The organism is Ruegeria sp. BI7 (genome assembly GCF_056537925.1).
Genome location: NZ_JBQFSK010000006.1, coordinates 1 through 113,194, shown reverse-complemented (window position 1 = coordinate 113,194; position 113,194 = coordinate 1). Strand labels below are relative to the sequence as shown.

Below are 113,194 nucleotides of genomic sequence, written 5' to 3'. Positions count from 1 at the left end.
AGCAGCTTGCGCAGCTCACCCACGGTTTTGCGCGGCACGATCACGCCCGGCATGTCTGCGGCACCATCCGGCAAATCTGCATCAATGCGAGCCAGACGGTGGCCATCGGTGGCCACACAGCGCAGCACCTTGCCGCCTTCGGACCCGTCAGCCACATGCATGTAGACACCATTCAGGTAGTACCGGGTCTCTTCGGTCGAGATGGCGAATTTCGATTTGTCGAACAACCGTCGCAACAGTGCTGCCGAAGCGGTAAAGTTCGACTGATACTCCGACGACGCCATCACCGGGAAATCCTCTTTCGGCAGCGTCGCCAGCGAGAAGTTCGACCGGCCTGCTTCGACCGTCAGACGACCCGCCGCGCTGTCAGCAGTCAGTGTCACCAGCGCCCCGTCGGGCAACTTGCGCACAATCTCATGCAGGGTTGTCGCCGCAACGGTTGTAGCACCCGCCTTTTCAACCTGCGCCGGGGCTTTGTCGACCACTTCGATATCCAGATCGGTGGCGCGAAACAGGGCTTGATCGCCTTCGGCCTCGATCAGCACGTTGGCAAGGATAGGAATAGTGTTCCGGCGCTCTACAACAGATTGGGCCTGCGAAACGGCCTTAAGAAGGGTGCCGCGTTCGATGCTGATCTTCATACCCTCAATTCCTCTGACTTGCGTGCCGAAAACAGGCGGGACTGGCACGTTAGCGGTTCCACCCTGAGGCACAAGGATTTTTTATGGTTTTCTGGGTCGGAACGGCCAAAGGGTCAAGGGGCGCGTGGCCGGGCGGGCACAGTTCCTATTCAACCGTGGATTTAAGCGCACAAGAAAACGCCCCGGGCGTGAGGGTCCGGGGCGTTTCTTGATTGATAGGATGACCCTTAGGCTTCCAGCGACCGGCGCAGCATTTCCACATCTTCGGCGATCTGGCCGTCGGTGACTTTCAATTCTTCAATGCGTTTGACGCCGTGCATGACGGTGGTGTGATCGCGACCACCAAAGCGACGCCCGATCTCGGGCAGGGATCGGCTGGTCAACTGCTTGCACAGATACATCGCCACCTGACGCGGACGGGCATAAGACCGCAGGCGCTTGGGGCCGATGATGTCGGACAGGCGGATGTTGTAATAGTCCGACACTTTGCGCTGAATCTCTTCGACAGTAATCTTGCGCTCGGACGCGCGCAGCACATCCGCCAGACAGTCCTGCGTCAGCTCCATATCGATCTCGCGACCAACGAGAGATGCGAAGGCGAACAGACGGGTCAGGGCACCCTCCAGCACGCGCACGTTGGTCGAGATACGGTGGGCTAGAAACTCCAGCACGCCATCGGCGATGGTCAGATCGGGATAGGTGCTGCTGTATTGCTGCACCTTGTTCTGCAAGATGCCCAGGCGCAGTTCGTAATCGGTGGGGTGCAGGTCGACGACCAGACCGCATTGCAGGCGCGACTTCACGCGATCTTCTAGATCCTTGATCTCGCCCGGCGCGCGGTCAGCCGAAATGATGATCTGCTTGTTCTGATCAACCAGCGCGTTGAACGTGTGAAAGAACTCTTCTTGAGTTGAATCCTTGCCGGCGATGAACTGCACGTCATCCACCATCAGCACATCGACGGAACGGAACAGATGTTTGAAATCCATCATCCGACGCTCACGCAGCGCCTGCACAAAGCGATACATGAACTGTTCCGCCGACAGGTACAGCACGTTCAACTCGGGGCGTTTGGTTTTCAGCTCCCACGCGATGGCGTGCATCAGGTGGGTTTTACCCAAACCAACGCCGCCATACAGAACCAGCGGGTTGAACGTGACGGGGCCGCCCTCAGAAACACGGCGCGCGGCGGCATGGGCCAGCTCGTTGGGTTTGCCCACCACAAAACTGTCAAAGGTGAAACGGGCGTCCAGTGGTGCTGCCTGAAGGGATTCGAGCGCATCATTCGCGGGTTCGGCTCGCTGTGACAGGGACTGCGGCTGAGTCGTGTCCTGAACAACAGACGGCGCAGGTTCTACATCACCCGACGGACGCACCGGCGAATTGGCTGCGACGCGAAACGCCAGGCGCTGAACCGATTCCCCTGCGGTGTTCATCTCGTACAGAATCAAGTCCGCAAAGTTTTGACTAACATAATTGCCCATGAAGTTGGTCGGAACCGAGAACGTGGCCACGCCATCCTGCAGCTCTTGGAATTCAAGAGGCTCGATCCAGGTGGTATAGTTGTTCTTGCCGATCGCCTTGAGCAGTTTGTTACGCAGTTGTCCCCATTTCTCTTGTGTCATCAAGCGCCTCACGCATCCCATTCTTTATTGGCCTGTCGGCCTTATTGATCTGGCCCGGTTGCCCGGTTCTTTAGCATTCACACGCAATAGGATACCCATCGCCAAACCACATGGGTTTGGCGGGACTGTCCCGAAAGTTTGCACAGCCCAGCAATCAGGCACCCATAATCCGGGCGCCCCGTAACCGGGTTGCGCTTCGCAATCAAATTTTTAGACAGGGCTCAGATCTTCGGTTACCCCAAGACCTTTAGCAGATCAGCAAATCAGCCGTGACCGATTGCCAACATTCGTTTCGTGACCGTCCTGATGCCCGTCAGTCAGATCGCCGAAACAGCCTGTCCCCCCAAGCGAGTGAATCGCTGTAACAGTGGTAGCAAGAGGCCAAGGCGTACGGCAACGAAACTCTGATATTGACTCGGGTCTTTTGCAGAAAGAATCTCTCGGTTTTGTGAAGGCGCGACTTTCCGGCAACAGCAACAAAAAGGCGCCACGCATTGTGACGCCTTTGAGAACAATTCAACCTTGTTTTGTTGACGCAGGGTCAACCTGAGCGATTAGCCCAGTGCTTTCACGCGTGCCGACAGGCGCGACATTTTCCGCGAAGCGGTGTTCTTGTGAAAGACGCCTTTGGTGACGCCACGCATCAGTTCGGGCTGAGCGGCACGCAGAGCTGCGGTTGCTGCGTCCTTGTCACCAGAAGCAATCGCTTCTTCGACCTTGCGCAGATAAGTACGGATGCGCGAGCGACGTGCTTTGTTGATAGCAAAACGCTTTTCGTTCTGACGAGCGCGCTTTTTAGCCTGAGGCGAGTTTGCCATGAGTTTCTGACCTTCATTCGGTACGGTTATCAATGGTTGCGCGTCACGGACAATCCGCACCGGTTCAGAATCACGAGTGTGAGTCGGGCCAAGCGGGCCGCACGCGCATGTATAGCGGCGCTAGTTACCCAAGTTTGCAGGCTTTGCCAAGCCGATTCTTTTGCGCTGCATAGCAGTCATGAAAAAAGGCGGGCCAAGCCCGCCTGTTTCGGTCGCTTACGCAATTTATTTGTCGCGGAACTGAGCCGCGCGTTTTTCCAGGAAGGCCGCCATGCCTTCTTTCTGGTCTTCTGTCGCAAACATCGAGTGGAACACGCGACGTTCAAACAGCATCCCTTCGCTGAGAGGCAACTCATAGCTGCGGTTCACAGCTTCTTTCGCCGCCATTGCACTCAGCTGCGATTTCTCAGCGATCTTCTGGGCGGCGCCCATCGCCTCTTCCATCAGTTTCTTGGCCGGTACGACCCGGCTGACAAGACCCGAACGCTCGGCCTCTTCGGCATCCATGAAGCGACCGGTCAGGTTCATATCCATCGATTTGGACTTCCCAACGAAACGCGTCAGGCGCTGCGAACCACCCAGTCCTGCAATGACGCCCAGGTTGATTTCGGGTTGCCCAAACTTGGCGGTATCCGCAGCAATGATGAAATCGCACAGCATGGCCAATTCGCACCCACCGCCCAGCGCATAGCCAGCAACGGCTGCAATGATCGGCTTGCGGATCGCGCAAACACGGTCATTCAGAGCGCCAAACAGATTTGAGCTGTAGACATCAACAAAGCTCATCTCGGACATTTCCTTGATGTCCGCGCCGGCCGCGAACGCCTTGTCCGAACCGGTAATGACGATGCAGCGCACCTTGTCGTTGGTATCCGCGTCTTCCAATGCGATGCACAGTTCCTGCGCCAGCTGCGAATTCAGCGCATTCAGCGCATCGGGTCTGTCGAGCTTGATAAGGGCGACGTGGTCTTCGATTTCGACGATGATCGTCTCAAAAGCCATGAGGTGTAAGCTTCCGGTTGTTCCGTTCAAGTACGATTCCTTATCACGCGATTTATCTGGATCAAGTTATCTTTGGCATTGCGCACAATAGAAGGATGAGCGACCGGACTGAGTGATTCTCTTTATTTCCCCACTGCATCCCTGGGTTCTGCAGGGTTCGCCTTCGCGTCCGTAAACGTCAAAGCTGTGTTGAAAATATCCAAGTTCTCCATCGGCTTGGCGGAAATCGCGCAGGGATGAACCACCCGCGTCGATCGCGTCCTGCAGTACCCGCCGAATGATCGGAACCAGCGCGCCGACACGAGCGGCAGAAATTTGTCCTGCTTTGCGACGTGGCGACACACCCGCGCGATAAAGGGCCTCGCAAACATAGATATTGCCCAATCCGGCAACGATTCCCTGATCCAACAGTGCAGATTTGACAGGAGTATTCTTGCCCTTGAGCGCTTCGATCAGGTGCTGTTCGTGAAAATCATTGCCCAGCGGCTCTGGCCCCAGAACGGATAAAAGCTTGTGATCCTCGGCTGTAGCCGTGGGCAACAGGTCCATCGCGCCGAAGCGCCGCGGATCGTTGAATGTCACACGCGCGCCATTGGCCATGTGAAACACCACGTGGTCGTGTTTTTCGGGCATGGGATGCTCATGCACGAACTGCCCTAGCGGATCACCCGATACCGTCATCCGCCCAGACATACCCAGATGGATCAACAAAGTTTCACCGCTGCTGAGATCTGCCAGAATATACTTCGACCGCCGCCGCAGCTGATCCACCCGTTGCCCGGTCAGCCGCTCGGCCATGCGGTCCGGGAACGGCCAGCGCAAATCGGGGCGATTCACATCTGCCCGTTCGATCACGACCCCCTCCATTGCGGGGCTCAGGCCGCGTCTTACTGTCTCGACCTCGGGCAATTCGGGCATTAGATGGCTCCTAATTCAAAGGGCCGCATTGTGCCCCGGTTCCAGAGCCCTATAACAGAGACGAAATTCGACAAACGGCAAGGCTTATGTCCGACAACAGCGACAAGACCACTCATTTCGGGTTTGAAACCGTGCGCGAGGCCGACAAGGCCGGTCGTGTGCAGGGCGTGTTCAACTCGGTCGCCTCAAAATACGACGTGATGAACGATGTCATGTCGATGGGCATCCACCGGGTCTGGAAAGACGCGATGATGGACTGGCTGGCCCCGCGCCCTGGTCAACGTCTGCTGGATGTGGCCGGTGGAACGGGCGATATCTCGTTTCGCTTCCTCAAACGCGCGGGTTACGGTCACGCCACCGTTCTGGACCTGACCGAGCCGATGCTGGTCGAAGGCCGTCAGCGCGCCGAGGCCGATCAGATGTCCGACAGCCTGAACTGGGTGGTGGGCGATGCGATGGCCCTGCCGTTCGAGGACAACACGTTTGACGTCTACACCATTTCCTTCGGCATCCGGAACGTGACCCGCCCGCAAGAGGCGTTGAATGAAGCCTTCCGAGTTCTGAAGCCCGGTGGCCGCCTGATGGTGCTGGAATTCAGCCAGTTGCCCAATGAAGGGCTGCAAAAGCTCTATGACTTGTACAGCTTCAACGTCATTCCCCGCATGGGCAAGCTGATCGCCAATGATTACGACAGCTATCAATATCTGGTCGAATCGATCCGCAATTTCCCCGATCAAGATACCTTTCTGGGCATGGTTCGTGCCGCTGGATTCGAAAACGCCAAATACCGCAACCTCAGCATGGGCATCGCCGCGCTGCATTCCGGCTGGAAGATCTGATTTATGCGCGGACCCCACAACATCATTCGCCTGATCCGTACAGGCGCCACGTTTGAACGCACAGGCGCCATGAACGTAGTGCTGGACGCCTTTGAGGCCCCCCGCGCGTTGCGATTTCTGGCGCATGCGTTGGGCAAACCATTTCAATGGCTGGGTTACAAGGGCGATCCCAATATGCCGCCCGCCACCCGAGCGCTGACGGCGCTTGGCCCGGCTTATATCAAATTCGGTCAGATTCTCTCGACCCGACCCGACGTGGTGGGCGAAGAACTGGCCGCCCAATTGCGTGTGTTGCAGGACAAGCTGCCACCCTTTTCCCGCGCCGAAGCCATGGCCGAGGTGGAAAAGGAACTTGGTCAGCCCGTCGATGAGGTTTTTGAGGAATTCAGCGAACCGATCGCCGCAGCGTCGATTGCGCAGGTTCACAAGGCCCGGCTGGTCAGCACTGGCGAATATGTCGCCGTCAAAGTGCTGCGCCCGGGGATCGAGCGTGCCTTTCACAAGGATGTCGATGCGTTCTATTTCGCCGCCCGTATTGTCGACCTGTTCGCCCCCGGCGCGCGCCGCCTACGACCGATGGACGTGATCGAACATTTCGACGGCGTTGTACGGGGTGAGTTGGACTTGCGACTGGAAAGCGCCGCTGCCTCGGAATATGCCGCCAATACCAAGGACGATGCCGGTTTCTGGCTGCCCCCCGTTGTGTGGTCACTGTCCGCGCGCCGGGTGATGACGCTCAGCTGGGCGGATGGTGTACCGCTGGGCGACAATGCTGCACTGGATGCGGTTGGTCACAACCGCCGCGATCTGGCAGAGCGGGTCCTGCACCTGTTCCTGCTGCACGCCCTGCGTGATGGCTATTTCCACGCCGATATGCATCAGGGCAACCTGAAGGTCGCCGCAAATGGCGATATCATTGCCTATGACTACGGCATCATGGGTCACATCGACGAATACACCCGCCGGGTCTATGCCGAGATTCTGTTCGGGTTCATCCGCCGCGACTATAAACGCGTGGCCGAGGTGCATTTCGAGGCCGGTTACGTCCCCGCCACCCAGGATGTCGACGAATTTGCCCGCGCGCTGCGAGCGGTGGGCGAGCCGATCTTTGGCATGGACGCCTCGCATATCTCAATGGGCCGCCTGTTGAACTACCTGTTCGAGGTCACCGAGCGCTTTGGCATGGAAACCCGGACCGAACTGATCCTGTTGCAGCGTACGATGGTTGTGGTCGAAGGCGTCGCACGCTCGCTCGACCCACATATGAACATTTGGGAAACCGCCCGCCCCGTGGTCGAGGATTACATAAAGCAATCCATCGGTCCCCGCGCCGCGCTGCGGGACTTCGGCAAAACCGCCATGGTTCTGGCCCGCTTTGGCCCACGATTGCCGGGTCTGGTTGAAAATGCCCTGATCGCCCAGACGCAGAAAGACGACCCGCAAAAGTCATCCCTATGGTCCGCGGCCCTACCTGCCGCAATCGGTGCCGCAGCCGGTGCCGCGCTTGTCCTGATTGTCAACGCGCTTAGCTGAGCCAGACCGCCTGCTTCTTCTGGCCAATAATACCTTCGGGGGGAATCGCGCCTGCGCGCGATGGGGGGCAGACAGCCCCCCCTGCACGGTGCGAAATCAAAGCCGCTCGATAGCCAGTGCAATACCTTGCCCACCACCGATGCACATAGTCACCAGACCTTTGGCCCCACCAACGCGCTCCAACTCATACAGCGCTTTCATGGTGATGATTGCACCGGTCGCCCCAACCGGGTGACCCAAGGCAATCGCGCCACCATTCGGGTTAACCTTCGACGCGTCCAATCCCAGTTCATGATTCACAGCCAGAGCCTGCGCCGCGAAGGCCTCGTTGCTTTCGATCACATCGAAATCATCCACCGACAGGCCGGTTTTTTCCATCAGGTTCCGCACCGCCGGAACCGGTCCAATGCCCATAACCTCGGGGCGAACACCCGCATGGGCATACCCCAGCACGCGCGCCTTGGGCTTCAACCCGGCTTTCTCGGCCGCGTCCGCTGTTGCCAATACCATCGCCGCCGCCCCGTCATTGATGCCCGAGGCATTGCCCGCCGTCACGCGCCCGTCCTTCTGGAATACCGGTCGCAATCCGGCCAGGGTCTCGGCAGTGGTGGCCTTGGGATGTTCATCGACCTTGAAATCAACCATGTCCCGCTTGACTTTGACCTGCACGGGCGCGATCTGGCTGTCGAAATACCCCGCCTCAATCGCCGCTGCCGCGCGGGTCTGACTGGTCACGGCGAATTGATCCATCTGCTCGCGGGTGATCTGGTGTTCGTCTGCAACGTTTTCGGCCGTCACACCCATATGTCCGGTGCCAAACGGGCAATTCAGCGCGCCCAGCATCATATCCAACGAGGTGACATCGCCCATCTTCGCGCCCCAGCGCGCCTGCGGCACGATATAAGGGCTGCGCGACATACTCTCGGCCCCGCCGGCCACGGCAAACTCGGCATCCCCCAGCATCAGGGACTGCATCGCCGAGACAATCGCTTGCGCGCCCGACCCGCACAGCCGGTTCACGTTCATCGCAGGTGTACCATTTGGGATCCCCGCCTGCATCGCCGCAACGCGCGACAGGTACATGTCCCGCGGCTCGGTATTGATCACGTGGCCGAACACCACATGCCCGATCTGACCACCTTCAACACCCGAGCGTTCCAGCGCGGCTTCGGTGACAACCGTAGCCAGATCGATCGGAGCGGTCGAAGCCAGCGCACCGCCAAAGGTTCCAATAGCGGTGCGGGCACCGTCCAAAATTACGATATCAGTCATGGATCACTCCTCGTGCATTTGCGCGCAGTATGCATACACCACGTCGCTCTGTCCTATGGGACGTCCCGTCACGGATGGAATTGACAACCACATATACAAGGCGCATGAAATTCCGTCATGACGGAGAATACAGACGATATCCTGACACGCCTTCCCGCCCGCCTGAAAGAGGCACGTCGCGCCAAGGGCCTGTCGCTTGAAGCCGTGGCTAATCTCAGCGGTGTGTCGCGTTCAATGGTTAGTCAGATCGAACGGGGGGAAAGCAGCCCTACCATCTCAACCCTGTGGAACCTGACCCGGGCCTTGCAGGTGGATTTCGCCGGTCTGCTGGAAGAGACCGGCACCGCAAACCAAATCGAAGTGCTGCGAAACTCTGAAGTGCCAAGCATCGACAATATGGGGCAAAACTGCCGGATTCGCATTCTGTCCCCCCCAGAAGAAGCGGGCGGGCATGAAGTCTATGACATTCAGTTCGACAAAGACGGCGCATTGAACAGCCAGCCCCACACGCGCGGCGCGCAAGAGCAATTGACGGTTTTGGACGGGTCGGTTCGCGTCACATCGGGATCGGCCACAATGGAGTTGAACCAAGGCGATACAGCGCGGTATGCGGCAGACGTCTTGCACTCGATCGTATCGCCCAACGGTCCCGCGCGAGTGTTCCTGATTGTGAAAAACGCCTGACCCCGACCGGGGCGAAGTTTGGGGGATACCTGTGTGTTGTGCTATTTTATGGCATTTACACGAATTGGAGTTACCCAAAATGACTTTGGAAGTGATTGGCGCTGGATTCGGCCGCACTGGGACGAATTCGCTGAAACTTGCTTTGGAACAGCTGAATTTCGGACCCTGTCACCACATGTTCGAAGTGCGGGACAATCCCGAACAACTGACTGCTTGGAACCGTGCCGCACATGGCGAGCAAGCTGATTGGGATGCCATGTTTCACGGCTATCGCGCGCAAGTCGACTGGCCAGGCGCCGCATACTGGCGCCAGCTTTCTGATCATTATCCAGATGCCAAAATCATTTTGAGCGTGCGCGACCCTGATGCCTGGTTTGACAGCATATGGGCCACGATTGGACCATTCATGACCACAATGCGCGGACGGCACGACTCGGATCATGCAAACGCAATTGCCGAGATGTGCAGCAAGTTTATCGTTCATGGCATCTTCGACGGCCGGATGGATGATCGGGATCACGCCGTCAGCGTGTTTCGGAAGCATATCGAAAAAGTCCGCGACACCGTCCCGAAGGACCGGTTGCTGGTCTATGAAACCGGAAGCGGATGGAAACCACTGTGCACATTCCTTGGCGTCGACATTCCCGAAGAACCCTATCCGCACACAAATTCAACCAAACAGTTTCAGGACAACGTGGCAAAACCGGAATAGACGCCTCCGAGTCGAAAGCAATTTTCAGGGTTCTCCGCATGTTCCGTTATCGTGGATTTTTTTCTGCAATATTGAATTCCCCTATTTGGGAACCATATCCGTTATGTTAGATACGCGACTCATATAAACCGGAGACCGCCATGGCCGATGCATTCCTGTCCCACATCACGGACACCCTTGCGCAGATTGAATCTGAGGGTCTGTATAAACGCGAACGAATGATCACCTCGCCTCAGGGCGGTGAGATTACTGTGGGCGACAAGCAGGTGATCAACCTGTGCGCCAACAATTATCTGGGTCTGGCCGATCACCCTGCGCTGATCGACGCCGCCAAGGGCGCGATGCGGCCCAAAGGGTTCGGCATGGCCTCGGTCCGGTTTATCTGCGGCACGCAGGACATTCACCGCGAGTTGGAACAGAAGCTGGCGCAATTCCTGAACAAGGACGATGCGATCCTGTTTGCGGCTTGTTTCGATGCCAATGGCGGGCTCTTTGAGCCCTTGTTAGGGCCAGAAGACGCCATCATTTCGGACAGTCTGAACCATGCCTCGATCATTGACGGGGTGCGGCTGTGCAAGGCGAAACGCTATCGCTACCTGAACAACGACATGAACGACCTCGAAGCCTGGCTGAAACAGGCGCGCGAGGACGGAGCGCGGCACATCATGATCGCGACCGACGGCGTGTTCTCGATGGACGGTTACCTGGCCAACCTGCCGAAAATTCGCGAGCTGGCCGATAAATATGATGCCATCGTCATGGTCGATGACTGCCACGCGACCGGCTTTATGGGGCCGAACGGCGCAGGCACGCCAGATCATTTTGGTGTCGATGTCGACATTCTAACGGGAACCTTGGGCAAGGCACTTGGGGGGGGAATCGGCGGTTATATCGCCGGGCCGCAACCTGTGATCGATCTGCTGCGGCAGCGGGCGCGGCCCTATTTGTTCTCAAACTCGCTGCCACCCTCGATTGTCGCCGCAGGTCTTGAGGCGATCCGGTTGGTCGAAGAGGGCGAAATGCTGCGCGCTCAGTTATTCGGCAACGCGAAATACTGGCGTGCTGGGCTGGAAAAGCTGGGCTTTGACCTGCTGCCCGGCGAACACCCAATCATTCCGGTAATGCTGGGCGAGGCCACTTTGGCGCAGGACATGGCGTCGCGTCTGTTTGATGAAGGCGTCTATGTCTCGGGCTTCTTCTTCCCCGTTGTCCCGCGCGGACAAGCGCGGATCAGGACGCAGATGAATGCAGCCTTGACGAAAGACGAACTGGACCGTGCATTGGCCGCCTTTGGCAAGGTTGGCAAAGAATTGGGAGTGATCTGATGCGACCCAACACCATGAAAGCTTTGGAGAAATCCAAGCCCGAGGAAGGTCTGTGGATGGTCCAGGCCCCGGTGCCCGAAATCAGCCCCGAAGAGGTGCTGATCCGTGTCAACAAGACCGGCATCTGCGGCACCGACATCCATATCTGGAACTGGGATGACTGGGCCGCCGCCACAGTGCCGATTCCAATGATCACCGGCCACGAGTTTGCGGGCGAGATCGTCGAGATCGGGCGCAATGTGACAGGTCTTGAGATCGGTCAGCGCTGCTCGGGCGAGGGGCACTTGATCACCACCGACAGCCGTCAAAGCCGGGCGGGAAAGTTCCACCTTGATCCGGGCACGCGCGGGATTGGCGTGAATGAACAGGGGGCTTTTGCCCAATATCTGAAACTGCCCGCCTTCAACGTGGTGCCCCTGCCCGAGGACGTGCCGGATGAGATCGGCGCCATCCTCGATCCATTGGGCAATGCGGTTCACACCGCGCTCAGCTTTGATCTGCTGGGTGAGGATGTTCTGATCACCGGCGCAGGCCCCATCGGCATCATGGCTGCCGCTGTCGCCCGCCATGCTGGCGCGCGCCATGTGGTGATCACCGATATCAACCCCGATCGCCTGAAGCTCGCGGAACATGTGGTTCCGACCGTGCGCACCGTGGATGTGTCCAAAGAAGACCTGCAGGACGTCATCGCAGAACTGGGCATGAAAGAAGGGTTCGATGTAGGGCTGGAAATGTCGGGCTCACAAATCGCGCTGGATCAAATGGTCGAGGCGCTGGTGATGGGCGGCAAGATCGCTCTGCTGGGTATTCCGCCCGGCAAATCCCCGGTCGACTGGTCCCGCATCGTGTTTAAGGCCATCACCATCAAAGGAGTCTACGGGCGCGAGATGTTCGAGACCTGGTACAAGATGATCGCCATGCTACAGAACGGTCTGGATGTCAGCCGTGTCATCACGCACGAGATGAAAGTTGACGATTTTGCCGAAGGATTTGCCGCGATGAAATCAGGCCGGTCAGGCAAAGTGGTGCTGGACTGGACCTGACGCTCTGGTACTGCGCGGGTTCAGCCCCTAAACAGGGGTGAACCCAGTCGTTTGGAGGAGCATATGGGCGATAAGGATGATCGGTATCTGGAACGCGGAATCGAGGACACTCTGGTCACCGATTTCGCACAGACCCATCGCAAGAGTTACGGCGATTTCCTGCAGCTCAAAACCCTGCTGAACCTGCAAAAAACCTTTCAGGACCCTGCGCAACCAGATGAGATGCTGTTCATCATCATTCATCAGGTCAGCGAGCTGTGGCTGAAACTAATGCATCACCAACTGGTCGAGGTGCGCCGATTTCTGCAACAGGATGAATTCGGCCCTGCGATGAAAAATCTCGACCGGGTCAAGGCCATCCAGCGGCAACTGATATCCGCCTGGGAGACGTTGCTGACCATGACCCCTGCGGACTACATGACCTTTCGCGAGGCATTGGGCAGTTCGTCCGGTTTTCAAAGCTATGGCTATCGCCAGATCGAATTCATTTTGGGCAACAAGGACGCCTCGACCCTAAAAGTCCACGAGCATGACGCGCAGGTCATGGAACTTCTGAACGCTGCGCTGACCAAGCCGTCCTTGTATGACGAGGTGCTGTTCATGTTGGCTCGGCAGGGATTTGAAGTACCGCAGGACCTACTGGATCGCGACTTTGCCCAGCCCTACTCTGGTGATCCTCGCGTCGTGAAGATCTGGGTGCAGGTGTATCGCGACACGGACAAATACTGGGATCTTTATGCGCTAGCCGAGAAACTGATGGACGTGGAGTCCCTGTTTCAACGCTGGCGCTTCGATCACGTCACCGCGGTAGAACGAGTGATAGGCAACCAGCCGGGCACCGGCGGGTCCAGCGGTGTATCCTTCTTGCGGAAAGCCTTGGATTTGCGGTTCTTCCATGATCTTTACGATATGCGCACCGAACTGATGTATTCCGAGCAGGAGTAAGCGATGCTGTACCGCGGGTTTTCGCAGGAAGAGTTGGAGCAGGAATATTCGCCCCGGTCGATGATCGGCGGCGACCTGACGCCTTATCTCGACAGCTACGCCGCGCTTAGCGCGCAGCACCGGGCACAGATGGAAGTCATCGGGAATGTCTCTTACGGCGACGGTAGGGCTCAGGTTCTGGATTTCTTTCCCGCGAAGGGGGCAGGCGCGCCGCTGCACGTCTTTATTCACGGCGGTTACTGGCAGGCGCTGAGTCAGAACGAGTCGGCAATGATGGCCCCGGCACTGGTTGAGGCCGAACAGTCCTTTGCGACCCTGAACTACACATTGGCCCCCGAGGCGCGGATTGGCGACATGATCAACGAATGCCGCGACGCCCTGCTGTGGCTGGCCGCAAATGCGCCTGATCTGGGTTTCGATCCGTCACGGATCACCCTGTCGGGGCACAGTGCCGGGGCGCAATTGGCGGCTATGGTCATGGCAAATTCGGCCGATGCGCTGGCCCGCGCCGGGTTACGGGTACGCGAGGTGATCCTGATCAGCGGCGTCTATGATCTGGAGCCGATCAGCCTGACGTCCGTAAACGATCCGCTGCAACTTACCCCGGTCGAGATACATGATTTGTCCCCCATCCTGCACCTACCCGCCCCTGGCCCGCGTTACCATGTGACTGTGGCGGAACGGGACACCCCCGAATTCGTCCGCCAGAGCCGGGATTATGCCGAATTGCTGCGCAAAGCCGGGCATGCGGTCAATTTCGATCTGAAAAAGGGGATGCAGCATTTCGATATAATTATGCATCCGGGAACGTTTTTGGCGACGTCCCGATAACCAAAAAAAATTGGGTATCAGTCAGGTCTGGCCTTTAGCCCACAAACCTACGCATCCCTAACGAACCGAACGTTTTTGACGGAGCAGGGATTATCCGCTGTGAGCCCATTTTTCTGATTCTGCAATGCGCTCAAAAGGCTGCAAGCCACACCAACCCGACTTTGGCATTGCAGGGCCATTCTGGGTCGGTCTTTGTGGGCAGAGTAGATTGCGTAAGTGCTAAGCGCTAACGATTGAGCGGGTCAAGGCCAGCATTCCCGTTATCTCAAACCTTTGGAGGGACCAATGAAATCGGATGTACAGGTTGCCGTGATCGGCGGAGGCATCGTCGGAGCATCTGTCTTGTACTGGCTTACCAAGTTGGGATGGACAGACGCGCTGCTTCTGGAGCGCCGCGAATTGACGTCTGGTTCGACATGGCATTCCGCTGGCAACACGACCTACTTCGGTCCCTATCCTGCCATGACGAAGCTGTTTGCCGGTTCAATTCGTACCTATTTGCAGGCCGAGAGGGAAAGCGGACAGTCTGTTTCGTTCCACCAGACGGGCAGCCTGCGCCTGGCGGCGACCGAGCGGGAGTTGAACCTGTTCCATACCTACAAGCTGAGTTATGACAAATTGGGGATCCCTTTTCATGTCCGTACGCCCGAAGAAGTCGCGGATCTGCATCCTCTTCTCAATGTCTCCGGGATATTTGGTGCGGCCCATACGCCCACAGACGGGCATGTGGACCCGACAGGGGCTACGCAGGCGCTGGCACTGGCAGCCCGCAATATGGGTGCCACGGTGGAACGGCACTGCACTGTAACGGCACTTACGCGGGAAGCCGGACACTGGGTTATCGAGACCGCGAACGGTACCGTTCGCGCGTCTAATGTTGTCGTGGCGACATCCTTCTGGGCGCGCGAGATGTTGTCGCCACTTGGTTTGAACCTGCCTGTCTTCGCTACCCAACACCAAGAGGTGATCACACAGTCGATCCCTGGCCTGGAAGCGCTCGATCACGAAGTGCCTGCTTGGCGAGACAGTTACATGTCCGGCAGCGTGCGTCAGGAAGCCAAAGGCGTTCTTGCCGGAGTTTATGAGGCCGAACCCAAATTTTGGGCGCTGGATGGTATCCCAGAGGATTTCAAAGAAGACCTATTCCCACCGGAACTTGATCGCATCATGCCGCATCTGGAACGATTGATTGAACGGATGCCAAGTTTCGGTGAAGCCGGTATCAAGGTAATCAACAATGGCCCGATGTGCTGGACCCCCGACGGTTTGCCAATGCTTGGGCCGATGCCGGACCAAGATGGGCTTTGGCTTGCCACGGGGTTTAATGTGGGGATCGGCACCGGCGGCGGAAGCGCCGAGTTTCTGGCCCGTTGGATGACTACCGGTAGCCCGCCTTTCGATCTGAGTGTCGTTCATGCGGATCGATTTGACAATGAAATGAGCCGCGAAGCGGCACTAGCCGCCATTCGCGGTGTTTATGCGGTCGGCTACGAACTTCCCGATAGTTTTTGAGAACATCCGCCCAGACGCCAATGCAATGGTCGCGAACTGCCAAATGCTGTCACTGGTGATAAGAGCAGCGAACGACGGCAAAGTCCCGCAAAGCGGACGTTATGTTGGATTCACCGAGTGGCAATGTCGGAGTTGCTTATGCGCGGTCGGGATTAGAGTCAGAAAATTTCGTTCAAGACAGTTAAGGTTCGTGGTATTCCACAAAAAACAGCGGCCCAATTGAGCCGCTGTTTTCATTTCCCATACAAAGCAGGATCAATCCAGCGTCCGGGTGACCTCTTCGCGTTCGAATATTTCGATCACGTCACCTGCGCGGATATCGTCGTAGTTCTCGAACGCCATACCGCATTCTTGACCCGACTGAACCTCGGACACTTCGTCCTTGAAGCGTTTCAGCGTCTTCAGCGTGCCTTCGTGGATCACCACGTTGTCGCGCAGCAGACGGACGCCTGCGGAACGACGCGCCACACCTTCGGTGACCAGACAGCCAGCGACCTTGCCAACACCGGTAACCTTGAAGACTTCGCGGATCTCGGCGTAACCGATGAACTTTTCGCGGATCTCGGCGCTCAGCAGGCCCGAAGCGGCGGCTTTCACGTCGTCGACCAAATCGTAGATCACCGAGTAGTAGCGGATTTCCACGCCTTTCTGGTTCGCGGTGTTCCGTGCCGACGCATTGGCACGCACGTTGAACCCAAAGATCGGCGCACCCGACGCTTCGGCCAGGCCGACATCGGTTTCGGTAATCGCGCCAACGCCCGAGTGCAGAACGCGCACACGCACTTCTTCGTTGCCGATCTTTTCCATCGCCTGAACGATGGCCTCGGCCGAACCTTGTACGTCCGCTTTCATCAGAATCGGCAGCTCGGTGACGTTTTCGTCTTCCTTGGCTTTCTGCATCAGCTGTTCAAGGGTGGTCGCGGCACCGGCGGCGGCGCGTTTGTCCTTGGCGGCCTGTTCACGATAGGCGGCAATCTCACGGGCCTGTGCTTCGGTCTCGGTCACGTTCAGAACGTCACCGGCCTCGGGCGTGCCGTTCAGACCCAGAACCTCGACCGGGACCGAGGGGCCAGCTTCTTTGACGCGGTCGCCCTTATCGTTGATCAGCGCGCGGACCTTACCGTATTGCTCACCCACAACGAAGATATCGCCCTGACGCAGCGTGCCGTTCTGAACCAAAACGGTGGCCACGGGGCCACGGCCCACATCCAGCTGCGCCTCGATCACAGCACCTTGGGCGGCGCGGTCGGGGTTGGCTTTCAGCTCCAGAATTTCGGCTTGCAGCGCGATGGCTTCCAGCAGTTCGTCCAGACCCTGTCCGGTGATGGCGGACACTTCGACGTCCTGAACCTCACCCGACATTTTCTCGACGATCACTTCGTGCTGAAGCAGGTCGGTGCGCACTTTGTCCGGGTTTGCATCCGGCTTGTCGACCTTGTTGATCGCCACGATCATCGGCACTTCGGCCGCTTTAGCGTGATTGATCGCTTCGATCGTCTGCGGCATCACCGCGTCGTCAGCAGCCACAACCAGCACCACGATATCCGTGACCTGAGCCCCGCGCGAACGCATCGAGGTAAAGGCCGCGTGGCCTGGCGTATCCAGGAAGGTCAGCGTAGTGCCGCCATCGGTTTTCACCTGATAGGCACCGATATGCTGGGTGATGCCTCCAGCCTCACCGGCAACAACGCGCGCATCGCGAATCGCATCCAGCAACGAGGTCTTACCGTGGTCGACGTGACCCATGATGGTGATGACCGGCGGACGCGGCTGCAGATCTTCTTCGCTGTCTTCGACCTCTTTGATGACGTCTTCGACATCCGAATCGGATACGCGGGTGACCTTGTGGCCAAACTCTTCGATGATCAACTCGGCGGTATCGGCATCGATGGTTTGGTTCTGCGTGACCATCATGCCCATGTTCATCAGCGACTTGACCACGTCAGCCACACGCTCGGCCATACGGTTCGCCAGCTCGGACACTGTGATCGCCTCGGGCAGTTGAACGTCGCGGATTACCTTTTCCCGCTCGACCGGGCCGCCCATGGCTTTTTGACGCGCACGCTCTTGCTTGCGCTTCATCGACGCCATCGAGCGCTGACGGCTACCTTCGCCACCGGTGGCCTGACCCAGTGTCAGCTTGCCAGAACGACGATTGTCATCACGGCCCTTGCCTCGACCGCGCTGTTCGCGTTCACGGTCCTGCTTGCGCGGGGTGGCGGCCGGGGCTGGTTTGCTGGCCGGTGCGCGCGCCGCTTTGGGTTCTTCGGCAGCTGGGGCAGCAGCGGCACGTTTGGCGGATTCTGCCGCCTCTTTGCGCTTGCGCTCTTCCTCTTCGGCCTTGGCGCGGGCGCGCTCTTCAGCTTCGCGCTGTTCGCGCTCTTTTGCTTCTTGCTCGGCACGACGACGGGCGCGTTCTTCCTCGCGCGCCTTTTCAGCGGCTTCACGCGCTGCGGCCTCTTCGACTTCGCGGGCCTTGGCGGCCTGCAGTGCCTTCATCCGGCGCGCCATTTCCGCGTCAGAGATACCTGCAGGGCGACGCGACGGATCACCCGACGGCGTTGCTCCGCCACCCGGTTTGCCGGCGCCCGGCTTGGGAACCACCACGCGCTTGCGTTTGGTTTCCACCACGACATTCTTGGTGCGTCCGTGGCTGAAACTCTGTTTCACATTTCCGGGGCGTGCCCCACCACGAAGACCCAATGTCTTTTTGCCGTCATTCTCGCTCATAAAGCTTTTTACCCTTCCGCGCGGCCCCTGCCGCCGTCATCCGTTTCGCGCAAGCCACGCAGGCGCTGCGCTTCCTCTACAACACGTTTGGCGAGTCCACCAGAGGCCATGGCCGCATGAATCACGGTTTGGCGCCCAAATGCTTGTCCTAACTCGTCTGCGGTCAGCCAACCGATGTATTTTCCAAAGTGCGGCGTGCTGAGTTTCGACTTGCCGCGCCCCGATCCATCGCTGGCCTGAATCAGCACTTGTGCCTCTTCCCGGTCCAGCCATGTCTTGACCTTTTCGTACCCAGCGACCGCGTCACCGGACTTGCGCGCCAGGCTCAACAGCTCGATCACCCGGCGCGAAACCTGTTTTTCGACCTCATCGGTCAAATCCTGTGGCACGCTGACTTGCGCTTTGAACCCGCGGGCAAACAGCTTCTTGCCAACGGCCTTGTCCAGTGCAGCGCGATCCGCCGCCACATAGACTCCGCGACCCGGCAATTTCGCCGCAACATCCGGATAGACCTGTCCGTCCGGCCCCGTCACAAAGCGTATCAACCCATATTTAGGTTGAATGTCGCCCGTGGCGATGCACTTGCGTTCAGGTCCTTCGGACCGATCCTTATGGACGCCACCGCGACCCATGCGCGCACCCCGAAGCCTGAGATCAGGCCTCGGCCTCCTCGTCTACTGCTTCGCCATCTTCTTCGGCTTGTTCCAGCTCGGCGGGATCGACCCAGCCCAGCATGATACGTGCGGTCATGACCAGATCCTGTGCTTCTTCCAGCGTAACGCCGAAAGGCTCAAGCACACCGTCATCCTTGATTCGCTCACCATCGACCGTGGTCCAGCCGCCGGCCAGTTCCCAATCGGCGCAGGTGGCAAAATCCTCAAGCGTTTTCACGTCGTCCTTCGCCAGCGCTTCCACCATCTGGGGTGTCAGGCCTTCGAATTCAATAAGGCTGTCCTCGGCACCCAAGGCACGGGCTGCGTCCAGCGCTGCCTTGGCCTGGGCTTCCAGGAATTCGCGTGCGCGGGTTTGCAGCTCCTGCGCAGTGCCTTCGTCGACGCCGTCAATGACCAGCAGCTCTTCCAGCTCGACATAGGCGACCTCTTCGAGGTTGGTAAAGCCTTCGGACACCAGCAGCTGTGCAAAGAATTCGTCCAGATCCAGGCTTTCCATGAACAGCTGCGTACGGGCTTCGAACTCTTTCTGACGACGCGCCGATTCTTCGGCCTCTGTCATGATGTCGATATCCAGATTTGTCAGCTGGCTGGCCAGACGCACGTTCTGACCGCGGCGACCGATTGCGAGGCTCAGCTGTTCCTCAGGCACAACAACTTCGATCTTGCCGGCTTCTTCGTCCAGAACCACCTTGGAAACCTCGGCGGGCTGCAGCGCGTTCACCAGGAAGGTCGGCTGGTCTTCGTTCCACGGGATGATGTCGATCTTTTCGCCTTGCAGCTCGTTCACAACGGCCTGCACGCGGCTGCCGCGCATACCAACGCAGGCACCGACAGGATCGATGGACCCATCGTACGAAATCACGGCAATCTTGGCGCGGGAGCCGGGGTCACGGGCCACGGCCTTGACCTCGATGATGCCGTCATAGATCTCCGGCACTTCCATCTTGAACAGCTCGGCCATGAATTCCGGCGCAGTGCGCGACAGGAAGATCTGGTGGCCACGAACTTCGCGGCGGACTTCCTTGATATAGGCACGCACGCGGTCATTCGGGCGATAGCTTTCGCGGCCAATCTTGTCATTGCGGCGCAGAACGGCCTCGGCACCGCCCAAATCGACGATGACATTGCCAAACTCTTCGCGCTTAACCGCACCGTTGATGATGGTGCCCGCACGATCCTTAAACTCTTCGTACTGACGGTCACGCTCAGCTTCGCGAACCTTTTGCAGGATGACCTGCTTGGCGGACTGAGCAGCAATCCGGCCCATCTCAACCGGGGGAACCTCTTCGACGAAGACGTCGCCGACCTCGGGCGCCTCCATGTACTGCTTGGCCTGCTCGACGGTCATCTCGGCCTGGTAGTTCTCAAGCTCTTCATCCTCGACCACGGTGCGAACGCGGGTGAATGTCGCTTTGCCGGTCTTGCGATCGATGCTGACGCGGATATCCATCTCGGCGCCGTAACGGCTCTTGGCGGCACGGGCGAGCGATTCTTCCATCGCTTCGACAACCAGACCGGGGTCGATCATCTTTTCGCGGGCCACGGCCTCGGCGGTCTGCAGCAGCTCCAGCTGGTTGGCTGAGGTGATTGCCATCAGTTCGTCTCCTCTTCGGACCCTTCGGTCTCAATCTCGTCGAAAGCGTTTTCGTTCAGGGCACCGGCGTCCTTGCGCTGGCGCAACATTTCCTTGATCAGGTCATCGGTCAAAACCAGCTTGGCGTCGCTCAGCCAGTCGAATTGCAGACCAATGGTGATTGTCTCGGACCCTTCGGGGATGTTGATCAGAACCTCATCCCCTTCGATCCCAGCCAGCTCACCCTTGAACCGGCGGCGGCCATCGATCAGCTCGGCGGTCTCGATCTTGGCCTCATACCCCTCGAACATCTCAAAATCCTTGAGACGGGTCAGAGGACGATCAATGCCCGGGCTTGAAACCTCAAGCGTATAGGCGTCAAGAATCGGATCTTCGACATCCAGCGTGGCGCTAACCGCGTTCGAGATTTCGGCGCAATCATCCACTTCGATGCCGCCATCAGGCTTGTCGGCCATGATTTGCATCGTGGTGGTCTTGCCACTCATCAGGCGGATGCGGACCAGCTCATACCCCAGATCTTCGATCACGGGGGTGATGATCTCGGCCAGCCGCCGATCAATCGCCGCTTTGGCTATCAGGTCGTTTGTCATCAGGTGCTCTACCCTGTCATACGGGCACAAAAAAACGGGCGCGCGGCCCGTCGAAATTTCCGGTGGAGCCCCGGACCGAAGCCCGACACGCCGCTGTTGCAACTGCATATACGCAGGGTTTCTCGAATCTGCAACCCCCGGTGCACGACGTGATCGGATTTACGCCATCCACCACCGTTCGGCGATGCGGCCATCGTCCAGTGCGCGGCCCGCCCCGATCTGGCGCGGCATGCCCACATGTGGGGCCACGGCCAGTGCCATATCCGATTCGCTTGGGTGAAAACGCAGCCCGCGCTGGCCTTTCAACTCGCCGCCTGAGGGCAGCGCCGCCACGTCGACGAACCCGTCGCGCAACGCCTCGGCCCGGACACGGGCGTCGGGGATGACAATGATTTCGAACGTCTCGGCCCACCCGGCCTTGCCGTCCTTATAGTGCCCGACCACCTTGCGGCCCAGGAAATGACGATCATCCTCGGCGCGTTCCACGCGGTAGCATCCGGTACCATTGGCCGCGTGCAAAGGCGTCACGCCTTGTCCGTCGCGGGTGATGACAAAGCGGCTGTCGGCCAGCAGGAACGGCAGGCCCGGATTTGCCTCAGCCAGTTCAAGCTGCACCTGATTGGGCGATACGGCTTCGACCCGCCCAACATTGCCCAGAACTGCCATTACATCCGCAACGTCCAGCGGCACGCCATCGTGAAAGGTAACACCCTCGCGCAGATCGAACTGCCAGACCCGCGCATCCGCGTCCGTGTGCCAACCCGTCGCAAGCTCACCGCGCAAGGTGCCATCTGGGGCAATTTCGGTCAGCGTATCAAACACCGCCCCACGGGCCGCCTGTTCCAAGCTGTCATCGCGTGGCACAGCCAGCCGCAGCGCACCTCCGGCCTTAGGCGTATCCGCCAGCGACGCCCCCGTGGCCGCCAGCAAAGCTGCGGCAGCACCCGAGGCAAACAGAGCACGACGGTCAATCCGGGTCATACCACCCCCTCGGCCACGCGATCCATGATCCGGACCAGCTCGGCGCTGATACCGGGTTCAGACAGGGCGTGGCCTGCGTTGCGGACCATCTTCAGTTCGGCATTGGGCCAGCGTTCGGCCAGATTCCACGCGGCCTGTGGTGGGCAGATCATGTCATAGCGACCCTGCACGATATGGCCGGGGATATGAGCGATCTTGTCCATCTGGTCCAGAATCTGACCATCCTTCTCTAGGAAGGCGCTATTGATAAAATAGTGATTCTCAAGCCGCGCAAAGGCCCGCGCATATTCGCCAGGGCTTTCTCCCGTCCCCCCTTGGGCATGAATTGAAGCCAGCGCGTTCTCCCACGCGGACCAGGCCCGCCCATACAGGATTTCCGTGGCCCGATCCCCCGAAAACAGGCGTTTGTTATAAGCAGCGATCGTGTCGGTCAGCTCAGCCTCGGTCAACAGAGCGGTGAATTTCGCCCATTGCTCGGGCCAGAACTTGCCTGCGCCGCCGCCATAGAACCAATCAAGCTCGGCCTGTGTGGCCAGGAACACGCCGCGCAGCACCAGACGGTTCACGCGATCCGGGTGCGCCTGTGCATAGATCAGCGCCAGAGTCGCGCCCCAACTGCCGCCAAACACAGCCCAATCCTCGATATCCAGTAGGGTGCGCAACCGTTCGATATCGGCCACCAGATGCCATGTCGTATTGTCGGTCACCGAAGCATGGGGCCGCGACCGGCCACAGCCGCGCTGATCGAATAGAATCACCCTATAGACGCTGGGATCGAAATAACGGCGCATCGCCGGGCTGCAGCCGCCGCCCGGCCCGCCATGCAGCACCACAACCGGTATCCCCTTTGGATTGCCGCATTGTTCCATATAAATGCGATGCCCTTCGCCCATATCCACCATGCGCTGATCGAACGGGTCGATCGGCGGGTACAGATATTGCACTGCGCGCTTTTGGTCCGGGTACTTGTCCATTATGGCCCTATATAGTCCTTAAACGTAAAAGAGCATACGGAGACAGGAATGCAAGCGCATCCGAACACTGTGGATCCATCCGAGATCGCAAAATTCGAAGCGATGGCCGCAGAATGGTGGGATCCTCACGGGAAATTCAAACCGCTGCACATGATGAATCCGTGCCGTCTGGATTATATCACACAGCAGATCGCGGGCGAATTTGACCGGGATTTGACCGCGCCGAACCCGTTTCAGGGCCTGCGTTTGCTGGATATCGGCTGCGGCGGAGGGCTGCTGAGCGAACCGATGGCGCGCCTTGGGGCCGAGGTCGTGGGCGCCGACGCCGCCGAGGGCAACCTGCCCGTTGCGCGCATCCACGCGGAACAGTCCGGGCTGGACATCGACTATCGCCACACCACCGCCGAGGCGTTGGCCGAGGCGGGCGAGCAATTTGATGTGGTGTTGAACATGGAAGTGGTCGAGCACGTGGCCGACCCACTGTCCTACCTGACCGCCACACAACAGTTGCTGAAACCCGGCGGGTTGGAGATTTGTTCCACCATCAACCGCAACCCGAAATCGTATGCTATGGCGATCGTCGGGGCCGAGGTCGTCATGCGCTGGCTGCCGCGGGGAACGCATGAGTGGAACAAGTTCATCACCCCCGATGAGCTGTTCGACCTGCTGCGCCAAGCCGGGCTGGAGCCGGTGGACCGCAAGGGGTTCGTATTCAACCCGGTTCTTTGGAGTTGGTCGATCTCGGACCGGGATCTGAGCGTCAATTACGTCACAGCCAGCATTCGCCCAGAGTAAGGACTTTTTATGTCAGTAATCCCCGAAGATAGCAGCCTGTTCGTCGTAGACATCGAATACATTGTACCAATGAATCAGGTGGAACCCGTAATCGACTCGCACATGGATTTTGTACACGCGTCTTATAAAGATGGCCGGTTCCTGATGTCCGGGCCAAAGGTTCCACGCAGTGGCGGCCTGATCGTGATGACCGCCGACAGCCGGGAGGAGGCTGAGAAGTATCTGGAACATGACCCGTTCGCACAGGAAAAGGTTGCCAAATTTCGCGTGACCGAGTTCCGGGCGTCCAACCTGCATCCCGCTTTGAAAGCCTGACTCACTCGTCTTCGAGTCGGATTCTCAAATCCCGCAGCACCGGCAGCGTGCTGCGGACACGCTCCAGCCCCAGCTCTCCAACGACGCGGTTGATCAGCGGCGCAATCGACGAAATTGCCTGATCGCGCGCACGACGACCGGCGGGGCTGATCGCGACCATCTTGCGGCGGGCGTCGTCCCAGTCGGGGCGGATATGGATGTATCCGGCCCATTCCAGCTTGGCCAAGGTGTTGGTCATCGCCCCACGGGTCACGTGGAACGTATTGGCCAGCTGCGCGGGGCTGCGCTCATCCCCGACAAACACCAGATGGTTCAGCACCGAGAAGTGCGAGATTTCCATACCCTTGGGCAGCACCCGGCTCAGCCGGTTGCGCAATAGTTGATCGGCGGTCAGGATCTCGCTGAACAGCGTGACCGCAAGGGCATTATGTTCGTCAGTCATGGTCCGGTTCTGGGTCAGGGCCCGTCGAAAGGCCGCACGTGAGTCAACGAGGGCACCCGACTGCGCGCCTCTGACACAGAACTATCATCCAAATCGAAAAAGTGAATGCCTGGATCGCCCCCTGCGTCGACAACGACCTCTCCCCACGGGGCCACAACCATGCTGTGACCGTAGGTTTGGCGCGTTCTGCCGCGGGTTTTCGGATGCTCTCCGGTCTGTGCCGGGGCCAGCGCCCAACAGCCGGTTTCAATCGCCCGCGCCCGCAGCAGTGATTCCCAATGGGCCGCGCCGGTGACCGGCGAAAACGCTGCCGGAATGGTCAGAATTTGCGCCCCCGCCTGCGCCAAAGCGGCATAGAGATGTGGGAAACGGATGTCATAACATATGCTCAGACCAACCGTGCCGAAATCGGTTTTGGCCAGCACCGCCTTATCGCCAGGGCGATAGTTTTTGGATTCGCGGAAGGTCTCAGATTCCGAGACCTGCACGTCAAACATGTGAATCTTGTCATACCGCGCCACGATCTGCCCTTGCGGGTCTATCAAAAAGGAACGGTTGGCAAAACGCCCATCGGCATCGTGGGTTTTGATGGCCAAAGACCCGATCAGCAGCCAGACGCCCAGCGCGGCGGCCTGTTCACGCAGACCCGCCAGCGTTTGGTCGTCTTCTTCATGCTGTAGAACGTCGCGCTGCCGGGTCGTGCTGGTGGACACACAATTCGTCACCTCGGGCGTCAGAATGAACCGCGCGCCCTGATCTGCGGCCTCGGCCACCATGGCGCGCACCATTTCCAGATTTTCGGCCGGGTTATCCGACGAAGTGATTTGCAGCAGCGCGGATTTCATCAGGCTGCCAAAAGACGATCCAGCTTGCCCTGACGGTCCAGTTCGTACAGGTCATCGCAGCCGCCCACATGCTGCGTCCCGACGAAAATCTGCGGCACGGTGCGTTTACCGCCTGCGCGTTTGATCATCTCTGGCTTGCGCTTGGGGTGCATCAGCACGTCGATCTCTTTGAATTCGACGCCTTTCTGTTTCAGCAGTCGTTTGGCCGCATGGCAAAAACCGCACAGCGGCGAGGTGTAGATTTCAACCGGTTTCATATTCCGTCCCTTTGGGTTTCGCGTGATCTTCCGCGAATTAGGCATCCTTGGCAACGCGTGCCAGTACCAACACGAAAATATGATTTGCACCCGCTGCATGGCAGGCACGCGCACAGGCTGTCAGAGTCGCACCAGAGGTCATGACATCATCGACCAGCAAGATATCCCGTCCCTTAATGCGCGACCCCTGCCTGGGATGCGCCGAGATCGCACCGGCCAGGGTTTCCGCCCGCTGAGCAGCGGTTTTCCCGTCTAGAACTGGCGTTCGTGCCCGTCGGTGCAACAGGTCCGGGCACACCTCAATTCCCGTATCCCGCCCCAGATGCTGGGCTAGCAATGCCGACTGGTTGTACCGCCGCTTGATCAAACGGGACCAGTGCAGGGGCACAGGCGCGATCAGCATGTTCTCGCGAAATAGATCCCGCCCGGCTTGCGCCATCCACCGAGCTGCTGGCTTTGCCAGCTCAGGTCTGTCGCCGTGTTTCAAGGCCAGAATCAAGGCGCGCGCCTTGCCATCGTACATCAGCGCAGCCCGACCATCCTGCCAGGGGCGGGCCGTTTTCATGCAGTCATCGCATTCGATCCGGTGACCATCCACCTCGCCCGGCAAGGGCACCCCGCAGCTTTCGCACACCACTCCGCCAATGAATGGCGTGTCGCGCCAGCAAGCGCCGCACAGGCCGAAATCCGCTTCGGTCAATTCACCACATCCCAGACATCGTGGTGGATAGATCAACTCGACAGCGGTTTGAATCCGCTGCCATATGCGGTAGTTGCGCCCTATGAAACTGCCTGAGTCCAACGCACCCTCTCTGTTCGACCGCCCAGCCCTGATCCGACACCGTGCCCGCGCGCGGGACGAGGCGCTGTTTTTGCATCGCGCCGCGGTGGATGAGGTGCAGGATCGGCTCTCCATGGTTAATAAAACCTTTACGGCCCCGGCGATTGTAACGCCGTTTGCGCATATCTGGCAGGACGTTTTGCCGGAGGCACAGATCGTTTCGGATGACGAGGTTCTGGACCTAACACCCAGAGCGCATGATCTGGTGATTCACGCCATGGCGCTGCATTGGGCCAATGATCCGGTGGGGCAGCTGATCCAATGTCACCGCGCCCTGCAGCCCGACGGCTTGCTGCTGGTGGTGTGTCTCGGCGGTGAAACCCTGCACGAGTTACGCGCCGCCCTTGGGCAGGCCGAGATCGAGGTCACAGGTGGCCTCAGCCCCCGTATCGCCCCGATGGCCGAGCTGCGCGATCTGGGCGGGTTACTACAACGCGCGGGGCTTGCGCTGCCGGTCGCCGATACCGCTCGTCTGACGGCGGAATACCGCGACTTGACCCATCTGATGCATGATCTGCGCGCGATGGGAGAGACCAACAGCCTATCCGGACGCATGAAACACGCCACACAGCGGCAGGTCTTTGCCCGGGCGCAGCAGATTTACGCCGATCACTTCCCGACACCGCAGGGGCGTTTGTCCTCCACTTATGAATTGATTTGCCTGACCGGCTGGTCACCCGATGACAGCCAGCAAAAACCATTGCGTCCGGGATCAGCGCAGGCGCGCTTGGCCGAGGCGCTGGGAACGAAAGAAGGCAAACTGTCCAATTGACGACCGGAGATTTCCGGTTATCTCAGCCAGATACAGAGAACTCTCAGGAAGCTCGAAATGTTTGACGCCACTCGCCCCGATCATGCCCCTGCGGACCACCCCAAGGTCAAAATGGGCCGCGTCGGCATCCTGCTGGCCAATCTTGGCACACCGGACGACTATAGCTATTGGCCGATGCGCCGGTATCTGAACGAGTTTCTGTCGGATCAGCGCGTTATCGACTATCCCAAATGGAAATGGCAACCGATCCTGCAGGGAATCATCCTGACCAAACGCCCGTTTAGCTCGGGCGAAGCGTACAAATCGATCTGGAACCACGACAAGGGCGAAAGCCCGCTGATGACGATCACCAAGGACCAGACCGCTAAGCTGCGCAACGCAATGCAGGCGCGTTATGGCGATCAGGTGCTGGTCGATTTCTGCATGCGCTACGGCAACCCGTCGACCAAATCGAAAGTGCGCGAAATGGTGGCGGCGGGCTGCGACCGCATCCTGTTCTTCCCGCTTTATCCGCAATATGCGGGCGCGACGACGGCCACCGCCAATGATCAGTTCTTCCGCGCGCTGATGGATGAAGCCTGGCAACCGGCCGCCCGCACCGTACCTGCCTATTTCGATGAACCCGCCTATATCGACGCTCTGGCCGGGTCGGTGGAACAGGCCTATGCAGCGATGGAAGCCAAGCCGGATATATTGGTTTGCTCCTATCACGGGATGCCGGAACGGTATTTGCAGCAGGGCGATCCATATCACTGCCAATGCGCAAAAACCTCGCGCTTGCTCAAGGAACGGCTGGATTGGTCGGACGATCAGCTTGTTTCAACCTTCCAATCGCGATTCGGGCCTGAGGAATGGTTGAAGCCGTATACGGTCGACCACGTGGCCGAGCTGGCGCGGCAGGGCAAAAAAAACATTGCCGTGATCGCACCGGCGTTTTCCGCCGATTGCATCGAAACGCTGGAAGAGATCAACGAAGAAATCAAGGAAAGCTTCGAAGAGGCGGGCGGTGAAACCTTTACCTATATCCCCTGCCTCAACGATGATGATTCGCACATCGCGGCATTGGGCAAGGTGATCGAAGACAATCTGAAGGGTTGGCTGGACTAAGCAGCACCCATCAATCAGGCATGAAAAAAGGCGGTGGATCGCTCCACCGCCTTTTCTCTAGATGACGCTCGTCAAATTAGCTTGCTGCAACAGCTGCGGCAACTACGACCAGCAGGATCAGCGGCAGGATGATTCCCTGCGACGAACCTTGAGTTTCCTCTACAACAACCGGTGCTTCAACAACCGGCTCTTCCAGGTTACCGGCATAAGCGGTCGAAGCAGCAGCAGTCAGTGCAGCGGCGAGAACGAGTTTCTTCATATTAACCTCCAGAATTTGCACGGTTCCGTATAGTGAAACCGCACACCCAAGACTTACCTCGTGTTTTTTTCTAACCAGCTATCCGACTGGAATGCAATTGCAACTTGCGCCGCAAGCGGGTTCGTGCGCGAAAATGTCGTCAAATTAGCAACACTTGCGTGCCGACCTTCGCCATTGAAAACAATTCCGCGATATCCTCATTGAACAAACCGATGCACCCATTCGACGAACGGCGGCCAATTTTGCGCGTATCATGCGTTCCGTGGATGCGATAATATTTCCAACTCAGATACAAAGCGTGCGTTCCCAATGGGTTATCAGGACCCGGCGGGATATAATCCGGCCATTCGGGGTTGCGCTTTTTCATCGAAGGCGTGGGTGACCAGCTCGGACCCTCGACTTTGCGGATCACACTTGTACGACCACGGCGCGTCAGCTCCTCGGTCAGAGGTACGGACGAGGGGTAAAGTTTATAAACCCGCTGGTCGTCGGACCAGTAATGTAACGCGCGCGAGACGGTATCGACCAGAATGGCCCCGTTATTTGTGTTCGAGAAATAGGGTTGCCAATCCAACGCACGAAAGCCCGAGATATTTCGCCGCACATTGGGTTCCGCCTCGGGTGCGGGGCGCAGCGGGTCGCCGGGAATGTATTGCGCAATCGCAGGTGAGGCCAGCAGGGCTGAAGCCCCGGCCAGGAATCCGCGACGGGAAGCTACATGAATGTGTTTCTTGACCATGAGGGGCGGTCCTTTGCTAAGGCCAGTCTGAAAATCTGTCGTATTCTATTGCCAGAATGCTTCAGTCGCAAATCAAACCGGCAGAATCACGCAGAATGGGTCCATTGTGCGTTTGCTCAAGACGGTCTGTCACGCTATGCCGTAGATTAACACAATCATCAGGTCGATCATGACGCGTATTATTTCACTACTGTTTGCCTGCTTTATTGCGCTGGCCGCATGTACACCCAGCAGCACCCCGACATATGGATCGGATGGCCGGCCGCTGCCGACCGTCTACAAAATCCGGGGCAATCCCGAAAAACTGCAGTTCCGCATGCTTGATTCGGTCAACGCACTGCGTCAGGCGCAGGGCTTGCAGTCAGTGCAGCTGAATTCGCAGCTTAATGCCGCGGCTGCCACCCACGCCAAGGACATGGCACGGCAAAACCGCCCATGGCATTTTGGGTCGGACGGATCATCGCCAATCGACCGCGCACAGCGCGTGGGCTATTTTGGCACGTTCCTGGGCGAAGCAATTTCCGAGACCTATGAAACCGAAACCGAAACGCTGGCCGCCTGGATGCAGGAACCTGGTCCGCGCTCGGTGATTTTGGACCCCAAGGCCACGCAGATGGGTTTTGCATGGCATCAGGAAGGTGGCGGGAAAATCTGGTGGACGCTGGAAATGGGCGCTGGCGGTTAACCGCAACCCCATCCGAAAACGAAAAAGCCCCCGGAAAACCGGGGGCTTTTTTCATATCCTTAAAGGCTTAGGCCGCTTGCATAGACTGCGCTTCGGTCAAAATCGCATACAACTTGACCGGGTCCGGGTTGGCCCGCAACTTGGCGCAGACCGAAGTGTCACGCAGGGTGCGGGACACCAACGCCAGTGCTTTCAGATGATCCACCCCGGCCTCTTCTGGGGCGAACAGGGCAAAGGCGATATCGACCGGCTGGCGGTCAACCGATCCGAAATCGATCGGTTTTTCCAACATGACAAACACGCCTGAAACGTTTTCCAATTCAGCCATACGGGCATGCGGCAAAGCCACGCCATGACCCACACCAGTCGGCCCCAGGCTTTCCCGTTCCAGCAGCCCTTCGACAACAATCTGGGCATCAAGGCCCAATGCTGCCTCAGCCACATCCGCAATTTCCTGAAACAACCGCTTCTTGCTGGAAGCGGCGGACAGTACGCGAACTGCTTCGGGCTTCAATATGCTCGAAAGCTCCATGATTACGCTCCATGGCAATGCCCCCGCATTTGCAGGGGCCTGCCTTTGCTATTCTTGCCTGTTACGGATCGATCCAGCCGATATTACCGTCCTCCCGACGATAAACGACGTTCAATCCGTCCTTGTTTTCATTCCGGAACACCAGCACCGGGGCGCCGGCCAGTTCCATCTGCATGACGGCTTCACCAACACTCAGCGATGGGATCTTGGTTTCCATCTCAGCCACGATCATCGGCTGCAGAGATTCGGGTTCGGCTGCCGAGTCAGATTCGTCAGAGGCGAGGATATAGGACGACGCCCCAAAGAGTTCAACAGGCTCAGACCGATCCTTGTGGTGGTCCTTCAAACGCCGCTTATATCGGCGCAGCTGTGTTTCCATCTTGTCGCAGCAACCTTCGAACGCTGCATAGATTTCAGTTGCATGAGCTTTGGCCTGCGCCGTCAGCCCCGTAGAAAGATGTACGGTGGTTTCGCATACATATTCATGCGCTGAACGGGAAAAGACGACGTTGGCATCTGTTGGACGCTGGGCATATTTGCCCACAACCTCGCCCAGTTCGGTCTGCACGTGAGTTTGCAGCGCCGCGCCGATGTCGATCTGTTTTCCGCTGATTTGGTAACGCATGTGATCTCCTTCACAATTCACACCCATTCTTACGTCACGTTACGCGACGCACGTGTTTTTATCGGGTGGGGGAAAAAGGCATATCCTGCAGTAGCCGCGCCATTTGCCCTTCCAGGAAGGGGCATCGTGATCCAGACGGAAACCGAAGAAATGCCATGACCCAATTGAGGCAAGAGACGGCGGGAGAGTCAATCAAAACAGACGTGTATATACGTGATTTCCGCCATGCAGTCGGCGCATTTCTGCGCAAGCCTATGATATACGGAAATTTTCACCCAGATAGACACGGCGGACGTTCTCATTTTCGACCACTTCGTCCGGGGTACCAGACATCAGCACCTGACCGTCATGCAGGATATAGGCGCGATCCACAATCTCCAGCGTTTCCCGCACGTTATGGTCGGTGATCAGAACCCCGATACCGCGTTTTTTCAGATCAGCGACCAGGTGGCGGATATCGCCCACGCTGATCGGGTCGACACCCGCAAAAGGTTCATCCAACAGCAGGTATTTCGGATCGGCCGCCAGACAGCGCGCAATTTCAACCCGGCGGCGTTCACCGCCCGACAAGGCCAGCGCGGGTGCCCGGCGCAGGTGTTCAATCGAAAAATCCGATAGCAGCTCTTCCAGCCGCTCTTTGCGGCGATGGGCATGGCGGACAGTGATATCCAGAACCGAGGCGATGTTGTCCTCGACGCTCATGCCGCGGAAGATCGACATCTCTTGCGGCAGATAACCGATGCCCAAACGCGCGCGACGGTACATCGGCAGGGTCGTTACGGTCTGCCCGTCGATCGTAACCGTGCCCGCCTCAGGGAAGACCAGCCCGGCAACCGAGTAGAACGTGGTGGTTTTGCCCGACCCGTTAGGACCCAGCAGCGCCACGACCTCGGACCGGTCAAGCGTCATCGACACATCGCGGATCACGGTCTTTTTGCTATAGGATTTCCGCAGCTTTTCTATTCTGAGGCCGGATTGCCCCTCGGCCACGGTCAGTTCAGGCCGCGCCATCAATTATTGCCCTGCTGCAGGATGGTTTTGACATTGCCTGTCATCGTTGCCGTGCCAGTGGTCAGATCAGCATTCATCTGATCGCCGCTGATGGTGCTGGGCCCCTGCGTTAGCAGCACATTGCCCTTCATCACGATCACACCTGAATCAATGGTGTATTCGGCCCAGTCACCCTCGGCCGCGTCGGGCGGGCTGACCAGAACCACATCTTCGGTCGCTTCCATCCGCTCGATACCCGAGCGATCCTCATTATACAGAACCAGCACCCGTTCAGCGGTCAGGCGCATTTCCCCCTGAATGACAATCACATTGCCCACAAATTCGGCCGAGCCGTTTTCTTGATTGACGTTGAGGGTTTCCGAGGTCACCTCGACCGGCAGCGAAGGGTCAGCCTTGACCGCGCCAAACGCAACCTGAGTCTCCTGCGCCACCGCAGAAAAAGCACCAAGTGTCAGTACAAGGCAAAGTGGAACAAATCGAAAATCGAACACAGGTTATCTTTCTGCTTTTTCAGGCTCGTATATCAGCTTCACGCCGTCTGTAAAAATAATATGGACCGGTCCGTCCTTTTTTTCCGTTCCAAAGGTCATGCCACCTGCTGAAATGTTGCCGAGAATCCCGGTGCCATGCACCTCACCCGGCGCGTCACCGCGAATTTCATCCAGCGCGGTGTTCAGCAGATCGGTTGTGATCTCGGTGCCATCGGTCGAGGTTATGACCACATCGCCAATAAAGGTTGCGATGTTTTTGTCGGGGCGGATCATGCCAGAGTTGGAATCCAACGTGATAACGCCGCCGCCCGAAAGGCCCAGGCGGCCCCGGAACTCGGCCGCTGTCGGGGTGGAAGCTTCGGTGCCCTGCGTGGCGCGGGTCGCTTGGATCTGGACCTCTTCGCCCTTGCGCGTGGTGCCGCGGTAGTTTGGCTGCGTCACCACCTGATCGGCCAACCGTTCGTCGATATCCTGTTGGGAAAAGGGCACGGACACATTGGTTTCGATGCTGCGCGACAGCAAGAACACAGTGGACAGCATCAAGATGGCCACCAACGGCAGCACCACCTTAAAAAACTGAACCATGCGTGAATGTCCGTCCACCGCTCAGCCCCTACCTAGCCCAGACCGACGCGCAAGCAGTCGTGGATGTGCAGCAGCCCCTCGGCCTGCCCCTGTCCTTCGGGATCAACTACAAACAGCGAGGTGATCTTGCGATCGTTCATGATCGCAACCGCCTCTTCCGCCATAGCGTTTGGTGCGATGGTCATCGGGTTGCGGGTCATCACCTCTTCGGTGGTTCTGTTCAGCAACCCTTCCATGTTCCGGCGCAAGTCACCATCCGTGACGATACCCATCAGGCGGCCCGCCTCGTCGGTCACGCCGACGACACCAAAGCTCTTCTGGCTCATGACCAGCAAGGCTTCGCTCATCGGGGTGCCAACAGGCACCACGGGCAGGTCGGCATGCATCAGATCGCGCACAGTGGACAGCTGCGCCCCCAGTTTGCCGCCGGGGTGGAAGGCGCGGAAATCCTCAGGCTGGAAGTCGCGGTATTTCATCAGCGCAATGGCCAAAGCATCGCCCATCGCCAATGTCAGCGTGGTCGAGATCGAGGGCACCATGCCGAACCCGCAAGCCTCACCCAGCGACGGGATCAGCAGATGCACATCGGCCTGCTTCATCAACGTGCTTTCCGGTTTGCTGGACAGGCCGATCAGCGGAATGCCAAAGCGGCGGGTAAAGGCCAGCAGGTTTACCAGTTCCGGTGCCTCGCCCGAATTGGAAATCGCCACTACCACATCACCTTTGGAGACCATGCCCAGATCCCCATGGCTGGCCTCGGCCGGATGCACGAAATAGGCAGGCGTGCCGGTGCTGGCTAGAGTGGCCGCAATCTTGTGGCCGATATGGCCGGATTTGCCGATGCCGCTGATGATGATGCGACCCGGAGCCTGCAGGATCATCTGCACGGCTTCGGCAAAGTGCTCGTCCAGACTGTCGGCCAGCACGTCCAGCGCGCGGGCCTCGTCGGTGACGACCTGTTTGGCGGTTCTCAGAAAGGACTCGTTATCAGTCATGAGTGTGCAAAGATATCCGTTTCGGGCCAGCCTGCGAGGTCAAGTGTCGCACGCATCGGCAAGAAGTCAAAACACGCCTGTGCCATCTCGGCACGGCCTTCGCGGGCCAAACGCCCGTCCAGCGCATCGCGTAGCTGATGCAAGTACAGAACGTCCGAGGCCGCATATTCCAGCTGAGCGTCGGTCAGGGTTTCGGCCCCCCAGTCGCTCATCTGCTGCTGCTTCGAAATATCGACACCAATCAGCTCCTGACACAGGTTCTTCAGGCCATGACGGTCGGTATAGGTGCGCACCAGACGGCTGGCGATCTTGGTGCAATAGACCGGCGCGGCCAGTGCGCCAAAGGTGTGGTACATCGCGGCAATGTCAAACCGTCCAAAATGGAATAGCTTTAACACGTCGGGGTTTTCCAACATAGCGCACAGGTTTGGTGCCTGCGTCTGGCCCTTTTCAACCTGCACGATATGGCTGTTGCCGTCGCCGCCCGACATCTGGATCACGCACAGGCGGTCGCGATGCGGGTTCAGCCCCATGGTTTCGCAATCAATGGCCACCACAGGGCCTAGGTCCAACCCGTCCGGCAGGTCGTTTTTATAAAGATGGTTCGCCACGGGGTCTTCCTTTATGCGATATCGCCCCCGAGATAGGAGGTTTGGCCCGTAAACTCAACGCCATCAATAGAATGCGACAAACATGCGCGGATTTCTTGACCCCAACTGCTTTGACAGGAAAATGGATAAGGCCGCAGTGCGTCTGGCATTAAGCAGGCCCTGACGCGACGCCAATTGAAAAAAGGTCCGAACCGCCGATGCTGAGTGTCCTGCGAATCCGCACCTATCGCCATCTGTTGGGAGCTCAGGTCGTTGCGTTGACGGGCACCGGTTTGGCGACAATTGCGTTGGGGCTACTGGCTTATGATCTGGCAGGTGGCGCGGCCAGTCTGGTGTTGGGCACCGCGCTGACGATCAAGATGGTGGCTTATGTCGTTATCGCCCCACTTGCCGCAGCCTTCGCAGAGCGGCTCGACCGTCGCCGGATGCTAGTGACGTTGGATCTGGTGCGTGCGGCAGTTGCGGTCTGCCTGCCTTTCGTGACCGAGATCTGGCAGGTTTACGTGCTGATCTTTGTCCTGCAATCCGCATCCGCCGGGTTCACCCCGGCGTTTCAGGCCACCATCCCCGACGTACTGACCGATGAGCAGGACTATACCAAGGCGCTCTCCCTGTCGCGGCTTGCCTATGATCTTGAAAGCCTGCTCAGCCCTGCTCTGGCCGCAGCGCTTTTGCTGTTCGTCAGTTTCGACAGCCTGTTCTGGGGTACGGGCCTGGGGTTCATCGCCTCGGCACTGTTGGTGGTGTCGGTTGCCCTGCCCTCACCCAAACCGACAAGACGCCGTGGAATTTATGACCGTACGACACGCGGCATTCGTCTGTACCTGCATACACCCCGACTGCGCGGATTACTTGCCCTGACTTGGACAGCAGCGACCCTCAGCGCGATGATTCTCGTCAATACGGTTGTAATTGTACGGTCCGATTTGGGCCTGTCGGAAAGCGCTGTGGCCATAGCGTTGGCCGGGTTCGGCGGCGGTTCGATGCTGGCCGCATTTGCCCTGCCCAAACTGTTAGATCGGTTCATGGACCGCACCGTTATGCTGAGCGGGGCCATTTTCGGAATCCTGGCAATTGGTCTCTCTGCCATCCTATTCGCGGCTATGCCGATCTCTCTGATCGGTCTCGCAATACTCTGGGCCTGCATCGGGTTTGGCTATTCCGCCACGCTGACGCCTTCAGGCCGGTTGCTGACCCGCTCGACCCGATCCGAAGACCGACCAGCCGTGTTTGCCGCCCAGTTCACTCTGTCGCACGCCTGCTGGCTGGTGCTATATCCATTGACCGGCTGGATCATGACCACAACCAGCACGGCGGCAACGTTGGGTTGGATGACCCTGATCGCGGCCCCCGGGGTTATGGTGGCCCTTGTGATCTGGCCGCGTTCGGACCGGAAAGCCGTTTCAAAAGAACGTGCTGACATGTCTTGAGCCCCCCTGCCCCGGTGCATTACACCTTGGTGCATCATGGATCAGCTAGACCGTCGCATCATCGCCGCCCTGCAGCACAACGCTCGCGAATCGACCACCAAGATTGCCGCGAAGCTGGGCGTGGCCCGAACCACCGTGCATGAACGCATCAGCCGCATGGAAGAGCGTGGCGTGATCGCAGGCTATTCGGTGGTTCTGAACAGCCCCGAAGACGCCCCGCGCGTACAGGTGGTCGTGCTGCTGGAAGTGCAGCAAAAGGAAACCAAGCGCATCATCAATCGGCTTGAGGCTTACCCCGAGGTCAAGCTCTGCCTGTCGATCAATGGCGAGTTCGACCTGCTGCTATCGGCCGAGGCCCCGCGGATCGAGGACCTGGATATTCTGGTTGATGATCTGGCCAAGATCCCCGGCGTGCTGCGCACCAATACCAGCGTTGTCTTCGGCCGCCGGATTGATCGAATCTGAACGGCTGATAACCCTCTGTAAACCCTAGCAGGATTAGCTTGGCCGGGACTGATCAGAATCCCGGACCGGCAGAATGCCCCATCGTTTGATCTTTGGCCTGAGTTTGCTTGCGTTGAGTGCGGCGCAACAGGTCTTTGCCATGCCCGATGCCGGCGGGGCGGGCATTTGCGATGCAGCCGCGCGCCGCGCTGCCCAATCCCAGGGTGTACCGCTGGATGTCTTACGCGCGATTGCGCGGGTGGAAACCGGGCGGTTGCGGGACGGGCAGTTGGAACCCTGGCCCTGGACCATCAATGTCGAAGGGCAAGGATACTGGTTCACGTCCGAGTTTGAGGCGAAATCTTACGTTTTCGACATTTTCAAAGCAGGCAAGCGCAGCTTTGACATCGGCTGTTTCCAGATCAATTACCGTTGGCACGGCAAGGCATTCCGATCCATCGACGCCATGTTCGACCCGGATGAAAACGCCACCTACGCCGCCCGGTTTCTGAATGAACTGTATGCCGAGCTAGGATCGTGGCCCGCAGCCGTTGGGGCCTATCATTCCCGCACACCATCGCTGGCCAATGCTTACTCGGGCCGGTTTCAGACCGTACTGGCACAACTGGATCAATCCTTGCCCACTGCCCCGGAACGGGCCGCGCGCGACCCGTTTACCACCGCCGCAACCCCTCTGATCCCGGTCAATCTGCCACAACCGGGTGGCGGCGCGCTGGGGTCGCTGGTTCCGCCTTCGGGCACTGCCACCGCCTTTATCTCGTTCAACTAGGAGGCATGCGTGCCCAAGATCGACGCCCGTTCCCTGTTTTCTCCGACCGTGCTGCTGGCGCTGGCGCTGATGACGGTCATCGTGATGATGATCCTGCCGATGCCCGCCTGGGTGCTGGATGTGGGCCTGGCAGCCTCGTTCGCGCTGGCGATCCTGATCTTTACGCTGACGCTGTTTATCGAACGGCCGCTGGATTTCTCGTCTTTCCCGACAATCCTTTTGGCCTCGCTGATGCTGCGGCTTTCGCTGAACGTATCCTCGACCAAGCTTATCATCGGAGAGGGGCACACGGGACCCAATGCCGCTGGGGACGTGATCGAAGGTTTTGCCGACTTCGTCATGGGCGGCAGTATCTTTCTGGGGTTGGTGGTGTTCGGCGTGCTTTTGATTGTGAACTTCATGGTCATCACCAAAGGTGCTGCCCGCATGGCCGAGGTCGGCGCGCGGTTTGCCTTGGACGGCATGCCGGGAAAACAGCTCGCCATCGACAGCGACATGTCCGCCGGGGCCATCGACCACCAACAGGCCAAAGAACGCCGCGAGCGTGAGCAGCAAGAGACGACGTTTTTCGGCTCTCTCGATGGGGCGTCGAAATTTGTCAAAGGCGATGCGATAGCCGGGCTGCTGATCACGTTGCTCAACCTGGTGATGGGATTGATCATGGGTGTGATCGTCCATGGGATGCCAATCTCATTCGCGTTCGAGACCTATGCCATCCTGACCGTCGGTGACGGGCTGGTGTCGCAAATCCCGGCGGTGATCATATCGATCGCGTCGGCCCTGCTGCTGGCCCGCGGCGGTACGCAGGGGGCGACCGACAACGCAATCTTCTCGCAGCTGGGCCGGCATCCAGCGGCCCTGGCAACAGTTGCCATGTTGATGGTGCTGTTTGCGCTGGTGCCTGGCCTGCCCTTTTTGCCATTCATCCTGGGGGCGGGTGTTCTGGGCTATGCGGCCTATAACGTCCATCGCAAGCAAAAGACCGAAGCGGAAGAGGCGCTGGCGCCAACACCGCAGGAAGACACACCGGTCTCGCAAGCCATTGGCGATATTTTGGACCTGGACGATGTGCATCTGGAGTTTGCCCCCGATCTGGTCAGCATGGTCCTCAACCCCGGCACCGGGCTGGACGCGCGCATCGCTAATATGCGGACCTATGTCGCCTCAAGCTTTGGCCTGATCCTGCCTGACATCCGCCTGACCGACCGCGCCGATCTGCCCATGGGCACCTATGTAGTCAAGGTCCAGGGCGTCGAACAGGCGCGCGGCGTGTTGAACCCCGATCTGGTTCTGGCGCTAGTACAGGATGACCGCGACATGCTGCCCGAGGGTAATGACGTGACCGAGCCCGTCTATGGCGCCCCCGCCCGCTGGATTCTGCCCAAGGATCAAGAGGCCGCCGCGCTTAGTGGGGCCACCATCGTTTCCCCGCCCGAGATTCTGGCTACTCATCTGCTTGAGATCATCAAACAGAACTTCTCACGCCTGCTGACGCTGAAATCCCTGCGCCGCCTTTTATCCGAGATGACACGGCTCAGCGATCCGGTTCGGGCCGAGGCCAACCGCAAGCTTCTGGACGAGTTGATCCCCGACAAGGTACCGATCGACACGCTACATGCGGTGCTGCGTCTGCTGCTGGACGAACGGGTCTCGATCCGCAACATGGCCTTGATCCTTGAGAGCGTGGCCGAGGCGCGGCTGACCACCACACAGCCCGAAGGCATCTGCGAACTGGTCCGGCAGCGATTGGGTTTCCAACTGGTGGCCGAGATGAAACGCGAAGACGGATCGATCCCGCTGATCCAACTGGCCCCGGAGTGGGAGGATACTTTCACCACCTACCAGATCGACGCGCCTGCAGCGGGTCTCGACGTGGCGCTGCCGCCGAACCTGTTCAACAAGCTGGCCGATGGCGTGGTCGACAGTGTCGCGCAATCCGCCGATCACGGGCTGTTTCCGGCGTTGGTCACCTCGACCCGCCGTCGCCGTTTGCTGCGCACCATCATGCACGCGCGCGGCATAGCCAACCCGGTGCTGTCGTTCGAGGAAATCGGGCTCGAGGCGCGGCCTTCGCTGGTTGGAACGGTGCCCGCGTGATCGCGCTACCGCCCGAGCTTTTGCCCCAGCTGGGTGAGGGTTTGTGGCACCTCTTTGCCGTCTTCCTGCGTGTCTCGGCCATGGTGTCGCTGCTGCCCGCCTTTGGCGAGCGCAGCATTCCGACCCGCGTCAAATTCGGCATCGCGGCTGCCTTTACCCTTATTGTGACACCAGCGATTGCGGCGCCTGTTGCCCCACCCGGCTTGTTGCCTATGGCAGGATTGGTTCTGACCGAAGTGCTGATCGGGATGGCCTTGGGTATGTCGCTGCGACTGTTCGTGCTGGCCCTGCAAACGGCAGGATCGATTGCGGCGCAGGCAACATCGCTGTCGCAGATTCTGGGTCCAGCTGCTGCAGATCCCGTGCCCGCGATGGGATATCTTCTGACACTGGCTGGCCTGACACTGGCGGTTTTGCTCGGCCTGCACATCCGCGTCGCTCAGTTTCTGATCCACAGCTATACGCTGTTTCCAATGGGCACCCCACTACTAGCCCCGGACCTGTCGCAATGGGGGGTGCAGCAAATTGCGCGCAGTTTTGGGTTGGCGTTTGCGCTGGCTATGCCCTTCGTGATCGCCTCGCTGATCTATAACCTTGCGCTTGGCGTCATCAACCGCGCGATGCCGCAGCTGATGGTGGCGTTTGTTGGCGCTCCGGCCATTACTTTTGCAGGCCTGTTCCTGTTGCTCGCGGGCACGCCCCTGATCTTGTCTGTCTGGTCTGATGCCTTTTTTGCCTTCATGCTGAATCCGCTTGAGGACCCAAGATGAGCGGGTCCGAAGACGACAGCGACAAGTCCTACGAGCCGACGCCGCAGAAGCTCCAGAAAGCGCGCGAAAAGGGTGAGGTTGCCAAGTCCAACGACTTGTCCGTGGTTGCCGCTTATGCCGGGTTCCTCATTGCCCTGTTCGCGGCCGGGCAATTCGGCGTGCAACATATAGGAAGCCTGTTTGTCGTGATGATTGATCAGGCCGACACAATCGCTCCCTTGCTGACCGACGGGCCCGCCGCAAGCCCGGTCGGTGGGATGGTCAAAACGGCGCTGTTGTCCGTCACGGTTCTGTTTGCTGTGCCCGCCGCCGCTGTTCTGCTCAGCCTGATCGCCCAGCGTGCGCTGATCTTTGCGCCCAGCAAGCTGAAACCCAAACTGTCCCGCATCTCGATCATCTCGAATGCGAAAAACAAATTCGGGCGCGGCGGCCTGTTCGAATTCGCCAAGAGCTTTGTGAAACTGGTGATCTACGGCACCTGTCTGGCGCTGTTTCTGCGCTCCAACCTAAACGAGATTCTGTCCGCCAGCGCCGCTCCGGCGCGGTCATCGGTCATGCTGATGATGAATTTTCTGTTTCGCTTCCTGTTCATCGTCATCACCGTGGCGCTTGCCATCGGGGTGATCGACTTTCTTTGGCAACATGCCGAGCATATTCGCAAGAACCGGATGTCGCGCAAGGAAATTCAGGACGAAACCAAGGATGCCGAAGGCGACCCGCATGTCAAACAACAACGCCGCCAGCGCGCGCAGGACATCGCCACGAACCAGATGATGTCCGACGTACCCTCGGCGGATGTGGTGATCGTCAACCCGACCCATTACGCGGTGGCCTTGAAATGGGCCCGGACGGCGGGGTCAGCCCCTGTTTGCGTGGCCAAGGGCGTGGAAGAGGTGGCCTCAGCAATCCGGGGCCGGGCTGCTGAGGCTGGTGTTCCCATTCATTCCGACCCGCCCACGGCCCGCGCCCTGCATGCCGCCGTCGAGATCGGACAGGAAATCGCGGAAGAACATTATCGCCCCGTCGCTGCTGCCATCCGATTTTCAGAGGCGATGCGCAAAAAGGCCAAAGGACAGATCAGATGAAACAAGCAGCCCTATCAGACCTGAAAAACGTTACAGAGGCCGTGTTTCAAAAAGAATACAACGCCCTGCGCCCCCTGCTAGAGGCTGAAGCACGCGCGCAACACCAATTGGCGCGGCTGGACGCGCAGGTCAGGCAATCACGCCAAGACAGCACCGCGGCCGAGGGGTACCGAGTCACTGGCACCGATGTGTTGTGGAACAGTTGGGAGTCAGCCACGCGCCGCCAGCTGAATATGGAACTGGCGCGGATTCGGGCGCAAAAACTGTCGGCGATGGACACGCTGCGCACTGCCTTTGGCCGCAAACAAGCCGTCACCAACCTGTCAGACGCCCAGAAAAAGGCGCACAAACGCGCCCAGCACCGGAAATCGTCACCCTACTAAACAGCGTATAACCCCGTCAGAATCAAACGTCCTGACGGTTGACGCTCATGATCAAGACCTGAAACACATCATCGCCCAAATCCTTGCGCGCTGTCTCCAGCAACGCTTTGCGCAGAACGCTCATATTGTCCGATTCAGTGAATGCGCCGTCAAAACCACCGGTATTGGCGTGATCAAACATGACCTGCAAAAAACCGTCGCGCAGTTTGGGTTCAAGCGCGTAGAAAGCTTCGGTCATGCCAGGAGTGATTTCAAGGCTCAGCGACATGGTGACCAATGCCGCGATCCGGTCCACATCGACGACGGGCACCACAAACTGCTTGGTCAGTTTGAGGTATTCATAGTCGCTTTGCGTGTTTTTTTTCCCAGCAATGTCCTTTTTCTTGGCGGATTTCTCTTTGGTTTTTTCCGCCTTGGCCTTGGGTTTTTCCTGTTTTGCGGCCTCTTTCGGTTCACCGGAGGGCGCAAACACAACTCCGGCACCGATACCGGCCCCCAGACCGATCAGCAAGAATACGACGGGTAGAAGTTTCTTCATCACATCCGCTCCTTAATACGGCAGCACAGCATCCAGGATCTGCTGGCCATAACGCGGCTGCTGCACGTCAGTGATCTGTCCGCGCCCGCCATAAGACACGCGGGCCGAGGCGATCTTGTCATAGGTGATCTCGTTTTTGCGCGAGATATCCTGTGGTCGCACGTAGCCCGTCACCAAAAGCTCGCGCAGTTCGAAATTGACGCGCAGTTCCTGCGAGCCCGAAATCGACAGCACCCCGTTTGGCAGCACGTCGATCACGGTCGCGGCCACACGCAGCGTCAGCTTTTCCTTGCGCTTAACCGATCCTTCGCCCGTGCTTTCTGAGGCGGAATCGATCTCGACCGCGTCCGCCAGCGATGCCCCTTCCGGCAGATGATCCGCCGCGCGCTGTGGCAGGCCAAACAAGCCGACGATGCCAAGGCTTTCCGAAGCAGATCGCGAGCGTTCCGTGTCGTTCGAAAACTCGGCTTTTTCGTCCAGCTCAATCACGACCGTCAGGATATCCCCCTTTTTGATCGCCCGCTGATCGCCCAATAGCGATTGTTGCCCACCGCTCCAAAGTGAGGATCTGTCGACATTGCGCTGCGGCTGGGTGTGTAAAGGCAGGCCCGGCCACAACATCGCGACATGTTCGAGGGAGTCCTCGCTCGGAGTGAAGCTTGGCGGTTTGCCCAGATGATCCAAGCGCCCGCAGGCTGACACCGCCAGAACGGCAAACAACAGAGATTTCGAAAGTTGCGACATCATTTTACCTCGATTTGGCCGTCGGGCCGGATAAGGCCCGTCACAGTGGTACGGGAGGACAGGTTCATGACCCGGATACGATCACCGGCGGCCCCACGACCCAGCGCGCGGCCTTCTGCGGTGATCGACAGCGATGTGCGGTCAAAGATCAGGACAACCAGATCGTTGCGATCCACCAGGGCCGGTGGACCCACATCGCCTTCACGGATCGGGCGTCCGGGATACAGCGCGACGCGGGCCTCTTGCCCGATCAGAAACTCAGGCGTGATTATCGCGCCGGGCACCTGCTGGGCCTTAAGCTCCAGATCAGTCGCCGAGATGATTTCCTTGGCGCGAATAGTGCGGGTCGGCACGACGATATCGGCCTGTACCGAGGCCGGCACCAAAAGGGCCAACATCAAAACCAGAAACCGCATCACCGCACCTGTGTGGTTGCGCCCATCATCTGGTCGACGGCGGAAATGACCTTGGCATTCATCTCATATCCCCGTTGCGCCTCGATCAGTTCGGTCACTTCACGCACCGCATCGACCGAGCTGTCCTCAAGATAGCCTTGCCGCAACGTGCCCAGACCATCCTCACCCGGTGTGCCGACCACGGGTGCGCCTGAGGCTTCGGTTTCCTTGAACAGATTGCTGCCAATCGCCTCGAGCCCCTTGGCGTTCGAGAAACTGGCCAACGTCAGCTCACCCAGCAGCTGCCCGTCTGCCGTGTCGTCGAAATAGGCATAAACTTCGCCCGCAGCGTTGATCGAGATCGACCGGGCATCGTCAGGAATGGTGATCTCGGGCGCGACGGCAAACCCGTCTGATGTGACGATCAACCCCTCGGCGGATCGTTTCAGACTGCCATCGCGGGTATAGCCCGACTGACCATTGGTCAGCGTTACTTCAAGATAACCACGCCCTTCGATGGCGACGTCCAGATCATTGCCGGTAGCGGACAACCCACCCTGCGCCAGTTGCACCGTGACAGCCGCTGGACGCACACCCAGACCCAGTTGAATGCCCGTCGGCAGAACGGTGCCGTCATTGGCGTTCACCGCCCCGGCCCGCGCCATTTGTTGATAGTGCAAATCCGCGAACTCAGCCCGGCGGGCGTTGTAGCCGGTGGTGTTCGTGTTCGCCAGGTTGTTCGAGATCGTCTCGACCCGCATCTGCTGCGCGGTCATGCCCGTAGCCGCGATTTTCAATGCTCTCATGTCAAAATCTCCTTTTCACAAATCAACGCATCAGCGCTTTGAGCGCGCCGCGCAGACGTTCGTCTTCGGTTTCCAGAAAGCTTTGGCCCAGCTCATAGGCGCGCTGGATTTCCACCAGCCGGGTCACCTGCTCGACCGCATTGACGTTGGACCCTTCGAGAAAACGCTGCAGCACCACTGGGTTTTCGACCGGGTCAATTTCGCCCTCGGCGCGGAACTGCGTGCTGCCTTCACGCACCAGCGTTTTGGGATCGGCCACACGATAGACGCCGATCTGCCCCAGAAATTGCCCCTCGATACTCAGTGTGCCATCGCTGCCAACGTCAATCGACGCAGCATCCGGCGGGATGAAAACAGGTGCGCCGTTGCTGTCCAGCACCCGATGGCCGTCCATCGTGACCAAATCACCCTCGGCACTGGGTGAGAACGCCCCGGCCCGGGTCAGCCTGTTGCCGGATGGCGTTTCGACCATGAAAAACCCATCACCTTCGATGGCAAAATCAAACTGGCCGCCGGTTTCGGTCAGCAGGCCCTGCTGCAATGAGGTGTTGCGCGCCTCGGCCCGTGCCATGGACAGGGACGGGTTGCCCGGCAAATCGCGGACAAACTCGGAAAACACCAGACCTTGCGCGCGGTATCCGGTGGTGTTGGCATTGGCGATATTATTCGCCACCAGCCGCATTTCATTCATCAGGCCCGTCTGGCGGGACAAAGTGGTATAGGCGGTATCCATCAGCGGCCTCCGGCGATCAATGGGATGAGGGTTGTGGTGAAAAACGTCACCAGCGTCTGGGTCATGAACCCCATCGAGATCCAGAACACGATGACGATGGCGATCAGCTTGGGCACGAAGGTCAGTGTCATTTCCTGCACAGAGGTCAGCGCCTGAAACAGACCCACGATCAGGCCCGACACCAGCGCCACCGCCAGGATAGGAACCGAGGTAAGAACCGCGACCCACAGCGCCTGGCGCACAATGTCATAGAAGAGACCTTCGCTGAGCATCCGATCAGACCGGCATCCGCAGGATTTCCTGATACGCCTTGACCACTTTGTTGCGGACAATGACCGCCGTTTCCACGGCCAGCTCGGTCTGTGCCAGTGCCTGTACCAGAGCGTGGGGATCGGCCTGGCCGGTCATGGCGGCCTGCGACATTTGCTCGGAATGCTTCAGCGTCGCTGTAAAGTCCTGAAACGTACTGCGCAGCCCTTGCGCCAATCCGGCGTGATCAGGATCGGCCTGTGTGGCCGGGCGAGCGACAGCATAGTTTTGTGCCGCGGTCAGGGATCGGATATCCATTCTGGTGTCCTTTATTTTCTGAGAAGTTCCATCAAGCTCGACGACATCTGGCGTGACTGGTCGAACATCTTGAGATTGGCCTCATAGCTGCGCTGCGCCTCACGTGCGTCTGCGATTTCGATCATCAGATCGACATTCGAGCCACGGTAATGGCCGGTTTCATCCGCCATCGGGTGACCGGGGTCATAAATGCGCGAACCCTCGCGGCGATCCAGTTTGACGCGCCCGGCCTGCACCACCTCTTGTCCGTTCTTTTGCACCGTCTCAAACGGCACGGTTTTGCGGCGATAACCTGGCGTATCGGCGTTCGAGATATTCTCGGACACATGCCGCAGGCGGGCTGATTGCGCACGCAGAGCATTGGTTGAGGCGGCTAGGGAATGGGAAAAATCGCTCATGTCTTACACTCCTTATGACCGGCCAAGGCTGCTGCGCAGGATGTTCATCGAGGATTTGTAAATGGTCAGCGCGCGGTCGTGCTGACGCTTGACCTCGACCGCTTTGAACATCTCTTCCTCGACAGACACTCCATTGCCGTTTGGATCGCCCGAGGGCGCAACCTCAAACTCGGCCCAGGGCTGTGGGGCGGTGGCGCCGTTCAGATGACCCGCGCGGGTGGCGGTCATCGAAACCTGACGGTCTGATTTTTCGAATGCTTTCTGAAAACCCTCGATATCGCGGGGCTGATAGCCGGGCGTATCTGCATTGGCCATGTTGTGCGCAATCACTGCCTGCCGTTGCCCGGCATGGGTTGCCATTGCGTACGCTACTTTAAAGACGTTCAGGTCATAGAACATCGGGGCTTCTCCCTCGATCAATTTCAATCAAGGCTTAACCCCGATTCCTTTAGAAAGCGTTTGCAGAAACCCGTTGGAGAACCCACGATGTCCGATCTCGACCCGATGCTTCTGAAGTGTGAATTCGACCGTCTGTCTGCTGTGCGCCATATGGGCCGCGTTACCGGCGTGGCGCGCGGAGTCATTGAAATACAAGGGCTTGAAGGGCAGGCGCGAATCGGTGACCACCTGACATTGCGGCGTCGTAATGGCCCGGATCTGCCGGGCGAAGTGCTGCATGTCGAGGCCGACGGGATTCACATGATGCCAACCGCCGCGCCGGATGGGGTGTGCCTGGGTGACCGGGTGATACTGGACCAGACACCCGCTTTCGCACCCGGCATGCACTGGCTGGGGCGCCTGGTCGATCCCTTTGGCAAACCGCTGGACGGGAAACCTCTGCTTTCGGGCGCACATGAGCAGGACATCATGCGTGCCCCGCCCCCAGCTGTGGCACGTAAACCGCTGGGCGTACGGATGGAGACCGGTTTAGCGATACTCAACACGATGCTGCCCGTGGTCCAGGGTCAGCGCATCGGTCTGTTCGCCGGATCGGGCGTCGGAAAATCCACCTTGCTGGCAACGCTCGCGAAATCAATGCAGGCGGATGCCGTTGTCGTGGCACTGGTGGGCGAACGCGGACGGGAGGTAAACGAGTTTGTCGAACATGCGTTGGGGGCAGAGGGGATGAAACGCTCGGTCGTTGTCGCGGCCACGTCCGATCAATCGGCGCTTGCCCGCAGGCGTTGCGCCTGGTCGGCAATGTCGGTGGCCGAGTATCTGCGCGATCAGGGGCTGAACGTATTGTTTCTGGCCGATTCGGTGACGCGATTTGCCGAGGCGCACCGCGAAATCGCCGTTGCCATGGGCGAAGCGCCTTCGTTGCGGGGCTTCCCACCTTCGGTCACGCCGCTGATTGCCGGGTTGTGTGAACGCGCGGGTCCCGGAACGGCGGACCAAGGTGATATCACCGCCGTGTTCAGTGTTCTGGTCGCGGGATCGGATATGGATGAACCAGTGGCCGACATCCTGCGCGGGGTTCTGGACGGGCATATCGTGCTGAGCCGCGACATTGCCGAGCGCGGGCGGTTTCCGGCCATTGACCTCAGCAGTTCGGTATCGCGCAGCCTGCCGGGGGCGGCGACCGCAGAGGAAAACCAATTGATCTCGGAAACCCGCAAACTGGTCGGCAGCTATGAACAATCCGAAGTCATGATCAAGGCCGGGCTTTATGCCGAAGGCGCAGACCCGCTGCTGGATCAGGCCGTGTGCGTGCATGAGGAACTGGACGCGTTCTTTGGCAAAGCTGAACCGGATGGAATCAATAACAGCTTCAACCGCCTGCAACTGATCCTACGGCGGGCCAACGCCAACTTACCGCGCTAGCGAAATCAGGACAGTTTTAAGTGTTAAGGCCACCTTAAGACCTGCCCGGCTACCCCTGTAGTTGGGTGATAAAAAAGGTGGTGGAGATGGGTGCGCAATCCAATGCGGCGCCAATCATCATCAAGAAGAAACGTGTGTCAGGTGGCGATGGTCACCACGGCGGCGCGTGGAAAGTCGCATATGCCGACTTTGTCACGGCCATGATGGCGTTCTTCATGTTGATGTGGCTGCTGAATGCAACGACTGAGAAACAACGCAAAGGGCTGGCAGATTACTTCTCGCCGACGATTCCGGTGAACCCGGTCTCGGGCGGGGGCGATGGGGCCTTTGGCGGCAACAACATGTTTTCCGAAGTGACCATGGTAATGGATGGCTCGGGCGCGACCAAGCGGCACCCGACGATTGCGCGGCAAGCGCGGGGGTCGATCGGCGTGAATCCCGATGGCGGCAAGGAAATGTCCGAGGACTTCTCGACGCTCGAAGCGCAGCTTCTGGGACATACCGGGGAAAGCATGGTGTCGGACAAGGTGCTGAAACATATCGTCACGCGCGTCACCGACGAAGGTCTGGTGGTCGAGCTGTTCGATACCGAGGATCAGCCGCTGTTCGAATCGGGAACGGATGAACCGACCGCGATGATGCGGGCGCTGGCCCTGCTGGTGACGCGATCTTCGGATCTGGTGACAAATGCTGTCTCGGTCGAGGGTCACGTCAGCGCCTCGCCCGTGGTTCTGGCGCAGGACCCGTCCTGGGATGTATCGACCTCGCGCGCGCAGGTGGTACGCCAACTGCTTGAGGATAAGGGTTTTGCGGGTTCTCGGCTGGATCGCGTGACCGGTCATGCCGACCGGGAATTGAGCGATGAAAACCCGATGGCCGTGCGCAATAACCGGATCGAAATCATCTTTCTGCGCGACACCTGAACGCACAGGATAGGCCGCATTTTAACTGTTAGCGCGCTGTTAAGGGGCAGTGCGTTAGCTGTTGCCTCAACGATTGACGCAACAGAAGGGCGTGCCAATGACGATTTCCTCCTCGCTGAATGCCGGTGTGGCTTCTTTGAAGGCCAACGCCAACCGGCTGGCAACTATTTCAGACAACATCGCCAACTCGTCGACCTTCGGCTACAAGCGGGTCGAGACGGATTTTCATTCGATGGTCACGTCAGGTCTGGGCGGCAGCTACTCGGCGGGTGGGGTCAGAACCACCAGCCAGCGTCTGATCGATCAGCGCGGATCACTGGTGACGACCAACAATTCAACCGATCTGGCAGTACGCGGCCGAGGCATGCTGCCGGTTCGCCCAAGCTCGCAAATCGCGGGTGGCTCGAATGAGATGCAACTGACCACGACCGGTTCTTTCCGCACCAATGAGGATGGGTATCTGGTCACCGAATCCGGCTTGGTCCTGCTGGGCTGGCGCGCCAACCCGGACGGTTCAATTCCCGCGGTGCCGCGGGACACCCCGGCGGCGCTCGAACCCGTGCAGCTTAGCGTCAATCAACTGTCCGGCGCGCCGACCACACAGATGAATCTGCGTATGAACTTGCCCGCAACGGCCACCGAAGCCGGGTCGCCGGGCGACACACAACCCCTGTCGGTTGAATACTTCGACAACCTGGGCAAATCCGAAAGCGTGGATATCGAACTTGTGCCAACCGTCCCCGGAGCCGGCAGCAGCAATGAATGGACCATGGTGCTGCGCGACTCAGCCTCGGCCGGGGCGGTGATCGGGGAATACACGCTGACGTTCACCGACAGCCGCACCGCTGGCGGCACACTGGCCAGCGTCGCCACCGTGTCGGGCGGGGCCTATGACCCGGCAACCGGCAACCTTGTGGTCAACGTCGCGGGTGGCCCGATGGAGATCAATATCGGCCAGATCGGCGATGCGGACGGCATCACGCAACTGTCCGATACCTTTGCGCCCGTTTCGATCACACGCGACGGGTCAGCCGTGGGCACGATGACCAGCGTTCAGGTCGACGAAAATGGCTATGTCTATGCGTTCTACGACACTGGTGTCAGCCGCCGCATGTTCCAGATCCCGCTAGCGGATGTGCCCAACCCCAATGGCCTGACCGCGCTGGACAGCCAGACTTATGCGCCATCACGGGAAAGCGGCACATATTTTCTCTGGAACGCAGGGGAAGGTCCAACAGGTGAACTTGTGTCTTTCGCGCGCGAGGAATCGACCACAGATATCGCGACCGAGCTGACTTCGCTGATTCAGACCCAACGCGCCTATTCCTCGGCTGCTACGGTGATTCAGACCGTTGATGAGATGCTGCAAGAAACCACCAACATCAAACGCTGATTTGGGTTTTGACCCGGAAAGGGGGCCTGTCTGATGAATTTGTCGACAGCATTCAACAACGCCGTCAGCGGCCTGACGGCCTCGAGCCGCGGCACCTCGGTCGTGTCGGACAATATCGCCAACGCGCGGACGCCCGGCTATGCCCGCAGGTCGCTGGAACTGACGACAAACGTGATTTCGGGCACCGGGGTGCGCACCGTAGGGGTTATTCGCAATCAGGACCCGGTTCTAACCGCCAACCGTCGCACCACCGATGCGGAACTGGCCTACCAATTTGCAGTTTCCAGCTTTCACACCAGTGTTGAGGGCGTCGTTGGCACGGTTGACGATCCCACATCGCTCGCCAATCGGTTGGCCGAGTTCGACAGCAGCCTGATCACCGCTGCCAGCCTGCCAGATTCTTCTGAGCGACTGGATCAGGTGGCCCGCGCGGGCCGTGATCTGGCCAACGCGCTCAATTCGGCGTCCGAAGGCGTTCGGCAGCTGCGCTCGGACGCAGATCGCTCCATTGGAAAGCAGGTAGAGAGCCTGAACCAGACCCTCAAGGATATCGAGAAGCTGAACGCCAAAATTCCGTCGGTCAAACATGCGGGTGGCGATATTGGTGCCCTGCTGGACCAGCGGCAGGTGTTGATAGATCAGGTGAATGAGCTGGTGCCGGTGAACGCGGTTCCGCGTGCGAACGATCAGGTGTCGCTGTACTCAGACGGTGGCCTGATCCTGCTGGAAGGCACGGCTGCCGAATTTTCCTTTACCACCACGGGCGACACCAAACCCCACATGACGGTGGGCAATGGGCAGCTGTCGGGGTTGGAGATGAACGGAAACCCGGTGCGCACCGGCGGAGACAACGCCCAGATACGCGGCGGCGCGCTGATGGCGCAGTTTGAAATCCGCGATGAGCTGGCGGTTGAGGCACAGGCTCATCTCGACTCGGTCGCGCGGGATATGATCGAACGGTTCGAAACACCCGGTCTGGACCCCACCGCATTGCCTACCGATCCCGGTCTGTTCACGGATGCTGGCAACCGCTTCGATGCCACTGCGCCTGAGGGGCTGGCCTCGCGCATCAGCTTGAACACGATTGTTGATCCCGACACTGGGGGTGACAGCTGGCGCTTGCGCGACGGGCTTGGTGCGGTGGCCCCCGGCGATCCGGGCGATGCCACGCAATTGCAAGCCTTTGGCGCCATTCTCAGCGATGCCCGGCCCGTCGCGGGGTCGCCCTTTGGCACCGGTGACATGCGCGCCTCGGACCTGACCGATGCGCTGATGTCCAGAACCGGGTCGGACGCTCATTCCGCCAGCCAGCGCCTGACCTTTGCCAACAGCGCGCAGCTGGAAATGGCCAGAATCGAGGCGGAACAGGGCGTGGATACCGACCAGGAATTGCAGAACCTGATGGAGATCGAGCAGGCCTATGCCGCGAACGCGCGGGTCATCTCGGTAGTGGATGAATTGATGCAAACCTTGTTGAGGCTCTGATGATGAATTTGACGTCTATTGGCGATCTGGCGCGGGGCATGACATTGCGGACCCGCTCGACCGAACTCAGAAACGAAATCGAAACCCTGTCTTATGAGATGTCGACCGGCAAGGTTCAGGATGTGTCGGGACGTCTGGATGGTGACTATTCCCATCTGCTGGATCTGGACCGCAGCCTATCGCGTCTAGACGCCTATCAGATATCGACGGCTGAGGCTGGGCTGTTCACGGATGCCATGCAGCTGAGCTTGACCACGATTAACGAGTCCGTGACCGAGTTGACCTCCTCCCTTTTGTCCTTCGGCACGTCAAACCAGGCGGTCAGCCATGAAAATGCATCGGTTCAGGCCCGGAACGAGTTGGATACGATCATATCAGCGCTGAACACCCGCGCTGGTGGACGCAGCCTGTATTCCGGCGCGGCCACTGATGTCTCCCCCCTGCCGTCAACCGACACGTTGTTGAACGCACTTGAAACGGAGCTGAGCGGATACGTCACAACAGCGGATATCAGACAGGCGGCAGAAGACTGGTTCAACGACCCCGCCGGGTTTGACGCGGTGATCTACCAGGGCTCGGGCAATGCGTTGGCACCGATGCAGATATCCGAGAATGAAAGCATCACGATCCCGATCACAGCCACCGACCCCGCGATCAAGGATGCGATACGAGATATTGCCGTTGCGGCGTTGGTCTCTGACAATGCTCTGAACTTGCCGCGTGATCAGCGCACTGCCCTGTTTACACAGTTGGGCGTCGATCTGGCCAACACCCAGAACGATGTGGTGAACTTGCGCGCTCAGGTCGGTTCAGCAGAGGCTCGGATCGAACAGGCGGCCACGCGCAACAGCGCCGCGCAGACCAGCCTTGAATTCAGCAGGAACAAGTTGATCGCTGCGGACCCCTATGAAACCGCTGCACAGTTGCAGACTGTCCAGTTCCAGTTGGAGAGCCTGTATTCCGTCACCGTTCGCAATGCGAACCTGTCGCTGGTGAATTTCCTAAGATGAAGCTTTTTGTTTTCCTACTGATGTTGCTGCCCGGGATCGCGTTCGCTGGCACGATACGCCTGAAGGATCTTGTGGATTTTGACGGGGTACGGGGCAATGATCTGGTCGGCTATGGCCTGGTTGTCGGGCTGAACGGAACTGGCGACGGGCTGCGCAATTCACCCTTCACCGAAGAGATTATGTCGAACATCCTGGAACGGCTGGGCGTCAACGTGAATGGCGAAGATTTTCGCCCTAAAAACGTAGCGGCTGTGTTGGTGACCACCAGCCTGCCGCCTTTTGCGCGGGTCGGCGGGCAGATCGACGTGACGGTGTCGGCCATTGGTGATTCCAAAAGCCTGTTGGGTGGCACCCTGATCATGACACCGCTCAACGCGGCCGATGGGCAAATCTATGCTGTGGCGCAAGGCACGGTTCTGGCCGGTGGCGCCGTGGCTGAGGGTGAGGCTGCTTCGGTTGTTCAGGGAGTGCCGACCTCCGGCGTGATCCCCTCGGGCGCACGGGTTGAGCGTGAGATCGATTTTGACCTGTCAACCTTAACGCAAATGCGCCTTGCCCTGCGCGAGCCGGACTTCACCACCGCCAGCCGGATTGAGAATGCGATCAACACAGAATTCAACCGCGCAGTGGCGATTATGCGGGATTCCGGTACGGTGGAACTCAACATTGCGGCAACCCAGTCGGTTTCAACCGCGCATGCGCTGGGTCGGATCGAAAACATTCTGGTCGAGCCGGAATCCAAGGCGCGCGTCGTGGTTGATCAGCGCTCGGGCACCATCGTCATGGGGCAAGAGGTTCGGATTTCACGGGTCGCGGTATCACAAGGCAATCTAACCCTGACAGTCGAGGAATCCCCCATCGCAGTTCAGCCCAACCCTTTTGCCCGCGGCGAAACGGTTGTGGTCCCCCGCACTTTCGCCGGTATCGAAGAAGAAGAGGGCACCGGGTTGGCCGAAATCCCCGAGGCAACTACCCTGTCCGAGGTTGTGGCCGGGCTGAATGCGCTGGGCGTGTCGCCCCGCGACATGATCGACATACTGAAAACGATCAAGGCCGCCGGGGCGCTGCACGCCGAATTTGTGGTCCGATAAGCAAACAGCACCGGGCAGATGGCGGGATCAGATACCCGCCGTCACTTGGATTTCCAACTATCAAGCCAGCGGCGGAACCCGTTGCGCTTTTCTTCGATCGCATCACCGGCGGCATAAATCCCATCTTCCATATTCTCAAGCATCGGGTCGATACGGCGTTGCCGGAACCGGCGCCAGCGCACCCAAATGGCCCAGACGATGGCAAAGAAAACCGTCAGAAAGATGATGTTGAACCATGGGATCAGCCGCACATCAGGGCTGTCCACCGGGCGCACCGAGACCACATTGGGAAAGATCGACATAAGCTGATTGCGCCAACCATAATGGCGCAAAACCACCCATTGCGGGTTATCCGCAGTCGACACGAGATTGGTCAGTTCCGCCTGTAGGTTCGAACTGTCGAGTTTGAAATAAGGCGGCCAGCCCCAGCCGGTATCCTCATTGCGATAAACGCGCGGTTTCCCGTTCGGGCGGAAGGTCTCCACAAAACGCACATCGCGGTTGGTGGTCTGCGCGCCCTCTTGCCCTGTATCCTGCTGTGCCCAGAAGATCGAGTTCTCACCAAAATCGACGCGCCGCACCTCGGTTTTTACGATCCGCACAACATCTTGCTGTGGCAAGGTGTATTCCAGCACCGAGGCAACAAGCCCCCAAAACACGATGATGAATACCCATTTGACATAGACCATCTATCCGGCCCTCATTTAAAATTAGTAATATAGATTAGCAGGGCAATGGCCCCAAGCGGGATGACATAGACACCCAGCAGCAGTTTCTTGCGGAACGATTTGTCATATTGCCGCATTCCCCGCTCGAGAAAAGCCTCTCGATCACCGTGCAGCCCTTTTTTTTCCCAATGCGCGATCAACTTACGCCGACGGACGAGGCGGGAGTAGATCGACAGCCCGACATAGATCACGGTCAGAACGATCAGCAGTGGAATTAGAAAACGGATTGCGACAAGCATTCAATTCCTCCCAACTGCACCCCAGGGACCAACGCGTGCGATGATGTCATCGCTAATCCGGTCACTGCCGCTCATGTCCGGTTCATGTCCGAACAGCGCAGCGCGGGCGCCCGCCTTGTCCACCTGATACTCGCGCGCAAGAAAGTCGGCAACATAGGCTTTCTTGGTCTCGGACCAACCGGCATAGGTGTTGTAAAAGAGTTCTTTGTGGCAGATGAACATTTGGCGCGGGTCCAGCGGGGCCAGCTCAGCCAGCAGCATGTTCACCAGATCACGGTTCGGCGTATCGGTGGCCCGCAAGGTGTAGAAATAGGCCGGATGGTCCGAGGTGATGCGCGGCCACGGACCACCATCCTTCGCCCAGCGCAGTAATTGGCCCAAACCGTGATAAGCCTCGGGCAGGCGGTCTGCGTGATTGCGGGCCAGCCGTCGCATATCGCTGCGATCCAGCCCCGTCAGGTCAACACCTGCATCCGCCGCCGCGTCGACGGTCAGGAAATCCATCTTTTGCTGCAGGATCGCAGCGGCATCCACACCCCGCGCTTTGACGATTGGTTCGACCAAGTCGTTAAAGTCAAGAAACTTGGCGATCTGATTTCGCTGCGACGGCTCGAACGTGTATTTGATCTTCAGATCCTCGGGCTTTTTGCCCATACAGATCGCCGCCGGGTGGTCCAGATCAGGAAACAGATAGAGCCCGCCGAAATGCGCCGTCCAGAAGTTGCGTTGCTCAAACGCGGTGTGGCGCAGGCGAACGGGGTTGCGGGTGACGTCACCGGTTTCCTTGGCCGTCTCGATCATCTTCGCGATCAGCACATCGTCGAACCAGGCGTCTTCTTCGGTTTTGAAGCGCTCGACCATGCCCGCCAGTTGCTGTGCTTTGCGCAGGGTGCCGCCTGCAGTGTCGGCCTCGATCTCGATCTTTTTGATGTTCAGTAGGTCACGCGGCGTGCTGAGTTTGATGACCGAGTTCACCAGCTCTCCGGCCACCGCATCTGTGGCGGTCAGGGCAAACAGCTGCGCCTCGTTCATCTCGATGAATTCGCGCAGAATATCGCGCGAGGTCGAGAATTTGACGTTCAACAGGGGCGCGCGTTTCTGCTCGGTCGTCAGCAGGATGAACTGCCGGTTGACCCCGTTGGGGTTGAGGTAAAGCGGGTCGTCCAACTCAATCCCAACCTCCGGCGAATAGCCCGAGATATCGACATGGAAATCCGTCAGTGCCGTGGTCTTGCCCGCCAGATGCTGCAAAGCGCGGTTATATCGCTCGACCAGAGCCGGGCTGGAGATGTGGACGAGGTTGCCGAACATCAGGCCTTTTTCGATGAGGCGGATCATGACACTTGCTCTCTGCCCAGTTTTCCTCGAACGAATACCTCAACTGGCTTCAAAGCCTTCAAAAAATCTTGCCGGTATACATCCTTTTCATCATCCAAGCGGTCATAAAGGATATCGCGTTTCTCTCCTAAGATTTCTCGATAGGACTTCGCTAATTCAGTATCCCCGTAGTAATTAGCGTCCAGAAAAAGCTTAATGTAAACAAATAGCTCATGTTCAAGTGTCTTTAGAGGTTCAAAGAGTTTGGACAATTCTTCTCCCCAGACTGCATCTGCCTCTAGCAACAAAGCATCGAGTTCGTTTCGTTTTTCCGAGTGGCGTTCCCAACGTTTTGCGTAAGCGTTGATAACTCCCCGCCGACGTAGTTCTGCATCTGGCAATCCGTCAGCTTCAGCCTCGTCGATCCGCAATTCAGAATTCGACATAGCGGGGTGGCGAACCGAATAAAGCGCATCGCGGTATCGGTATGTTGCAATCATGATGCGGCGTGCCAGATCAGAGTCGGCTGTCCAGATGTTTTGGTTTTTCCAAGTGCTCAAGCCTCGAAATGCGGCTATTGCTGCCGCAACGGCAGCGCCCGCCATAACAGTGTTAGCCAACGCAGCCCAAGCTTCAGCACTCATCTGCCTTTCCCCTCCAGATACCGCCGCTTGGCCTCTTCCATCCGGCCCATCTCGCGGACGGCGTTTTCGATGGCGACCTCGTCGCTCTTGTCGGCATAGCGGAACTCGCTGTCGGCATAGCGGTTGATTTCCTGGATCACCATCTCGACCGTGATCGGCTGGCGTAGGTCCTCAATCATCGCCTTCTTGGTGTCGTAGTCGCGGAACAGGAACAGGTCGGGGTTTTCCATCCATTCGTCGGGCAGTTCGAAATCCATCGCGCGGACCTTGACCGCATCGGTGATGTTCTTGATCGCGCGACCGGTGAAACGCTCATCCGCCTGCTGGATCGCCTTGAGGTAGGTGCCCAGCTTGGCGATCGTGTCCATCTGGCCGATATCGCTGGACACCCGGTCATAGACCTGCAGCAAGGCGGCCTCATGCGGGCGAGAGTGGCTTTCGAAACTGGCGGCGACGGCCTTCTTGATCTCCTGCGCGGCATAGGCTTCGTGCTCGCCCAGCGGGATGTCATGATTGCGGCCCATCAGCAGGTGCAGGATGTCGATGTAATCCTCGCGCGTCTGCGGCCCGTCCACCAGAAACCGCGCACCCGCCCGCTGACGCAGGGCGTCGTCCACATTCTCGGGGTAGTTCGAGAACATGCCGAAAGTGCAGTTACCGCGTACAACGGTGTTGGCGCCGGCAAAGCTCTCCATCAATACGGCGGTAATTTCCAGTTGCCCAGCTGACGATTGCCGGTCGCCGCGCTTGCCCGCCAGCTGGTCGATATCGTCGATGGTGCCAAACCCGATGACCGAGGGGTCGATGATCGTGTTGATGAAGGCCTTGGCGTTCTGGCCGGATTTCCCCTGATAGCTGTCGATATTGTCGGTGCTCAGGTTCTGATAGCGGAACGGATAGCCCGCGTTCTGGCAGTAGTCATTGATCAGCCCGGCCATCATCTGGATCAGAGTGGTCTTGCCGGTGCCCGGTTTGCCATCCCCCATGAAAGTAAAGATGAACCCACCCAGTTCGGCAAACGGGTTCAGGCGGCGGTCGAAGTCATAGGCCATCACCATCTTCGCCAGCTTCATCGCCTGATACTTGGCGATGTGGTTGCCAACCACCTCGTTCGGTTTCTTGAACGTCATGGTCAGGGTGGTGGATTTGGCCTTCGAGGCGGGTTCAAACCCTCGGATCGTCAGATCATCGGCCTCGATATGCCAGGCGGCGTTGTGGAACGGGGCCAGATGACCAGCAGATTGCGCGCGCAGGGCGGCTTTTTCCATTAGCTGTTCGGCATAGGCGCTGGTGGCCGCGATCAGATAGGCATCGTCAGGGGCATGTTTGGCCAGCATCTGGTCCAGTTCCCACAATGCACCATGCAGGGCAAGTTGACCGTTGTCGGTCAAGACCTCTTCGATCTCACCAATATCAGCAGTGGTTTCGCCAAGATGCGAGGACATCAGATAGGCCAAGGCATTGCCGAAAGTATGCGAGGTGATCAGCGCCTCTGCCGTCAGCAATTCCGAAAACTCGGTCTTGCGCGCGGCGGGCAGATCGCCCGCAAGGTTCGCGCGTTTCAGGTCTGCCAGCGGTGTCTGTTCGGCATAGGCTTCAGCCACCGCCAGAGCAATGGCAACCGCACGGCGGATTGCCTGCTGCGTAGTGGCCTGCGGCGGTGAGACCAGCGCATCGCCATCATCCGAAGCTTCGATCCGTTCAACCAGATGCACCCCGTCGGCCCGCACAGTACGCCTTGTCACTAGACCAGGGGTCGTGGACCGAAACCGCCGCCCCGTGGACACACCCGGTGAACGCTCGACCGTCGCATCAACCGCCTTCGCAATCCGCGGCGCGTGTTCAAACCCATTCAGCAAGGCGGTCGCCGCCGGATAATGTTTGCGTATATCCGCCTCGCGCAATTCCATCTGATCAGACGTCAAACTCATCTCAAAACCGCCATTGCTTCATCTTTTCAAAAATACTCTCGCCGAAGGCGAAATCCTCAATATCTCAACACCTGCCCGGTCTTGCTAACGACGAACTTGCGCACGTCGGCAAATCCCGGCGGGTTGCGCTCGGCCAGCACCTGGAACGGGCGCTGGGGCAGGATGATGGATCGCTGCGTGCTTGTGGCACCGGTCTCGGCCCCCTGCCCGCCGAACGGGTCCAAAGCGAACACCTCGCGTTCGACGGTGGAAAACCACCCGGCGCGTTCTTCGATCACGTCTTCGCTCTCCAATTCTTCAGTGGTCCAGGCCAGCGCCCAGTCCTGACCTTCGGGCGCCTGCGCGTCTTCCAGCACCTGCCGCAGTGGCCCGGATTGCTCGGTATAGGCCGAGGAATACATCGGGCCCACGTGGATGCGGCGCAGGTGTTTGGGGTGCAGGTCGTCGAAGTCCTGATCGAAACCTTTGGCGATGGTCACCAGTTTCAATCCACCCAAAGACTGTGCCATCAGATGCGCCTGAACTTCGGGCCAGCGACGCTGATCCTTCGGCAGGGCGGTTTTGCCACTGTCCTCCAACTGCATTAGATAGATGACCGGCAGGTTGATCTGGCTGTCATAGACCGCCCAGTGGATCATGAACTTACGCCGCTCGCCCTCATTCCCGATCCAGTGACATTCAGGATCGTTGCGGGACCAGAACAGCTGACCTTTCAGCAATTCCTCGTAATAGAGCCTTTGGGACAGCGCGAATTGCAGCTTGGTGGGGATTTCCTGATCACCGATGATAGTGCGGACCATGTCGGTTTTCAGATCGTCTTCCGAGGGCATATTCGCCAGATGCACTTGCGCCTGCTGCGCGTCATTGGCCATGGTCAGCAATTCCGCCGCCACCGGAAACCCGCTGTCGCGCTTGTCCATGGCGAGGCTGCCAAAGAACCGACCCGTATCGCGCCCAACCAGCAAGTACTTCATGCTGAGCGCGCGGAAAGTGTAGAGCAGCCCCGAGAGGTAGCGCGACACGATCCGCACCTCTTGCTTGCTGATCGCGCCCTCAGCCTCCATCGTCGCAGCCACGCGCAGAAGGTGGACGGTGATCACCTCGAATTTGCGGAAATAGCGGCGCGAGGCAAAGGTGTCGGTCAGGCCGACATGGTCTTGAGTGGGGTCAGTCATCGGCAGAAGGATCGCTTTGTCTCATTCCCCGCTGCTTTAGACGAGAGGGCAGATTGAGGATAAGCCAAATTAGGTACAAGATGAGGGCCAATAACCCAATCACCAAACAAATCGGGCCAACGGTAAACACAAACAAAGTAAGAAGGTTTGCCAATCTCGGGAAAGCTTCAAGTGAAAGAAGTATGTAAGCCAGACCAAATGCTATGAACGGTGAGGCTATTAGAACGAGAGTAAGCCAGATATCTCCGGTTTTACGACTACTAGACTGTCTCATCCGCCATACAAATTCTTATCATGCTTCTCGACAATCGAGGCAAATCGGCGGGCAAAGCGTTCGTCTGCCTTGGCCTTTTTCTCCAGCACGTCGCGGGCAAAAACCATGTGATCCTCATGCGCCTCAAGCATGTCGGCCATCTTCTGGTTGGTCGCTGTGCCGATGGCGGCCATGGCGGTTTGCGCCTCTTGGTCCGTCTGCACGCCGATCTCGTTGATGCGGTGGGCCACGTCCTGCTGCTGCGCTGTTTTCAGCGATTTGGTCAGGGCGTCATACAGCACCACGCGCTGTTGCGTGTCTGTTTGCAGCTTGTTGATCAGCACCATCTGCGTCGCCGCCTGGTTCTGCAGTGAATCGACCCAGGTCTTGCCCTTTTCGATATAGCGCTCAAGCGTCTGGGACTTGGCCAGCTTGACCTGCTCTTCCTGAACCTTGGCGTTGTATTGCTTGTTCATCTCAGCCAGTTCGGTTTCCAGCTGGGTCCGCGCGGCGGCGTCCTGTTCGACGCTGATCTTGTTCTCCAACGTGATGATCGTCGGATCCATGCCCTGAATCTCGGCGCGCAAGGCTTCCAGTTCGGCCACGGTCGCCTCACGGTCGTCCAGCGTGCCGGTTAGGTTGTCCTCAACCTTTACCCGCTGCTCCTCCAACACCGACAACTGCCCTTCCAGCAGCTTGACGATCACGTCGGATTTGGCGATCAGGTCCTGCAGCTTGTCGTCGATATTGGCGGTGCGCATTCGCTCCTGCCGCATCGACTCGGATTTGGCTTTGGCGAAGATTCCGACAAACGATTCCCACCCGGTTTTCGATCGCATTTCGTCGAAATCCTTGGAAAACGCGTTGGTCACATCGTCCAGACCCATGATCAGCTCAGCGATATTGGCGTTCATCACCTCGGTATGGGCATGCACGTCTTCAAGCGTTGCATTTTCGATGTCGATATCCGCCTCGGTGGTGCCGATCTTGGCACGGGCAGCTTCGATACGTGATGTCAGCCCCTCAATCTGTGATTGGCTTTCACGGACTTTCGCCTGAGTCTCTTCGATCAAAGCATCAAATTGGTGGTTCGACATCTCTGCTATCCCTTTTTTCTTTATTTAACTAATAAGATAGGGAATGTTACGGGTGTTTACATCCCCCTGGGTCCAAAATTCCTCCAGACTTTGACAAACTCAGCCTGAAAAAGATAGGCGTGAAGCACAGCCTTGAACTGAAGGTTATTTGATCAAATCTGGATTGACCCGCTGGCGATAGTGGACATAGACATTCCGGACCCCACCTGATTGGGTGCGTTGAACCCATTTTCTGCCGGAGGCTGACCCATGCTGGACGCGACAACCGATCTGAAATCCCTTCTGAAAAACCCTGACCTGCTGGTGACCAAAGCCTATATTGGCGGTCAGTGGGTGGATGGCGACAATGGCACCCTTGCGGTGACCAACCCGGCCCGCGGCGACGTGGTGGCCGAGGTTGCCGATGTCAGCCGGGCGCAGGTGGCAGGCGCCATCGCGCAGGCCGAGGCAGCGCAAAAAGAATGGGCCAAGCTGACCGGCAAAGAACGTGCGGTGATCCTGCGCCGCTGGTTCGACCTTATGATGGAAAACGCCGAGGATCTGGGCAAGATCCTGACCGCCGAGCAAGGTAAACCGCTGGCCGAAGCCGTGGGTGAAATCGCCTATGGTGCCTCGTTCATCGAATTCTTCGGCGAAGAGGCCAAGCGTGTTTACGGCGAAACCATTCCCGGCCATCAGCGCGACAAGCGGATCACGGTGCTGAAACAGCCCATCGGTGTGGCGGCTTCGATCACCCCGTGGAATTTCCCCAACGCGATGATCACACGCAAGGCGGCCCCAGCGCTGGCCGCAGGTTGCGCCTTTGTGGCCCGTCCGGCCACGGAAACCCCATTGTCGGCGCTGGTGCTGGCACTGCTGGCGGAACAGGCGGGCGTGCCTGCCGGCGTGTTCAACGTCGTGCCCTCGTCCCAGGCCAGCGAGATCGGCAAGGAATTCTGCGAAAATCCCGGCGTGCGGAAGCTGACCTTTACAGGCTCGACCGAGGTGGGCCGCATCTTGCTGCGTCAGGCCGCCGATCAGGTCATGAAATGCTCGATGGAGCTGGGCGGTAATGCACCCTTCATCGTGTTCGACGACGCCGATCTGGATGCGGCCGTCGAAGGGGCGATGATGTGCAAGTTCCGCAACAACGGCCAGACCTGTGTCTGCGCCAACCGCATCTATGTTCAGGCCGGTGTTTATGACGAATTCGCAGCCAAGCTGAAGGCCGCAACCGAGGCCCTGCAAGTCGGCGACGGCCTGAATCAGGGCATCACCACCGGCCCGCTGATCAGTGACGAGGCCGTCGCCAAGGTGCGCGAACACATCGCCGATGCCACGGAAAAAGGCGGCGTTATCCTGACCGGCGGCCTGCCACACGATCTGGGCGGTACCTTCTTTCAGCCCACCATCGTCACTGGCGTGACGCAGGACATGAAGGTCGCGCAAGAGGAGACCTTTGGCCCGCTGGCCCCTCTGTTCAAGTTCGAGGACGAGGATGATGTCATCGCCATGGCCAATGACACGATCTTTGGTCTGGCTTCCTATTTCTATGCCAAGGACCTGAGCCGCGTCTACAAAGTGGCCGAGGCGCTGGAATACGGCATCGTGGGCGTGAACACCGGCATTATCTCGACCGAGCTGGGCCCGTTCGGCGGCGTCAAACAATCCGGCCTGGGGCGCGAAGGCAGCCATCACGGCATGGAAGACTATCTTGAGATGAAATACATCTGCATGTCGGTCTGATCTGAAAAGGCCCAGATGCTGACCGCCAGGGCCAAGAAATTCTATGGCCGACCGGTGGTTCGTACTGGAAGAGATCGAAGGTCTGGCTATCGCACCCTCAGGCGGAGCTTTCGTGATAGCCGACTACGACAGGGTAGACGATACCTCGGGCGAAACGGTGTTCTGGTCGATTGGATCGGTGATAGCTGGGAAGTGATCAAAACTAATGTTCAAGAAAAACCCCGTGTGGACACGCACGGGGCCAAACTGTTGAAAAAAATTTTAACGTGCGAGCAGGGCACTTTTTCCTTTCAAAGTAGAAACACATCAACGTCAATGTGCTGCTATATCAATGAATTGGAAAGAGCTGCATGCAGCCAAATCCAAGTAACGCGGGGCACTGTGGAAGCTTTTGAAATGTAGCAGTTTGCCGTAGCAAAATTTTTTTTCTAAACTAGGCCCGTTTAGTACGTTTACTTGTTCCCAGTACGACAAACGACGTCTGGAGGATGTTAAATGAAGCTCCACAACACAGGGGCAGACTCATTAGCAGTTAGGTTCTTACAATTACTAGCCATATGCCTCGTCTGTTTATTGGTCTTAGAGGTCTTTGCTCGGCTTTATGTGAGTTATTTTTGGACCGAAACCAAAAAATCATATTTTATGGATAGCGGTGAGGTCCGCGGGCGGCTGGCCAGTCACACTTACTTGCCGTATATCCCTGCGCCTAGCTACAAGACCGATACGAATCGCCACAATTCTCTGGGGTTTAGGGGTGAGGAAATCGCCCCTGAGAAACCGACCGGCATCACGAGGATCGTGGCGATTGGAGGGTCCACCACCTACGGATCTCATGTGAACGATTACACCCAATCGTACCCGGCACAACTTGGAGCTCTGCTGAACGCCGACACTCGTGGGTTCGAAGTTGTAAATGCTGGTGTTCCCGGCTGGGTCTCGACGGAAAACCTAATCAACCTTCAAACCCGCGTTCTTCCACTCGACCCAGATATCGTCATTCTTTTTCAAGGCAGAAATGAGTTGTTTGCACAGGCATTCAATAATTTTAAACCGGACTACTCTCATCTCAGAACTTCAAACTATAGTTTTCTTCATACCAATGTCTCCTTGAAGCGCGTATTCAAAGTGTCCAGGTTAGCATTGCTTGTGGTTTCCATAAGACCAAGTTCATTTGGATGGAAACGCTATGAAGAGCATCCTGGTTATGGTCAGAACCGCTACGAAAACCGGCCGAACCTTAAAGAACTTATCATCAACCTAGATAACCCTGCGAACAATGAAACCTATCGCGCCAATACAGCGTCAATGATCGCTATGGCCCAAACGCAAGGTGCCAGGGTTGTCTTGGCAACCATGGCATTCCAGCCAGAAAAGTTCGTCAGCGGTCTTCTGCGGGTACAAGTTATCGCACCAACACCTGAAGAACGGGCCGCATTCAACGAATGCACTCGCCTCACAAGTCGAAGAAAACAATCAGATCGTAAGAGAATTGGGCAATACATTCGGAGTACTTGTAGTAGAACTTGCTGCTCTGAACTCGAGGCCAGAGCTATTCCTTGATGATGTACACTTCGACGCCGAAGGAAATGAGGAACGCGCAAGGTTATTGCTTGAAGCATTGAAAACACAAGAATTTTGGGGCGAGGTAAGCAGCCGTTAGGATGCGTAAAATCTGCGGCGAATTCACTGTGCGTGACTAACGGTTTCAGCTTCCTAAAAACAACGCCCCGCGTCTGGAGGAACGCGGGGCGCATGGTGCGACGATCCAGAGAGGAGGAGATCGCCGCGGCGTGAGGGTCAATCGCCTTAGTTCACGGCTTTGGCGTCGACCACGTCTTTTTCAATAGCATTGGCCGAAGCGATCTCGATCCGGCGCGGTTTCAGGGCCTCGGGCACCTCGCGCTTCAGGTCGATGTTCAGCATGCCGTTTTCGTGGTTCGCGCCGGTGACGCGCACGTGGTCGGCCAGCGCAAAGCGGCGCTCGAACGCGCGGGTGGCAATACCACGGTGCAGATAGCTGCGCTCTTTATCCTCGGCAGCTTTCTTGCCAGCGACGATCAGCGCGTTTTCCTTCACTTCAACCGACAGGTCATTTTCCGAAAAACCGGCGACAGCGACCGAGATGCGATAGGTGTCGGCATCGGTTTTTTCGATGTTGTATGGCGGATAGCTGGGCTGAGCCACGTCATTGGTCAGAACGCGGTCCATCATGTCTGCGATCTGGTCGAAACCAATGGTTGCGCGGTGCAGCGGTGCAAAATCAAAAGTACGCATGTGTCATATCCTCATATCTGAGCGATCTACGATTTGCCCTCCGTTCGGACGGGCGATTGAGTATGCCAGGCCCCGTTCACGGCGACCCGGTACAATTCACATGGGGAGCATTTTGAACGAGTTCAAGACCCGTCGGATGAGATGAATTTGGCACCGGAACTGGACTTGTCCGACCCCACCTGCAACCGGCGGATCTTGGCCTTGGGCTGGGGTGCATCTCGGCGCAGGTCAGCTTTCAAATCAGAAACGATCCCAGACAGTTCCATGCCATATCCAACCTTGCGCCGACCATCAAAACCACCCGCGGAAACGACCGACAGAATCTGCCAGCGCGGTCCCTTTTTTGCCAGAATGGCCGACCCCGAAGACCCAAAGGTTACGTCACAGTCAAAGCTGATCAGCCCGCGACCGCGTTGAAGGATGCTGCACGAACGCTGGCGCGTAATCGCCTCGGATCGGCCTTGCCCGTAGGATGCAACGCTGATCTCGTTGTCGTTGATCCGTCCCTCGTACAACGCAAACGGATCGGCGACGCCATGCGGGACCAGGGCATCCAGGCGCATCAGCGCCACATCGATGCGAACACGCGGCGCCGAGACCGGCGCATTGGCCACAAAATCCGGATGGGTGGCGATCTGGATGACTTTGCGGTCGGCCAGAGAATTACCGTTGCTCAATCCGGCACGAAACGTCACTTCTCCGGGTTTATAGGGCCGGCCGGTGGCCTTATCCAACGCACAATGAGCCGCCGTCAGAACCAGATCCCGTGCAATCAGCGTGCCGGTGCAAAAGCCCTTATTGCCGATATCCAGACGGCCCACCGCCTCCCAGCCATAAAGGTCGTCACGATCCTCCAGCTTGCGTTTTGCGGTTTGCGCATGGGATGCAGTCGACAAGACAAACAAGCATAACAATGTGCCCAGCAGAATTCGTATCATGGCTTGATGAACCTCGCGCCAATGTTTCTTTTGGATGTACCCTCAGGGGTCGCAGCCAGAAACCCGCGCCCAGCCGACAGTTCAGCTTGCAACAGGCGCAGCGACCCTTCGACCGGGGTACCGACGGCAACGCGCTGGCCATTCAACTCGGCCTTGGCAGCCACCACGGACACGATGCGCGGGCGGTCACCCTCAAAGGAAAATACCGGCGCGCCCGAAGAGCCGAACTCGACATCGCAGGACATCACCAGAACTTCTGATCGGCGGGTCATGACCGAGCAGACCTCTTGCAGCGCCGGGGCTTCGGCCCTGTCCTGCCCGTACGAGACAACGCCCACCTCTTCCCCACGACGGGGGCGATCGCCGGTTTCAAACGGGATCACAGTGGTGTTGCGAATGGGTTGCCACAGCTCGATCAGTGCAATGTCATTTCGCAACCGTGCCGTCGAAGTTTCGTTGTCATAGCGATAGTCCGGATGCACCACCGCCTGCCGCGCCGCACGATAGGCGGACGCGCGGCCCAGACGCCACGCGGCCAAAAACTCGACCCCGGACAGATCGATCCGCTGACCGGTTGTTTTGTCGTACAGGCAATGCGCGGCGGTCAGCACCAAAGTAGGTGAGATCAGCGTACCCGTGCAAAACCCCGATCCGTTTATATCCAGACGGCCAACGGCCATCCACGCCCGCCCGGCATCGGTGGTATCCAGGCTTTTTAGCCCACTATCCTGCGCCGCGGCCGCTATCGGCATCAATGCCAGCGCTAAAGCCCTGATCCAGTTTTGCAAGCGGTTCTCCGGCGTTGCTGTTGGATCACCTTCCTACGGTCGTGGTGGGGCGAAAATAGGGCAGCCGTGCCGGGTTTGGTTTCGTCCGAAAACTGATGCGCCGCTGCATCAACCAGGCTTATCTGAGGATCGGAATCTGTGCCCCATCACCCGGTTGCAAGGCCCGTGGTTTGGGGCCACCGGTGGCCCAGTCCAACAATTCAACCGTGTGCAAAACCGGAATATCTGTGCCCGAGCCGATTTGCATCATGCAACCAATATTGCCCGCCGCGATCATGTCGGGCTTCTTGGCCTCAAGCGTTTTCACTTTGCGCTGCTTCAACTGGCCCGAGATTTCCGGCTGCATCAGGTTATACGTACCAGCGCTGCCACAGCACAAATGGCTGTCAGCAGGCTCTAATACGGTGAATCCAGCCTTTTTCAACAAAGTCTTGGGATGAGTTTTGATCTGTTGCCCATGCTGCAGAGAACATGCCGCGTGATAGGCAACAGTCAAGTTCTGGTTCGTACCTTCGGGAAGGTCCAGAAGCATCAGCAATTCGCTGACATCCATCGCGATATCCGCCACCCGCGCGGCGCCTTCCGCCAGCGGATCGTTTCGGAACATGTGCCCGTAATCCTTGACCGTCGTGCCGCAACCCGAGGTGTTGATAACAATGGCGTCCAACCCACCGCCATCCATCTCGGCCGTCCAGGCCTTTATATTGGCTTGGGCCGCTTTGTGACTGTCGCCGGTCTTGCCCATGTGATGGGTCAGCGCGCCACAGCACCCGGCTCCTTTGGCAACCACAACCTCACACCCCAACCGGGTCAGCAGGCGAATGGTTGCGTCGTTGATATCGGTGTTCAGCGCCTTTTGCGCACAGCCCGTCATCAAAGCCACGCGTTTCTTGCGCGGTCCCTTGGACACAAAGCTTTGCGGGTCGTCATTTCGGCTGACCGGAGGGATATGCTTGGGCGCCATATCCAACATCGCCCGCAGCCGCGCATCCGGCATGAGGAAGCGAAACGGGCGGCCCAGTTTCGCCCCAAGTAGCGCCCATCGGAATCGTGTCGGGTAGGGCAGAATTTGCGCCAGTATCCAGCGCAGCGCACGATCACTGAAGGGGCGATTGTAATTCTGTTCGATATAGTCCCGCGCGTGATCAACCAGATGCATGTAATGCACGCCGGACGGACAAGTTGTCATACAAGCCAGGCAGGACAGACAACGATCGATGTGCCGTACCGTTTTTTCATCCGGCACACGCTCATTCTCAAGCATGTCCTTGATCAGATAGATACGTCCGCGCGGGCTGTCGAGTTCGTCGCCCAGTACCTGATAGGTGGGGCAGGTGGCAGTACAGAACCCGCAATGTACACAGCTGCGCAGAATTTCATTCGCGCGCTGGGTCGCCGGGTCCTTTAGCTGTTCTTCGGTAAATGTCGTCTGCATCAATTTATCCCATCAGGCCCGGATTGAAGAGGCCGCGTGGATCAAAACGCTGTCTTAATCCCCGTGTTAGAGCCTTAACTTCGGCAGGTTCAGGGTGAAATTGACCCAATGTTTCTATTGTATCTGCTCCAGCCCGTACCAGTGTTGCGTGGCCGTCAAATGCACCCAAACGTGCGCGCAGATCGGTTCCTTGTGAGACCCGCGCCCAGATCAATCCCCCGCCACAATCGAACAGAAGCTGGTCCGCTGCCAGATGCATCGAAACATCGGGCGCGTCGCTTGGCTTGACCGAAATCCGCCAGACGTCGCCGTCTAGACCCTGAAACGGCTTAACATCACGCAAACCTTGCCACAGGTCCGCAGGATCCGGGATTTCTGTGACCTCACCAAATCTGGTCAATACTGATCTCAGCTGGCCCAAGCGATAGGACACCGAATCGGAAAACCCCTCGATCCGCAAATAGGTGCGCCCATCTTGAGGGTCATACGCGGCCCCGTTGACCTCAAATGGAGATTTCAGCGCTGCGGACATGGCTTGCACTGCGTCTTCAGCATCCGAGACCTGTACAGCCAAGGTCGCAGTGGATTCGGGCTTTGGCAGCACTTTCAGTGACACTTCGGTTAAAATCCCCAACGTGCCCCAGGAACCTGCCATCAGTTTGACCAGATCGTATCCGGTGACGTTTTTCATCACCCGGCCACCGTTCTTGATCACCTGCCCATTGCCATCTACATACCGCACACCCAGCAGGAAATCCCGGCAGGCCCCGGCTTGAATACGCCGTGGGCCCGAGATATTGGCCGCCACGACACCGCCGATGGTGGGCTCTCCGCCCGTGCCCAGCAGACCACGATGATCCATAGGCTCAAACGGCAATTGCTGGCCTTCTGCTTCCAGAGCGGCCTCAATTTCGGCCAAGGGTGTACCGGCCTGCGCCACAAGGGTCAGCGCGCCGGGTTCATACAAGTTTATGCCGCTTAAGCCCACGGTTTGAATGGTTGCGTTTGGCCCGCCAATACCACGGGTGCCACCACCGGCAATACGCACCGGATGGCTCAGTCCGGCCACCATCTCGGCCAGTTCGGTTTCCGTCTTGGGTTTCATCGCATATCTTTTGTGTTAGAGCCTATTATTTTGCAGCCAGACGCACATCGCGCCGGGATGCTGACGCGTTCAGAGGGAACACTTTGGCGGGGTTCAGCAACCATTTCGGATCAAACACATCCTTGATCGCCATCTGTGCTTCCAGGTCTTGCGGCGCGTATTGATGTGTCATCAAATCCCTCTTTTCCACGCCTACCCCGTGTTCACCCGTCAGGCAGCCGCCTACATCGACGCATAGCCGCAGAATGTCGGCGCCAAACGCCTCGCATTTCTCAAGATCGCCGGGTTTGTTGGCGTCGAACAAGATCAGAGGGTGCATGTTTCCATCACCCGCATGAAACACATTACCGACGGGCAGGCCGTAGTCTTGGCTCATCTCGCCGATCCGGCGCAACACTTCGGGCAGGGACGAGACCGGGATCGTACCGTCCAGACACATATAGTCGTTCATCTGCCCCATGGCCCCAAAGGCCGATTTCCGGCCCAGCCAAATCTTGGCGCTTTCCTCGGGCGATTGGCTTTCGCGAATTTCCACCGGGTTATGGCGTTTGGCAATCTCGACGATCTTCGACAGCTGATAGTCGATCTCGGCCTCGGACCCTTCGACCTCGATGATCAGCAGCGCCGTGCAATCGGGATAGCCTGCTTTGGCAAAATTCTCACAAGCCCTGATGCACAGCGTGTCCATAAACTCGATCGCGACGGGCAGAATGCCCGATTTGATAATATCCGAGACACAATGCCCGGCGACTTCGTTGTCGTCGAAACCAATCAGAACCGGCCGGGCGCCCTCGGGTTTGCGCAGTATGCGAAGCGTTGCTTCGGTCACGACACCCAATTGCCCTTCCGAGCCGCAAATCACCCCAAGCAGGTCCAATCCACCTGCATCCAGATGCGCGCCGCCGATCTCAACCACACTGCCGTCCATCAAAACCATGGTCACGCCCAGCAAGTTGTTGGTCGTCACACCGTATTTCAGGCAATGCGCTCCGCCGGAATTCATCGCGACATTGCCCGCGATGGCGCAGGCCAGTTGTGACGAAGGATCGGGGGCGTAGAAGAAATCCTCTTCCTCAACGGCCCCGGTCACGCTCAGATTGGTGCGGCCGGTCTGAACGCGGATAAAGCGATTGTCATAGTCGGTCTCCAACACCTCGTTCATGCGGGCGATGCCCAGAATGACGCAATCCGCCGTCGGCAATGCCCCGCCCGCCAGAGACGTGCCCGAACCGCGCGGCACCACCGGCACGCCTTCGGCATGGCAGATGCGCAACACGTCCGAGACCTGTTGCGTGGTCGCCGGCAACACCGCCAGCATCGGAGGACATTTATACGCCGTCAGCGCATCGCATTCATACGCAAGGGTTTCAGCAGCATCATGGATCACGGCATCTTGGGGCAAAACCTCAAGCAATTGCTGCAAAACGGCGTCCCTGCGGCGCAGAATATCTGGGTTTGGCGTTGGCATGTCCATAGCGAGCCCTCCGGTTTGGTAAATTAATATTACCAATTTCTATATCTGGCAAGTTCTCTTGGCCGCGCGTAGTGTCGCGATCATGATCTGGATTGAACGTGCCCTTGTGTTTTCACCGCTCGACTATGCGGCCATTGTGCTGCTGTTTTGTGCGTGGCAATGGATCGGCTGGCGGATCGACAATCCCTCACCGCGCAAGAATTCCGTCACGATGATGATGGATGATTTTCGCCGCAACTGGATGCACGAGATGGTAACGCGCCAACCGCGCATGTTTGATGCGCAGATGGTTGGCACCATGCGGCAGGGCAGCACGTTTTTCGCCTCGACCACGATGATTGCCATTGGCGGCGGGCTGGCCTTGCTGGGCAATACCGAACGTCTGGCCGGGGTGGCGCAGGATCTGGCCATAGGCAGCGCCCCGGCCTTGGTCTGGGAGATCAAGATTTTGATCGTACTGGCATTTCTGTCCAACGCGTTTCTGAAATATGTCTGGGCGCATCGCCTGTTCGGCTATTGTGGTGTGCTGATGGCCGCCGTTCCCAATGACCCCGAAGACCCGCAGGCCTATCCCCGCGCCGCGCAAGCCGCCGAGATCTGCGTCACCGCCGCACGCAGCTTCAACCGTGCCCTTCGGGCGACCTATTTTGCGCTGGCCTCGGTGACATGGATATTGGGGCCGGTTGCCCTGATCATCGGCACCACCGTCACCTTTGGGGTTTTGTACCGGCGGGAATTTGCCTCGCATTCACGATCGATCCTGATGGACCTGCCGCCCAACACAGGTTCGTGATGACGCGGGTGCGTCGCACACCCTATGGTCAGCGCATGCGATACCTGATTCTCAGTGCCTTTCTGGCCAGCCCTGCCCTTGCCGATCCGTCGGTGATTGAGAATGTCTCAGCCCGTCAGAGCGGCGATACATGGCGATTCGACGTGACGATCCGCCATCCCGATACCGGCTGGGATCACTACGCCGATGGTTGGCGCGTGCTGGATATGGACGGCAACGAACTGGGCATGCGCGTGCTGCACCATCCGCATGAGAATGAGCAGCCATTTACCCGGTCGCTGCGCGGCGTGGTCATTCCCGGTGGTATCACGCAGGTACAGATTCAGGCACGCTGCAATGTCGATGGTTGGAACGAAGACACTACGGTCGTTGATCTGAACTGAGGCTCAGAACACGCCCAAGGTCAGGCCCGCAGCCAAAGCGGCACCAATCTCGCGACATTGGTCCAGCTGATCATCTGGAACAGTCTTTTCCGCCAAAATCGCCGCGGGCGATTGCGCGTGGGTGCAGATGATCAGCGGTGGTTGCACCTCTTTCAACCGCCAGCCGGTTGCGATCCGGGCGATTTGGCGCGCGGCGTTCTCGCCATCGGACCCGGCGCACACCATCTGGGCATAGGGACGGCCTTCGATCTTGCCCAGTACGGGATAATAGCTGCGGTCGAAAAACTCTTTCATCAAACCCGAAATCGCGGCCAGATTCTCGGGCGCGCAGAACAGGTAGCCATCGGCGCGCAGGAGATCGTCCGGTCCGGTCTGATCGGCGGGTTTCAGGATGGTTTCGGCCTCATCCTGCGCTGCCTCAGCTGCGGCTTTGGCCATTTGCCGGGCTCCGCCGGTGCGCGAATGGTAGACGATCAAAAGCTGCGCCATGTCAGACCCGGTGGTAAGGGCCGCCCGACAGGATGGTTGCAGCCCGGTATAGTTGCTCGGCCAGCATCACACGGACCAGCATATGGGGCCAGACCATTGACCCGAATGAGATGGAAAAATCGGCCTCGTCCCGCAGATTAGGGTCTATTCCGTCCGCCCCGCCAATGATCAGCGCCAAATCCTGACGCCCGGCATCGCGCCATCCGCCCAGTTTCTTGGCAAAATCCGGCGAGGACATCACCCGCCCGCGTTCGTCCAGGGTGCAGATCACAGCCCCCTTGGGCAGTGCCTTGCGCAGCAGCGCACCTTCGGCCCCCATGCCTGCGTTTTTCTTGTCTTCGACCTCGATCACACGTGCAGGACCAAGGCCTAAGCTGCGGCCGGTCCGGTCAAATCGGGACAGGTAATCGTCAAGCAGGGTCTTCTCCGGTCCGGCACGCAATCGCCCGACCGCACAAATGCTTATACGCATATTTCTCTCGCCGCCGGCCTGTTAATGCAGGCCGGGATGGCGCCTCAGTTGGCCGAGGCGCTGCCGCCCTGGGGCAGCCACATCTTTTCCAGCTGATAGAATTCACGCACTTCGGGGCGGAAGATATGGACGATTACGTCGCCCGTATCGATCAGCACCCAGTCGCCGGCATCCTTGCCTTCGACCTTCGAGGTGAAACCGAATTCCTGCTTGATGCGATCCGTCAACTTTTCCGCCATGGCCGAGACCTGACGGGTCGACCGACCCGAGGCAATCACCATGTGATCCGCAACCGAGGACTTGCCTTGCAGGTTGATCTGCACGACATCTTCGGCCTTGTCATCGGAAAGTGAGGAAAGGATACGTTCAAGCAGCTTGTCGCTGATTGACTGAGAGTGAGCCATTACATTGGCCCGGTCATCGGCGGGCAAACCCGCCTGGGTATGTAGAGACAGAACATAGTCCTCCTTTGCTGCGCGCCGTAAAACCCCGGCGCCGGGGTACTAATAAGGTAACAAGGGGAATGCAACATTTCAATGAAACGCCGTTATGCGGGGCGCACAGGGGATCACTCTTTGGCGACCTGTTGCGTGGCTGCGTCGGACAACAACCGAACCTCGCGCTGGGGGAAGGGGATGGAAATACCTTTGGATTTAAACGCATCCCACAGGGCCAGATAGACATTGCCGCGGATATTGGTCAGGCCCTTGGTCGGGTCACTAATCCAGAACCGCAGGACGTAATCCACGCTGCTGTCACCAAACCCGGTGATGTGGCAGACCGGCTCGTGCTTACCGCCACTTAACACGCGCGTCACGGATTTGACCGCACCGATGGCCGTTGCACGGACATTATGCGGGTCGTCGTCGTAGCTGGTGCCGAACTCCAGGTCCAATCGCACGAATTTGTCGGAATGCGACCAGTTCACCACCTGATTGGTGATCAGATCCTCGTTCGGAATCAGGTATTCCCGCCCGTCCCGCGTCACGACCGAGACATAACGCGCGCCCAGCGCATTGATCCAGCCGAACGTGTCGCCCAAAGAGATCACGTCGCCCGGCTTGATTGACCGGTCCATCAGGATGATGATCCCGGATATCAGGTTGGACACCACCTTTTGCAACCCGAACCCGATCCCCACACCAATCGCACCGGACAGCAGCGCAATACCGGTCAGGTCAAACCCAAGCGTGCGGATGGCTGCCAGAAAGACAGCGCCATACAGCAGCACCTGAATGCCCTTGGCCAACAACACCTGCATGGATGGGGTGATGTCGTCATTGTTCATCAGCCCCCGCTCAGCCGCGCGGGTGCCAATACGGGCCAGCGTCAGCAAAATACCGATCAGCAGAACCGCCTTGATGATCCCCAGCGCCGAGATGTGCAGATCGCCAATGGAAATCGCTACCCCGTCCAGAAAATCGGCCACATCGTCGGTCAGATTCAGCGCAATCAGCGTTGCATAGACCCACATGGCCCATTTGAATATCCGCCGCAGGGTCCGGTTGCGCACCAGCCGCGCCACCAGGGCAATGGCCAGCCACGCCAAGGCCAAAGTCGCAAACACGCCGATAATGTAACTGCGCGACGGCCAGGTGACTTGCTGCATCAACAGATACAACGCCCAGGACATCACCACGAAATAAACCAGCGTCAGGCGCTGCATTAACTGCACCAATGTACGCAGCCGCCATTTCGGCCAGCCCGAGCGGGACCGAGCCCAGGTCTCCCACCGGCCTTGCGTTGCCAATTTCAAAAGGAAGGCTACCCCCCAAAGAACAACAATGATGACCAACTGGTGCTGTCGCCAACCGGGGGTGACAATCAGTTCGACAAGGTTTTCGAATTGCACGGAAAAGCCCGCGACCATGTTTTCATAAAGGTCCGACAGCGAGCTGGGGATCAGGTCCTGATTCATGGTTCCAGCTTGGACAGCGTTGCACAATGATGCAAGTCTGACACCGGATTGAACCTTGATTGACAGCAAAGCCCGATATATCTGGTGCGCATGAGACTCAATCTGGCCCCTGCACCGACGTTGCAAGACCGCACGCGCCTGCGTGAACGGTTCTTTGGGGCCGCCCGCACGGTTCTGGCCCGCCTATAAGGCGCGTCCAGCCACTCGCCAGCTATTTCTCATTTAAATACGGGAGAGGACCGATGTCCCCCAAAACACTCTATGACAAAATCTGGGATGCCCATGTCGCGCACGAAGCCGATGATGGCACCTGCCTGCTGTATATTGACCGCCACCTGGTCCACGAAGTGACCAGCCCGCAGGCGTTCGAAGGCCTGCGCATGGCGGGCCGCAAGGTGCGCGCCCCGGAAAAAACCATCGCCGTGCCGGATCATAACGTTCCGACTACACCGGATCGCGTGAACGGGATCGAAAACCCGGAATCGCGAATTCAGGTCGAAGCGTTGGACAAGAACGCCAAGGATTTCGGCATTCACTATTACCCAGTGCATGACGTCCGTCAGGGCATCGTGCATATCGTCGGCCCGGAACAGGGCTGGACCCTGCCCGGCATGACCGTTGTCTGCGGCGACAGCCACACTGCCACCCATGGCGCGTTTGGCGCGCTGGCCCACGGTATCGGCACGTCTGAGGTCGAGCATGTTCTGGCCACACAGACTCTGATCCAGAAGAAATCCAAGAACATGAAGGTCGAGATCACCGGCAAATTGCAACCGGGCGTGACCGCCAAGGACATTACTCTGGCCGTGATCGGTGAGACCGGCACCGCTGGCGGCACCGGCTATGTCATCGAGTATTGCGGCGAAGCGATCCGCGATTTGTCCATGGAAGGCCGCATGACCGTCTGCAATATGGCCATCGAAGGCGGCGCGCGTGCCGGCCTGATCGCGCCGGACGAGACCACATATGAATATGTCAAAGGACGCCCCCACGCGCCGAAGGGTGCGCAATGGGAAGCGGCTTTGAACTGGTGGAAAACGCTCTACACCGACGAAGACGCGCATTTTGACAAGGTTATCACTCTGCGCGGCGAAGACATTGCGCCAGTCGTCACATGGGGCACCAGCCCCGAAGACGTCCTGCCGATCACCGCAACCGTGCCGAACCCCGAGGATTTCGAAGGCGGCAAGGTCGAGGCGGCCCGCCGCTCGATCGAATATATGGGCCTGGAAGCGGGCCAAAAGCTGAGCGATGTGGAAATTGACACCGTCTTTATCGGGTCCTGCACCAATGGCCGGATCGAAGACCTTCGCGCTGCCGCCGAAATTCTGAAGGGCAAAAAGATCAAAGATGGTCTGCGGGCCATGATCGTTCCCGGCTCGGGCCTGGTGCGCGCGCAGGCCGAAGAAGAGGGTCTGGCGGATATCTTCAAAGCAGCAGGCTTTGAATGGCGTCTGGCCGGGTGTTCGATGTGTCTGGCGATGAACCCGGACCAGTTGGCACCGGGGGAACGCTGTGCCGCGACCTCGAACCGCAACTTCGAAGGTCGTCAGGGCCGGGGCGGACGCACCCACCTGCTGAGCCCGGCAATGGCTGCCGCTGCGGCAATTACGGGACGGCTGACAGACGTCCGTGAATTGATGTAAGGTCCCCTCATATCTAGATATTTGAGGGATTGAACACATGAGTGACTGGATCAAATGGTTCCTGCTGGGGCTGCTGTCGATAGCATTTGGCGTCTTTGCGCTGGGCAATGCGATTGCAGCTTCGGTTGCGGTGACGGTGGTGACCGGGGTGTTGCTGCTGATTGCAGGCGCGTTGCAGGTTGTCGGCGGGTTCACCGTCGAAGGCACCGGCAACAAGATCCTGTCTCTCATCATGGGTGTGGTGATGCTGTTTCTGGGCTGGTCCTTCCTGGATCACCCGCTGCAGGGGACCTTGACCTTGGCGACGGTGATGCTGGTTCTGTTTATGGCAGGCGGCATCGCGCGGGTAATTCTGTCGTTCCAGATGAAAGGAACGCAGTTTTTCTGGCCCACGATGATCTCGGGCATCTTGTCGATTGTCCTCGCCGCTATCATCTGGACGTATGTGGGCAAGGAACCCCAGGCTCTGCTGAGCATTCTGGGGATCTTCCTAGGCATTGAGATGCTGTTCAACGGGTTCGGATTGGTCTTCATGGCGCTCTTCATCAAGAACGCACCCAAAGACGAAACAATAGAAGCGAAACAGGCTTAAACGCGGGGCACGGGCGCAGCCTTATCCCGCAGGAGTGTGAACATGGAAAAGTTTGACAAAGTCCACGGGGTGGCTGCCCCAATGCCGCTGATCAATATCGACACCGATATGATCATTCCGAAAGTGCATCTAAAAACCATTAAACGGTCCGGCCTTGGCGTCGTGCTGTTTGATGAGATGCGCTATCACGATGACGGGCAGGAGAACGAAGAATTCGTCCTGAACCAACCCGCCTATCGTGAAACCGAGATTCTGGTGGCAGGCGACAATTTTGGCTGCGGTTCGTCCCGCGAGCACGCGCCCTGGGCAATCAAGGATTTCGGCATCAAGGTGGTGATCTCAACCAGCTTTGCCGACATCTTCTATAACAACTGCTTCAAGAACGGCATTCTGCCGATCGTGGTCGAAGAAGAACATCACGCGCTGCTGATGGAAGATGCCCACAAGGGTCAGAACGCCCGCATGACCGTGCATCTGGAAGACCAGCAGATCACAACCTCGGATGGCGTCGTGATCGAGTTTGACGTCGACCCACACCGCAAACACTGCCTGCTGAACGGTTTGGACGATATTGGCCTGACGATGGAAAAAGACCACCACATCGACAAATTCGAGGATCACGCAGGCCAGGCCCGCCCCTGGGTGTGATTCTGTGGATGAATCTGTGGACACTCAACCTAATGGGGTCGCTTCGGTGGCTCCATTCGCATTCTTGGGGTTAAAAGCTCGAAAACCACAAGATGTAGGTATCAAATTGAGATACACGTCGGATTTGCGTCGAAAATGATGCAATCCCGCACCAGTTGCGCCATCATTTTGCCCGAAAGTACGTGTTTTCTGCACCCTGGCTTGAGCGAAATGTCGCTTATCGTCAAAGTTGGCGAGACAGAGGCATCCGTCAAAAAATTTTGCGGCGGGCACAAGTTGGAACGTAAGTCGGCACAGAATCGGCTACTCCGGTTTGGAAAGGGTTCGGATAGTGATTGCGCGCACAACTGGGGCGGCAATTCGGGGAATAATGGTTGCACTGATGGTGCTAACCCCCGCGTTGTACTTGCCCGTATCGTCAACGAATGGCACCGAGATTGTCGTCTTTCTCGCCATTCTCGCATTCTTTCTGACGTTTGCTGAATATAACTCGGCCTTTCCCAGCTTTATCGAATTCCGCGACGCACCACCTGTGAACCGCCTGCGTTTTGTCGGGTTGATGTCGATGATCACTTTCCTGACGCTGATCTGCAAAAACGCCTATGCGCCCAGCGATCTGACCGGGCTTTTCTATGCGTTGGGGCTGGGCATCGCTAATGTTGTCGATTTCCCTTATTCGCCGGTTCGGCTGGTTGTGCTGGTGCTGCCCGCCGATGCCAACGCGCCGCTGATCGAATTGGTGCGTATCTCAGCCAGTGTGGCTTATGTTGCCGCGCTAGTGACCATTGCCAGCTTTGCCTATGCGGTGAAGATGCGCGGCTGGCCTACCGGCAACGGTGCGTTCAACGTCTGGACCAACCTGCCTCTGTTTGACCCGACCAAGGGCGGGGACGTCGTCACCCGCCTGCAACGGGACGGGCGCCTGAATATCTCGATCGGGGTGCTGCTGCCATTCCTGATTCCAGCGCTGATCAAGTTGCTGACCGACTTTGCCAACCCGATCTCGCTGAGCAATCCTCAGACCATGATCTGGACCATGAGCGCCTGGGCCTTCCTGCCCGCCTCAATGATCATGCGCGGCATGGCGACATTGCGCATCGCCAATCTGATCGTTGAAAAGCGCCGCGCCTATTCCACGGCTGAGTCCACACAGGCCGCATGATCCGCATTCTTCTTCTGTTGCTGTTGCCGGTAATGGCACAGGCAGAAACGCTGCGCATTGCCACCTTCAACACTGAACTTAACCGCGACGGGCCGGGTCTGTTGCTGCGCGATATCCGGCGTAGCGATCCGCAAGTACAGGCGGTGGTCGACGTACTGGTCGCAACCCGGCCGGATATTGTCAGCCTGCAAAGCATCGACTGGGATATGGACGGGCAGGCTTTGACTGCTTTGGTCGACCTGCTGCGGGCCGCGGGACTAGACTATCCCCATCATTTCGCCGCCCAGCCCAACGCGGGGCTTGAGACCGCTTTGGACCTGAACGGAGACGGGCGCACCCATGGTCCGGCAGACGCGCAGGGCTGGGGTCGTTTCACCGGTCAGGGTGGGCTTGCGGTTCTGTCACGGCACCCTATCCGCACCGACACTGTGCAGCAGTTTACGGATCTGCTGTGGCGCGACCTACCTGGCGCGCAATTGCCAGTGACGGAAGACGGCCCTTTCCCATCGGAACAGGCCCAGCGCATTCAGCGCCTGTCTGCCGTGGCCCATTGGATCGTACCGTTGGACACACCCATAGGTGCGCTGGATCTGATGACATTTCACGCGGCCCCACCAGTGTTTGACGGCCTCGAGGATCGCAACGGGTTGCGCAACCGCGACGAAATCCGCCTTTGGTCCGCAGTTCTGGACGGAGAATTGGGGCATAGGCCCCAAGGCCCCTTCGTGATCGCCGGAGATGCCAACCTAGACCCGACACGCGGCGATGGGCGGAAAGAGGCAATACAGGCGCTGCTGGCCGATCCGCGCTTGCAGGACCCACACGCAGATCAACCATTGGAGTCCCAGACTACTGTGGTCTGGAAGGCGGTGGGCGAAATGCGGGTGGATTACGTGCTGCCTTCGGCCGACCTGCAAGTTACCGCAGCGGGGGTGTTCTGGCCCAAACTGGGCACGCCTCTGCGCGTCGCCGCCGAACAGGCCAGCAGACACCGGTTGATCTGGGTCGACATTGCTGCGCCCAAGCGGCTTTCGCACTGATCCATTCATTTCACTTCTGTTATTGCCGCCAGGCTCGGATGGTGTATTCATTTCTGAATGGACAAATCTCTTACTCATGCCGACTGGTCTTTGATCCAAAGCTTTCTGGCCGTGGCTCAGACCGGCTCGCTTTCGGCAGCAGCGCGGCAATTGGACCGCAGCCAACCCACGCTGGGCCGCCAAATCCACGCGCTTGAGGATGAGTTGGGCGTGTCCTTGTTCGACCGGCATGCCCGCGGCCTGAAGCTCAGCGATGTTGGCGCGCAACTGCTGCCGATGGCGCAACAGATGCATTCGGCGATGACGTCATTCAGTCTGGCGGCGGCGGGTCAGGCACAGCAACTGGAGGGGACGGTGCGCATCACCGCCTCGGTCTTTGCATCGCATCATCTGCTGCCACCAATTCTGGCACAGATCCGGGCCCAGGAACCTGCCATTCAGTTGGAACTGGTGGCAACGGATACCATCGAAAACCTGCTGTATCGCGAGGCCGACATTGCCGTGCGCATGTATCGCCCGGAACAGATGGACCTGATCTCGCGCTATCTTGGGGATGTGCATCTGTGTTTTTGCGCGGCCCGCACTTATCTGGATCGCGCCGGGCGGCCAACACGCCCCGAAGAACTGTTCGACCACGATCTGGTAGGCTTTGACGCCAATGAACAGATCATCACTAAGATGCGCGCGCGAGGGTGGCCCGCCAGCAGGGACAGCTTCGCCACCCGCTGTGACCTGCAAAGCGCCTATTGGCAACTGGTCCGTGCGGGATGCGGAATCGGCTTTACCCAGATCGAAGTGGCAAAGGCTGATCCGGATGTCGAAATAATACCGCTGGATGTTGATGTTCAGACATTGCCAGTCTGGCTGGCCGCACCGCAGGCCATGCGTCAGACCCCGCGCATTCGCAGGGTCTGGGATTTGCTGGCGGACGGGTTGAAGGCCAGCCTTTAAAGCGCGCCGGTATAGGTGCCGCGCGGCGGGTAGTTGTTGCCCAGAGTGAATTTCAGACCGCCAACAATGTCGGACATGGCAGGTCGGGCAAAGGGCGTGGTCTGTTGCCACGCATAATAAAGCATTCGATTCGGGGCGATGAAGAAATGACCTGGTTCGGCGAACAGGTCAGGTTCGGCGCTGCCTTCGCGCGCGGTTGAGATGTTCAGCCCCCAATCATCCCGCGCCGCAGCCATTGGCAGGCTGTGCCCCACACGCAGCCGCGAAACACCGGCTTTCTCGGTCGTTTCCGCGGCGCGCTCAGCCGTGTCTGTGGTGATCATGATCACTTCGATACCAAGCTCGGCAAATTCATCCAACGCCGCTTCGACCTCGGTCATCTGCTTGATACAGATCGGGCAGTGCAGGCCGCGATATTGAATCACCAGCGTGCCGTTTTCGCCCTTGTTGGCATCCAGATCGAAACGTCCATGGCTCACGGTTTCAATTATCAGCTCTGGAACGGGGTTTCCCGGTATCAACATGTGTTTTCCTCGTGAATTGTCCGGATCGTCTCATTGACCCGATGCGGCGCAGACGCTAGGGCCTTTGCGACGAAACGCAAGGAGATCCTTCATGTCCAACCCCTCGCTCCTCATCCTGCCCGGAGACGGAATTGGCCCCGAAGTCATGGCCGAAGTGCGCAGAGTAATCGATTGGTTCGGCGAAAAGCGCGGCCTTCACTTTGACGTGAGCGAGGATCTGGTGGGCGGTGCGGCCTATGACGCGCACGGCAAGCCACTGTCGGACGAGACTATGGCCAAGGCACAAGAGGTCGACGCCGTTCTGCTGGGCGCTGTTGGTGGTCCGAAATACGACGATCTGGATTTCAGCCTCAAGCCCGAACGCGGGTTGCTGCGTCTGCGCAAGGAAATGGACCTGTATTCCAACCTGCGCCCTGCACAGTGCTTTGACGCGCTGGCCGATTTCTCGTCGCTGAAAAAGGACATCGTCGCCGGTCTGGATATCATGATCGTGCGCGAGCTGACCTCGGGCGTCTATTTCGGCGAACCCCGCGGAATCTTCGAAGAAGGCAATGAGCGCGTCGGCATCAACACCCAGCGCTATACCGAATCCGAGATCGAACGCGCCGCGCGCTCGGCCTTTGAACTGGCGATGCGCCGGAACAAAAAGGTCTGCTCGATGGAAAAGGCCAACGTGATGGAATCGGGCATCCTGTGGCGCGAGGTCGTGGACCGTGTGGCCAAGGAATACCCCGAGGTCGAGCTGTCGCACATGTATGCCGACAACGGCGCGATGCAGCTGGTGCGCGCACCCAAGCAATTTGACGTGATCCTGACCGACAACCTGTTCGGCGATATCCTGTCGGATTGTGCCGCGATGCTGACCGGCTCGCTGGGCATGCTGCCGTCGGCGTCCTTGGGCGCACCGATGGCCAATGGCCGCCCTAAGGCGATGTACGAACCGGTTCACGGCTCGGCCCCCGATATCACGGGTCAGGGCAAAGCCAACCCGATCGCCTGTATCCTCAGCTTCGCCATGGCACTGCGCTATAGCTTTGATCAGGGCGAAGAGGCGGATCGACTGGAGGCCGCGATCGAGAAGGTTCTGGCAGACGGTGTCCGCACCGGTGACTTGCTGGCCGATGAGGGCGTTCAACCAGTCTCGACCACCGAAATGGGTGACGCGATTCTGGCGGCGCTGGACAGCAGCCTCTGATCCGCTTTCACATCAGACAAATAAAAGGCGGTGCCACGCGCACCGCCTTTTTTATTGGTGCATCAGTTGCCGAAGATATTGTTCAGCAGATTGTTGATGGCATTTTCAAACCCACCCTGCCTGCGGCGTTGTCGCTGCGGCTGTGCTACCTGTTTAGGTGGATCCGGGGCCAGCATCGGCAGCGGTGTGGGTGTCATACCTTCGGTCACGCGCAGCATGGTTTCTTTCCAGATCTCTGCGGGCAGCCCACCCCCGGTCACTCCGGACAGGGGTGTGTTGTCGTCATAACCCATCCAGACACCGGCCACGTAATCCGCTGTAAATCCGATAAACCACGCATCCCGCGCCGCCTGCGTCGTGCCTGTCTTACCGGCCACCTGCCAGCCCGGCAGTTGCGCCCGTGCGCCGGTCCCCTCGGACACCACACGCTGCATCATCCAGGTCAGCTGCTTGGCGGCCTTGTCGTTGATCACCCGCTCACCAATGCCCGAACTGGTCACCATCACCGGCGTATCATCCTCCAGCAACTTCAACTCTGACAGGCCATAGGGTTCCACGGCCGAGCCGCCATTGAGGATACCGGCATAGGCACCGGTCATCTCGATTAGCGTGCTTTCCGACGCGCCCAGCGCCAAGGCCGGCCCCTGCGCCAGATCGCTGTCGATACCGAACTCACTGGCGACCGTGCGGACATTGTCCAGACCGGCAACTTCGGCCACTTTCACCGCCGGGATGTTCAGCGAATTCTTCAGTGCATCTGCCAGCGTAACCCGACCATAGAACTTGTGGGTATAGTTCTTGGGACACCACTGACCGGACCCTGGAATGTTGACGCAATAGGGCTCATCCACAACCGTATCCAGCGGTGAATAGCCCAGCTCCAAAGCAGTGGCATAGACAAACGGCTTGAAGGACGACCCGGTCTGTCGCAATGCCTGCGTGGCGCGGTTGAACGCACCCGAGACCCGCGTTTGGCGCCCGCCGACCATGGCGCGTACGGCGCCGTCTGCCGACATCACCACAATTGCGGCCTGCGCTTTGGACCCTTCGCGAACCTTCTCCTGAAAGATGTATTTCAGCGCTTCTTCTGCCGATTTCTGCAAGCGCTGGTCCAAGGTCGTCTTGATCACCACATCATCCGTGGTATCTGCCCCAAAGTAACTGGGCAGCTCGGTAATGACCCAATCGGCGAAATACCCGCCGGCCCGTGCTGCTGCGGCCTCGGACAGTTGTGCGGGGTTGCTGCGGGCACTGCTGGCTTGCGCGGTTGTCAGATAGCCCTGCGCCTCCATCAGCCCTAGCACCAGCCGCCCCCGATCCTGCGAGCGTTGCAGGTTGTTCGTGGGCGCATAACGCGTGGGGGCCACCAGCAGACCGGCCAGCATCGCCGCCTGCGCCGGGTTCACCTCGGCTGCAGAGATACCGAAATAGCGCTGGCTTGCGGCCTCGAACCCGCGGGCACCGGCACCAAGGAACGCGCGGTTGAGATAGATGGTCAGAATCTCATCCTTGGAATACTTGACCTCCATCGCAATCGCATAGACCGCTTCCTTGGCCTTGCGCCACAATGATCCCTGGCGACAGTCCGATTCATATGCTTTCTCGGATTCCCACTCGCTGGGCACGTAGGGCACGCCCAAGCACAACAGCTTTGCTGTCTGCTGCGTGATGGTTGATCCGCCATGGCCTGACAGCGGCCCACGCCCCTCGCTCAGGTTGATGCGCACAGCACTGGCCACACCTCGGGGGCTGACGCCGAAATGGCGATAGAACCGCTTATCCTCGGTGGCGACGACAGCGTTTTTGAGGTGCGGTGAAACAGTGCCCGCCGTGATCACCCCGCCGAACTGATCCCCGCGCCAAGCAAAGACCTTGCCGTTGCGGTCCAACAGCGTGACCGACCCCCGCGCCCGACCGTCCAGCAGTTCATTCACATCTGGCAGCGTGGTGTAGACAACTCCAACAGCCAGCGCCAACAGCATCGCAACCACCGCGCCGACACGCCAGGTTATGCCCCAGATCAACCGCCAGACCCACCGGAAGAAACGGCGGAAAATACCCCCACCACCGCCACCGGATTTCCGGCGCGTTTTCTTACGCGTGGTCTTGCGCGTCGTCGTTTTGCGCGCGGCCGCCTTCTTGCCCGCGGGTTTCGTGGTGCGCTTGGTCGTCGTCGGCTTGCGCCTTTTCGACGGGTATCTTTTATCCGCGACAAGCGGTGCCTTTCGGCGCCTGGACTCAGTCATGCTCAAACTCTGCCCGGTTATCGTTTTGAGGCACAATACAATGCCGCGCCGGTGAAGTAGAGGTCTGAAATTCCGGCAATCACCCTCTATAGCGTGCCTATTTATTACTCAATTGTTACTTTTTGTGCAAAAATTGTGCACTTCCCCACGCATTCACCCGGCGTCGTCCCTCCTTACCCGTTCCTTACTGCGGTCAGGCACGCTCTTTTTTCTGCAGGTGCAAACAGACCGGACCGCAGAGGGGACCAACGTGAAACTGATTATTGCGACAATCAAGCCGTTCAAGCTTGAAGAGGTGCGCGAGGCACTGACCGACGCAGGCCTGCAAGGCATGATGGTGACCGAGATCAAGGGCTTTGGCTCTCAATCTGGTCACACAGAAATCTATCGCGGCGCTGAATACGCAGTGAATTTCGTGCCCAAAATCAAGTTGGAGATTGTGGTGCCTGCCACGATGGCCGACCAGATCGTCGAAACCATCACCAAAACCGCCCGAACCGGCAAGATCGGCGACGGCAAGATTTTCGTCCTCGATGTCGAGCAGGCCCTGCGCGTGCGGACCGGGGAAATGAACGAAGAGGCGCTTTAAGTGCCCTCCATTCCAAAAATTCGAGGACTGACTATGAACCTGATGAAATCTCTCATCCCTGCCGCCGCGATTGTCGCGCTGCCGCAGATGGGTCTGGCGCAAGAGGCTGCCGTCGAAGGCGAGGCCGCGCTGCACACCCAGTATATCTTTACCACTCTGCTGTTCCTGATGGGCGGCTTCCTCGTTTTCTTCATGGCTGCTGGCTTTGCCATGCTAGAAGGCGGGCTGGTGCGTTCCAAGAACGTGGCCATGCAGATGATCAAGAATATGGCGTTGTTTTCGATTGCCGCGATCATGTACTGGCTGATCGGCTTCAACCTGATGTATCCGGGCGATGGCTGGTCCATCTCCGGCTGGCTTGGTCCGTTCTTCTCAACCACCGTGCTTGATCCCGTTGGCGTCGGCGCCGATGCAGCGGCTCTGGATTATGCCTCAATCGGTTCGGATTTCTTCTTCCAACTGGTCTTCGTTGCCGCAACCGCGTCGATCGTCTCGGGTGCCGTGGCCGAACGTATCAAGCTGTGGCCCTTCTTGGCCTTCGTTGTGGTGCTAACCGGTATCATGTACCCGATCACAGGCTCGTGGCAGTGGGGCGGCGGCTGGTTGTCCGAAGCCGGATTCTCGGACTTCGCTGGCTCGACCGTGGTGCATTCGGTCGGTGGCTGGGCGGCTCTGGCCGGGGCCATCATCCTGGGTCCGCGCATCGGCAAGTACAACAAAGACGGCAAGGTCCACCCGATCCCGGGTTCGAACCTGGCGCTGGCAACCTTGGGAACGTTCATCCTGTGGCTGGGCTGGTTCGGCTTCAACGGCGGCTCGCAATTGGCTATGGGCACCGTGGGGGATGTCTCGGACGTGTCGCGCATCTTTGCCAACACCAACATGGCCGCCGCTTCGGGGGCTGTCGCGGCGCTGATCATGACCCAGCTGTTGTACAAAAAGCCTGACCTGACCATGGTACTGAACGGCGCACTGGCCGGTTTGGTGTCGATCACGGCCGAGCCTCTGGCCCCGACCCTGTTCGGTGCGCTGTGGATCGGTGCCGTGGGCGGTATCATCGTGGTCTTTGCGGTTCCGATGCTGGACAAGTTCAAGATCGACGACGTGGTCGGTGCCATCCCGGTTCACCTGTTCTGCGGTATCTGGGGCACCATCGCCGTCATCTTCTACGGCGAGGCCACGCTGATCACACAATTGACCGGCATCATTGCCTACGGTGTCTTCACCTTTGTCGGAGCCCTGATCCTGTGGATGATCCTGAAAGCCACCGTCGGCATCCGCGTCAGCGAAGAGGACGAGATCAACGGCCTCGACATGGCGGAACTGGGTATGGAAGCGTATCCCGAGTTTTCAAAAGGCTAAGAGTCAACCACTCTCAAACAAAAAACCCGGGCGTTCGCGTCCGGGTTTTCATTTTTTAAAACTGCGGGATTTCAAACCCCGACGTCGACAATCGCCTTGGCCAGAATTGGCACCGTCGTTGCATTCAGACCGGCGATGTTCAGACGGCTGTCGCCGACCATGTAGATACCGTGATCGTCGCGCAGTTTCTCGACCAGTTCCGGAGCCGCACCCAGGCGCGAGAACATACCGCGGTGCTGAGCAATGAAACCAAAGCGGTCCGAGCCGCTCAGCCGCTGCAACTCATCCGACAGTTGCTGGCGCAGGCCCAGCATGGACAGGCGAACATCTTCGAGCTCGGCAGCCCAATCGGCGCGCAGGGCGTCGTCATTCAAGATGGTGGTCACCACGCGTGCACCGTGATCGGGCGGGAAGGAATAGTTCTGGCGGTTCAGGAAGGCCAGCGTAGCCTGATTCAAGTCTGTCTGCGCCGCATCATCACTGATCGCCATCAACAGGCCGGTACGTTCGCGGTAGATGCCGAAATTCTTCGAGCACGACGCCGCGATCAAGCAGCGCTTGACCGACGAGGCTACCAGACGGGCCGCCTGCGCGTCCGCCTCCAGACCGTCGCCAAAGCCCTGATAGGCAATGTCGATCATCGCTACCAGACCACGTTCGTTGATCAGGTTCACGACCTCTTGCCACTGCACCATGTTCAGGTTGGCGCCGGTCGGGTTGTGGCAGCAGCCGTGCAACAGCACCACGTCACCCGCCTTGGCCGTCTTGAGATCCTCGATCATGCCATCGAAGTCGACGCCACGGGTATCGCCGTCGAAATAGCGATAGGGGACCATCTCCATTCCCAGATAGTTCAGAATCGACAGGTGGTTCGGCCATGTCGGGTTCGACACGAAAAGGCGCGCCGATGGGTTAGCCATGCGGATCAATTCGAACGCCTGACGGCAGGCTCCGGTGCCGCCCGGGGTGGCCACGGCAGCGATGTTACCGCGTGGCACAGACGTGCCCAGGATCAGGCCGATCATCGCATCCGCATAAGCCGGGTCACCGGCCAGACCGGTATAGGCTTTGCTTTCCTGCTCTTCCAGAATGCGCTTTTCGGCGGCCTTCACCGCGCGCATCACCGGGGTCACGCCTTCGGCATTCTTGTAGACGCCGACGCCCAAATCGATCTTTTGATCACGCGGGTCTTCGCGGTACATCTGCACCAATGCCAGAATTTTGTCGGCAGGTTGCGGCTTGAGGTTCTCGAACATCAGTTCTCTCCGGTTGCGACGGGCAGGGTCGGGAAGGCACCCCATTCAGCCCAGGAGCCGTCATAAAGCGAATGATCTTTCTTGCCCAAGCGTTCCAACGCCAGGCTGAGGATGGCGGCGGTCACGCCCGACCCGCAGGATGTGATCGCGGGCTTTGACAGGTCCACACCTGCGGCTTCGAACACAGCGCGGCAATCGTCGGGCGATTTCATCGTACCATTCTTGTTCAGCAACAGGTCAAAAGGCACGTTGCGCGACCCCGGAATATGCCCCGACCGCAAACCTTCGCGCGGCTCAGCCGCAGTTCCGGCAAAGCGGGCGGCGGATCGGGCATCGATAATCTCATGATCGGCGAGTTTGGCTGCGGCCGATACCTGCGTCACATCCCGTACCAAATGGTTTTGCACTCGTACGGTCATATGGCGATCCCGAATGATCGGCGGCAGGTCTTCGATTTCTCGGCCCTCGGCCTGCCATTTCGGCAAGCCGCCATCTAAAACAGCGATGTTTTCCTGACCCATCAGCCGAAACAGCCACCAGACCCGCGCCGCAGACATCAACCCGGCACCGTCATAGACCACGACTTGATGTCCATCCCCCACACCCATCGCCCGCAAGCGCGACATGAATTTTTCGACCGGTGGTGCCATATGCGGCAAGTCCGAACGCTGATCGGAAATATCATCGATATCGAAGAACCGCGCGCCGGGAATATGGGCGGCATCATATTCCGCCTTAGCATCCCGCCCCTGTTGCGGCAGATACCACGACCCGTCCAGAATCCGTAAATCAGGATCCTTGATATGGGCGGCAAGCCATTCGGTGGAAACGAGTGTTTTCGGATCGTCCAGCATCAAAGCCTCCCCTAAGCGAGCTTGAGTTTTCCCTATACGCGCACGCATTCGGGTTCAAGACTGGATGGGGCCTAGCCCGCCTAACGCGCGCGTCTGAGACGGAAAAACTGAACGATCCCGATCATACTGATCAGAATCCAGAAGGATTCGATCAACATCGACGCCAGATTGAAATTCTGAAGCAGCGAATAGACGATCAGGATCGACCCGGCGAGGTTCAGCACCGGGAATGCCAAATCGTCCGAATTCATCATCCGCATCTGAGTGGCAAAATACGCAGCCACCACGACCAAAGCACCGATTGAGCCAATCGCGTCCGCCAGTGTTAGAGTTTCCAGAAAAGCGCCCATATCTTGCCTATTACTATGTGGGGTCAGGTTCAGCCGATCGCGGCCAGCGCATCCAATTGTGCATAATGGTGCATGTTCAAAAAAACAGCCCCTTGATCACCGGCGCGATAGCCATGCGGCAGGTCCGCCGCAAATCGCAGGCCCTGTCCCGCCTCAAGCGCCACCCACTCCCCATCACGCAAAATCTCAAGCGCGCCGTTCAGGACAAAGACCTCTTCCGTCACGCCAGTCGCGTGGGCGGCGGACTCGTGGCTTTGGTTCGGCGCAAGTTTCACATGAAATGTCTCGGCCCGTAAGGCGGGGTCAAAGGGAAAGACGATCTTAACTTCGATGCTGCCTGGAAAGGTCACCGTGCGAAACACGTCAGGCGTTGTCGTATCGCGCAGTGCCGCCGTGCCGATCAATGCGCTGAGGGGCAGTTGAAACCCTTTGGCAATCTTCCACAGCGTCGCGATGGTCGGGCTGGATTCGCCACGCTCGATCTGGCCCAGCATGGCTTTGCTGACGCCGGTCATCTCAGCCACCTTCGACAGGCTCAGCCCCGAGGCCGCCCGCACATCCCGCAGTTTCAGTGTAATATCGTCCGGTGCCATCTGATCGTCTTTCGAATCCTCTTGTGCGTTATAGCGCACATGTGGTACGTGCGCTATAACGCACACATCCCGCATATCGCAACCGGGGCAAAAGGGAAACAGCATCATGCCAATGTACCGATCCAGAACCTCCACCCATGGCCGCAACATGGCCGGTGCCCGCGGCCTGTGGCGCGCAACCGGTATGCAGGATGACGATTTCGGCAAACCGATCATCGCCATCGTCAACTCGTTCACCCAGTTCGTTCCCGGCCACGTGCACCTGAAGGATTTGGGCCAGATGGTCGCGCGTGAGGTTGAGGCCGCAGGCGGTGTCGCCAAGGAGTTCAACACCATTGCGGTGGATGACGGTATCGCCATGGGCCATGACGGAATGCTGTATTCGCTACCCTCGCGTGAGGTGATCGCGGATTCGGTGGAATACATGGTCAACGCGCATTGCGCCGATGCGATGGTCTGCATCTCGAACTGTGACAAGATCACCCCTGGCATGTTGATGGCCGCTATGCGCCTGAACATCCCGGCCATCTTCGTCTCGGGCGGTCCAATGGAAGCGGGCAAGATCGACATCGCTGATCTGGACGTCAAAAAGATCGACCTCGTCGACGCGATGGTTGCCGCCGCTGATGACAAATACACCGACGAACAGGTGCAGCATATCGAAGAAAATGCCTGCCCCACCTGCGGGTCATGCTCGGGCATGTTCACCGCCAACTCGATGAACTGCCTGGCCGAAGCGCTGGGTCTAGCGCTGCCGGGCAATGGTTCGACCCTGGCCACCCACGCTGATCGAAAAGATCTGTTTCTTGAAGCCGGTCGCCGCATCGTCGAGATCACAAAACGCCATTATGATCTGAACGAAAAAGGCTTCCTGCCGCGCGAGATCGCAACCTTTGAGGCGTTTGAAAACGCCATGAGCCTCGACATTGCCATGGGCGGATCGACCAACACGGTTCTTCACCTGCTGGCCATCGCGCATGAAGGCGAGGTGCATTTCACTATGTCCGACATGGACCGCCTTAGCCGCAAAGTCCCCTGCCTGTGCAAGGTGGCACCAAACACTGAAAACGTACACATGGAAGACGTTCACCGCGCCGGGGGTATCTTCTCGATCCTGGGTGAGCTTGGCCGAGCGGGGCTGCTGCACGAAGATTGCGCCACCGTGCATTCCGCCACGATGGGTGAGGCAATCGCGAATTGGGACATCAAGGTCGCCAACAACCCCAAGGCGCAAGAGCTGTTCAAGGCCGCCCCGGGGGGCGTGCGCACCACCCAAGCCTTCAGCCAATCGAACCGGTACAAGGATCTGGATATCGACCGCGAAGGCGGTGTAATCCGGTCGAAAGAGCATGCCTTCAGCCAGGATGGCGGTCTGGCGGTTTTGTTTGGCAATATCGCTCGGGACGGCTGTATCGTGAAAACTGCAGGCGTTGATCCCGCCAGCCTGACCTTCACCGGATCGGCCTATGTCTGCGAAAGTCAGGATCAGGCGGTCAATGACATTCTGACCGGCAAAGTCGAAGCGGGCGACGTCGTGGTGATCCGCTATGAAGGCCCGCGCGGCGGTCCGGGGATGCAGGAAATGCTGTATCCGACCTCGTATCTGAAATCCAAAGGTCTGGGCAAAGCCTGCGCCCTGCTGACTGATGGTCGGTTCTCGGGCGGTACATCCGGCCTTTCGATTGGCCACGTCTCACCCGAAGCCGCCGAGGGCGGTGAGATCGGACTGGTGCGCCCGGGCGACAAGATCGAGATCGACATCCCCAACCGCAGCATCCATCTGGCCGTATCAGACGAAGAACTTGCAGCACGGCGCGAAGAGCAGGACGAAAAGGGCTGGGTGCCGGCCGAGCCGCGCAAGCGCAAGGTGTCGACCGCGCTGAAGGCTTATGCCAAGTTGACAACCAGCGCGGCGAAAGGGGCGGTGCGTCAGGTCTGAATCGAATTGTAGCGTCAATCGAGGTTGTACGTGCAGCCTCGATCGGCGTTATCATATTTTTATATGACTATGGTTGCACAAGCCCTCCTAGTACCTACATGATATTTACTCACAAATTAGTGAGTAAAATTAAATGATTACGAAGGAGCAAAATAATGGGAAAAGGTTCACCTCAAAACGACCCGAACGGTGCTGGCTATCCATCACAAACCGGTAATTCGTCTGGCGGCGGCCGCGGTAACGACAATCCGGGTGGGAAAAAGTAACCCGATTTTCACCCGCTGCGAGATCAAAATGAAATCAGAGATTAGCTTCTGATGTGGCGCTGCGCGGAGATAAACTTCGCGCAGTGAATTTAACAATCACCGGCCGCCAACCAAACATCCACTACATTCAATCGCCAAGTTTGGCGTGAACTTCATCCAGATCAATTTCACCGATCGGCATCTTATTCGCCGGGTTCTCAAAATCGTATCGGAACAGTTCGAAATCCTGTTTGTAGATTTCGTAGACCAAATGCATGGACAGATCGTCGAAATAATCCTCGACCCGATGCGCCCGTTTGGGGCCATGCCCTTCGGATTCGTTGAACCGTGGAATATCTGAAAGGCTGACCGCGTGAGGTGTGTCCAGATTGTCCAGCACCCCCTGCATTCCGTCATTGAATTTCTCAGTCCAGAAAATGCGGTCGTATCGCCCACCATTTACGATGAAAGTCGAGACATGCCCTGACACGGCCGACCAGTGAATGTCCGGGTCCATCGGTCGGCGCCAGCGGATCGTATCCCGCGCAAACAGCAAAAAGCGTCGAAAACTAGCGATCTGATCGAACTCGCCCTTGCCGTCATCGCCGCCCACTTCGATCCCGTAATTATAGATCAGCGTCGGCACCAGATTGCCGCGATACCGGCTGCCGTTGCGCTGGATGCCGCAAATCTTGTCGAAGAATGAACTCAGTATCCGCGTGTAAGGATTGCGCACGCAAGTAAAAGAGTATGAGGCGTGCTTGCGAATATTGCCGGAAATCCGGGCCTGGCTGTCGGCAAAGGCCCATTTGTGCATACCGTCCTTGGCGTCATGAATATCGCCGTCGAAAAACCGACCGTGGTCCGAGTAGTACATAATCTGCCCGATGGTCGAGCACGCACATTTCGGCACAACACGGTACACCATGCTCTCACTCTCGGTCATCCATGTACCGGGAAAACCCATCTGCAATGCCTCCTCAGCGGGTCAAAATAACCACACGCGCCCGCCTAGGCTCATAAAGAACCAAAAATATTCTGTTTATTCAATCGCTCATCCTCAGTATCAGAGAGCAAACAGGCAGAAACGGACGTTACAGACGCAATATGGCAAAAATTGCCTATATTCTATTGTGCCACAAGGACCCTGACGCAATCATCGCGCAGGCCGAGCAACTGACAGCCGCAGGCGACTGCATGGCCATCCATTTTGACGCGCGCGCCAGCGCGGTGGCCTATGACCGTATTCGCAGCGCGTTGAAAGATAATCCAAATGTGGCTTTTGCCGCCAAGCGCATCAAATGCGGCTGGGGCGAGTGGTCTTTGGTGCAGGCGACCCTAAATGCCGTGCAGGCTGCGGTGGATGCGTTTCCACGGGTCACCCATTTCTACATGCTGTCTGGCGATTGCATGGCGATCAAAACCGCCGAGTACATCCATTGGTTTCTGGACGAAAACGACAAGGATTTTGTGGAAAGCCACGATTTCTTTGCCAGCAACTGGATCAAAACCGGTATGAAGGAAGACCGGCTAATTTACCGTCATTTCTTCAACGAACGCACCCAGAGCAAGCGGTTCTATGCCGCATACAACCTGCAGAAACGCTTTGACCTGACGCGCGATATCCCCGCAGACATCCAAGTTATGATCGGCAGTCAGTGGTGGTGCCTGCGCCGCCGCACGGTCGAGATGATCCTTGAGCTTCTGCAACAGCGCCCGGATGTGGTCCGCTTTTTCTCGACCACCTGGATCCCGGATGAGACGTTTTTCCAGACCCTAGTCCGCCATCTGATCCCCAAGGAAGAGATTGAGAACCGCACCCCCACTTTCCTAATGTTCTCGGATTACGGGATGCCGGTGACCTTTTACAACGATCACTACGACATGCTGCTGGGGCAGGATTACATGTTTGCCCGCAAGATCAGCCCCGAGGCGCATGAGTTGAAAGAGAGGCTGGGCCAGCTCTATGCCAGCGAAGGGGTCGAGTTCCAAATCTCGGATGAAGGGCGAAACCTCTATGGGTTTCTAACCGGGCGCGGGCGCGTTGGCCGCCGCTTTGGGCAGCGTTTTTGGGAGGCCGGGAATACCTTGGGTCCCGAACGCGAACTATATCTAATTGCGTGCAAAAAATGGCACGTGGCCAAGCGTCTGGTCGATCAGATCACGTCCGAGACTGACATTCCTTGTGTCGAATACCTGTTCAATGAAGAAGACACCCTTTTGCCTAATCTTGGCGGTATCGAGACGACGCTAACCAAGCGCTCCCGCCACCGGCGCGCGGTCGTGCGGATGATGTTCGATCATTTCCGGACCGACAAGCTGGTGCTGTGTGTGGACCCGGCCAATCTGGATATCATTCAGGATTTCTGCTCGGACCAGGTCAAGACCCGGGTTCTTGAGATCGAATGCGACTATTCTGACGATTACCTGATCGGCCATGCGCGGCGGGTCGGTCTGGCCGGAGAAAACAGCCCATCGGAAACCGTGGCGCGCCTTGTGCCGGCCTTGCGCAATTCGCTGGCCTATGAATCCGAGTTGATCCGGGGTGCGGGGTTTGAAGGATACTTGCGTATCCGCGAGGCCAATACGCGGGCTGAAAACGAAGAGGTAATGGCTGAATTTCTGAATGTCCCAGAAGACAAGGCGCAGGCCGTGATGAGACTGGATTATCTGTTTGCAGACTGATCCGGCGGCATCTGCCGATGCCGCCGGAGGGTCAATCAGATGTCGAACTTCACGCCTTGGGCTAGCGGCAGTTCGGCTGAGTAGTTCACCGTATTGGTCTGACGCCGCATATAGGCCTTCCAGGCGTCCGAGCCGCTTTCGCGCCCGCCACCGGTTTCCTTCTCGCCGCCAAATGCGCCACCGATCTCGGCACCCGAAGGTCCGATATTTACGTTGGCAATTCCGCAATCCGACCCGGCTGCGGTCAAAAACTGCTCGGCCTCACGCATGTTCAGGGTGAACACGCACGACGACAGACCTTGCGGTACGTCATTCTGAATCTCGATCGCATCGTCAAAATCGTCATAACCCATGACATAGAGGATCGGAGCAAAGGTTTCGGTCTTCACCACATCGCTTTGGCCGGGCATTTCGACGATGGCGGGTGCCATATAGACCCCGGCAGGCACGCCTTCGGTCACACGGTTGCCGCCGAATACGGTGCCGCCTTCGGCCTCGGCCGCTTTCAGGGCTGCGGTCATGGCCGCACCCGAGGCTTCGTCGATCAGCGGGCCAATCAAGGTGCCCTCAGCCAGCGGGTTGCCAATGGGCAAACCAGCATAGGCCTTTTTCAAACGGCTCACCAATTCTTCACGGATCGAGCTATGCACAATCAGACGGCGCAGAGTGGTACAACGCTGACCCGCGGTGCCCACAGCCGAAAAGACAATCGCCCGCACTGCCATTTCCAAGTCGGCCGACGGACCGACAATCATAGCGTTGTTGCCGCCCAGTTCCAGAATGCATTTGCCGAACCGTTGCGCCACGATGGGGGCCACTGCGCGGCCCATACGGGTTGAACCCGTAGCCGAGATCACCGGCACATCCTCGCTGGCCACCAGCGCCTCGCCCAGCGCGGCGCCGCCGATCAGGGTTTGCAACAAGCCTTCGGGCGCGTCGCCGAACCGGACCAGTGCACGTTCAAAGATTTTCTGACAGGCCATTGCCGTCAGCGGAGACTTCTCGGACGGCTTCCAGATCACCGGATCGCCACACACCAGCGCAAGCGCTGCGTTCCACGACCACACTGCGACGGGGAAGTTGAAGGCCGAGATTACGCCCACCGGACCCGCCGGGTGCCATGTCTCCATCATCCGGTGGCCGGGCCGTTCCGAGGCAATGGTCAGACCGTATAGCTGGCGCGACAGACCAACGGCAAAATCGCAGATGTCGATCATCTCCTGCACTTCGCCCAGACCTTCCGAGGTGATCTTGCCGGCCTCCCAGCTGACCAGCGCGCCCAGATCGTCCTTGGCGGCGCGCAATTCCTCGCCCAGCAGACGGATCAACTCGCCCCGGCGCGGCGCGGGCACGGTGCGCCATGCCTTGAAGGCCATTTTCGAACGGGCAAGGATGGCCTCCATGTCGGAAGCTGGGGTCTCATGCACCTCGGCCAGCAGGCTACCGTCAATCGGCGAGGTCACTTTGAGCGTGCCGCCGGTCAGTTCGGCCTCGGTCAGGTCCAGATTTGCCAGGGTGGTTTGCGCAGTCATCACGATGTCTTTCATATCTCAGGCCGCCTTGTTCTGTTCAGTTACGTCGCCGGCGCGATAGAGTCGGCCAAATTCAGTGTTGAGGAAATCGGACAGGTTCACCTGTTCCTGCCGGATAAATCCTTTTGCGGGCAGTCCCCCGGTGCGCATCAGGTCGACCACGCCCAGAACGCCTGCGGCGGTGGTGACCTGAATGGCGCTCCAGACCTGTCCGTTGAGGGTGCGGGCAAAGCTTTTGTTGATCAGGGATTTCTCGCGCAGCGCACCGTCAATCAGACCCTTGGCAGTGCAATAGACCAGCACCACATCCTGATCGGTGCGCGGCAGCGCGGTCTCGAAGATGTCCTTCAGCAGGTCGCGGCGGCGCTCCAGCCCCAGATCCTTGAGCAGCAGCTTCAGGATATCGCAATGGCCGGGATAGCGGATCGAGCGATAGGATACCGCCCGCGCCTTACCCTCAAGCGTTTCGGGCAGCGTGCCCAACCCGCCGGAGGTGTTGAAGCATTCGTATTCCACCCCGTCATGGCCCAGCACTTCGTAATCTTCCAGCGGCGCGGTTTTCACGCGCTCGCCATTCACGATGGCATCGCAGGGGTTGCAGTACTCGTTGATCAGCCCGTCGGTCGACCAGGTCAGATTGTATTTCATCGCGTTGGTCGGATAGAGTGGCAGCGCCCCCACCCGCATGTGCAGGCTGTCCAACTCGTCAAATTCGGCCGCCAGCGACGCGCCAGCAATGCCAACGAAGCCCGGAGCCAGACCGCATTGCGGCATGAAGGCGGTATCGCTGTCTTCGGCCAATTCGCGCACCGCATTGGTGGCTGCAACGTCTTCGGTCAGGTCAAAGTAGTGTGCCCCGGCGGTCTTGGCCGCCTTGGCAATCTTCGGCGTCAAAAAGAACGGAGCAGCTGAGATTACGGCATCAAACCCAGACAGTCCTTGGGTCAGTTGTGCCTCATCCCCCACATCGATCTGCCGGGTCGCAATCCCCTGTTTATTAAGCACCGATAACGCCGCCAGATCGCGGTCGGCAACGGTGACCGAGTAATTCGACGATGCTTGCAGCAGGCTGGCGATCATCTGACCGATCTTACCTGCCCCTATGACACAAATATTCCAGCTCAAAACGCGCCTCCTCTTTCGTTTAGGAAAAGTATGAGGGGTGGGCTGTTCGATCTGCAGGGGTATTCTTGACGAAAACGCGGAGAGTTACGTCATTACGACGGTAATTTCGACATAATGTCAAAACTATGGCTGACAGGAAGCGGGCGACAAAAGCTACAATCCGAACTCGTATAGTCAAATCAACAACATCGGTGATTTTTGTGTCCAAATGCGATACGGTACGCGCAATTGGGCCCATTTGTTCGCACTGAACGTGCGCATTCTGTTGGCCCGGCCAGTGCAGATTAACCATCGGGCCGGTCCTTTATTTCTGTTTGACCATAAGACGCCTGACACATGCCACAAGACGCAGCACTGGTTCTTTGACGACATTCACGGCTTTAGTTCAGGGGGGAACAGACGTGCCTAAAGACCCGATTGAAAACACTATTTCCTATCATCCAACCGAATCCGAATGGGCGCTGATACAAGAAGTTCTGCCCGCCGATGATCCAACCGTAATCCAACCGCATTTCGAGTGTTTCGAGGTGGCTGAGGATACGATCCTGCCATCGCAGGGCATGTATGTGGTGCTGGGGGGCGAGGTGCATCTGCGACAGGACGAGACGGTTCTGGCAACGGCCGATGCGGGCGACTATTTCTACGAGGAACATCTTGAAATCTTTGATATTCCCGTCAGCCTCGAAGCTTTGGCCACGCCCGGCACCAAGTTGGCTTATTTGTCCAGCAATCACTGGCTGGAAATTCCGACTGACATCCGCGAGGCCTGCTATGACACCCTGTTCGGTGATCTGGTCAGCGTGCATTTGCAGAACTTTCAGCAACCCATCAATTGCTGCAGCGTGACGGCAGCAGCGCTGAGCATGTCGGCGCTGGGGTTCAGTTGCGAGGTCAACGATATCTTTCGCGAATGTGCCCTGCCCACGTCTTTCGTGGTCAATGATGGTATTTCACTGGGTGAGCTTTACGACGTCGCCTGCACCTTCATCCACACCCAGGGCCTGCGCGACAAGGTGCAGGTTCAGGCCTATTTCATGGACGAGGCCACGACCTCGGTCGAAATTTTGCTGAAGGCGATCGACGAATCCAACCGGCTGGGTGGGGATAACGACATCCTGGTGGCAAATTTTCAGGTCGGTGTCGCCCATGGCAAACCGACCATGCCGGGTGGCCATTTTGCCATCATCGCCAAGTGCAACCCCAGCACCGGGCTGGTGCATATGATGGACGTCCACCCCGAGAAATACGGCAAGCTGTGGGTCACCACCATCGACCGGCTGTGGGCCGGAATGTCGGATCGCGACGGAACCTCGATGCGATCACGGGGCATCCTGCGGTTCTCAGCGCGTGAGGCTGTTAAGACCAACCTGCAGACCCTGCAGCAGGACTGCAACTATGTGGACAGCACATTGTATCTGGCCAAAGACCCCAAGAAACGCCGCAACCTGTTCCGGCGGGCCAGCCCGAATATGAACTCGCTGGGGGTGCTGGCCGAAAGCCTGGCGATCCTTGGGGATGAGCAGGTCGATGAAGACAAGCTGCTGATTGCCACGCAAACCGATTACACCGAAGCCTTGAGCCGTGTGTCCACCGCCAAGGAAATGCACAGCCTTGCGCAGCGGTACCTGAGCCAATCGCTCGATGTGCATCTGGGCAGCACGTTCCACAGTTATGCCTTGCGACCTAATCCCGAGGAGATAACACCCGAAAAATGGTTCCAAGATCATTTGCGCTTGCTCAACAGCGATGATGATCGGCACCTGATGATCAACATCGACTTTAACCGCGTGCTGGGGTTTGAAGTCATCCGTCCGCCCGAGAACGTCTATCGTGAAACGGCCTTGCTTGAGGAATTCTGGTGCCTCTGCATCGCCTATGATGAGGATACCGATCTGGTGACCGTGGTGGATATGAGCCCCGCGACCTCGCAGGTGTGGCAGGCCCCGCGCGGGCATATCTTCCGCGGCCTGCGTGATTTGAAAAACCCAGCGATGCTGGTGATCGAGGAACACGCCCCCCCAGAAGACCCCACCGACGTGGCCCGCATTGTCGCGACCAACCCGCTTGTGCTGTTCTACGCCGATGAGGACCCGTGGTCCTATATGCTGCGTAGTATCCTGTCCAATATCGGCATCACCAGCATCAAGCTGATCGACATTGAAGGCCACGGGGCCAATGTGATGAAGATCCGGCGGCAACTGAATGTGCTGACCGGTAAGGAAAAACCGCCTTACCTGTTTTTCCAGAGCGAATGCCTGGGCAGGCGGTCGGACATTGTCGATATGATCCTGAAAGGTCGGTTGCAGGAGCGGATACACCAAGCCGGTCTACCGGTTCTGCTGCGCCATGAATCCCCCAGCCTGGACAAGAACATCTTTGGTTATCCCAAGGGCGGGTTGACCGATGCGCCGACCGAAAAGCGCAACGTATTGCTGTGCGCCTGCGGATCATCGGCAGCCGACAAGGTGCCGGAACTGGTGGAACGGATCACACAGGCCGGGCACAACGTGAAACTGATCCCCTCGGTCTCGGCCGAGAGGTTCTTTCGCGATTTCGGTGCCGAACGGATCGAACGATGCATCACCCATAACGACTATTACCGCGACGATGACGAGTGGAACTTTCGCTATATCGAGTTTGGAATGCCCCTGCGCGCCTCGCATCTGGCGCTGTGTGACTGGGCCGATTGCGTGATCGTGGCGCCGGTGACCTGCAACACAATGGGCAAGATCGCCAACGGAATTGCCGACAACCTGCTGACCTCGGTCTTTGTGGCGTGGCAATACCGGAACAAACCGGTGATCCTCTGCCCCGCTTGCAACACCAATATGTGGAACAACGTCACCACCCAGAACAATGTCGAAAAACTGCGCGATCTGGGTATTGATCTGGTCGGGCCGCGCAAAGGGCGGCTGTCTAACGGCATGATGGGCATCGGTATGATGGCCACCCCGGATCAGATCATGGAGGTTCTGGACGAGGCCTTCGAGGAACTGGCCGATCAGGAACACAACATCTGCAAATGGGCGCAAGAGGCCGCCGCCTCGGATGAATTCGCGCAATGGGGCCGTGTATTTCAGGCCATCGACAACGGTATGGCTGGAATTGATATCGTTGATGACAGCAACGGCGACACCCTGTTGCACTACGCGGCAGGCGGCGAAGGCGAGATGAACGAGAGCGGGATGGATCTGGGCAAGCCCGACCTTGAGGCGGCACAGGCGCTGATCGACCGTGGCATCAACGTCAACGCCAGCAATGACCACGGCTTTACCAGCCTGCATGTGGCGGTAATGAACAACTCGGTCGAGATGGTGAAAATCCTGCTGGCAGCTGATGGGATCGACGCCAGTTCGTGCATCCAGTTCCTGCAGAATCCCAAAAACGCCAGAGACGCCAAAGTCTCGGACGAAATCCAGGCGATGCTGGACGATTGGGCCAATACTCACACTCTGACTGAACTTGAGGATGAGGACGAAGACGATCTGATAGAAGACCGTGAAAAGACCCATCTCTACTTCACCTACGGATCGTTGAAGAAAGGCTTTCCCAATCACGATGCCCATGCCGAGGTGCTGGATGATTTTGTGGGCGAGGCGATCACCCGGCAACGCATGCCCCTGATCGTGCCGCACGAGCCGTTCTGCGATAATCCGAACTGTGGGTTTTTGCACCGGATGGCCACGCTGGTCGACCAGAAAGGCCGTGGCAAGGCGGTGCGGGGCGAGGTCTATCGCGTCTCATCCACCGGGATGAAAGAGCTGGACAAGCTTGAAGGCTATCACGGCCCCAACTCGCCTGAGAATGTCTATGTTCGCAAGCGGATCAACGTGTTGATCAACGGCGTCAAAAAACCCGCCTATACCTATGTGATCGCGCATCCCACCAAGTATCTGGATGAATGGGAACAAGGCACATCCGGGATCGTGGCGGAATACACGCTGGATATGGCCACCGGTACGCCAAAACCGGGGTTTCAACCGACAGCCTAATTGTGGGTTTCGATCACGGCCTCAACCTCGGGTCCGGCCTTGAGGCTGAGGTTGTAGCCCGTGATCGCCACCATGCACAGAAGGACAAAGGGCCAGAAAGCGGCCTTTGGGTACAGGTTGTCCTTGTAATGGATAAGCCGCAGGGACGGCACAGCCTCGGATGCAAACAAGTAGGTGTTCACGGAAACCGCCAGCAACAGGAAATACATCAGGAAAAAGAACGACTCCATGTAGATCACCGGCGATCCGGCAAAGCCTTCACGCAGCTGTACATGGGCCAGCAGGATCACGAAAAACAAGACCGAGCATGTGCCGATCACGCTGGAGGTACTGAAATCATGCCGTTCGACCAAATCGGGGCGGCGGGTCACCGTCATTACCGCACCGAACAGCAGCATCGTCACCACGATCAACGGGATCATGTGGACAATGAAAGCGTTCCCGAAATTGCGCTTGATGACGAAGTTATAATGCAGTTCCGGCAGATTGGTCTGGAACTCGTTTTCGCCAATTCCCAGTGTTGTATCCAGATCGGACAAGCGATAGTCGAAATAGGTGTTCTCACGCTCCCACGTGCCCATGACGATGCGAGGATCTATGCCAAAAATATCATCCGGCCCGGTGGCGGGATAGGACGAAAAGTCAGGAATTAGAGCCACATTTACATCAAACTCACCGGGCCAAAACCGGACCCAGACGGTTTTATGGTCGAACGGATAGCTGGTGTAGTCAAAGCTCTGCCGCAGGGTCTGTTCAAAATACCAGCCAATCAGGGTCACGCCGTCCTGATCCATCCTATAGGCCTCTTCGATTACGCCATTCGCGGCATCGACGGCCTCGGGCAGGATGAACCCGATCTCTTTTTCGGTTGGCTTGATCGCGTCATGAACGCCGTCTTCGAAATGTTGCCAGACGTAGCCGCTCACGCGCACGTCGCTGGCGCCGGTAAAGCTGAAGGATTTGATGAAGATGCCGGTTTTGACCCGATAGTCGGGCAAATTGTCCAGCTTTTGCAGATACTCATCGACTGAGGCCTCATCTGGCAATTGCGTCGGGTCGCCCTCGAAATGGTTCAGCGCGACCAGAAGTTTGAACAGCACGACGGCCAGAGCAAGCGTCAGGGCACCGGAAATCAGCCAAACCTTCTTTTCGATGCTCATTCAGCCCCTCGCCCGCTCAATTCAACCGCCCGACCAGAGATTGCGTGATGCCCATCTCGGAAAAGCGCGCGCCCAGCGCTTCGAAATCTTCATGTGCTGACATGGGAATGCCCCAACCCCCGCACGCGGCCAGAACCCTGGTGTGCTGTATCGACAGGTCGACCATTGGCAGGGGTTCCTCGGCGGTGAATTTTGCCAATGCGTCTGCATATTCAGTCGCCCGGTCCCATTCCTGCCGTGCCAGCATGACGGCGCTGGCATCGGGATAAAAATGCAGGTGGCTGTGGCCAACGCAACCCTCGGCAATGATCTGGGCGCCCAGTTTCAGGTGCTGATCCTGTTTATTAGGGTCTGTTTCCGCCATGGCCAGCGCCGACAACGCCTTGGGCCCCACGAAATTCCGACCATGTTCGAGCGCAATATCGACAGCCCGCTGACCGGTTTCCCGAGCATCGTCCATCTGCCCGGCGTAAACCTGTGTGCGGGCCAGATGCTCCAATGCCTGCGCCTCAAGCCGCTTTGCGCCTACGCGGCTGGCAATTTCGGCCGAAACTGCGAAGGTCTCCAGCGCCCGATCCAGCTCACCCAAAAACGTATGCGCAACGCCTAGGCAGGTCTGGGCCACGCATTCCGGCACAAAGGCAAAATACTTCTGGGACACCTCGATGGCCTCTTGTGCATCCAGCTTGCCCTGCGCCACATCGCCGGTATAGCTGCGCGCCACGCTGAGGTTGTGCAGGTTCGCTGCCAGATCACGCACTAACCCCTTTTCTCGTGCCCGTTCCACCGCCTGCGTATAGAACCCCGTGGCGGTCTGCATGGTCGCGTTCATGAAATTCGCATCGCCGAAACCGCTGAGCGCACCGACCTCAAGCCGCGCCGATTCCAGCTTTCTGGCCAGTGTTAGAGCCTTTTCATTGCTTTGCAGGGCGTCCTCGACCCGACCCAGAGGGAAATACACATTGCCACGGACATAGTTGATCTGGGCAATATCGCGTTCCGATCCACACCGCTCTGCAGCTATCTCGGCCGTACCTAGGCTTTGCAGGGCGTCTTTGTACAAACTGGCCTGCCGTGCGGCCTGCGCCAACCCAATATGGGCGCGGGCGGTCTGTTCATCCGTTTCAGCCAGATCAGCGGCTTCTTTGAATTCGCGCAAGGCGTCATCCGACAGGCCCTGCAAACGGTGGGTTTCACCGCGCGCGCAAAACAGATCGAACCGCACCCCGGATGGCGCGGGCAATTCCAAGGCCCGTTCGATCAGCGGGCTGGCATCATCAAACTGGAACGCCTGAATCAATTTCTCGGCAGCTTCCAGATACGCTTGTGCCGCATTGGTGGCACCTGCCCGATCCAGATGTTGCGCCCGCAGGGTGGCATCGCGATCCTCGAACCATTTCGCGGCCTGACGATGCAGCCGCGCGCGTTCGGATTTCACCAGCGTCGCATAAGACCCGTCGCGGATCAGCGCGTGGGCAAACATCAGATCGGTTCCTGCCTCACGGATCAGGGCGGACCGGATCAGGGTCGAAGTGTCCAGATGCCCTTCACCCAAGACATAGTTCAGCACCTCGGGCGAGAACCTCTGACCCAACACCGAGGCCGCTTGAATCGCCGCCCGACTGCGCCGGTCCAGCGCATCCAGCCGCGATTGCACGATTCCCTGAATGCTGCCCGGCACGGATTCGCGTTTCAGCACATCGATATTGCGCAAGAGCTGTTCCAGAAACAGCGGGTTGCCCCCGGCGCGCTTTACGCAGGCATCCAGCAGTTCGGGGTCCACGCCGGTGAACTCCTGAACCAGCTGTCGGGCCTGCTCATCCCCCATCGGCGCCAGTTCCAGCTTCGAGATCAGCGCGCCTTCGGTGCCCATTTGCCATTCACGGTTGATCGGATCGCCCTCGACCCGGCTGGTCATCAACAGTACACAAGGCAAATCGCGCGTGGTCGCGGCAATATGGGCGCAGGCGGTCAGAATTTCGGGGGCGGCCCAGTGGATATCCTCGATCTGGATGAGCATCGGCGCGTCACGACTGCGTGCCGCGATCAGCTCGTCGATCACTTGCCGCCTTCCGCGTTGGCGGGTGGCGTTATCCATCACAGCATAAACTTCGGCCAGGCCAGGGTCCTGCTCCAGTTCCAAAAGCGCGTTCAGATGTGCCACGTTAGACGGCGACACCCAGCCCTTGGTCACCGCATCCCGCGCCATTGCAGCGCCTGTGGTAGCGTCGTCCGTGGGTTGCAGCCCCAGAATGCTGCGGGCAACGGATTGGATGGCCGAATGCCCCTCACGCGCGCCGAAATCCATGACCACGCCGTTGTGGATCGAGTATTTGAGGCCTGCGGCCATCTCGGCCACCTGCTCGGACAGATGGGTTTTGCCGATGCCCGGCTCACCCAGAACGATATGCACCTCACCCTTGCCGTGCTGCTGGCAGCGATCGAACGTGGCCGAGAACAGCGACATCTCGCGTTCGCGACCGACAAATCGGTGCCGGCGTGACCGGATGTTGCGCGCCATTCGATCCAGACGCCACAGTTCGACCGGTTCGTTCAGCCCTTTGATCGGCTTTTCACCCAGCGACTCGCCGACAAAAAGAGGCCCTAATGCGCGCTGAATATCATGCGACACCAAAGTATCACCCGGCGTCGCCATATCGGTGATGCGCGACGCCAGATTAACTCCGTCGCCCGTCACCGTGTATTCTGTATGGGCCTGACTGCCGGTTGTGCTGGCGATCACCTGACCCGACGCGATGCCGATATGACACGACAGCGGCGGGTTCAAAGCGGGCAGCACTGCATGGATTTCCAGCGCCGCCCGCGCGGCCCGCTCGGTATCGTTGGTGTGCGATATCGGCGCTCCAAACACCGCCATCACCGCGTCCCCGATATGCTTGTCGATCCGACCACCGAATTTTTCGACCACATGATCCACCTTGGCAAAAAACGCGTTCAGCAGTTCATGCATGTCCTCGGCGTCCAACTCGCTGGTCAGGCGGGTAAAGCCGGTTAGGTCGGCGAACATGACTGTGACTTGCCGCCTGGCGGGCTCCAGCGGGGTTTCGGGCTCATAGGGTTGAACGGTTTCGACAGTCTCAAGCTCAGCAATCGCGCGCAGCAGCCTGCGGCGGTCTCCGACAGCGGTCACTCCGATTTCGATCAGGTCTTCGCCCGTCAGATCGGGCAAAATTGCGAAATCAATTTTGTTATCCAAAAAGGCTTGCGCATAGTCAGATAGTCCAAGTGCGCTTAGCCAGTCCCTAAGGTCCTGAGACATGTCGCCCCTCTGAAGCCCCCAACTTCAGTCACAGACCTAGCACAGCAGACCCGTCTGAGTCTGCAATGGTTAACGAATTTAATGTTTATGTACGCCCATATGCACGAAACAGGAGCATCTGACCGCAGAGATTCAGGATGAGCTTATCGAGATTTGCCGCGTTCAAACCTGTAACACCGTGTGGCCTTGTCAGATTTCAGCTTATGAATGGCACGCGTGCCTCATCCAGAGATGTCTGCCGGCTGGGCAAGGTCAGATCATGGATCACCGGATTCGACCGGGCGATAACCCGGCCTTTGCGCACCACGGTCAGACGATGGGCGCGCAGGCGGATCGCCTCGATCTTGTCGCTGGCCTGCAGCAGAACGAAATTCGCGTCGCAACCCTTGGCCACGCCGTACCCCTGCAACCCCATGATCCGGGCCGAGTTTTCGGTCACCGCATCAAAACACCATGCCATATCAGCCCGGCTGGACAGCTGGCCCACGTGCAGCCCCATAAAGGCCACGTCCAACATGTCGGCCTTACCCAGCGAATACCACGGGTCCATCATGCAATCCGATCCAAACCCCACGGTGATCCCCGCATCGCGTAATTCGCGCACGCGGGTCTGGCCGCGGCGTTTCGGATACGTGTCGTGGCGGCCCTGAAGCATAATGTTGATCAACGGGTTCGGGATTGCATGTACTCCGGCCTCGACCATCAGCGGAATCAGCTTTGAGACATAGTAGTTGTCCATCGAATGCATCGAGGTCAGATGCGACCCCGCCACCCGTCCGTTTAGACCCAATCGTTGGGTTTCATAGGCCAACGTCTCGATATGGCGGCTTTGCGGGTCATCGCTTTCGTCACAATGCATGTCGACCATCAAGCCACGTTGGGCCGCGATTTCGCAAAGCTGACGAACAGATTCGGCCCCGTCCGCCATCGTGCGTTCGAAATGCGGAATACCGCCCACCACATCCACACCCATATCTAGCGCGCGGATCGTGTTCTGCATCGCGGTCGGGTCGCGCAGAACACCGTCCTGCGGAAAGGCAACCAGTTGCAGATCCAGGTGGTCCTTCACCTGCTCGCGCACTTGCAGCAGGGCTTCAACACCCTTCAGCTCATCATCGCAGGTATCTACATGGCTGCGGATCGCACCAATCCCCTTGGCCACGGCCAGCTCGCAATACCGCATTGCACGTGCGACTATGTCCTCGACCGTTTGGATCGGCTTCAGCTCTCCCCACAGCGCGATACCTTCCAGCAATGTGCCCGAGACATTCATGCGCGGATTACCCAGCGATAGAGTCGCATCCATATGAAAATGCGGGTCAACAAAAGGGGGAGAAACCAATTGGCCACCCGCATCGATTACTTCGCCAGCTTCGGCTGTGATCCCGGATTCAATCGCGGCGATCTTGCCATCCGCGCAAGCAATATCAATGCCAGTCTGGCCATCGGTCAGGGTGGCATTCTTGACGATCAGATCGAACATGACGTTTCCTATCGTTGGCCCTTGAACCAGGGGGTGAGCAATGCACGCGGATAATCCGCCGACCGCGCCGCAACCACAAGGGCGATGATCGAGAGGATATAAGGGGCCATCAGGAATACCTGACCTGGCACCAGCGCGCCGATCTCGGTTTGCAGCCGCACCTGCAACGCATCAAAGGCCCCGAACAACAACGCGCCCAACAGCGCCTTTCCAGGCCGCCAACTGGCAAAGATTACCAGCGCGATGCAAACCCAGCCGCGCCCGTTGACCATGCCGAAGAAGAAGGCATCAAAGGCGCTCATCGTGAGGAAAGCCCCGCCCAAAGCCATCAAGGCCGAGCCCGCGACAATGGCCCCGATCCGCAGCCCGTAAACCGATAGGCCCTGTGCATCGACACTGTCCGGGTTGTCTCCAACCGCCTGAATGGCCACGCCCAAGGCGGTGCGGTTCATCACATACCAGACCACCGCCACCATGAGCAGAGCCAGCCATGTCAGTGCGGTTTGCTGGAACAAAACAGTCCCTAAAAAGGGTAGATCTGACAGTACGGGCAAATCCAGCGGCTGAAATGGCTCGATCCGCGGCGGTGACGACACGTTCGGCAATGCGGTGCGATAGGTGTAATAACTGACGGAGGTTGCAAACAGAGTGATCCCCAGCCCCGAGACATGTTGCGACAGACCCAGAGGCACCGTTAGGATCGCGTGCAATAGGCCAAAAAAGGCCCCGGCCAGCGCCGCGACCAGCACGCCGCCCCACAGCCCCGCGCCCAACCAGACGGCCATCCAGCCGCACATCGCTCCGACGACGAATATCCCCTCGATCCCGAGGTTCAGCACACCCGCCCGCTCGCAGATCAGCGCGCCTAATACGCCAAAGATCAGCGGCGTGGCGATGCGCAAGGACGCGGCCCAGAAGCTTTCGGAGAGCAGGATATTAAGGATATCCATCATGACGTGACCCCTGACGTGCTGGCCCGAACGATCCGGTAGCGGGCAAAGAACCCACCAACCAACACGCAAAGCAACGAAACCGACACCACCAGATCGGCCAGAAAAGACGACACGCCCATTGCGCGGCTCATACTGTCAGCCCCTACGAACACGGATGCGATGAACAACGCGGCGATCACTACGCCCACAGGTGACAGCCCCGCCAACATGGCGACCACGATGCCGGTATAGCCAAAGCCCGGCGACAGGTCCGAGGTTAGATACCCCTTGAGCCCGGCGACCTCGCTGACCCCGGCCAACCCCGCAAGGCCACCAGACAAGATGGCCACGCCAAACAGCGAGCGGTTTACATTGATCCCGGCATGGCGCGCGGCAGCAGCGTTTTCCCCCACCGCCCGCAAACGGAATCCCCAAACCGATCGGGCCAGCATGAATTGCGCCAATCCGGCCAGTATCAGAGCCACAATCAACCCTGAATGCACCCGCATCCGCTCGATCAAAGGCGGCAACATACCCTGATCCAGGATAGGGGCGGATTGCGGCCATCCCAGGCTCATTGGGTCCTGTAGGGCCCCTTCCAGCATCATCTGCACAAAGATCAGAATGATGAAATTCAACAGCAACGTAGTCACCACCTCATCCGCGCCAAAACGGATTTTCAGATAGGTCGGGGCAACCATCCCTGCCGCACCCGCTGCAGCACCCAGCACGACGATCAGCGGTAATAACAAGATACCATGGACATCCAGCACCCCCGACCCAACCGCCACAGCCGCCATCGCACCCAGATACAGCTGCCCTTCGGCCCCGATATTCCACAGCTTGGCGCGGAACGCCAAAGCGGCGGCCAGACCGGTAAAGATCAGTGGCGTGGCGCGCGTCAGCACCTCGGAAAATGCGAAAACAGAACCAAATACGCCGCGAAACATCTCTTGATACGCCAGAATAGGGTTCGCCCCCGCGGCCAGCAATGGAATGGCGGCAAACCCCAGTGCAATTATGGCGGACAGGATTGGAACACCCAGGGTAAAGGCTCGAGACTGAGTCTGGCGCGGTTCTATGCGGATCATGCCGGTTCTCCTGCCATCATCAGCCCGATCTGTTCGCGGTCGCGGCCGGGGGCCTCGTGCAATTCGCCATCGCGGATCACCACGATGCGGTCGGCCAAACCCAGAATTTCATCAAGATCTTCTGAGATCAGAACTACTCCGGCCCCGCGCGCGCGCGCCTCAAGCAGGCGGCGTCCGACCTCGGCAGCAGCCCCCATGTCCAGACCACGCGTCGGTTGATTGGCCAGGATCAAACGCGGTGCCCGATCAAATACCCGCGCCAGAATAAGCTTTTGTATATTGCCACCCGACAGCAACCGCGCCGGGGCTTCGACACCCGGCCCACGCACGTCATAAGCCTTTGCAAGGCGCGCGGCGTTCTCTTCGATCGCCTCACGTCGCAGCAGGCCGCGCGATTGCACGTCGCTGTCACCCAATCGCTCGATCACCATGTTTTCAGCCACGCTCATCGCGCCAACGATGCCTTCGTGGTGGCGATCTTCGGGGATACGACCCACGCCCGCCCGTATCATCGCCGCGGGGTTGAGCGTGCCGATTTCAACTCCATCCACCTTTATTAGACCCTGTTCTGGCTGAACGAGACCCGAGATAACATTGGCCAACCCGCTTTGTCCGTTGCCCGAAACCCCAGCGATCCCGAGGATTTCGTGCGCATGCACGGTTAGGTCCACAGCACTGAGCGTATCGCGCTTGGACCGGCCAGCGACTGACACGCCGGACAGGCTGAGTACCGGAACGCCCGGCGCCATGGTGCCCCCGGCAAGTTCCGGCGTATCCGCCCCGACCATCATTCGGGCGATAGATTTCTCATCCGCTTCGGATGTAGCTAGTTCACCAACTTTGCGTCCGTGGCGCAGCACCGCGATCCGATCAGAAAAGGCCAGAACCTCGCGCAGCTTGTGGCTGATGAAAATGACCGATAGCCCCTCATCCGTCATCATCCGGATGTTTTCGAACAATGTGTCGGCCTCTTGCGGGGTCAGCACGGCGGTGGGTTCGTCCAGTACCAAAATTCGCGCCTGCCGATACAGGGCTTTCAGGATTTCCACCCGCTGCCGTTCACCCACCGACAATCGTCCCACGGGCGTATCCAGCGGCGCGGTCAGGCCACTTCGATCTATAATGGCCTGAATCTTTTCTCGGGCCTCCTGCCGGTTGCGGCGCAGTGCAAGCAGGGGTTCTGAGCCCAATGTGATATTATCCAGGGCCGAGATATTCTCGGCCAGCGTGAAATGCTGATGCACCATGCCCACGCCTGCGGCCAGCGCCACCTGCGGGTGACCCAATGGCAAGGGCCGCAGAACACCCGCCTCGTCAGCGACGTCGATAGACCCTGAATCAGGCAAATAGTGCCCGAACAGCATATTCATCAACGTGGTCTTGCCTGCGCCGTTTTCGCCGAGCAACGCCAGAACTTCGCCCTTGTTCAGGGTCAGGCTGACATTGTCATTGGCGATTACCGGGCCGAAATGTTTGCTCAACCCGTTGAGCTTGAGAACTGTAGTCATGGGGAAAGCGGGCCGGCGCAAAGTCCGGCCCGATTGTAATCAGTTGTCCGAGACCGGGCGGTCATCGTTCACGTTCACCCGGAACAGACCGTCCAGAATCTCGGCCTGACGGGCATTCACCGCCTCAAGAACCTCGGCCGGAACCAGCTCTTCATCCAGAACCATTGACCCGCCGCCATAACCCATAAAGCTGTACTGGCCGTAATCCGCAGCCTCGAATGAGCCACCCGCAACATTGGCGATAGCCTTGTCGATGGTCGGCTCCATATGCCACAGGGCTGAGGCCATGATCGTGCCGGGGTAGTCGCCCGACGTGTCGATGACGTTGCCTACGGCCTTTACACCACGCTCAACCGCCGCATCCGAGACACCAAAGCGTTCCGCGTACATGATATCCGCCCCCGCATCCATCATCGCAATGGCGCTTTCCTTGGCCTTGGGCGGATCGTACCAGCTGTCGATGAAGGTCACGAGGAATGTGACATCCGGGTTCACTTCACGCGCACCATCCATGAAAGCGTTCATCAGGCGGTTTACCTCGGGGATGGCATATCCACCGACCATGCCGATCACGTTCGATTCCGTGGCAGCCCCTGCCACCATGCCAGTCAGGTAAGACGGTTCGTGAATCCAGTTGTCGAAGACCGAGAAATTAGGCGCTACCGGTCCAAAGGAAGACCCCATCAAAAAGGCGGTGTCGGGATAATCCTTCGCCACCTTGCGCGCGGCGCGTTCCAGGCCAAACACTTCGCCCACAACCAGCTGTGCGCCCTGTTCGGCATATTCGCGCATCACACGTTCATAATCTGTGTTCGCCACATTTTCCGAGAACACGTATTCGATGTCACCACGCTCGGCTGCGGTGTTTAGGGCCTTGTGTATGCGGCTGATCCATTGCTGTTCCACCGGCAAGGTATAAATCGCCGCGACCTTGACGGTTTCCGCCGCCGCCAGACCGGCGGAGAATAGGGTTGAGGCAGCCGCCGCAGCGGCCAGCAGTACTCTTCTTGAAAATATTGTTTTTGTCATAACACTCTCCTGTCTGGCAGGATGGCAGCATTTTTTTACTGTTCAGTCAATTTTTTCATCCATGTCCCATGGGAACATGACTGTATCTCAGACAGTTTCGGTCGTGTTTCTAAGGTTGGGGTATGGTCAAGCGCTTAGGCCCAAAGCTCATGTTTTGCCGCCATAGGGCAAAGCGGCACGACACACGTTTTACGTGTGTCTGGCATAAAAGTTTGTAAGCAGGTGTCTAAAGGATAATTCCGGTGTCACGACACATTACACCAATCTAAAAACTAAAGACTGCCGCAGTGGTTTTCCCGGTGACAGCGCGCCGTATTGGCGCACTACTATTCGTTTGTTTGAACAGCGGATCAGTTGGTGCCCACTGTGCTTGTGGTGCTGTTTGACGACCCGCCGCCACCGCCGCCCGAAGCAGCCACACCTACTGCGGCCGCAGCCACGCCAAGTGCGGGCGCGACAAGAGGTACAAAACCAGTCACACCTTCAGCCGCAGCTGCAGCCGCCGCATCGTCCAATGGGGCTACACGAGTAGGATCGACAGGCTCCGGGGTCGTCCCGTCGGTCGCGTCCTGCCCAAAGGCGCTTGTGGTTGAAACGGCCAGAACCAACACGGTCGCTCTGATCATCATGAATCTCCTAAAACAAGTCTTGGCCGGACGCTATCACACCCGTTCGGAGGTGAGAATGTCATTGCTGAAAAAAATTCTATAAACGTGCAGATAAAATTTGCTTTTTCAGAGGCTTGCCACAGACCTGCGCCCGCAGACCCCCTAGGCGCATTTCCTTAAATTCAAGGGTGGCCTGCAACGCTAGCTGGCCCGGCCACACTGCCGTTAACTCTTCAATTGCAGAATTGCCACATGGTGTTTTGAGGATATTTTTTTGGCGGTTTGTTTCGGGACGTTTGTTTTGAAAGTTGTTAGTGAGGCGCCGATCGAAAAAGCGATAGAT

114 protein-coding genes (1 of these 114 cut by a window edge) are annotated in these 113,194 nt (G+C 58.4%); 45 read left to right on the top strand and 69 right to left on the bottom strand.

The genetic code is table 11. From position 1 onward, the window contains the following. The 5 genes from dnaN to mutM all read right to left on the bottom strand — a co-directional run. Positions 1-641: the 5' portion of a DNA polymerase III subunit beta gene (gene dnaN / locus ACR0JB_RS14835; protein WP_170351930.1), read on the bottom strand. Its footprint begins 481 nt before the window's first position; only the first 641 of its 1,122 coding nucleotides appear in the window; it begins with the start codon at positions 639-641; the stop codon falls past the left edge of the window. Positions 642-868: 227 nt separating this feature from the next. Beyond that, complete coding sequence (gene dnaA, locus ACR0JB_RS14830; protein WP_170361913.1) at positions 869-2,266, bottom strand: chromosomal replication initiator protein DnaA; 1,398 nt, start codon at positions 2,264-2,266, stop codon at positions 869-871. 554 nt (positions 2,267-2,820) lie between these two features. Next, complete coding sequence (rpsT, locus tag ACR0JB_RS14825; protein ID WP_170351928.1) at positions 2,821-3,084, bottom strand: 30S ribosomal protein S20; 264 nt, start codon at positions 3,082-3,084, stop codon at positions 2,821-2,823. Positions 3,085-3,309: 225 nt separating this feature from the next. After that, positions 3,310-4,086 carry an enoyl-CoA hydratase gene (locus ACR0JB_RS14820; RefSeq protein ID WP_170361912.1) on the bottom strand — a complete coding sequence of 259 codons (777 nt, stop codon included), beginning with the start codon at positions 4,084-4,086 and terminating at the stop codon, positions 3,310-3,312. 66 nt (positions 4,087-4,152) lie between these two features. Next, entirely contained in the window at positions 4,153-5,004 is an 852-nt protein-coding gene (gene mutM, locus ACR0JB_RS14815) for a bifunctional DNA-formamidopyrimidine glycosylase/DNA-(apurinic or apyrimidinic site) lyase (RefSeq protein WP_170361911.1), read from the bottom strand. Between the two features lie 86 nt (positions 5,005-5,090). On the opposite strand from mutM, the gene ubiE reads away from it, so the two are divergent. Next, the gene (gene ubiE, locus ACR0JB_RS14810; protein WP_480638591.1) at positions 5,091-5,843 is read left to right on the top strand and encodes a bifunctional demethylmenaquinone methyltransferase/2-methoxy-6-polyprenyl-1,4-benzoquinol methylase UbiE; all 753 of its coding nucleotides are present in this window, start codon (positions 5,091-5,093) and stop codon (positions 5,841-5,843) included. 3 nt (positions 5,844-5,846) lie between these two features. Further along, positions 5,847-7,376 carry a 2-polyprenylphenol 6-hydroxylase gene (ubiB, locus tag ACR0JB_RS14805; RefSeq protein ID WP_425082226.1) on the top strand — a complete coding sequence of 510 codons (1,530 nt, stop codon included), beginning with the start codon at positions 5,847-5,849 and terminating at the stop codon, positions 7,374-7,376. A 96-nt stretch (positions 7,377-7,472) separates the two neighbouring features. Here the strand turns inward: ubiB and ACR0JB_RS14800 are convergent, their stop codons facing one another. Continuing rightward, entirely contained in the window at positions 7,473-8,648 is a 1,176-nt protein-coding gene (locus ACR0JB_RS14800) for an acetyl-CoA C-acyltransferase family protein (RefSeq protein WP_170507577.1), read from the bottom strand. 117 nt (positions 8,649-8,765) lie between these two features. Between ACR0JB_RS14800 and ACR0JB_RS14795 the strand changes: the two genes are divergently transcribed. The 7 genes from ACR0JB_RS14795 (at position 8,766) to ACR0JB_RS14765 (ending at position 15,700) form a co-directional block, all read left to right on the top strand. Continuing rightward, on the top strand, positions 8,766-9,332 hold the full coding sequence (locus ACR0JB_RS14795) for a helix-turn-helix domain-containing protein (RefSeq protein ID WP_170507580.1): 567 nt from the start codon (positions 8,766-8,768) through the stop codon (positions 9,330-9,332). A gap of 79 nt (positions 9,333-9,411) precedes the next feature. Next, positions 9,412-10,044, top strand: coding sequence for a sulfotransferase family protein (locus tag ACR0JB_RS14790; protein ID WP_170507583.1), 633 nt, complete (start codon positions 9,412-9,414; stop codon positions 10,042-10,044). A 140-nt stretch (positions 10,045-10,184) separates the two neighbouring features. Continuing rightward, positions 10,185-11,369 carry a glycine C-acetyltransferase gene (locus ACR0JB_RS14785; protein WP_170507586.1) on the top strand — a complete coding sequence of 395 codons (1,185 nt, stop codon included), beginning with the start codon at positions 10,185-10,187 and terminating at the stop codon, positions 11,367-11,369. A 14-nt stretch (positions 11,370-11,383) separates the two neighbouring features. After that, complete coding sequence (gene tdh / locus ACR0JB_RS14780; protein WP_170351947.1) at positions 11,384-12,412, top strand: L-threonine 3-dehydrogenase; 1,029 nt, start codon at positions 11,384-11,386, stop codon at positions 12,410-12,412. A gap of 63 nt (positions 12,413-12,475) precedes the next feature. Further along, entirely contained in the window at positions 12,476-13,357 is an 882-nt protein-coding gene (locus ACR0JB_RS14775) for a tryptophan 2,3-dioxygenase (RefSeq protein ID WP_480790024.1), read from the top strand. A gap of 3 nt (positions 13,358-13,360) precedes the next feature. Then, on the top strand, positions 13,361-14,188 hold the full coding sequence (locus tag ACR0JB_RS14770; RefSeq protein ID WP_170399514.1) for an alpha/beta hydrolase: 828 nt from the start codon (positions 13,361-13,363) through the stop codon (positions 14,186-14,188). 285 nt (positions 14,189-14,473) lie between these two features. Further along, positions 14,474-15,700, top strand: a complete 1,227-nt coding sequence (locus ACR0JB_RS14765; protein WP_170399511.1) for an NAD(P)/FAD-dependent oxidoreductase — start codon at positions 14,474-14,476, stop codon at positions 15,698-15,700. A 255-nt stretch (positions 15,701-15,955) separates the two neighbouring features. Here ACR0JB_RS14765 and infB read toward each other — a convergent pair whose 3' ends face one another. The 6 genes from infB to pip form a co-directional block, all read right to left on the bottom strand. Further along, positions 15,956-18,430 carry a translation initiation factor IF-2 gene (infB, locus tag ACR0JB_RS14760; protein ID WP_170379264.1) on the bottom strand — a complete coding sequence of 825 codons (2,475 nt, stop codon included), beginning with the start codon at positions 18,428-18,430 and terminating at the stop codon, positions 15,956-15,958. Positions 18,431-18,438: 8 nt separating this feature from the next. After that, positions 18,439-19,062, bottom strand: a complete 624-nt coding sequence (locus ACR0JB_RS14755) for an RNA-binding protein (RefSeq protein ID WP_170351915.1) — start codon at positions 19,060-19,062, stop codon at positions 18,439-18,441. 22 nt (positions 19,063-19,084) lie between these two features. Further along, positions 19,085-20,698, bottom strand: coding sequence for a transcription termination factor NusA (gene nusA / locus ACR0JB_RS14750; protein WP_170351914.1), 1,614 nt, complete (start codon positions 20,696-20,698; stop codon positions 19,085-19,087). Further along, on the bottom strand, positions 20,698-21,288 hold the full coding sequence (rimP, locus tag ACR0JB_RS14745) for a ribosome maturation factor RimP (protein ID WP_170351913.1): 591 nt from the start codon (positions 21,286-21,288) through the stop codon (positions 20,698-20,700). The genes nusA and rimP overlap by 1 nt, the downstream gene beginning before the upstream one ends. Before the next feature lie 159 nt (positions 21,289-21,447). Next, positions 21,448-22,269, bottom strand: coding sequence for an ABC transporter substrate-binding protein (locus ACR0JB_RS14740; protein ID WP_480790023.1), 822 nt, complete (start codon positions 22,267-22,269; stop codon positions 21,448-21,450). Further along, positions 22,266-23,243, bottom strand: a complete 978-nt coding sequence (gene pip, locus ACR0JB_RS14735; RefSeq protein WP_170351911.1) for a prolyl aminopeptidase — start codon at positions 23,241-23,243, stop codon at positions 22,266-22,268. Before pip ends, ACR0JB_RS14740 begins: the two co-directional genes overlap by 4 nt. Positions 23,244-23,291: 48 nt before the next feature. On the opposite strand from pip, the gene ubiG reads away from it, so the two are divergent. After that, a complete protein-coding gene (gene ubiG / locus ACR0JB_RS14730) occupies positions 23,292-24,038 on the top strand; it encodes a bifunctional 2-polyprenyl-6-hydroxyphenol methylase/3-demethylubiquinol 3-O-methyltransferase UbiG (protein WP_170399502.1) in 747 nt (248 codons plus the stop codon). Between the two features lie 9 nt (positions 24,039-24,047). After that, positions 24,048-24,353: a YciI family protein gene (locus tag ACR0JB_RS14725; protein WP_170399499.1), complete on the top strand. Its 306-nt coding sequence runs from the start codon at positions 24,048-24,050 to the stop codon at positions 24,351-24,353. A 1-nt stretch (position 24,354) separates the two neighbouring features. Here the strand turns inward: ACR0JB_RS14725 and ACR0JB_RS14720 are convergent, their stop codons facing one another. From ACR0JB_RS14720 to ACR0JB_RS14705, 4 genes are read right to left on the bottom strand one after another with little or no spacing between them, the layout of a single operon-like run. Continuing rightward, positions 24,355-24,795: a MarR family winged helix-turn-helix transcriptional regulator gene (locus ACR0JB_RS14720; protein WP_170351908.1), complete on the bottom strand. Its 441-nt coding sequence runs from the start codon at positions 24,793-24,795 to the stop codon at positions 24,355-24,357. A 14-nt stretch (positions 24,796-24,809) separates the two neighbouring features. Further along, complete coding sequence (locus ACR0JB_RS14715; RefSeq protein WP_170399496.1) at positions 24,810-25,640, bottom strand: carbon-nitrogen hydrolase family protein; 831 nt, start codon at positions 25,638-25,640, stop codon at positions 24,810-24,812. Continuing rightward, positions 25,640-25,897: a glutaredoxin 3 gene (gene grxC / locus ACR0JB_RS14710; RefSeq protein ID WP_170351906.1), complete on the bottom strand. Its 258-nt coding sequence runs from the start codon at positions 25,895-25,897 to the stop codon at positions 25,640-25,642. The genes ACR0JB_RS14715 and grxC overlap by 1 nt, the downstream gene beginning before the upstream one ends. A gap of 37 nt (positions 25,898-25,934) precedes the next feature. After that, entirely contained in the window at positions 25,935-26,699 is a 765-nt protein-coding gene (locus ACR0JB_RS14705) for a ComF family protein (RefSeq protein WP_254437478.1), read from the bottom strand. Between ACR0JB_RS14705 and ACR0JB_RS14700 the strand changes: the two genes are divergently transcribed. Continuing rightward, entirely contained in the window at positions 26,680-27,510 is an 831-nt protein-coding gene (locus tag ACR0JB_RS14700) for a methyltransferase domain-containing protein (protein WP_254437256.1), read from the top strand. The genes ACR0JB_RS14705 and ACR0JB_RS14700 overlap by 20 nt on opposite strands. A gap of 57 nt (positions 27,511-27,567) precedes the next feature. Further along, the gene (gene hemH, locus ACR0JB_RS14695) at positions 27,568-28,617 is read left to right on the top strand and encodes a ferrochelatase (protein ID WP_170399489.1); all 1,050 of its coding nucleotides are present in this window, start codon (positions 27,568-27,570) and stop codon (positions 28,615-28,617) included. 76 nt (positions 28,618-28,693) lie between these two features. On the opposite strand, the gene ACR0JB_RS14690 is transcribed toward hemH, so the two are convergent. Together ACR0JB_RS14690 and ACR0JB_RS14685 are read right to left on the bottom strand one after the other, a co-directional pair. After that, positions 28,694-28,876 (bottom strand): hypothetical protein, encoded by a 183-nt coding sequence (locus tag ACR0JB_RS14690; RefSeq protein ID WP_010442520.1) that lies wholly within the window; start codon positions 28,874-28,876, stop codon positions 28,694-28,696. Between the two features lie 139 nt (positions 28,877-29,015). Further along, positions 29,016-29,615 carry a L,D-transpeptidase gene (locus ACR0JB_RS14685; protein ID WP_170351903.1) on the bottom strand — a complete coding sequence of 200 codons (600 nt, stop codon included), beginning with the start codon at positions 29,613-29,615 and terminating at the stop codon, positions 29,016-29,018. 169 nt (positions 29,616-29,784) lie between these two features. On the opposite strand from ACR0JB_RS14685, the gene dalA reads away from it, so the two are divergent. Then, positions 29,785-30,300 (top strand): divisome-associated lipoprotein DalA, encoded by a 516-nt coding sequence (gene dalA, locus ACR0JB_RS14680; RefSeq protein WP_170361893.1) that lies wholly within the window; start codon positions 29,785-29,787, stop codon positions 30,298-30,300. A gap of 67 nt (positions 30,301-30,367) precedes the next feature. On the opposite strand, the gene ACR0JB_RS14675 is transcribed toward dalA, so the two are convergent. The 7 genes from ACR0JB_RS14675 to ACR0JB_RS14645 form a co-directional block, all read right to left on the bottom strand. Continuing rightward, on the bottom strand, positions 30,368-30,832 hold the full coding sequence (locus tag ACR0JB_RS14675; RefSeq protein ID WP_170351901.1) for a PTS sugar transporter subunit IIA: 465 nt from the start codon (positions 30,830-30,832) through the stop codon (positions 30,368-30,370). 61 nt (positions 30,833-30,893) lie between these two features. Beyond that, a complete protein-coding gene (gene hpf, locus ACR0JB_RS14670) occupies positions 30,894-31,457 on the bottom strand; it encodes a ribosome hibernation-promoting factor, HPF/YfiA family (protein WP_170351900.1) in 564 nt (187 codons plus the stop codon). Between the two features lie 252 nt (positions 31,458-31,709). Then, entirely contained in the window at positions 31,710-32,468 is a 759-nt protein-coding gene (gene lptB / locus ACR0JB_RS14665) for an LPS export ABC transporter ATP-binding protein (protein WP_170351899.1), read from the bottom strand. Then, complete coding sequence (locus ACR0JB_RS14660; protein ID WP_170399486.1) at positions 32,468-32,959, bottom strand: LptA/OstA family protein; 492 nt, start codon at positions 32,957-32,959, stop codon at positions 32,468-32,470. Before ACR0JB_RS14660 ends, lptB begins: the two co-directional genes overlap by 1 nt. A 3-nt stretch (positions 32,960-32,962) precedes the next feature. Beyond that, positions 32,963-33,544, bottom strand: coding sequence for an LPS export ABC transporter periplasmic protein LptC (lptC, locus tag ACR0JB_RS14655; protein ID WP_174821566.1), 582 nt, complete (start codon positions 33,542-33,544; stop codon positions 32,963-32,965). Positions 33,545-33,576: 32 nt separating this feature from the next. Further along, a complete protein-coding gene (locus ACR0JB_RS14650) occupies positions 33,577-34,539 on the bottom strand; it encodes a KpsF/GutQ family sugar-phosphate isomerase (protein ID WP_170361891.1) in 963 nt (320 codons plus the stop codon). Continuing rightward, entirely contained in the window at positions 34,536-35,150 is a 615-nt protein-coding gene (locus ACR0JB_RS14645; RefSeq protein ID WP_170399480.1) for a ribonuclease D, read from the bottom strand. The genes ACR0JB_RS14650 and ACR0JB_RS14645 overlap by 4 nt, the downstream gene beginning before the upstream one ends. Positions 35,151-35,347: 197 nt before the next feature. Here ACR0JB_RS14645 and ACR0JB_RS14640 point away from each other — a divergent pair, with 197 nt between their 5' ends. The 7 genes from ACR0JB_RS14640 (at position 35,348) to ACR0JB_RS14610 (ending at position 42,149) form a co-directional block, all read left to right on the top strand. Continuing rightward, on the top strand, positions 35,348-36,580 hold the full coding sequence (locus ACR0JB_RS14640; RefSeq protein ID WP_170399477.1) for an MFS transporter: 1,233 nt from the start codon (positions 35,348-35,350) through the stop codon (positions 36,578-36,580). A 36-nt stretch (positions 36,581-36,616) separates the two neighbouring features. Then, entirely contained in the window at positions 36,617-37,045 is a 429-nt protein-coding gene (locus ACR0JB_RS14635) for an Lrp/AsnC family transcriptional regulator (RefSeq protein ID WP_170379279.1), read from the top strand. A gap of 73 nt (positions 37,046-37,118) precedes the next feature. Next, entirely contained in the window at positions 37,119-37,814 is a 696-nt protein-coding gene (locus ACR0JB_RS14630; RefSeq protein ID WP_254437477.1) for a lytic transglycosylase domain-containing protein, read from the top strand. 69 nt (positions 37,815-37,883) lie between these two features. After that, the gene (flhA, locus tag ACR0JB_RS14625; protein ID WP_174821510.1) at positions 37,884-39,911 is read left to right on the top strand and encodes a flagellar biosynthesis protein FlhA; all 2,028 of its coding nucleotides are present in this window, start codon (positions 37,884-37,886) and stop codon (positions 39,909-39,911) included. Beyond that, positions 39,908-40,681, top strand: coding sequence for a flagellar biosynthetic protein FliR (locus ACR0JB_RS14620; protein ID WP_170399471.1), 774 nt, complete (start codon positions 39,908-39,910; stop codon positions 40,679-40,681). Before flhA ends, ACR0JB_RS14620 begins: the two co-directional genes overlap by 4 nt. After that, positions 40,678-41,766 (top strand): flagellar type III secretion system protein FlhB, encoded by a 1,089-nt coding sequence (flhB, locus tag ACR0JB_RS14615; RefSeq protein ID WP_480790022.1) that lies wholly within the window; start codon positions 40,678-40,680, stop codon positions 41,764-41,766. Before ACR0JB_RS14620 ends, flhB begins: the two co-directional genes overlap by 4 nt. Continuing rightward, a complete protein-coding gene (locus tag ACR0JB_RS14610) occupies positions 41,763-42,149 on the top strand; it encodes a hypothetical protein (RefSeq protein ID WP_480790021.1) in 387 nt (128 codons plus the stop codon). Before flhB ends, ACR0JB_RS14610 begins: the two co-directional genes overlap by 4 nt. Before the next feature lie 22 nt (positions 42,150-42,171). On the opposite strand, the gene ACR0JB_RS14605 is transcribed toward ACR0JB_RS14610, so the two are convergent. Genes ACR0JB_RS14605 through ACR0JB_RS14565 form a run of 9 tightly spaced genes read right to left on the bottom strand, consistent with a single transcriptional unit; the run spans position 42,172 to position 46,729 of the window. Then, positions 42,172-42,687 (bottom strand): flagellar basal body-associated protein FliL, encoded by a 516-nt coding sequence (locus ACR0JB_RS14605; RefSeq protein WP_480790020.1) that lies wholly within the window; start codon positions 42,685-42,687, stop codon positions 42,172-42,174. A gap of 12 nt (positions 42,688-42,699) precedes the next feature. Continuing rightward, entirely contained in the window at positions 42,700-43,431 is a 732-nt protein-coding gene (gene flgH / locus ACR0JB_RS14600; RefSeq protein WP_437436481.1) for a flagellar basal body L-ring protein FlgH, read from the bottom strand. Then, entirely contained in the window at positions 43,431-43,847 is a 417-nt protein-coding gene (gene flgA / locus ACR0JB_RS14595; protein ID WP_170507600.1) for a flagellar basal body P-ring formation chaperone FlgA, read from the bottom strand. Before flgA ends, flgH begins: the two co-directional genes overlap by 1 nt. Continuing rightward, on the bottom strand, positions 43,847-44,632 hold the full coding sequence (gene flgG, locus ACR0JB_RS14590) for a flagellar basal-body rod protein FlgG (protein WP_170507602.1): 786 nt from the start codon (positions 44,630-44,632) through the stop codon (positions 43,847-43,849). The genes flgA and flgG overlap by 1 nt, the downstream gene beginning before the upstream one ends. A gap of 22 nt (positions 44,633-44,654) precedes the next feature. Continuing rightward, positions 44,655-45,365 carry a flagellar hook-basal body complex protein gene (locus ACR0JB_RS14585; RefSeq protein WP_170507605.1) on the bottom strand — a complete coding sequence of 237 codons (711 nt, stop codon included), beginning with the start codon at positions 45,363-45,365 and terminating at the stop codon, positions 44,655-44,657. Further along, on the bottom strand, positions 45,365-45,637 hold the full coding sequence (locus ACR0JB_RS14580) for a flagellar biosynthetic protein FliQ (protein WP_170507608.1): 273 nt from the start codon (positions 45,635-45,637) through the stop codon (positions 45,365-45,367). The genes ACR0JB_RS14585 and ACR0JB_RS14580 overlap by 1 nt, the downstream gene beginning before the upstream one ends. A 4-nt stretch (positions 45,638-45,641) precedes the next feature. After that, positions 45,642-45,932 (bottom strand): flagellar hook-basal body complex protein FliE, encoded by a 291-nt coding sequence (gene fliE / locus ACR0JB_RS14575; RefSeq protein WP_170507611.1) that lies wholly within the window; start codon positions 45,930-45,932, stop codon positions 45,642-45,644. 11 nt (positions 45,933-45,943) lie between these two features. Continuing rightward, positions 45,944-46,330, bottom strand: coding sequence for a flagellar basal body rod protein FlgC (gene flgC / locus ACR0JB_RS14570; protein ID WP_170379299.1), 387 nt, complete (start codon positions 46,328-46,330; stop codon positions 45,944-45,946). A gap of 12 nt (positions 46,331-46,342) precedes the next feature. Then, the gene (locus ACR0JB_RS14565) at positions 46,343-46,729 is read right to left on the bottom strand and encodes a FlgB family protein (protein ID WP_170399565.1); all 387 of its coding nucleotides are present in this window, start codon (positions 46,727-46,729) and stop codon (positions 46,343-46,345) included. A gap of 105 nt (positions 46,730-46,834) precedes the next feature. On the opposite strand from ACR0JB_RS14565, the gene ACR0JB_RS14560 reads away from it, so the two are divergent. The 6 genes from ACR0JB_RS14560 (at position 46,835) to ACR0JB_RS14535 (ending at position 54,056) form a co-directional block, all read left to right on the top strand. Beyond that, complete coding sequence (locus ACR0JB_RS14560) at positions 46,835-48,154, top strand: FliI/YscN family ATPase (RefSeq protein WP_480790050.1); 1,320 nt, start codon at positions 46,835-46,837, stop codon at positions 48,152-48,154. Between the two features lie 86 nt (positions 48,155-48,240). Then, entirely contained in the window at positions 48,241-49,077 is an 837-nt protein-coding gene (locus tag ACR0JB_RS14555; protein ID WP_170399434.1) for a flagellar motor protein MotB, read from the top strand. Between the two features lie 97 nt (positions 49,078-49,174). After that, positions 49,175-50,470: a flagellar hook protein FlgE gene (locus ACR0JB_RS14550; protein WP_170507617.1), complete on the top strand. Its 1,296-nt coding sequence runs from the start codon at positions 49,175-49,177 to the stop codon at positions 50,468-50,470. 33 nt (positions 50,471-50,503) lie between these two features. Further along, the gene (gene flgK, locus ACR0JB_RS14545) at positions 50,504-51,955 is read left to right on the top strand and encodes a flagellar hook-associated protein FlgK (RefSeq protein ID WP_170507620.1); all 1,452 of its coding nucleotides are present in this window, start codon (positions 50,504-50,506) and stop codon (positions 51,953-51,955) included. Then, positions 51,955-52,965, top strand: coding sequence for a flagellin (locus ACR0JB_RS14540; protein ID WP_226689702.1), 1,011 nt, complete (start codon positions 51,955-51,957; stop codon positions 52,963-52,965). Before flgK ends, ACR0JB_RS14540 begins: the two co-directional genes overlap by 1 nt. After that, positions 52,962-54,056 (top strand): flagellar basal body P-ring protein FlgI, encoded by a 1,095-nt coding sequence (locus tag ACR0JB_RS14535; RefSeq protein WP_480790019.1) that lies wholly within the window; start codon positions 52,962-52,964, stop codon positions 54,054-54,056. Before ACR0JB_RS14540 ends, ACR0JB_RS14535 begins: the two co-directional genes overlap by 4 nt. A 41-nt stretch (positions 54,057-54,097) precedes the next feature. Here the strand turns inward: ACR0JB_RS14535 and ACR0JB_RS14530 are convergent, their stop codons facing one another. The 7 genes from ACR0JB_RS14530 to ACR0JB_RS14500 form a co-directional block, all read right to left on the bottom strand. Continuing rightward, complete coding sequence (locus ACR0JB_RS14530; RefSeq protein WP_480706103.1) at positions 54,098-54,745, bottom strand: DUF1523 family protein; 648 nt, start codon at positions 54,743-54,745, stop codon at positions 54,098-54,100. A gap of 11 nt (positions 54,746-54,756) precedes the next feature. Beyond that, on the bottom strand, positions 54,757-55,023 hold the full coding sequence (locus ACR0JB_RS14525; protein WP_170361871.1) for a hypothetical protein: 267 nt from the start codon (positions 55,021-55,023) through the stop codon (positions 54,757-54,759). Beyond that, positions 55,024-56,361, bottom strand: a complete 1,338-nt coding sequence (locus ACR0JB_RS14520) for a DUF6638 family protein (RefSeq protein WP_480790018.1) — start codon at positions 56,359-56,361, stop codon at positions 55,024-55,026. Continuing rightward, a complete protein-coding gene (locus tag ACR0JB_RS14515) occupies positions 56,358-56,984 on the bottom strand; it encodes a hypothetical protein (RefSeq protein ID WP_170399419.1) in 627 nt (208 codons plus the stop codon). The genes ACR0JB_RS14520 and ACR0JB_RS14515 overlap by 4 nt, the downstream gene beginning before the upstream one ends. Beyond that, complete coding sequence (locus ACR0JB_RS14510) at positions 56,981-58,915, bottom strand: AAA family ATPase (RefSeq protein WP_170399416.1); 1,935 nt, start codon at positions 58,913-58,915, stop codon at positions 56,981-56,983. The genes ACR0JB_RS14515 and ACR0JB_RS14510 overlap by 4 nt, the downstream gene beginning before the upstream one ends. 56 nt (positions 58,916-58,971) lie before the next feature. After that, entirely contained in the window at positions 58,972-60,090 is a 1,119-nt protein-coding gene (locus ACR0JB_RS14505) for a hypothetical protein (protein ID WP_480790017.1), read from the bottom strand. Positions 60,091-60,360: 270 nt separating this feature from the next. Continuing rightward, on the bottom strand, positions 60,361-61,440 hold the full coding sequence (locus tag ACR0JB_RS14500) for a coiled-coil domain-containing protein (protein ID WP_170399410.1): 1,080 nt from the start codon (positions 61,438-61,440) through the stop codon (positions 60,361-60,363). A 249-nt stretch (positions 61,441-61,689) separates the two neighbouring features. On the opposite strand from ACR0JB_RS14500, the gene ACR0JB_RS14495 reads away from it, so the two are divergent. The 3 genes from ACR0JB_RS14495 (at position 61,690) to ACR0JB_RS14485 (ending at position 64,725) form a co-directional block, all read left to right on the top strand. Further along, complete coding sequence (locus tag ACR0JB_RS14495) at positions 61,690-63,165, top strand: NAD-dependent succinate-semialdehyde dehydrogenase (RefSeq protein WP_170399407.1); 1,476 nt, start codon at positions 61,690-61,692, stop codon at positions 63,163-63,165. 43 nt (positions 63,166-63,208) lie between these two features. Continuing rightward, positions 63,209-63,361 (top strand): hypothetical protein, encoded by a 153-nt coding sequence (locus tag ACR0JB_RS14490; RefSeq protein WP_170399303.1) that lies wholly within the window; start codon positions 63,209-63,211, stop codon positions 63,359-63,361. 299 nt (positions 63,362-63,660) lie between these two features. Further along, positions 63,661-64,725 (top strand): SGNH/GDSL hydrolase family protein, encoded by a 1,065-nt coding sequence (locus ACR0JB_RS14485; RefSeq protein WP_480790016.1) that lies wholly within the window; start codon positions 63,661-63,663, stop codon positions 64,723-64,725. A 246-nt stretch (positions 64,726-64,971) separates the two neighbouring features. Here ACR0JB_RS14485 and ACR0JB_RS14480 read toward each other — a convergent pair whose 3' ends face one another. From ACR0JB_RS14480 to ACR0JB_RS14455, 6 genes are all read right to left on the bottom strand, one after another. Continuing rightward, the gene (locus tag ACR0JB_RS14480) at positions 64,972-65,439 is read right to left on the bottom strand and encodes an Hsp20 family protein (protein WP_170399401.1); all 468 of its coding nucleotides are present in this window, start codon (positions 65,437-65,439) and stop codon (positions 64,972-64,974) included. 122 nt (positions 65,440-65,561) lie between these two features. Further along, positions 65,562-66,377 (bottom strand): trypsin-like serine peptidase, encoded by an 816-nt coding sequence (locus ACR0JB_RS14475; protein WP_170399397.1) that lies wholly within the window; start codon positions 66,375-66,377, stop codon positions 65,562-65,564. Further along, entirely contained in the window at positions 66,374-67,165 is a 792-nt protein-coding gene (locus ACR0JB_RS14470) for a trypsin-like serine peptidase (RefSeq protein WP_226689697.1), read from the bottom strand. Before ACR0JB_RS14470 ends, ACR0JB_RS14475 begins: the two co-directional genes overlap by 4 nt. A gap of 118 nt (positions 67,166-67,283) precedes the next feature. After that, positions 67,284-68,600 (bottom strand): glycolate oxidase subunit GlcF, encoded by a 1,317-nt coding sequence (gene glcF / locus ACR0JB_RS14465; RefSeq protein WP_170399394.1) that lies wholly within the window; start codon positions 68,598-68,600, stop codon positions 67,284-67,286. A gap of 4 nt (positions 68,601-68,604) precedes the next feature. Beyond that, positions 68,605-69,705, bottom strand: coding sequence for an FAD-binding protein (locus ACR0JB_RS14460; protein ID WP_480790015.1), 1,101 nt, complete (start codon positions 69,703-69,705; stop codon positions 68,605-68,607). Between the two features lie 25 nt (positions 69,706-69,730). Beyond that, positions 69,731-71,179: an FAD-linked oxidase C-terminal domain-containing protein gene (locus tag ACR0JB_RS14455; protein ID WP_170578482.1), complete on the bottom strand. Its 1,449-nt coding sequence runs from the start codon at positions 71,177-71,179 to the stop codon at positions 69,731-69,733. Between the two features lie 82 nt (positions 71,180-71,261). Between ACR0JB_RS14455 and ACR0JB_RS14450 the strand changes: the two genes are divergently transcribed. Together ACR0JB_RS14450 and ACR0JB_RS14445 are read left to right on the top strand one after the other, a co-directional pair. Continuing rightward, a complete protein-coding gene (locus ACR0JB_RS14450; protein WP_480790014.1) occupies positions 71,262-71,972 on the top strand; it encodes a DUF599 domain-containing protein in 711 nt (236 codons plus the stop codon). 35 nt (positions 71,973-72,007) lie between these two features. Next, positions 72,008-72,355 carry a hypothetical protein gene (locus ACR0JB_RS14445; RefSeq protein ID WP_170507634.1) on the top strand — a complete coding sequence of 116 codons (348 nt, stop codon included), beginning with the start codon at positions 72,008-72,010 and terminating at the stop codon, positions 72,353-72,355. Positions 72,356-72,358: 3 nt separating this feature from the next. Here the strand turns inward: ACR0JB_RS14445 and ACR0JB_RS14440 are convergent, their stop codons facing one another. From ACR0JB_RS14440 to ACR0JB_RS14425, 4 genes are all read right to left on the bottom strand, one after another. Then, positions 72,359-72,844, bottom strand: a complete 486-nt coding sequence (locus tag ACR0JB_RS14440) for a flavodoxin family protein (protein WP_170507637.1) — start codon at positions 72,842-72,844, stop codon at positions 72,359-72,361. 1 nt (position 72,845) lies between these two features. Further along, complete coding sequence (gene rlmH, locus ACR0JB_RS14435; protein ID WP_170507639.1) at positions 72,846-73,316, bottom strand: 23S rRNA (pseudouridine(1915)-N(3))-methyltransferase RlmH; 471 nt, start codon at positions 73,314-73,316, stop codon at positions 72,846-72,848. 44 nt (positions 73,317-73,360) lie between these two features. Beyond that, complete coding sequence (gene rsfS / locus ACR0JB_RS14430) at positions 73,361-73,720, bottom strand: ribosome silencing factor (RefSeq protein WP_058276550.1); 360 nt, start codon at positions 73,718-73,720, stop codon at positions 73,361-73,363. A 164-nt stretch (positions 73,721-73,884) separates the two neighbouring features. Further along, positions 73,885-75,234 (bottom strand): mechanosensitive ion channel family protein, encoded by a 1,350-nt coding sequence (locus ACR0JB_RS14425; RefSeq protein ID WP_170399381.1) that lies wholly within the window; start codon positions 75,232-75,234, stop codon positions 73,885-73,887. Between the two features lie 90 nt (positions 75,235-75,324). Between ACR0JB_RS14425 and ACR0JB_RS14420 the strand changes: the two genes are divergently transcribed. The 7 genes from ACR0JB_RS14420 (at position 75,325) to ACR0JB_RS14390 (ending at position 81,273) form a co-directional block, all read left to right on the top strand. Continuing rightward, positions 75,325-75,423 (top strand): isopropylmalate isomerase, encoded by a 99-nt coding sequence (locus tag ACR0JB_RS14420; protein ID WP_170351859.1) that lies wholly within the window; start codon positions 75,325-75,327, stop codon positions 75,421-75,423. 53 nt (positions 75,424-75,476) lie between these two features. Then, positions 75,477-76,880 carry a 3-isopropylmalate dehydratase large subunit gene (leuC, locus tag ACR0JB_RS14415; protein ID WP_170379337.1) on the top strand — a complete coding sequence of 468 codons (1,404 nt, stop codon included), beginning with the start codon at positions 75,477-75,479 and terminating at the stop codon, positions 76,878-76,880. Between the two features lie 37 nt (positions 76,881-76,917). Further along, entirely contained in the window at positions 76,918-77,472 is a 555-nt protein-coding gene (locus tag ACR0JB_RS14410) for an HdeD family acid-resistance protein (protein WP_170351857.1), read from the top strand. 42 nt (positions 77,473-77,514) lie between these two features. Further along, complete coding sequence (leuD, locus tag ACR0JB_RS14405) at positions 77,515-78,120, top strand: 3-isopropylmalate dehydratase small subunit (protein WP_170351856.1); 606 nt, start codon at positions 77,515-77,517, stop codon at positions 78,118-78,120. A gap of 331 nt (positions 78,121-78,451) precedes the next feature. Beyond that, the gene (locus ACR0JB_RS14400; RefSeq protein ID WP_170351855.1) at positions 78,452-79,282 is read left to right on the top strand and encodes a hypothetical protein; all 831 of its coding nucleotides are present in this window, start codon (positions 78,452-78,454) and stop codon (positions 79,280-79,282) included. Then, positions 79,279-80,322: an endonuclease/exonuclease/phosphatase family protein gene (locus tag ACR0JB_RS14395; RefSeq protein WP_170399379.1), complete on the top strand. Its 1,044-nt coding sequence runs from the start codon at positions 79,279-79,281 to the stop codon at positions 80,320-80,322. The genes ACR0JB_RS14400 and ACR0JB_RS14395 overlap by 4 nt, the downstream gene beginning before the upstream one ends. Positions 80,323-80,379: 57 nt before the next feature. Next, positions 80,380-81,273: a LysR family transcriptional regulator gene (locus ACR0JB_RS14390; RefSeq protein WP_170361852.1), complete on the top strand. Its 894-nt coding sequence runs from the start codon at positions 80,380-80,382 to the stop codon at positions 81,271-81,273. Here the strand turns inward: ACR0JB_RS14390 and ACR0JB_RS14385 are convergent. Continuing rightward, complete coding sequence (locus ACR0JB_RS14385; protein ID WP_480790013.1) at positions 81,270-81,797, bottom strand: redoxin domain-containing protein; 528 nt, start codon at positions 81,795-81,797, stop codon at positions 81,270-81,272. The genes ACR0JB_RS14390 and ACR0JB_RS14385 overlap by 4 nt on opposite strands. 91 nt (positions 81,798-81,888) lie before the next feature. Here ACR0JB_RS14385 and leuB point away from each other — a divergent pair, with 91 nt between their 5' ends. After that, the gene (gene leuB / locus ACR0JB_RS14380) at positions 81,889-82,992 is read left to right on the top strand and encodes a 3-isopropylmalate dehydrogenase (protein WP_170361851.1); all 1,104 of its coding nucleotides are present in this window, start codon (positions 81,889-81,891) and stop codon (positions 82,990-82,992) included. A gap of 62 nt (positions 82,993-83,054) precedes the next feature. Here the strand turns inward: leuB and ACR0JB_RS14375 are convergent, their stop codons facing one another. Beyond that, entirely contained in the window at positions 83,055-85,238 is a 2,184-nt protein-coding gene (locus tag ACR0JB_RS14375) for a transglycosylase domain-containing protein (protein WP_170399375.1), read from the bottom strand. 250 nt (positions 85,239-85,488) lie between these two features. Here ACR0JB_RS14375 and ACR0JB_RS14370 point away from each other — a divergent pair, with 250 nt between their 5' ends. Together ACR0JB_RS14370 and ACR0JB_RS14365 are read left to right on the top strand one after the other, a co-directional pair. Next, the gene (locus tag ACR0JB_RS14370; RefSeq protein WP_170351849.1) at positions 85,489-85,827 is read left to right on the top strand and encodes a P-II family nitrogen regulator; all 339 of its coding nucleotides are present in this window, start codon (positions 85,489-85,491) and stop codon (positions 85,825-85,827) included. Positions 85,828-85,860: 33 nt separating this feature from the next. Continuing rightward, positions 85,861-87,189 (top strand): ammonium transporter, encoded by a 1,329-nt coding sequence (locus ACR0JB_RS14365; protein ID WP_480790012.1) that lies wholly within the window; start codon positions 85,861-85,863, stop codon positions 87,187-87,189. 71 nt (positions 87,190-87,260) lie between these two features. Here the strand turns inward: ACR0JB_RS14365 and ACR0JB_RS14360 are convergent, their stop codons facing one another. From ACR0JB_RS14360 to ACR0JB_RS14345, 4 genes are all read right to left on the bottom strand, one after another. Continuing rightward, the gene (locus tag ACR0JB_RS14360; RefSeq protein WP_170399361.1) at positions 87,261-88,445 is read right to left on the bottom strand and encodes an amino acid aminotransferase; all 1,185 of its coding nucleotides are present in this window, start codon (positions 88,443-88,445) and stop codon (positions 87,261-87,263) included. After that, entirely contained in the window at positions 88,445-89,299 is an 855-nt protein-coding gene (gene sseA, locus ACR0JB_RS14355) for a 3-mercaptopyruvate sulfurtransferase (protein WP_170399356.1), read from the bottom strand. The genes ACR0JB_RS14360 and sseA overlap by 1 nt, the downstream gene beginning before the upstream one ends. 80 nt (positions 89,300-89,379) lie before the next feature. Then, positions 89,380-89,649: a CBU_0592 family membrane protein gene (locus ACR0JB_RS14350; protein ID WP_170351845.1), complete on the bottom strand. Its 270-nt coding sequence runs from the start codon at positions 89,647-89,649 to the stop codon at positions 89,380-89,382. 29 nt (positions 89,650-89,678) lie between these two features. Then, positions 89,679-90,242 (bottom strand): helix-turn-helix domain-containing protein, encoded by a 564-nt coding sequence (locus ACR0JB_RS14345; RefSeq protein WP_170399559.1) that lies wholly within the window; start codon positions 90,240-90,242, stop codon positions 89,679-89,681. Positions 90,243-90,348: 106 nt separating this feature from the next. Between ACR0JB_RS14345 and ilvD the strand changes: the two genes are divergently transcribed. Then, entirely contained in the window at positions 90,349-92,181 is a 1,833-nt protein-coding gene (gene ilvD, locus ACR0JB_RS14340) for a dihydroxy-acid dehydratase (protein WP_480790011.1), read from the top strand. Positions 92,182-92,574: 393 nt separating this feature from the next. Here the strand turns inward: ilvD and ACR0JB_RS14335 are convergent, their stop codons facing one another. Continuing rightward, positions 92,575-93,393: a sulfotransferase family protein gene (locus tag ACR0JB_RS14335; protein WP_170399350.1), complete on the bottom strand. Its 819-nt coding sequence runs from the start codon at positions 93,391-93,393 to the stop codon at positions 92,575-92,577. A gap of 140 nt (positions 93,394-93,533) precedes the next feature. On the opposite strand from ACR0JB_RS14335, the gene ACR0JB_RS14330 reads away from it, so the two are divergent. Continuing rightward, positions 93,534-95,111: a DUF5928 domain-containing protein gene (locus ACR0JB_RS14330; protein ID WP_170399347.1), complete on the top strand. Its 1,578-nt coding sequence runs from the start codon at positions 93,534-93,536 to the stop codon at positions 95,109-95,111. Between the two features lie 35 nt (positions 95,112-95,146). Here the strand turns inward: ACR0JB_RS14330 and amaB are convergent, their stop codons facing one another. Both amaB and ACR0JB_RS14320 read right to left on the bottom strand, forming a co-directional pair. Continuing rightward, a complete protein-coding gene (gene amaB, locus ACR0JB_RS14325; RefSeq protein ID WP_170399344.1) occupies positions 95,147-96,658 on the bottom strand; it encodes an L-piperidine-6-carboxylate dehydrogenase in 1,512 nt (503 codons plus the stop codon). A 3-nt stretch (positions 96,659-96,661) separates the two neighbouring features. Then, positions 96,662-97,768, bottom strand: coding sequence for a saccharopine dehydrogenase family protein (locus ACR0JB_RS14320; RefSeq protein WP_170361843.1), 1,107 nt, complete (start codon positions 97,766-97,768; stop codon positions 96,662-96,664). Between the two features lie 401 nt (positions 97,769-98,169). On the opposite strand from ACR0JB_RS14320, the gene ACR0JB_RS14315 reads away from it, so the two are divergent. Next, a complete protein-coding gene (locus ACR0JB_RS14315) occupies positions 98,170-101,760 on the top strand; it encodes a flavoprotein (RefSeq protein WP_170399341.1) in 3,591 nt (1,196 codons plus the stop codon). Here the strand turns inward: ACR0JB_RS14315 and ACR0JB_RS14310 are convergent. The 9 genes from ACR0JB_RS14310 to ACR0JB_RS14270 all read right to left on the bottom strand — a co-directional run. Beyond that, positions 101,757-102,920: a hypothetical protein gene (locus tag ACR0JB_RS14310; RefSeq protein ID WP_170399338.1), complete on the bottom strand. Its 1,164-nt coding sequence runs from the start codon at positions 102,918-102,920 to the stop codon at positions 101,757-101,759. The two genes, ACR0JB_RS14315 and ACR0JB_RS14310, sit on opposite strands and share 4 nt — an antisense overlap. Positions 102,921-102,936: 16 nt before the next feature. Beyond that, complete coding sequence (locus ACR0JB_RS14305) at positions 102,937-106,200, bottom strand: adenylate/guanylate cyclase domain-containing protein (RefSeq protein WP_170399334.1); 3,264 nt, start codon at positions 106,198-106,200, stop codon at positions 102,937-102,939. A 196-nt stretch (positions 106,201-106,396) separates the two neighbouring features. Continuing rightward, positions 106,397-107,683: an amidohydrolase family protein gene (locus ACR0JB_RS14300; protein WP_170399331.1), complete on the bottom strand. Its 1,287-nt coding sequence runs from the start codon at positions 107,681-107,683 to the stop codon at positions 106,397-106,399. A gap of 8 nt (positions 107,684-107,691) precedes the next feature. Beyond that, complete coding sequence (locus ACR0JB_RS14295) at positions 107,692-108,633, bottom strand: ABC transporter permease (RefSeq protein ID WP_170351939.1); 942 nt, start codon at positions 108,631-108,633, stop codon at positions 107,692-107,694. After that, complete coding sequence (locus ACR0JB_RS14290) at positions 108,633-109,706, bottom strand: ABC transporter permease (RefSeq protein WP_170399328.1); 1,074 nt, start codon at positions 109,704-109,706, stop codon at positions 108,633-108,635. The genes ACR0JB_RS14295 and ACR0JB_RS14290 overlap by 1 nt, the downstream gene beginning before the upstream one ends. Further along, positions 109,703-111,214 (bottom strand): ABC transporter ATP-binding protein, encoded by a 1,512-nt coding sequence (locus tag ACR0JB_RS14285; RefSeq protein ID WP_170507659.1) that lies wholly within the window; start codon positions 111,212-111,214, stop codon positions 109,703-109,705. The genes ACR0JB_RS14290 and ACR0JB_RS14285 overlap by 4 nt, the downstream gene beginning before the upstream one ends. A gap of 39 nt (positions 111,215-111,253) precedes the next feature. Further along, a complete protein-coding gene (locus tag ACR0JB_RS14280; protein WP_170399322.1) occupies positions 111,254-112,243 on the bottom strand; it encodes a BMP family protein in 990 nt (329 codons plus the stop codon). Positions 112,244-112,593: 350 nt separating this feature from the next. Continuing rightward, positions 112,594-112,869 (bottom strand): hypothetical protein, encoded by a 276-nt coding sequence (locus ACR0JB_RS14275; RefSeq protein ID WP_170399318.1) that lies wholly within the window; start codon positions 112,867-112,869, stop codon positions 112,594-112,596. Positions 112,870-112,948: 79 nt separating this feature from the next. Then, positions 112,949-113,194: hypothetical protein (locus ACR0JB_RS14270; protein ID WP_480790010.1), on the bottom strand; the 246-nt coding region annotated here is incomplete at its 5' end.

Excerpts from the sequence above, each read along its gene's own strand:
- dnaA (WP_170361913.1), bottom strand. The coding sequence starts at position 2,266 with ATGACACAAGAGAAATGGGGACAACTGCGTAACAAACTGCTCAAGGCG.
- rpsT (WP_170351928.1), bottom strand. The coding sequence starts at position 3,084 with ATGGCAAACTCGCCTCAGGCTAAAAAGCGCGCTCGTCAGAACGAAAAG.
- ACR0JB_RS14820 (WP_170361912.1), bottom strand. The coding sequence starts at position 4,086 with ATGGCTTTTGAGACGATCATCGTCGAAATCGAAGACCACGTCGCCCTT.
- mutM (WP_170361911.1), bottom strand. The coding sequence starts at position 5,004 with ATGCCCGAATTGCCCGAGGTCGAGACAGTAAGACGCGGCCTGAGCCCC.
- ubiE (WP_480638591.1), top strand. The coding sequence starts at position 5,091 with ATGTCCGACAACAGCGACAAGACCACTCATTTCGGGTTTGAAACCGTG.
- ubiB (WP_425082226.1), top strand. The coding sequence starts at position 5,847 with ATGCGCGGACCCCACAACATCATTCGCCTGATCCGTACAGGCGCCACG.
- ACR0JB_RS14800 (WP_170507577.1), bottom strand. The coding sequence starts at position 8,648 with ATGACTGATATCGTAATTTTGGACGGTGCCCGCACCGCTATTGGAACC.
- ACR0JB_RS14795 (WP_170507580.1), top strand. The coding sequence starts at position 8,766 with ATGACGGAGAATACAGACGATATCCTGACACGCCTTCCCGCCCGCCTG.
- ACR0JB_RS14790 (WP_170507583.1), top strand. The coding sequence starts at position 9,412 with ATGACTTTGGAAGTGATTGGCGCTGGATTCGGCCGCACTGGGACGAAT.
- ACR0JB_RS14785 (WP_170507586.1), top strand. The coding sequence starts at position 10,185 with ATGGCCGATGCATTCCTGTCCCACATCACGGACACCCTTGCGCAGATT.
- tdh (WP_170351947.1), top strand. The coding sequence starts at position 11,384 with ATGAAAGCTTTGGAGAAATCCAAGCCCGAGGAAGGTCTGTGGATGGTC.
- ACR0JB_RS14775 (WP_480790024.1), top strand. The coding sequence starts at position 12,476 with ATGGGCGATAAGGATGATCGGTATCTGGAACGCGGAATCGAGGACACT.
- ACR0JB_RS14770 (WP_170399514.1), top strand. The coding sequence starts at position 13,361 with ATGCTGTACCGCGGGTTTTCGCAGGAAGAGTTGGAGCAGGAATATTCG.
- ACR0JB_RS14765 (WP_170399511.1), top strand. The coding sequence starts at position 14,474 with ATGAAATCGGATGTACAGGTTGCCGTGATCGGCGGAGGCATCGTCGGA.
- infB (WP_170379264.1), bottom strand. The coding sequence starts at position 18,430 with ATGAGCGAGAATGACGGCAAAAAGACATTGGGTCTTCGTGGTGGGGCA.
- ACR0JB_RS14755 (WP_170351915.1), bottom strand. The coding sequence starts at position 19,062 with ATGGGTCGCGGTGGCGTCCATAAGGATCGGTCCGAAGGACCTGAACGC.
- nusA (WP_170351914.1), bottom strand. The coding sequence starts at position 20,698 with ATGGCAATCACCTCAGCCAACCAGCTGGAGCTGCTGCAGACCGCCGAG.
- rimP (WP_170351913.1), bottom strand. The coding sequence starts at position 21,288 with ATGACAAACGACCTGATAGCCAAAGCGGCGATTGATCGGCGGCTGGCC.
- ACR0JB_RS14740 (WP_480790023.1), bottom strand. The coding sequence starts at position 22,269 with ATGACCCGGATTGACCGTCGTGCTCTGTTTGCCTCGGGTGCTGCCGCA.
- pip (WP_170351911.1), bottom strand. The coding sequence starts at position 23,243 with ATGGACAAGTACCCGGACCAAAAGCGCGCAGTGCAATATCTGTACCCG.
- ubiG (WP_170399502.1), top strand. The coding sequence starts at position 23,292 with ATGCAAGCGCATCCGAACACTGTGGATCCATCCGAGATCGCAAAATTC.
- ACR0JB_RS14725 (WP_170399499.1), top strand. The coding sequence starts at position 24,048 with ATGTCAGTAATCCCCGAAGATAGCAGCCTGTTCGTCGTAGACATCGAA.
- ACR0JB_RS14720 (WP_170351908.1), bottom strand. The coding sequence starts at position 24,795 with ATGACTGACGAACATAATGCCCTTGCGGTCACGCTGTTCAGCGAGATC.
- ACR0JB_RS14715 (WP_170399496.1), bottom strand. The coding sequence starts at position 25,640 with ATGAAATCCGCGCTGCTGCAAATCACTTCGTCGGATAACCCGGCCGAA.
- grxC (WP_170351906.1), bottom strand. The coding sequence starts at position 25,897 with ATGAAACCGGTTGAAATCTACACCTCGCCGCTGTGCGGTTTTTGCCAT.
- ACR0JB_RS14700 (WP_254437256.1), top strand. The coding sequence starts at position 26,680 with ATGAAACTGCCTGAGTCCAACGCACCCTCTCTGTTCGACCGCCCAGCC.
- hemH (WP_170399489.1), top strand. The coding sequence starts at position 27,568 with ATGTTTGACGCCACTCGCCCCGATCATGCCCCTGCGGACCACCCCAAG.
- ACR0JB_RS14690 (WP_010442520.1), bottom strand. The coding sequence starts at position 28,876 with ATGAAGAAACTCGTTCTCGCCGCTGCACTGACTGCTGCTGCTTCGACC.
- ACR0JB_RS14685 (WP_170351903.1), bottom strand. The coding sequence starts at position 29,615 with ATGGTCAAGAAACACATTCATGTAGCTTCCCGTCGCGGATTCCTGGCC.
- dalA (WP_170361893.1), top strand. The coding sequence starts at position 29,785 with ATGACGCGTATTATTTCACTACTGTTTGCCTGCTTTATTGCGCTGGCC.
- ACR0JB_RS14675 (WP_170351901.1), bottom strand. The coding sequence starts at position 30,832 with ATGGAGCTTTCGAGCATATTGAAGCCCGAAGCAGTTCGCGTACTGTCC.
- hpf (WP_170351900.1), bottom strand. The coding sequence starts at position 31,457 with ATGCGTTACCAAATCAGCGGAAAACAGATCGACATCGGCGCGGCGCTG.
- lptB (WP_170351899.1), bottom strand. The coding sequence starts at position 32,468 with ATGGCGCGGCCTGAACTGACCGTGGCCGAGGGGCAATCCGGCCTCAGA.
- lptC (WP_174821566.1), bottom strand. The coding sequence starts at position 33,544 with ATGGTTCAGTTTTTTAAGGTGGTGCTGCCGTTGGTGGCCATCTTGATG.
- ACR0JB_RS14650 (WP_170361891.1), bottom strand. The coding sequence starts at position 34,539 with ATGACTGATAACGAGTCCTTTCTGAGAACCGCCAAACAGGTCGTCACC.
- ACR0JB_RS14640 (WP_170399477.1), top strand. The coding sequence starts at position 35,348 with ATGCTGAGTGTCCTGCGAATCCGCACCTATCGCCATCTGTTGGGAGCT.
- ACR0JB_RS14635 (WP_170379279.1), top strand. The coding sequence starts at position 36,617 with ATGGATCAGCTAGACCGTCGCATCATCGCCGCCCTGCAGCACAACGCT.
- ACR0JB_RS14630 (WP_254437477.1), top strand. The coding sequence starts at position 37,119 with ATGCCCCATCGTTTGATCTTTGGCCTGAGTTTGCTTGCGTTGAGTGCG.
- flhA (WP_174821510.1), top strand. The coding sequence starts at position 37,884 with ATGACGGTCATCGTGATGATGATCCTGCCGATGCCCGCCTGGGTGCTG.
- flhB (WP_480790022.1), top strand. The coding sequence starts at position 40,678 with ATGAGCGGGTCCGAAGACGACAGCGACAAGTCCTACGAGCCGACGCCG.
- ACR0JB_RS14610 (WP_480790021.1), top strand. The coding sequence starts at position 41,763 with ATGAAACAAGCAGCCCTATCAGACCTGAAAAACGTTACAGAGGCCGTG.
- ACR0JB_RS14605 (WP_480790020.1), bottom strand. The coding sequence starts at position 42,687 with ATGAAGAAACTTCTACCCGTCGTATTCTTGCTGATCGGTCTGGGGGCC.
- flgH (WP_437436481.1), bottom strand. The coding sequence starts at position 43,431 with ATGTCGCAACTTTCGAAATCTCTGTTGTTTGCCGTTCTGGCGGTGTCA.
- flgA (WP_170507600.1), bottom strand. The coding sequence starts at position 43,847 with ATGCGGTTTCTGGTTTTGATGTTGGCCCTTTTGGTGCCGGCCTCGGTA.
- flgG (WP_170507602.1), bottom strand. The coding sequence starts at position 44,632 with ATGAGAGCATTGAAAATCGCGGCTACGGGCATGACCGCGCAGCAGATG.
- ACR0JB_RS14585 (WP_170507605.1), bottom strand. The coding sequence starts at position 45,365 with ATGGATACCGCCTATACCACTTTGTCCCGCCAGACGGGCCTGATGAAT.
- ACR0JB_RS14580 (WP_170507608.1), bottom strand. The coding sequence starts at position 45,637 with ATGCTCAGCGAAGGTCTCTTCTATGACATTGTGCGCCAGGCGCTGTGG.
- fliE (WP_170507611.1), bottom strand. The coding sequence starts at position 45,932 with ATGGATATCCGATCCCTGACCGCGGCACAAAACTATGCTGTCGCTCGC.
- flgC (WP_170379299.1), bottom strand. The coding sequence starts at position 46,330 with ATGAGCGATTTTTCCCATTCCCTAGCCGCCTCAACCAATGCTCTGCGT.
- ACR0JB_RS14565 (WP_170399565.1), bottom strand. The coding sequence starts at position 46,729 with ATGTTCTATGACCTGAACGTCTTTAAAGTAGCGTACGCAATGGCAACC.
- ACR0JB_RS14560 (WP_480790050.1), top strand. The coding sequence starts at position 46,835 with ATGCTTCTGAAGTGTGAATTCGACCGTCTGTCTGCTGTGCGCCATATG.
- ACR0JB_RS14555 (WP_170399434.1), top strand. The coding sequence starts at position 48,241 with ATGGGTGCGCAATCCAATGCGGCGCCAATCATCATCAAGAAGAAACGT.
- ACR0JB_RS14550 (WP_170507617.1), top strand. The coding sequence starts at position 49,175 with ATGACGATTTCCTCCTCGCTGAATGCCGGTGTGGCTTCTTTGAAGGCC.
- flgK (WP_170507620.1), top strand. The coding sequence starts at position 50,504 with ATGAATTTGTCGACAGCATTCAACAACGCCGTCAGCGGCCTGACGGCC.
- ACR0JB_RS14540 (WP_226689702.1), top strand. The coding sequence starts at position 51,955 with ATGATGAATTTGACGTCTATTGGCGATCTGGCGCGGGGCATGACATTG.
- ACR0JB_RS14535 (WP_480790019.1), top strand. The coding sequence starts at position 52,962 with ATGAAGCTTTTTGTTTTCCTACTGATGTTGCTGCCCGGGATCGCGTTC.
- ACR0JB_RS14530 (WP_480706103.1), bottom strand. The coding sequence starts at position 54,745 with ATGGTCTATGTCAAATGGGTATTCATCATCGTGTTTTGGGGGCTTGTT.
- ACR0JB_RS14525 (WP_170361871.1), bottom strand. The coding sequence starts at position 55,023 with ATGCTTGTCGCAATCCGTTTTCTAATTCCACTGCTGATCGTTCTGACC.
- ACR0JB_RS14520 (WP_480790018.1), bottom strand. The coding sequence starts at position 56,361 with ATGATCCGCCTCATCGAAAAAGGCCTGATGTTCGGCAACCTCGTCCAC.
- ACR0JB_RS14515 (WP_170399419.1), bottom strand. The coding sequence starts at position 56,984 with ATGAGTGCTGAAGCTTGGGCTGCGTTGGCTAACACTGTTATGGCGGGC.
- ACR0JB_RS14510 (WP_170399416.1), bottom strand. The coding sequence starts at position 58,915 with ATGAGTTTGACGTCTGATCAGATGGAATTGCGCGAGGCGGATATACGC.
- ACR0JB_RS14505 (WP_480790017.1), bottom strand. The coding sequence starts at position 60,090 with ATGACTGACCCCACTCAAGACCATGTCGGCCTGACCGACACCTTTGCC.
- ACR0JB_RS14500 (WP_170399410.1), bottom strand. The coding sequence starts at position 61,440 with ATGTCGAACCACCAATTTGATGCTTTGATCGAAGAGACTCAGGCGAAA.
- ACR0JB_RS14495 (WP_170399407.1), top strand. The coding sequence starts at position 61,690 with ATGCTGGACGCGACAACCGATCTGAAATCCCTTCTGAAAAACCCTGAC.
- ACR0JB_RS14490 (WP_170399303.1), top strand. The coding sequence starts at position 63,209 with ATGGCCGACCGGTGGTTCGTACTGGAAGAGATCGAAGGTCTGGCTATC.
- ACR0JB_RS14485 (WP_480790016.1), top strand. The coding sequence starts at position 63,661 with ATGAAGCTCCACAACACAGGGGCAGACTCATTAGCAGTTAGGTTCTTA.
- ACR0JB_RS14480 (WP_170399401.1), bottom strand. The coding sequence starts at position 65,439 with ATGCGTACTTTTGATTTTGCACCGCTGCACCGCGCAACCATTGGTTTC.
- ACR0JB_RS14475 (WP_170399397.1), bottom strand. The coding sequence starts at position 66,377 with ATGATACGAATTCTGCTGGGCACATTGTTATGCTTGTTTGTCTTGTCG.
- glcF (WP_170399394.1), bottom strand. The coding sequence starts at position 68,600 with ATGCAGACGACATTTACCGAAGAACAGCTAAAGGACCCGGCGACCCAG.
- ACR0JB_RS14460 (WP_480790015.1), bottom strand. The coding sequence starts at position 69,705 with ATGAAACCCAAGACGGAAACCGAACTGGCCGAGATGGTGGCCGGACTG.
- ACR0JB_RS14455 (WP_170578482.1), bottom strand. The coding sequence starts at position 71,179 with ATGGACATGCCAACGCCAAACCCAGATATTCTGCGCCGCAGGGACGCC.
- ACR0JB_RS14450 (WP_480790014.1), top strand. The coding sequence starts at position 71,262 with ATGATCTGGATTGAACGTGCCCTTGTGTTTTCACCGCTCGACTATGCG.
- ACR0JB_RS14445 (WP_170507634.1), top strand. The coding sequence starts at position 72,008 with ATGCGATACCTGATTCTCAGTGCCTTTCTGGCCAGCCCTGCCCTTGCC.
- ACR0JB_RS14440 (WP_170507637.1), bottom strand. The coding sequence starts at position 72,844 with ATGGCGCAGCTTTTGATCGTCTACCATTCGCGCACCGGCGGAGCCCGG.
- rlmH (WP_170507639.1), bottom strand. The coding sequence starts at position 73,316 with ATGCGTATAAGCATTTGTGCGGTCGGGCGATTGCGTGCCGGACCGGAG.
- rsfS (WP_058276550.1), bottom strand. The coding sequence starts at position 73,720 with ATGGCTCACTCTCAGTCAATCAGCGACAAGCTGCTTGAACGTATCCTT.
- ACR0JB_RS14425 (WP_170399381.1), bottom strand. The coding sequence starts at position 75,234 with ATGAATCAGGACCTGATCCCCAGCTCGCTGTCGGACCTTTATGAAAAC.
- ACR0JB_RS14420 (WP_170351859.1), top strand. The coding sequence starts at position 75,325 with ATGAGACTCAATCTGGCCCCTGCACCGACGTTGCAAGACCGCACGCGC.
- leuC (WP_170379337.1), top strand. The coding sequence starts at position 75,477 with ATGTCCCCCAAAACACTCTATGACAAAATCTGGGATGCCCATGTCGCG.
- ACR0JB_RS14410 (WP_170351857.1), top strand. The coding sequence starts at position 76,918 with ATGAGTGACTGGATCAAATGGTTCCTGCTGGGGCTGCTGTCGATAGCA.
- leuD (WP_170351856.1), top strand. The coding sequence starts at position 77,515 with ATGGAAAAGTTTGACAAAGTCCACGGGGTGGCTGCCCCAATGCCGCTG.
- ACR0JB_RS14395 (WP_170399379.1), top strand. The coding sequence starts at position 79,279 with ATGATCCGCATTCTTCTTCTGTTGCTGTTGCCGGTAATGGCACAGGCA.
- ACR0JB_RS14390 (WP_170361852.1), top strand. The coding sequence starts at position 80,380 with ATGGACAAATCTCTTACTCATGCCGACTGGTCTTTGATCCAAAGCTTT.
- ACR0JB_RS14385 (WP_480790013.1), bottom strand. The coding sequence starts at position 81,797 with ATGTTGATACCGGGAAACCCCGTTCCAGAGCTGATAATTGAAACCGTG.
- leuB (WP_170361851.1), top strand. The coding sequence starts at position 81,889 with ATGTCCAACCCCTCGCTCCTCATCCTGCCCGGAGACGGAATTGGCCCC.
- ACR0JB_RS14375 (WP_170399375.1), bottom strand. The coding sequence starts at position 85,238 with ATGACTGAGTCCAGGCGCCGAAAGGCACCGCTTGTCGCGGATAAAAGA.
- ACR0JB_RS14365 (WP_480790012.1), top strand. The coding sequence starts at position 85,861 with ATGAACCTGATGAAATCTCTCATCCCTGCCGCCGCGATTGTCGCGCTG.
- ACR0JB_RS14360 (WP_170399361.1), bottom strand. The coding sequence starts at position 88,445 with ATGTTCGAGAACCTCAAGCCGCAACCTGCCGACAAAATTCTGGCATTG.
- sseA (WP_170399356.1), bottom strand. The coding sequence starts at position 89,299 with ATGCTGGACGATCCGAAAACACTCGTTTCCACCGAATGGCTTGCCGCC.
- ACR0JB_RS14350 (WP_170351845.1), bottom strand. The coding sequence starts at position 89,649 with ATGGGCGCTTTTCTGGAAACTCTAACACTGGCGGACGCGATTGGCTCA.
- ACR0JB_RS14345 (WP_170399559.1), bottom strand. The coding sequence starts at position 90,242 with ATGGCACCGGACGATATTACACTGAAACTGCGGGATGTGCGGGCGGCC.
- ilvD (WP_480790011.1), top strand. The coding sequence starts at position 90,349 with ATGCCAATGTACCGATCCAGAACCTCCACCCATGGCCGCAACATGGCC.
- ACR0JB_RS14335 (WP_170399350.1), bottom strand. The coding sequence starts at position 93,393 with ATGGGTTTTCCCGGTACATGGATGACCGAGAGTGAGAGCATGGTGTAC.
- ACR0JB_RS14330 (WP_170399347.1), top strand. The coding sequence starts at position 93,534 with ATGGCAAAAATTGCCTATATTCTATTGTGCCACAAGGACCCTGACGCA.
- amaB (WP_170399344.1), bottom strand. The coding sequence starts at position 96,658 with ATGAAAGACATCGTGATGACTGCGCAAACCACCCTGGCAAATCTGGAC.
- ACR0JB_RS14310 (WP_170399338.1), bottom strand. The coding sequence starts at position 102,920 with ATGAGCATCGAAAAGAAGGTTTGGCTGATTTCCGGTGCCCTGACGCTT.
- ACR0JB_RS14305 (WP_170399334.1), bottom strand. The coding sequence starts at position 106,200 with ATGTCTCAGGACCTTAGGGACTGGCTAAGCGCACTTGGACTATCTGAC.
- ACR0JB_RS14300 (WP_170399331.1), bottom strand. The coding sequence starts at position 107,683 with ATGTTCGATCTGATCGTCAAGAATGCCACCCTGACCGATGGCCAGACT.
- ACR0JB_RS14295 (WP_170351939.1), bottom strand. The coding sequence starts at position 108,633 with ATGGATATCCTTAATATCCTGCTCTCCGAAAGCTTCTGGGCCGCGTCC.
- ACR0JB_RS14290 (WP_170399328.1), bottom strand. The coding sequence starts at position 109,706 with ATGATCCGCATAGAACCGCGCCAGACTCAGTCTCGAGCCTTTACCCTG.
- ACR0JB_RS14285 (WP_170507659.1), bottom strand. The coding sequence starts at position 111,214 with ATGACTACAGTTCTCAAGCTCAACGGGTTGAGCAAACATTTCGGCCCG.
- ACR0JB_RS14280 (WP_170399322.1), bottom strand. The coding sequence starts at position 112,243 with ATGACAAAAACAATATTTTCAAGAAGAGTACTGCTGGCCGCTGCGGCG.
- ACR0JB_RS14275 (WP_170399318.1), bottom strand. The coding sequence starts at position 112,869 with ATGATCAGAGCGACCGTGTTGGTTCTGGCCGTTTCAACCACAAGCGCC.